This window comes from Lysobacter sp. Root76, from assembly GCF_001428685.1.
In the GTDB taxonomy this organism is placed as follows: Bacteria; Pseudomonadota; Gammaproteobacteria; order Xanthomonadales; family Xanthomonadaceae; genus Lysobacter.
The window spans coordinates 1-109,159 of the sequence record NZ_LMIK01000006.1 but is presented as its reverse complement, the minus strand read 5'-3'; the positions used below and the strand labels follow the sequence as shown (position 1 = coordinate 109,159).

Annotated in this window: 112 protein-coding genes (1 of these 112 cut by a window edge); 52 read left to right on the top strand and 60 right to left on the bottom strand. The window is 68.6% G+C overall.

From position 1 onward, the window contains the following. Positions 1 to 498: the 3' portion of a M14 family metallopeptidase gene (locus ASE10_RS12470; protein WP_056305334.1), read on the top strand. The gene continues 1,266 nt to the left of window position 1, outside the view; 498 of the gene's 1,764 nt are visible here — the last part of the coding sequence; the start codon falls outside the window, past its left edge; its stop codon occupies positions 496 to 498. Between the two features lie 161 nt (positions 499 to 659). Further along, a complete protein-coding gene (locus ASE10_RS12465; protein WP_235565858.1) occupies positions 660 to 1,415 on the top strand; it encodes an endonuclease/exonuclease/phosphatase family protein in 756 nt (251 codons plus the stop codon). Positions 1,416 to 1,630: 215 nt separating this feature from the next. Here ASE10_RS12465 and ASE10_RS12460 read toward each other — a convergent pair whose 3' ends face one another. The 8 genes from ASE10_RS12460 to ASE10_RS12425 all read right to left on the bottom strand — a co-directional run bounded on the left by ASE10_RS12460 (position 1,631) and on the right by ASE10_RS12425 (position 9,131). Then, a complete protein-coding gene (locus ASE10_RS12460; protein WP_055906158.1) occupies positions 1,631 to 2,239 on the bottom strand; it encodes a YdeI/OmpD-associated family protein in 609 nt (202 codons plus the stop codon). Positions 2,240 to 2,278: 39 nt separating this feature from the next. Then, positions 2,279 to 2,863, bottom strand: a complete 585-nt coding sequence (gene thpR, locus ASE10_RS12455) for an RNA 2',3'-cyclic phosphodiesterase (RefSeq protein ID WP_055906155.1) — start codon at positions 2,861 to 2,863, stop codon at positions 2,279 to 2,281. Positions 2,864 to 2,898: 35 nt separating this feature from the next. Then, complete coding sequence (locus ASE10_RS12450; RefSeq protein ID WP_055906152.1) at positions 2,899 to 4,011, bottom strand: hypothetical protein; 1,113 nt, start codon at positions 4,009 to 4,011, stop codon at positions 2,899 to 2,901. Positions 4,012 to 4,050: 39 nt separating this feature from the next. Continuing rightward, positions 4,051 to 4,758, bottom strand: a complete 708-nt coding sequence (locus ASE10_RS12445) for a helix-turn-helix domain-containing protein (RefSeq protein ID WP_055906149.1) — start codon at positions 4,756 to 4,758, stop codon at positions 4,051 to 4,053. Further along, entirely contained in the window at positions 4,755 to 5,396 is a 642-nt protein-coding gene (locus tag ASE10_RS12440) for an SRPBCC domain-containing protein (RefSeq protein ID WP_200945861.1), read from the bottom strand. The genes ASE10_RS12445 and ASE10_RS12440 overlap by 4 nt, the downstream gene beginning before the upstream one ends. Before the next feature lie 405 nt (positions 5,397 to 5,801). Continuing rightward, positions 5,802 to 7,709 carry an ATP-binding cassette domain-containing protein gene (locus ASE10_RS12435; RefSeq protein ID WP_055906146.1) on the bottom strand — a complete coding sequence of 636 codons (1,908 nt, stop codon included), beginning with the start codon at positions 7,707 to 7,709 and terminating at the stop codon, positions 5,802 to 5,804. A 315-nt stretch (positions 7,710 to 8,024) separates the two neighbouring features. Further along, on the bottom strand, positions 8,025 to 8,621 hold the full coding sequence (locus tag ASE10_RS12430) for a glutathione S-transferase family protein (protein WP_055906144.1): 597 nt from the start codon (positions 8,619 to 8,621) through the stop codon (positions 8,025 to 8,027). A gap of 9 nt (positions 8,622 to 8,630) precedes the next feature. Continuing rightward, positions 8,631 to 9,131: a pyridoxamine 5'-phosphate oxidase family protein gene (locus ASE10_RS12425; RefSeq protein ID WP_055906140.1), complete on the bottom strand. Its 501-nt coding sequence runs from the start codon at positions 9,129 to 9,131 to the stop codon at positions 8,631 to 8,633. Positions 9,132 to 9,260: 129 nt separating this feature from the next. On the opposite strand from ASE10_RS12425, the gene ASE10_RS12420 reads away from it, so the two are divergent. Continuing rightward, entirely contained in the window at positions 9,261 to 9,710 is a 450-nt protein-coding gene (locus ASE10_RS12420) for a helix-turn-helix transcriptional regulator (protein ID WP_055906137.1), read from the top strand. Between the two features lie 30 nt (positions 9,711 to 9,740). Further along, positions 9,741 to 10,151, top strand: coding sequence for a VOC family protein (locus ASE10_RS12415; protein WP_055906134.1), 411 nt, complete (start codon positions 9,741 to 9,743; stop codon positions 10,149 to 10,151). A 67-nt stretch (positions 10,152 to 10,218) separates the two neighbouring features. On the opposite strand, the gene ASE10_RS12410 is transcribed toward ASE10_RS12415, so the two are convergent. Further along, the gene (locus ASE10_RS12410) at positions 10,219 to 11,784 is read right to left on the bottom strand and encodes a YdiU family protein (RefSeq protein WP_055906131.1); all 1,566 of its coding nucleotides are present in this window, start codon (positions 11,782 to 11,784) and stop codon (positions 10,219 to 10,221) included. Position 11,785: 1 nt separating this feature from the next. Then, positions 11,786 to 12,463: a glutathione S-transferase gene (locus ASE10_RS12405; protein WP_055906128.1), complete on the bottom strand. Its 678-nt coding sequence runs from the start codon at positions 12,461 to 12,463 to the stop codon at positions 11,786 to 11,788. A gap of 116 nt (positions 12,464 to 12,579) precedes the next feature. On the opposite strand from ASE10_RS12405, the gene ASE10_RS20770 reads away from it, so the two are divergent. From ASE10_RS20770 to ASE10_RS12385, 5 genes are all read left to right on the top strand, one after another. Beyond that, a complete protein-coding gene (locus ASE10_RS20770; protein ID WP_200944194.1) occupies positions 12,580 to 12,741 on the top strand; it encodes a hypothetical protein in 162 nt (53 codons plus the stop codon). A gap of 123 nt (positions 12,742 to 12,864) precedes the next feature. Further along, positions 12,865 to 13,338 carry a YaiI/YqxD family protein gene (locus ASE10_RS12400; protein ID WP_055906125.1) on the top strand — a complete coding sequence of 158 codons (474 nt, stop codon included), beginning with the start codon at positions 12,865 to 12,867 and terminating at the stop codon, positions 13,336 to 13,338. Positions 13,339 to 13,506: 168 nt separating this feature from the next. Further along, positions 13,507 to 14,877, top strand: a complete 1,371-nt coding sequence (locus tag ASE10_RS12395) for an amidohydrolase family protein (RefSeq protein ID WP_200945860.1) — start codon at positions 13,507 to 13,509, stop codon at positions 14,875 to 14,877. 436 nt (positions 14,878 to 15,313) lie between these two features. Beyond that, positions 15,314 to 17,449, top strand: coding sequence for a DEAD/DEAH box helicase (locus ASE10_RS12390; protein WP_082559808.1), 2,136 nt, complete (start codon positions 15,314 to 15,316; stop codon positions 17,447 to 17,449). Between the two features lie 321 nt (positions 17,450 to 17,770). Beyond that, the gene (locus tag ASE10_RS12385) at positions 17,771 to 18,526 is read left to right on the top strand and encodes a gamma-glutamyl-gamma-aminobutyrate hydrolase family protein (RefSeq protein ID WP_055906122.1); all 756 of its coding nucleotides are present in this window, start codon (positions 17,771 to 17,773) and stop codon (positions 18,524 to 18,526) included. Positions 18,527 to 19,105: 579 nt separating this feature from the next. Here ASE10_RS12385 and ASE10_RS12380 read toward each other — a convergent pair. Beyond that, positions 19,106 to 19,996, bottom strand: a complete 891-nt coding sequence (locus ASE10_RS12380) for a pseudouridine synthase (RefSeq protein WP_055906118.1) — start codon at positions 19,994 to 19,996, stop codon at positions 19,106 to 19,108. 99 nt (positions 19,997 to 20,095) lie between these two features. Between ASE10_RS12380 and ASE10_RS12375 the strand changes: the two genes are divergently transcribed. Together ASE10_RS12375 and ASE10_RS12370 are read left to right on the top strand one after the other, a co-directional pair. After that, positions 20,096 to 20,653 (top strand): YaeQ family protein, encoded by a 558-nt coding sequence (locus ASE10_RS12375; RefSeq protein WP_055906115.1) that lies wholly within the window; start codon positions 20,096 to 20,098, stop codon positions 20,651 to 20,653. A gap of 4 nt (positions 20,654 to 20,657) precedes the next feature. Beyond that, positions 20,658 to 21,845 carry an NAD(P)/FAD-dependent oxidoreductase gene (locus ASE10_RS12370; RefSeq protein ID WP_055906112.1) on the top strand — a complete coding sequence of 396 codons (1,188 nt, stop codon included), beginning with the start codon at positions 20,658 to 20,660 and terminating at the stop codon, positions 21,843 to 21,845. Positions 21,846 to 22,200: 355 nt separating this feature from the next. On the opposite strand, the gene ASE10_RS12365 is transcribed toward ASE10_RS12370, so the two are convergent. Then, the gene (locus tag ASE10_RS12365) at positions 22,201 to 22,605 is read right to left on the bottom strand and encodes a hypothetical protein (protein WP_055906108.1); all 405 of its coding nucleotides are present in this window, start codon (positions 22,603 to 22,605) and stop codon (positions 22,201 to 22,203) included. Positions 22,606 to 22,720: 115 nt separating this feature from the next. Here ASE10_RS12365 and ASE10_RS12360 point away from each other — a divergent pair, with 115 nt between their 5' ends. Continuing rightward, the gene (locus ASE10_RS12360; protein WP_056102038.1) at positions 22,721 to 23,530 is read left to right on the top strand and encodes a helix-turn-helix transcriptional regulator; all 810 of its coding nucleotides are present in this window, start codon (positions 22,721 to 22,723) and stop codon (positions 23,528 to 23,530) included. 6 nt (positions 23,531 to 23,536) lie between these two features. On the opposite strand, the gene ASE10_RS12355 is transcribed toward ASE10_RS12360, so the two are convergent. Beyond that, positions 23,537 to 23,857: a hypothetical protein gene (locus tag ASE10_RS12355; RefSeq protein WP_056305329.1), complete on the bottom strand. Its 321-nt coding sequence runs from the start codon at positions 23,855 to 23,857 to the stop codon at positions 23,537 to 23,539. 41 nt (positions 23,858 to 23,898) lie between these two features. Then, positions 23,899 to 24,453, bottom strand: a complete 555-nt coding sequence (locus ASE10_RS12350; protein WP_056102035.1) for a phage baseplate assembly protein V — start codon at positions 24,451 to 24,453, stop codon at positions 23,899 to 23,901. 167 nt (positions 24,454 to 24,620) lie between these two features. On the opposite strand from ASE10_RS12350, the gene ASE10_RS12345 reads away from it, so the two are divergent. The 5 genes from ASE10_RS12345 (at position 24,621) to ASE10_RS12325 (ending at position 27,419) form a co-directional block, all read left to right on the top strand. Continuing rightward, positions 24,621 to 24,989, top strand: coding sequence for a metalloregulator ArsR/SmtB family transcription factor (locus ASE10_RS12345; protein ID WP_056305326.1), 369 nt, complete (start codon positions 24,621 to 24,623; stop codon positions 24,987 to 24,989). Continuing rightward, positions 24,986 to 25,426, top strand: coding sequence for an SRPBCC family protein (locus ASE10_RS12340; protein WP_056305324.1), 441 nt, complete (start codon positions 24,986 to 24,988; stop codon positions 25,424 to 25,426). The genes ASE10_RS12345 and ASE10_RS12340 overlap by 4 nt, the downstream gene beginning before the upstream one ends. 66 nt (positions 25,427 to 25,492) lie before the next feature. Further along, positions 25,493 to 26,014 carry an SRPBCC family protein gene (locus ASE10_RS12335; protein ID WP_056305322.1) on the top strand — a complete coding sequence of 174 codons (522 nt, stop codon included), beginning with the start codon at positions 25,493 to 25,495 and terminating at the stop codon, positions 26,012 to 26,014. Between the two features lie 55 nt (positions 26,015 to 26,069). Next, positions 26,070 to 26,861, top strand: coding sequence for an SDR family oxidoreductase (locus ASE10_RS12330; RefSeq protein WP_056305320.1), 792 nt, complete (start codon positions 26,070 to 26,072; stop codon positions 26,859 to 26,861). A 93-nt stretch (positions 26,862 to 26,954) separates the two neighbouring features. Continuing rightward, on the top strand, positions 26,955 to 27,419 hold the full coding sequence (locus ASE10_RS12325; RefSeq protein WP_056102019.1) for an FKBP-type peptidyl-prolyl cis-trans isomerase: 465 nt from the start codon (positions 26,955 to 26,957) through the stop codon (positions 27,417 to 27,419). A gap of 49 nt (positions 27,420 to 27,468) precedes the next feature. Here ASE10_RS12325 and ASE10_RS12320 read toward each other — a convergent pair whose 3' ends face one another. From ASE10_RS12320 to ASE10_RS12305, 5 genes are all read right to left on the bottom strand, one after another. After that, positions 27,469 to 28,461 carry an LLM class flavin-dependent oxidoreductase gene (locus ASE10_RS12320; RefSeq protein ID WP_055906083.1) on the bottom strand — a complete coding sequence of 331 codons (993 nt, stop codon included), beginning with the start codon at positions 28,459 to 28,461 and terminating at the stop codon, positions 27,469 to 27,471. 1,028 nt (positions 28,462 to 29,489) lie between these two features. Further along, positions 29,490 to 29,948, bottom strand: a complete 459-nt coding sequence (locus tag ASE10_RS12315; protein WP_055906079.1) for a hypothetical protein — start codon at positions 29,946 to 29,948, stop codon at positions 29,490 to 29,492. Positions 29,949 to 29,970: 22 nt separating this feature from the next. After that, complete coding sequence (locus ASE10_RS12310; protein ID WP_056305318.1) at positions 29,971 to 31,236, bottom strand: threonine synthase; 1,266 nt, start codon at positions 31,234 to 31,236, stop codon at positions 29,971 to 29,973. A 15-nt stretch (positions 31,237 to 31,251) separates the two neighbouring features. Next, entirely contained in the window at positions 31,252 to 31,404 is a 153-nt protein-coding gene (locus ASE10_RS20225; RefSeq protein ID WP_156087750.1) for a hypothetical protein, read from the bottom strand. A 115-nt stretch (positions 31,405 to 31,519) separates the two neighbouring features. Beyond that, a complete protein-coding gene (locus ASE10_RS12305; RefSeq protein WP_056305622.1) occupies positions 31,520 to 33,157 on the bottom strand; it encodes a serine hydrolase in 1,638 nt (545 codons plus the stop codon). A 150-nt stretch (positions 33,158 to 33,307) separates the two neighbouring features. Between ASE10_RS12305 and ASE10_RS12300 the strand changes: the two genes are divergently transcribed. Continuing rightward, positions 33,308 to 34,561: a TIGR03862 family flavoprotein gene (locus ASE10_RS12300; RefSeq protein ID WP_055906073.1), complete on the top strand. Its 1,254-nt coding sequence runs from the start codon at positions 33,308 to 33,310 to the stop codon at positions 34,559 to 34,561. A 276-nt stretch (positions 34,562 to 34,837) separates the two neighbouring features. Here the strand turns inward: ASE10_RS12300 and ASE10_RS12295 are convergent, their stop codons facing one another. From ASE10_RS12295 to ASE10_RS12285, 3 genes are all read right to left on the bottom strand, one after another. After that, positions 34,838 to 35,686, bottom strand: a complete 849-nt coding sequence (locus tag ASE10_RS12295) for a GDSL-type esterase/lipase family protein (RefSeq protein ID WP_055906070.1) — start codon at positions 35,684 to 35,686, stop codon at positions 34,838 to 34,840. Beyond that, the gene (locus ASE10_RS12290; RefSeq protein ID WP_156087749.1) at positions 35,683 to 36,312 is read right to left on the bottom strand and encodes a hypothetical protein; all 630 of its coding nucleotides are present in this window, start codon (positions 36,310 to 36,312) and stop codon (positions 35,683 to 35,685) included. Before ASE10_RS12290 ends, ASE10_RS12295 begins: the two co-directional genes overlap by 4 nt. A gap of 212 nt (positions 36,313 to 36,524) precedes the next feature. Then, positions 36,525 to 37,265, bottom strand: a complete 741-nt coding sequence (locus tag ASE10_RS12285) for a sulfurtransferase (RefSeq protein ID WP_055906064.1) — start codon at positions 37,263 to 37,265, stop codon at positions 36,525 to 36,527. 118 nt (positions 37,266 to 37,383) lie between these two features. Between ASE10_RS12285 and ASE10_RS12280 the strand changes: the two genes are divergently transcribed. Then, complete coding sequence (locus tag ASE10_RS12280) at positions 37,384 to 37,695, top strand: HPF/RaiA family ribosome-associated protein (protein ID WP_055906061.1); 312 nt, start codon at positions 37,384 to 37,386, stop codon at positions 37,693 to 37,695. A gap of 1,309 nt (positions 37,696 to 39,004) precedes the next feature. On the opposite strand, the gene ASE10_RS12270 is transcribed toward ASE10_RS12280, so the two are convergent. The 3 genes from ASE10_RS12270 to ASE10_RS12260 all read right to left on the bottom strand — a co-directional run bounded on the left by ASE10_RS12270 (position 39,005) and on the right by ASE10_RS12260 (position 47,257). After that, on the bottom strand, positions 39,005 to 39,616 hold the full coding sequence (locus ASE10_RS12270) for a hypothetical protein (protein WP_200945869.1): 612 nt from the start codon (positions 39,614 to 39,616) through the stop codon (positions 39,005 to 39,007). A 360-nt stretch (positions 39,617 to 39,976) separates the two neighbouring features. Continuing rightward, complete coding sequence (locus ASE10_RS21095; protein ID WP_056305316.1) at positions 39,977 to 40,441, bottom strand: excalibur calcium-binding domain-containing protein; 465 nt, start codon at positions 40,439 to 40,441, stop codon at positions 39,977 to 39,979. A 138-nt stretch (positions 40,442 to 40,579) separates the two neighbouring features. Continuing rightward, on the bottom strand, positions 40,580 to 47,257 hold the full coding sequence (locus tag ASE10_RS12260) for a putative Ig domain-containing protein (RefSeq protein WP_162255277.1): 6,678 nt from the start codon (positions 47,255 to 47,257) through the stop codon (positions 40,580 to 40,582). Positions 47,258 to 47,552: 295 nt separating this feature from the next. Here ASE10_RS12260 and ASE10_RS12255 point away from each other — a divergent pair, with 295 nt between their 5' ends. Genes ASE10_RS12255 through ASE10_RS12240 form a run of 4 tightly spaced genes read left to right on the top strand, consistent with a single transcriptional unit; the run spans position 47,553 to position 49,767 of the window. Further along, entirely contained in the window at positions 47,553 to 48,077 is a 525-nt protein-coding gene (locus tag ASE10_RS12255; RefSeq protein ID WP_055906047.1) for a tail fiber protein, read from the top strand. A 27-nt stretch (positions 48,078 to 48,104) separates the two neighbouring features. Continuing rightward, the gene (locus ASE10_RS12250) at positions 48,105 to 48,635 is read left to right on the top strand and encodes a tail fiber protein (RefSeq protein ID WP_055906044.1); all 531 of its coding nucleotides are present in this window, start codon (positions 48,105 to 48,107) and stop codon (positions 48,633 to 48,635) included. Between the two features lie 35 nt (positions 48,636 to 48,670). After that, complete coding sequence (locus tag ASE10_RS12245; RefSeq protein ID WP_055906041.1) at positions 48,671 to 49,204, top strand: tail fiber protein; 534 nt, start codon at positions 48,671 to 48,673, stop codon at positions 49,202 to 49,204. 5 nt (positions 49,205 to 49,209) lie between these two features. Then, on the top strand, positions 49,210 to 49,767 hold the full coding sequence (locus ASE10_RS12240) for a GNAT family N-acetyltransferase (RefSeq protein WP_055906038.1): 558 nt from the start codon (positions 49,210 to 49,212) through the stop codon (positions 49,765 to 49,767). 137 nt (positions 49,768 to 49,904) lie between these two features. Here ASE10_RS12240 and ASE10_RS12235 read toward each other — a convergent pair whose 3' ends face one another. From ASE10_RS12235 to soxR, 3 genes are all read right to left on the bottom strand, one after another. Beyond that, positions 49,905 to 50,201 (bottom strand): hypothetical protein, encoded by a 297-nt coding sequence (locus ASE10_RS12235; RefSeq protein ID WP_055906036.1) that lies wholly within the window; start codon positions 50,199 to 50,201, stop codon positions 49,905 to 49,907. A 75-nt stretch (positions 50,202 to 50,276) separates the two neighbouring features. Next, positions 50,277 to 50,786: a DUF1993 domain-containing protein gene (locus tag ASE10_RS12230; RefSeq protein ID WP_055906034.1), complete on the bottom strand. Its 510-nt coding sequence runs from the start codon at positions 50,784 to 50,786 to the stop codon at positions 50,277 to 50,279. 114 nt (positions 50,787 to 50,900) lie between these two features. Next, entirely contained in the window at positions 50,901 to 51,353 is a 453-nt protein-coding gene (gene soxR, locus ASE10_RS12225) for a redox-sensitive transcriptional activator SoxR (RefSeq protein WP_055906031.1), read from the bottom strand. A gap of 63 nt (positions 51,354 to 51,416) precedes the next feature. On the opposite strand from soxR, the gene ASE10_RS12220 reads away from it, so the two are divergent. Further along, complete coding sequence (locus tag ASE10_RS12220) at positions 51,417 to 52,457, top strand: NADP-dependent oxidoreductase (RefSeq protein WP_200949789.1); 1,041 nt, start codon at positions 51,417 to 51,419, stop codon at positions 52,455 to 52,457. 149 nt (positions 52,458 to 52,606) lie between these two features. Here ASE10_RS12220 and ASE10_RS12215 read toward each other — a convergent pair whose 3' ends face one another. Continuing rightward, positions 52,607 to 53,818, bottom strand: a complete 1,212-nt coding sequence (locus ASE10_RS12215; protein WP_055906028.1) for a glycosyltransferase — start codon at positions 53,816 to 53,818, stop codon at positions 52,607 to 52,609. A gap of 352 nt (positions 53,819 to 54,170) precedes the next feature. Between ASE10_RS12215 and ASE10_RS12210 the strand changes: the two genes are divergently transcribed. Then, positions 54,171 to 54,590, top strand: a complete 420-nt coding sequence (locus ASE10_RS12210; protein WP_055906025.1) for an H-NS histone family protein — start codon at positions 54,171 to 54,173, stop codon at positions 54,588 to 54,590. Positions 54,591 to 54,624: 34 nt separating this feature from the next. Here ASE10_RS12210 and ASE10_RS12205 read toward each other — a convergent pair whose 3' ends face one another. Beyond that, entirely contained in the window at positions 54,625 to 55,179 is a 555-nt protein-coding gene (locus ASE10_RS12205; RefSeq protein ID WP_055906022.1) for an isochorismatase family cysteine hydrolase, read from the bottom strand. A 692-nt stretch (positions 55,180 to 55,871) separates the two neighbouring features. On the opposite strand from ASE10_RS12205, the gene ASE10_RS12200 reads away from it, so the two are divergent. Then, positions 55,872 to 56,534 (top strand): DUF6766 family protein, encoded by a 663-nt coding sequence (locus tag ASE10_RS12200; protein ID WP_055906019.1) that lies wholly within the window; start codon positions 55,872 to 55,874, stop codon positions 56,532 to 56,534. Positions 56,535 to 57,311: 777 nt separating this feature from the next. Here ASE10_RS12200 and ASE10_RS12195 read toward each other — a convergent pair. Both ASE10_RS12195 and ASE10_RS12190 read right to left on the bottom strand, forming a co-directional pair. Beyond that, the gene (locus ASE10_RS12195; protein WP_055906015.1) at positions 57,312 to 57,749 is read right to left on the bottom strand and encodes a hypothetical protein; all 438 of its coding nucleotides are present in this window, start codon (positions 57,747 to 57,749) and stop codon (positions 57,312 to 57,314) included. Between the two features lie 13 nt (positions 57,750 to 57,762). After that, positions 57,763 to 58,617, bottom strand: coding sequence for a sel1 repeat family protein (locus ASE10_RS12190; protein ID WP_056305311.1), 855 nt, complete (start codon positions 58,615 to 58,617; stop codon positions 57,763 to 57,765). A 313-nt stretch (positions 58,618 to 58,930) separates the two neighbouring features. Between ASE10_RS12190 and ASE10_RS12185 the strand changes: the two genes are divergently transcribed. Continuing rightward, a complete protein-coding gene (locus ASE10_RS12185) occupies positions 58,931 to 59,446 on the top strand; it encodes a M48 family metallopeptidase (protein WP_055907081.1) in 516 nt (171 codons plus the stop codon). Positions 59,447 to 59,530: 84 nt separating this feature from the next. Here ASE10_RS12185 and ASE10_RS12180 read toward each other — a convergent pair whose 3' ends face one another. Next, on the bottom strand, positions 59,531 to 59,896 hold the full coding sequence (locus tag ASE10_RS12180; protein WP_055906009.1) for a DUF6164 family protein: 366 nt from the start codon (positions 59,894 to 59,896) through the stop codon (positions 59,531 to 59,533). Positions 59,897 to 60,035: 139 nt separating this feature from the next. On the opposite strand from ASE10_RS12180, the gene ASE10_RS12175 reads away from it, so the two are divergent. Both ASE10_RS12175 and ASE10_RS12170 read left to right on the top strand, forming a co-directional pair. Continuing rightward, positions 60,036 to 61,169, top strand: coding sequence for a carboxylate-amine ligase (locus ASE10_RS12175; protein WP_055906006.1), 1,134 nt, complete (start codon positions 60,036 to 60,038; stop codon positions 61,167 to 61,169). Between the two features lie 44 nt (positions 61,170 to 61,213). Then, positions 61,214 to 62,014, top strand: a complete 801-nt coding sequence (locus tag ASE10_RS12170; RefSeq protein ID WP_055906003.1) for a type 1 glutamine amidotransferase — start codon at positions 61,214 to 61,216, stop codon at positions 62,012 to 62,014. 23 nt (positions 62,015 to 62,037) lie between these two features. On the opposite strand, the gene ASE10_RS12165 is transcribed toward ASE10_RS12170, so the two are convergent. From ASE10_RS12165 to ASE10_RS12145, 5 genes are all read right to left on the bottom strand, one after another. Further along, a complete protein-coding gene (locus tag ASE10_RS12165; protein ID WP_055906000.1) occupies positions 62,038 to 62,382 on the bottom strand; it encodes a RidA family protein in 345 nt (114 codons plus the stop codon). Positions 62,383 to 62,492: 110 nt separating this feature from the next. Then, a complete protein-coding gene (locus ASE10_RS12160; protein ID WP_055905997.1) occupies positions 62,493 to 62,741 on the bottom strand; it encodes a hypothetical protein in 249 nt (82 codons plus the stop codon). A gap of 68 nt (positions 62,742 to 62,809) precedes the next feature. Beyond that, positions 62,810 to 64,228, bottom strand: coding sequence for a M20/M25/M40 family metallo-hydrolase (locus tag ASE10_RS12155; RefSeq protein WP_055905994.1), 1,419 nt, complete (start codon positions 64,226 to 64,228; stop codon positions 62,810 to 62,812). A gap of 97 nt (positions 64,229 to 64,325) precedes the next feature. Then, complete coding sequence (locus ASE10_RS12150) at positions 64,326 to 64,799, bottom strand: DUF1579 domain-containing protein (protein WP_055905991.1); 474 nt, start codon at positions 64,797 to 64,799, stop codon at positions 64,326 to 64,328. Between the two features lie 94 nt (positions 64,800 to 64,893). Next, complete coding sequence (locus ASE10_RS12145) at positions 64,894 to 65,472, bottom strand: YceI family protein (protein ID WP_055905988.1); 579 nt, start codon at positions 65,470 to 65,472, stop codon at positions 64,894 to 64,896. A 199-nt stretch (positions 65,473 to 65,671) separates the two neighbouring features. Between ASE10_RS12145 and ASE10_RS12140 the strand changes: the two genes are divergently transcribed. The 5 genes from ASE10_RS12140 to ASE10_RS12120 all read left to right on the top strand — a co-directional run bounded on the left by ASE10_RS12140 (position 65,672) and on the right by ASE10_RS12120 (position 69,153). After that, positions 65,672 to 66,094 (top strand): YciI family protein, encoded by a 423-nt coding sequence (locus ASE10_RS12140; RefSeq protein ID WP_055905985.1) that lies wholly within the window; start codon positions 65,672 to 65,674, stop codon positions 66,092 to 66,094. 112 nt (positions 66,095 to 66,206) lie between these two features. Then, a complete protein-coding gene (locus tag ASE10_RS12135) occupies positions 66,207 to 66,557 on the top strand; it encodes a YciI family protein (RefSeq protein WP_055905982.1) in 351 nt (116 codons plus the stop codon). A 24-nt stretch (positions 66,558 to 66,581) separates the two neighbouring features. Then, positions 66,582 to 67,001 (top strand): VOC family protein, encoded by a 420-nt coding sequence (locus ASE10_RS12130; RefSeq protein ID WP_055905980.1) that lies wholly within the window; start codon positions 66,582 to 66,584, stop codon positions 66,999 to 67,001. A gap of 152 nt (positions 67,002 to 67,153) precedes the next feature. Beyond that, positions 67,154 to 67,576 carry a YciI family protein gene (locus ASE10_RS12125; protein ID WP_055905977.1) on the top strand — a complete coding sequence of 141 codons (423 nt, stop codon included), beginning with the start codon at positions 67,154 to 67,156 and terminating at the stop codon, positions 67,574 to 67,576. Positions 67,577 to 67,869: 293 nt separating this feature from the next. Next, complete coding sequence (locus ASE10_RS12120) at positions 67,870 to 69,153, top strand: RNA polymerase sigma factor (RefSeq protein ID WP_056305309.1); 1,284 nt, start codon at positions 67,870 to 67,872, stop codon at positions 69,151 to 69,153. A gap of 546 nt (positions 69,154 to 69,699) precedes the next feature. On the opposite strand, the gene ASE10_RS12115 is transcribed toward ASE10_RS12120, so the two are convergent. Continuing rightward, positions 69,700 to 70,842, bottom strand: a complete 1,143-nt coding sequence (locus ASE10_RS12115) for an acyltransferase (protein ID WP_055905970.1) — start codon at positions 70,840 to 70,842, stop codon at positions 69,700 to 69,702. 438 nt (positions 70,843 to 71,280) lie between these two features. Between ASE10_RS12115 and ASE10_RS12110 the strand changes: the two genes are divergently transcribed. Beyond that, on the top strand, positions 71,281 to 71,580 hold the full coding sequence (locus ASE10_RS12110) for a hypothetical protein (RefSeq protein ID WP_056098366.1): 300 nt from the start codon (positions 71,281 to 71,283) through the stop codon (positions 71,578 to 71,580). Positions 71,581 to 72,478: 898 nt separating this feature from the next. On the opposite strand, the gene ASE10_RS12105 is transcribed toward ASE10_RS12110, so the two are convergent. After that, complete coding sequence (locus ASE10_RS12105) at positions 72,479 to 73,246, bottom strand: SDR family oxidoreductase (protein WP_055905964.1); 768 nt, start codon at positions 73,244 to 73,246, stop codon at positions 72,479 to 72,481. Between the two features lie 151 nt (positions 73,247 to 73,397). Between ASE10_RS12105 and ASE10_RS12100 the strand changes: the two genes are divergently transcribed. Continuing rightward, positions 73,398 to 73,598 carry a hypothetical protein gene (locus ASE10_RS12100; RefSeq protein WP_055905961.1) on the top strand — a complete coding sequence of 67 codons (201 nt, stop codon included), beginning with the start codon at positions 73,398 to 73,400 and terminating at the stop codon, positions 73,596 to 73,598. A 12-nt stretch (positions 73,599 to 73,610) separates the two neighbouring features. On the opposite strand, the gene ASE10_RS12095 is transcribed toward ASE10_RS12100, so the two are convergent. The 6 genes from ASE10_RS12095 to ASE10_RS12070 form a co-directional block, all read right to left on the bottom strand. Beyond that, complete coding sequence (locus ASE10_RS12095; protein ID WP_055905958.1) at positions 73,611 to 75,800, bottom strand: hypothetical protein; 2,190 nt, start codon at positions 75,798 to 75,800, stop codon at positions 73,611 to 73,613. Continuing rightward, positions 75,797 to 76,159 (bottom strand): hypothetical protein, encoded by a 363-nt coding sequence (locus ASE10_RS12090; RefSeq protein WP_055905955.1) that lies wholly within the window; start codon positions 76,157 to 76,159, stop codon positions 75,797 to 75,799. The genes ASE10_RS12095 and ASE10_RS12090 overlap by 4 nt, the downstream gene beginning before the upstream one ends. 120 nt (positions 76,160 to 76,279) lie before the next feature. Further along, the gene (locus tag ASE10_RS12085) at positions 76,280 to 76,945 is read right to left on the bottom strand and encodes a hypothetical protein (protein WP_055905952.1); all 666 of its coding nucleotides are present in this window, start codon (positions 76,943 to 76,945) and stop codon (positions 76,280 to 76,282) included. Between the two features lie 184 nt (positions 76,946 to 77,129). Beyond that, positions 77,130 to 77,615, bottom strand: a complete 486-nt coding sequence (locus tag ASE10_RS12080; protein WP_055905949.1) for a hypothetical protein — start codon at positions 77,613 to 77,615, stop codon at positions 77,130 to 77,132. Positions 77,616 to 77,745: 130 nt separating this feature from the next. Continuing rightward, a complete protein-coding gene (locus ASE10_RS12075) occupies positions 77,746 to 78,852 on the bottom strand; it encodes a hypothetical protein (protein WP_056305307.1) in 1,107 nt (368 codons plus the stop codon). Positions 78,853 to 79,075: 223 nt separating this feature from the next. After that, a complete protein-coding gene (locus tag ASE10_RS12070; protein WP_055905944.1) occupies positions 79,076 to 79,339 on the bottom strand; it encodes a DksA/TraR family C4-type zinc finger protein in 264 nt (87 codons plus the stop codon). A gap of 444 nt (positions 79,340 to 79,783) precedes the next feature. On the opposite strand from ASE10_RS12070, the gene ASE10_RS12065 reads away from it, so the two are divergent. The 3 genes from ASE10_RS12065 to ASE10_RS12055 are packed head-to-tail and all read left to right on the top strand — an operon-like array spanning position 79,784 to position 82,420. Continuing rightward, positions 79,784 to 80,308: a hypothetical protein gene (locus ASE10_RS12065; RefSeq protein ID WP_055905941.1), complete on the top strand. Its 525-nt coding sequence runs from the start codon at positions 79,784 to 79,786 to the stop codon at positions 80,306 to 80,308. Between the two features lie 12 nt (positions 80,309 to 80,320). After that, entirely contained in the window at positions 80,321 to 81,808 is a 1,488-nt protein-coding gene (locus ASE10_RS12060) for a DUF2235 domain-containing protein (RefSeq protein ID WP_056305305.1), read from the top strand. A 24-nt stretch (positions 81,809 to 81,832) separates the two neighbouring features. Beyond that, the gene (locus tag ASE10_RS12055) at positions 81,833 to 82,420 is read left to right on the top strand and encodes a hypothetical protein (protein ID WP_055905935.1); all 588 of its coding nucleotides are present in this window, start codon (positions 81,833 to 81,835) and stop codon (positions 82,418 to 82,420) included. Positions 82,421 to 82,469: 49 nt separating this feature from the next. Here ASE10_RS12055 and ASE10_RS12050 read toward each other — a convergent pair whose 3' ends face one another. Together ASE10_RS12050 and ASE10_RS12045 are read right to left on the bottom strand one after the other, a co-directional pair. Further along, positions 82,470 to 83,087 carry a glutathione S-transferase gene (locus ASE10_RS12050; RefSeq protein WP_056305303.1) on the bottom strand — a complete coding sequence of 206 codons (618 nt, stop codon included), beginning with the start codon at positions 83,085 to 83,087 and terminating at the stop codon, positions 82,470 to 82,472. A gap of 115 nt (positions 83,088 to 83,202) precedes the next feature. Beyond that, on the bottom strand, positions 83,203 to 84,666 hold the full coding sequence (locus ASE10_RS12045) for a M20/M25/M40 family metallo-hydrolase (RefSeq protein WP_056305301.1): 1,464 nt from the start codon (positions 84,664 to 84,666) through the stop codon (positions 83,203 to 83,205). A 115-nt stretch (positions 84,667 to 84,781) separates the two neighbouring features. Here ASE10_RS12045 and ASE10_RS12040 point away from each other — a divergent pair, with 115 nt between their 5' ends. The 3 genes from ASE10_RS12040 to ASE10_RS21090 all read left to right on the top strand — a co-directional run bounded on the left by ASE10_RS12040 (position 84,782) and on the right by ASE10_RS21090 (position 87,074). Next, positions 84,782 to 85,258, top strand: coding sequence for an Lrp/AsnC family transcriptional regulator (locus tag ASE10_RS12040; RefSeq protein ID WP_056098351.1), 477 nt, complete (start codon positions 84,782 to 84,784; stop codon positions 85,256 to 85,258). Positions 85,259 to 85,370: 112 nt separating this feature from the next. Continuing rightward, positions 85,371 to 86,417, top strand: a complete 1,047-nt coding sequence (locus ASE10_RS12035; protein ID WP_056305299.1) for a pyridoxal-phosphate dependent enzyme — start codon at positions 85,371 to 85,373, stop codon at positions 86,415 to 86,417. Between the two features lie 147 nt (positions 86,418 to 86,564). After that, entirely contained in the window at positions 86,565 to 87,074 is a 510-nt protein-coding gene (locus tag ASE10_RS21090; protein WP_162250456.1) for a hypothetical protein, read from the top strand. Positions 87,075 to 87,177: 103 nt separating this feature from the next. Here the strand turns inward: ASE10_RS21090 and ASE10_RS21085 are convergent, their stop codons facing one another. From ASE10_RS21085 to ASE10_RS12020, 3 genes are all read right to left on the bottom strand, one after another. Then, a complete protein-coding gene (locus ASE10_RS21085; RefSeq protein WP_235565856.1) occupies positions 87,178 to 88,119 on the bottom strand; it encodes a lipase family protein in 942 nt (313 codons plus the stop codon). A gap of 47 nt (positions 88,120 to 88,166) precedes the next feature. Beyond that, positions 88,167 to 88,829: a hypothetical protein gene (locus ASE10_RS12025; protein ID WP_055905920.1), complete on the bottom strand. Its 663-nt coding sequence runs from the start codon at positions 88,827 to 88,829 to the stop codon at positions 88,167 to 88,169. A gap of 190 nt (positions 88,830 to 89,019) precedes the next feature. After that, positions 89,020 to 91,569 (bottom strand): MAC/perforin domain-containing protein, encoded by a 2,550-nt coding sequence (locus ASE10_RS12020; protein WP_055905917.1) that lies wholly within the window; start codon positions 91,567 to 91,569, stop codon positions 89,020 to 89,022. A gap of 236 nt (positions 91,570 to 91,805) precedes the next feature. Between ASE10_RS12020 and ASE10_RS12015 the strand changes: the two genes are divergently transcribed. After that, positions 91,806 to 92,957 (top strand): hypothetical protein, encoded by a 1,152-nt coding sequence (locus tag ASE10_RS12015; protein ID WP_055905914.1) that lies wholly within the window; start codon positions 91,806 to 91,808, stop codon positions 92,955 to 92,957. 56 nt (positions 92,958 to 93,013) lie between these two features. Here ASE10_RS12015 and ASE10_RS12010 read toward each other — a convergent pair whose 3' ends face one another. Beyond that, the gene (locus ASE10_RS12010) at positions 93,014 to 93,436 is read right to left on the bottom strand and encodes a helix-turn-helix domain-containing protein (RefSeq protein WP_055905911.1); all 423 of its coding nucleotides are present in this window, start codon (positions 93,434 to 93,436) and stop codon (positions 93,014 to 93,016) included. 75 nt (positions 93,437 to 93,511) lie between these two features. Between ASE10_RS12010 and ASE10_RS12005 the strand changes: the two genes are divergently transcribed. Then, on the top strand, positions 93,512 to 94,366 hold the full coding sequence (locus ASE10_RS12005) for a class I SAM-dependent methyltransferase (protein WP_056305297.1): 855 nt from the start codon (positions 93,512 to 93,514) through the stop codon (positions 94,364 to 94,366). Here ASE10_RS12005 and ASE10_RS12000 read toward each other — a convergent pair. Then, complete coding sequence (locus ASE10_RS12000) at positions 94,363 to 95,283, bottom strand: M14 family metallocarboxypeptidase (RefSeq protein WP_055905905.1); 921 nt, start codon at positions 95,281 to 95,283, stop codon at positions 94,363 to 94,365. The genes ASE10_RS12005 and ASE10_RS12000 overlap by 4 nt on opposite strands. A 293-nt stretch (positions 95,284 to 95,576) precedes the next feature. On the opposite strand from ASE10_RS12000, the gene ASE10_RS11995 reads away from it, so the two are divergent. The 3 genes from ASE10_RS11995 to ASE10_RS11985 all read left to right on the top strand — a co-directional run bounded on the left by ASE10_RS11995 (position 95,577) and on the right by ASE10_RS11985 (position 97,383). Next, positions 95,577 to 95,807 (top strand): DUF4287 domain-containing protein, encoded by a 231-nt coding sequence (locus ASE10_RS11995; RefSeq protein WP_055905902.1) that lies wholly within the window; start codon positions 95,577 to 95,579, stop codon positions 95,805 to 95,807. A gap of 186 nt (positions 95,808 to 95,993) precedes the next feature. Then, positions 95,994 to 96,344: a hypothetical protein gene (locus ASE10_RS11990; RefSeq protein ID WP_056305295.1), complete on the top strand. Its 351-nt coding sequence runs from the start codon at positions 95,994 to 95,996 to the stop codon at positions 96,342 to 96,344. A 196-nt stretch (positions 96,345 to 96,540) separates the two neighbouring features. Continuing rightward, positions 96,541 to 97,383 (top strand): MnmC family methyltransferase, encoded by an 843-nt coding sequence (locus ASE10_RS11985; protein WP_055905896.1) that lies wholly within the window; start codon positions 96,541 to 96,543, stop codon positions 97,381 to 97,383. A 170-nt stretch (positions 97,384 to 97,553) separates the two neighbouring features. Here the strand turns inward: ASE10_RS11985 and ASE10_RS11980 are convergent, their stop codons facing one another. Genes ASE10_RS11980 through ASE10_RS11965 form a run of 4 tightly spaced genes read right to left on the bottom strand, consistent with a single transcriptional unit; the run spans position 97,554 to position 103,997 of the window. Next, positions 97,554 to 98,174 carry a TetR/AcrR family transcriptional regulator gene (locus ASE10_RS11980; protein WP_055905893.1) on the bottom strand — a complete coding sequence of 207 codons (621 nt, stop codon included), beginning with the start codon at positions 98,172 to 98,174 and terminating at the stop codon, positions 97,554 to 97,556. After that, complete coding sequence (locus tag ASE10_RS11975) at positions 98,171 to 99,610, bottom strand: efflux transporter outer membrane subunit (protein WP_056305293.1); 1,440 nt, start codon at positions 99,608 to 99,610, stop codon at positions 98,171 to 98,173. Before ASE10_RS11975 ends, ASE10_RS11980 begins: the two co-directional genes overlap by 4 nt. Further along, positions 99,603 to 102,797: an efflux RND transporter permease subunit gene (locus tag ASE10_RS11970; RefSeq protein WP_055905886.1), complete on the bottom strand. Its 3,195-nt coding sequence runs from the start codon at positions 102,795 to 102,797 to the stop codon at positions 99,603 to 99,605. Before ASE10_RS11970 ends, ASE10_RS11975 begins: the two co-directional genes overlap by 8 nt. A gap of 12 nt (positions 102,798 to 102,809) precedes the next feature. After that, positions 102,810 to 103,997 carry an efflux RND transporter periplasmic adaptor subunit gene (locus ASE10_RS11965; protein ID WP_055905883.1) on the bottom strand — a complete coding sequence of 396 codons (1,188 nt, stop codon included), beginning with the start codon at positions 103,995 to 103,997 and terminating at the stop codon, positions 102,810 to 102,812. Between the two features lie 395 nt (positions 103,998 to 104,392). Between ASE10_RS11965 and ASE10_RS11960 the strand changes: the two genes are divergently transcribed. The 3 genes from ASE10_RS11960 (at position 104,393) to ASE10_RS11950 (ending at position 105,600) form a co-directional block, all read left to right on the top strand. Then, positions 104,393 to 104,905, top strand: coding sequence for a DUF2975 domain-containing protein (locus ASE10_RS11960; protein WP_055905879.1), 513 nt, complete (start codon positions 104,393 to 104,395; stop codon positions 104,903 to 104,905). Between the two features lies 1 nt (position 104,906). Further along, positions 104,907 to 105,128, top strand: coding sequence for a helix-turn-helix transcriptional regulator (locus ASE10_RS11955; protein WP_055905876.1), 222 nt, complete (start codon positions 104,907 to 104,909; stop codon positions 105,126 to 105,128). Between the two features lie 157 nt (positions 105,129 to 105,285). Next, positions 105,286 to 105,600: a hypothetical protein gene (locus tag ASE10_RS11950; protein ID WP_157480919.1), complete on the top strand. Its 315-nt coding sequence runs from the start codon at positions 105,286 to 105,288 to the stop codon at positions 105,598 to 105,600. A gap of 38 nt (positions 105,601 to 105,638) precedes the next feature. Here ASE10_RS11950 and ASE10_RS20215 read toward each other — a convergent pair whose 3' ends face one another. Together ASE10_RS20215 and ASE10_RS11945 are read right to left on the bottom strand one after the other, a co-directional pair. Further along, entirely contained in the window at positions 105,639 to 105,890 is a 252-nt protein-coding gene (locus tag ASE10_RS20215) for a hypothetical protein (protein WP_055905870.1), read from the bottom strand. 131 nt (positions 105,891 to 106,021) lie between these two features. Beyond that, on the bottom strand, positions 106,022 to 106,234 hold the full coding sequence (locus ASE10_RS11945; protein WP_055905867.1) for a hypothetical protein: 213 nt from the start codon (positions 106,232 to 106,234) through the stop codon (positions 106,022 to 106,024). Positions 106,235 to 106,568: 334 nt separating this feature from the next. On the opposite strand from ASE10_RS11945, the gene ASE10_RS11940 reads away from it, so the two are divergent. Together ASE10_RS11940 and ASE10_RS11935 are read left to right on the top strand one after the other, a co-directional pair. Continuing rightward, complete coding sequence (locus tag ASE10_RS11940) at positions 106,569 to 107,456, top strand: type II CAAX endopeptidase family protein (RefSeq protein ID WP_055905864.1); 888 nt, start codon at positions 106,569 to 106,571, stop codon at positions 107,454 to 107,456. A 42-nt stretch (positions 107,457 to 107,498) separates the two neighbouring features. Continuing rightward, entirely contained in the window at positions 107,499 to 108,110 is a 612-nt protein-coding gene (locus ASE10_RS11935; RefSeq protein ID WP_055905861.1) for an FMN-binding negative transcriptional regulator, read from the top strand. 237 nt (positions 108,111 to 108,347) lie between these two features. Here the strand turns inward: ASE10_RS11935 and ASE10_RS20210 are convergent, their stop codons facing one another. Next, complete coding sequence (locus tag ASE10_RS20210) at positions 108,348 to 108,854, bottom strand: hypothetical protein (protein WP_157480918.1); 507 nt, start codon at positions 108,852 to 108,854, stop codon at positions 108,348 to 108,350. Positions 108,855 to 109,159 lie beyond the last annotated feature (305 nt).

Here is a 109,159-nt window from a genome sequence, read left to right as displayed (position 1 = left end):
GTGCACGGCATCGCCTACCGTCGCCTCGACGGCGCCTTGCCCAAGGCCCGGGTCGAAACCTTCCGCGCCGACCAGGCCGATTTCGCCGCGCAATCGGTCGAAGGCCACCAGCGCCTGACCGCCAGCGGCGAGTGGAAGCCGGAAGTCCGCAACGTCGCCGCCGGCGCCCTGTTCGTGCCGATCGCCCAGCCCAAGGCGCGCCTGGCGATGGCGCTGCTGGAACCGCAGGCGCCGGACGCGCTCGCCGCCTGGGGCGAGTTCAACAACGCCTTCGAGCGCAAGGAGTACATGGAGGACTACGTGGCCGAGGACGTCGCCCGCGAGATGCTCGCCGCCGATCCCAAGCTCAAGGCCGCGTTCGAGCAGAAGCTGAAGTCCGACCCGGCCTTCGCCAAGGACCCGCAGGCGCGGCTGGAGTTCTTCTACCGCCGCCACTCGTCCTGGGACGACAGCTACCGCCTGTACCCGGTGCTGCGCATCGGCACGGTGCCGCGTTGAGCCAGCGGGCGGCCAGCCGGCCCGCGCTGCGCCACCTCGTCGCGCGGCTGCTGACGACCGTCGCAGTGCTGGCGGCGGTCGCGGCCGCGCCGGTCCATGCCGCCGGACGCAAGGCGCATTCCTCCGGTCGCGACCCGGCAGACCGCATAGGCTCGGCAAGCATGCTCTCCGTCGTCACCCTCAACCTCTGGCACGACAAGGGCGATTGGCCGGCGCGGCAGCGCCAGATCGTCGCCGAACTGCGCCGACTGCAGCCCGACGTGATCGCGCTGCAGGAAGTGCTGCAGCACGAGAACCTGCCCAACCAGGCGCAAACCCTGGCCGACGCCCTGGGGTACCGCGCCTACTTCGTCTCGGTCGACGCCGCCGACGCGCCGCGCCGCTACGGCAACGCGATCCTGAGCCGGCGCCCGCTGCTGGCGCTGGACTGGAAGCCGCTGCAGCCCGCCGACGACTACCGCACCGTCGCCCATGCCCGCATCGCCGTGGACGGACGCACGGTCAATCTCTACGCCACCCACCTGCACTACAAACCCGAAGGCGGCGCGATCCGCAAACGCCAGATCGACGACCTGCTGGCCTACATCGACGCCAGCGCCGACGGCGCGCCCAGCCTCGTCGCCGGCGACTTCAACGCGCCCGAGCATGCGCCCGAGTTCGCCCAATTCCGCCAGCGCTTCGATAACGCCTACGGCCGCCTGCACCCGGGCATCGCCGACGACGCGCGCGAGCACAGCACCCTCAACCTCAACCAGTACGCGCCGCTGCGCATCGACCACATCTGGTACGAACCGGCGGCGTTCGCGGCCGAATCGGCGCAGATCCTGTTCAGCGCGCCCGACGCCGACGGCGTCTGGGCTTCCGACCACTACGGGGTGCATGCCCTGCTGCGGATGCTGCCGCCGCCGGGGCGCTGAGCGAGCGCTCGTAGGACGCTGACAGCCGCGGTTGCGCCGCGGGGCGATGGCCTCCTCGCTTTCTGTAGGAGCGGCGTAAGCCGCGACCGCGCCATCGCAACTACGACGAATGGCGCAGTGCAGCGAGGGATGCCGGTCGCGACTCACGTCGCTCCTACCCCGAAGCGGCAAGCGGTTTCGATGGCGTCGTCGCGCGCACGACGCCCTCCTCCCGATCAGCGCTCCATGTATTTCCAGTTGCGCTGCTTGCCTTCGGCCAGCCATTCCACCGTCTGCTCGACGCGCTTGAGCCGGGTCGCCTCGCGCTTGGCCTCGGTGATCCATTCCACGTACTCGCGGCGATGGCTGGGCGCGAACGCATCGAAGGCCTTGCGCGCCTTGGCGTTCTTCTTCAGCGCCGCGGCCAGGTCCGGCGGCACCTCCACCGGCGGCTTGGGCGTCGCGCTCTTGCTCGAAGACCGCTTCACGCCGGCGTCGATCAGGGCCATGGCCTGCTTCACATAGCCGGACAGCACACGCTTGCCCGGCAGATCCTTCACGCCGGTCAGGCGTCCGAACTGGCCCATGGCCTCGTCGCCCTTGCTGCCGTCCGGACCGACGATATGCGCGCCCTGCCAGAAACCGAAGCTGGCGTGCTGCTTGAACGCGGCCATGCCGCACAGGATCTGGCCGTGGTAGACGAAGCTGGGCATGCCCCACTTCATGGTCTCCTCGACCTCGGGGCAGGCGCTGTGGATCACGCCGCGCAGATGGGTGAGCAGCGGCCGGGCGAACTCCGCCGATCGGGCGATGTAGGCGTCGATGCGCGGATCGGGCTGGCCCATGACGGCCTCCGTGGCGAGGACGGCCTTATTCTGCCCCGCTCACTCCGCCAACGGCCACTGCCCCAGCACGGTGTAAGCGTTGCGGCTGCCGAGCTGGCTGTGGATCAGGGCGAAATCCGCGACCCGCCAGCGGATCGGCTCGACCGCGACCGGCGGATGCAGCGGGCCGGCGGCGTCGCGCACGATGGTCACGTGCGGCGTCAGGCCATGCCCGCCCTCCACCCGCACGCCGCGTTTGGCCAGGGCCACGCCGAGCCGCTCCCACAGCGCCTGCAATCCGGCCGGCGTGTGCTCGCAGCCCAGCCACCACGGAATCGAGCGATTGCGGAAACTGCCGGCGCGGTCCAGGCACAGGTCGAACGCGTTCGCGGCGACATCGGCCGCGGCCGCCTGCGCGGCTTGCGCGCGCTCCTCCTGGAAACGGTCGGCATCGCCGAGGAACTGCAAGGTCAGGTGATAGCGATGCGCGCCGATCAGACGGCCGCCGGCGTCGTGACGCTGACGCAGGGCCGAGGCGAGCTCGGCCATGCGTTCGCGCGTGGCCGCATCGGGCAACAGGGCGAAGAACAAACGGTGGATATCGGCAGACGCCGCGGGCGCTGCGCCGAACAGGTTCTGTTGCATGTCCGGCAGTTTAGCGCCCGCGGCCTGCGACCGACTCAGCTCTTCGGCGCGGCAGCGGCGATCACCGGCGTTTCCGCCTCGCGCTTGCGCGTGTCCTCGATCAGGACATCGCGCGCGGCGCGGCGCAGCGACTCGGGGTCGGACTGGCGCAGATCGCCGCTGGCCGGCAGACCGAGCTTGGCCTGCACGTCGGCGATCACGCGCTTGTTCGCGTACGGATGCGGGTGATCGGGCTCATCGTCCTGGCTGCGGTAGAAGCGGTCGATCAACTTGATCCGGGTGTTGTCGGCCTTGGCCAGCTCGACCAGCTTGGCGCGGTACTCCAGCGCCCACGCCGGCATGTCGGGCCAGCGCTTCATGTCGGCGTAGTGCTGGGATTCGTGGCCGAGAAAACTGACCTGGAAATCCTCGCCCTTCAGGTCGCCGTAGGCCGAGCGCACCGCGTACAGGCCCTCGGGCTTGGCCCAACCGGCCGCGCCGGTGGAACCGCAGGCGCTGTAGTGGGCCCAGCCGCGGCTGAGCCAGCCGTCCATCACGAACACCTTGACCGGTTGCTGTTCGCCGCCGGGCAAGGCGACGGTGTAGTCGCGCTCCTCCTGCTCGCCCCACAGGAACAGGTCGTACAGCGGCGGCGTGCGGCCCTGCAAGGGATGCAGCCCGCTGGCGCGCAACTTGACGTTGATCCGTTCGCTCAAGGCGTCGAAGGCCTCGTCGCCGTCGGCCGGCGGCGGCTCGCCGATCGCGGCGGCCAGATCGGCCTTGAGTTTGGCGTCCTCGGCGGGTCGCTGGGCCGGGTCGCGGACCGCATGCCACCAGTAGCGCTGATAGATATCGAGCACGCGCCGGGCCAGCGGATCGCTGACCTCGCCGGCCGGCGGCGGTGGCGAATTGCGCTCATGACGATCGAGCATGCAACTGCGGAACGCCGTGTCCTTGGCGTTGAACTGTTCGGCCGGCGCCGCCTTCAAGGCCGTCAACGCGGTCGGCACGTCGGCGCGCAGCGAGGCGCCGATCGCTTCGCTGACCGCCTTGGCGGCGAGCGGGCCGCTGGGCTCCGGCGTCGGCGACGGGGTCTCGGCGGAACCGCCCAGCGCCCAGGCCATCAGCAGGGGCAAAGCGGTGGCGGCGGACAACAGGGAAAGTTTCATCGCGGAGACTCCAAAGGCGCGGGGGGCGCGTTGGAGCCATTAGGCCGCGATGGCGGCGTGCCGGTCTTGTACGTACTTGATCTGCAGCCGCAGCCGCGCCGGCGTGCAGCCGGCATGGGCGACGACGATTCGGTGCAGATGGCTCTGATCGGCGAAACCCGCCGCCGCGGCGACCTCGGCCAGGGGCAGCGCGCCGCCGAGCAACTGCAGGGCGCGGCGCCAGCGCGCCTCGCGGCGCAAGGCGCGCGGCGACATGCCATAGCTGCGACTCAAAGCGCGGCTGGCGTGCTCGGCCGAGACGCCGAGCCCGCGCGCGAGCACGGCGATGTCGTGTTCGGACTCGGCCATGGTGCGCAGCAGCTCGCCCTGCCAGTCGGGCAGTTCGACGGCGGCTTGCGGCCGGGCGCAGGCCAGCAGTTCCGACAGACGCTGCGGGCAACGTTCGAACACCTCGGCCGCCTCGCGCAGGTCGTGCACCTGCCAGGCGCTCGCGGCGAATTCGAAGCTTCCTGGCGCGAGTTCGATATTGATCGCGCTCGCGCCGAGTCCGCCGAAGCGGTCGCCGTGGGCGTGATACGCCGGATGCAGGACCAAGGTGCCGGGTCGACACGGCAGCGGGCCGTCGATGCTGGATTCGGTGTAGTCGCCGTCCAGCACCAGGGCGGCGTAAGGCGCGCTATGGCGATGCGTCGCCAGGGTCGCTCCGCGCTCGTGGCGGGTGCGGTAGGCCGCGCCGGCAGGATTCACTCGCTCGGCTCCGAGGGTGTGCGTTGCGTGTTTTCGGTTTGGGAACCGCTGCGCTGCGAACCGGCGCGCTCGCCGCCGGAAGCACCGGCACCAGCACCGGCCGCGCCCGAGCGGTTACCCGGCTTGCGCAGGTAATCGGCCAGACCGAGCAGTTGCAGTCCCTGGACCTTGTCGACCACCGGCGCGAATTTGCTCAGATCGTCCGGCGTGTAGCCGCCGGCGCGATAGCTCAGGGTGATGCGGGTGCCGCCGCCGTCGGCCGGCGCCAGGCGGAATTCCATCGCGCCGCTCAGTCCCATGCCCTGCAGCGGGCCCAGCCCGCCGAGCAGGCGCAGGGTCTTGCCGGGATCGACGAAGGCCACGGTCATGTGCAGCGCCTGCCGCTGGCCGTCGAGATTGGCTTCGCAGAAGCAGCCGCCGGCACGCGGCTCGATCGAGAGCCTGGATTGCGCGCCCCACCAGGTGTGGTCCTTCGGCCACCAGCGATCGACGTCGCCGACCAGCGCCTTCCAGGCCGTCGCCTGATCGACCGGCACGACCTGCTCGTTCTCGATGCTGAAACCATTCGCGGCGACATCCTTGACCGCGGCCGAGGCCGCAGCGCTGGTCCCCAGCAGCAGCGCCGCGGCGCATGCCATTGCGATCCGATCCATAGCCGCCCACCTCTCGCCGAGCCCGCGCCGGGCCGATGCGGCGATTAGGAACCGGCGCCGTGCCGGCGCGCAAGCGACGGAAGTCGGGGGTGCCGCATCGGTGGACGTCTGTGGGAGCGGCGTAAGCCGCGATAACGCAGTCGCCCGTCGCTGTGCCCGCCCGGGAAAATAGCGATGACGGCAACGCTACGCTGCCTGCGAACGAAACCGACGCGGTGAGTCGGGATGCGCGTCGCGGCTTACGCCGCTCCTACCCCAAAGCGGTCGATCTGCTCGAAGCTTGAGCGGCCTTGGGGTAGGAGCGGCGTAAGCCGCGATCGCGCAGCCACCGATCGCGGTGCCATCCAGAGCAAACCGCGACCCAGCACCCTCACCTACCGCCGAGCCCGCTCAGCCCTCAAGCTCGCTCCAGCGGCCATAGGCACGGTCGAGTTCGGCCTGGGTCTTGGCGAGTTCGGCGTTGTGCGCCGCCATCGCCGCGGCGTCGCGCTGGTAGAACGCGGGCTCGTTCATCTGCGCAGTCAATGCGGCGACGCGCGTTTCCAGGGTTTCGATCAGCGCCGGCAGTTGCTCCAGCTCGCGCGCTTCCTTGTAGCTGAGCTTGCGCTTGGCCACCGCCGGCGCGACGGCTTCGGCCTTCACCGGCTCGGCCTTGCTCGCACCCGCAGCGGCCGCGCCCGGCTTGCCCGCGCCGACCGACGCCAGCGGACGCTGGCGCAGCCAGTCGGTATAGCCGCCGACGTATTCGCCGACCCGCCCCTCGCCTTCCATCACCAGGGTCGAGGTCACCACGTTGTCGAGGAAGTCGCGGTCGTGGCTGACCAGCAGCAAGGTGCCCGGGTAATCGCCGAGCAGCTCTTCCAGCAGCTCCAGCGTCTCCACGTCGAGGTCGTTGGTCGGTTCGTCCATCACCAGCAGGTTGGACGGCTGCGCGAACAGCTTGGCCAGCAGCAGGCGATTGCGCTCGCCGCCGGACAAACGGGTGATCGGCGCGCGCGCGCGTTCGGGCGTGAACAGGAAGTCCTGCAGGTAGCCGATCACGTGCTTGCTCTTGCCGCCGACCTCGACGAATTCGCGGCCCTCGGCGACGTTCTCGATCGCGTTCCAGTCCTCGCGCAAGGTCGCGCGGTACTGGTCGAAATAGGCGATCTGCAGCTTGCTGCCTTCGCGCACTTCGCCGGACTTGGGCTGCAGCTCGCCGAGCAGGATCTTGAGCAAGGTGGTCTTGCCGCTGCCGTTGGGTCCGATCAGGCCGATCCGGTCGCCGCGGAAGATCGTGGTCGAGACGTCGCGCAACAGCGGCTTGCCGCCGAAATCGAACGACACCGACTTGGTTTCGACGACCTTGCGGCCGGAGGCTTCGTTCTGGGCGAAATCCATGCGCACGTTGCCGACGGTGTCGCGCCGGGCCTGGCGCTCGACCCGCATCGCCTTGAGCCGGCGCACGCGGCCTTCGTCGCGGGTGCGGCGGGCCTTGATGCCCTGGCGGATCCAGACTTCTTCCTGCGCCAGCAACTTGTCGAAACGGGCGCTCTCCTGGGCCTCGGCGTTCAGGCGCTCCTCGCGGCGACGCACGTAGTTCTCCCAATCGCCGGGCCAGCTGGTGACCTGGCCGCGATCGATCTCGACGATCCGGGTCGCCAGCGCGCGCAGGAAGCGGCGGTCGTGGGTCACGAACACCAGCGCGCTCTGCCAGGACTTGAGGAACTGTTCGAGCCAGTCGATGGCTTCGATGTCGAGGTGGTTGGTCGGCTCGTCCAGCAGCAGCAGGTCCGGTGCCGACACCAGCGCGCGCGCCAGCAGCACGCGCCGCTTCATGCCGCCGGACAGGCCGGAGAATTCGACCTCGCCGTCCAGGTCGAGCCGGGTCAGGGTCTCGGTGACGCGCTGATCCAGGCCCCAGCCCTGCGCGGCCTCGATCTTGGTCTGCACGTTGGCGACCGCATCGGCGTCGTAGGTGTCGGCGTGGGTCAGGTGGTGGTATTCGGCCAGCCAGTGGCCGAGTTCGCCCAGGCCGTCGGCGACCACGTCGAAGACGGTGCCGTTGGCGCCGGGCGGGACTTCCTGTTCGAGCCGGGCGATGCGGGTATTGCCGTCGCGGCGTCCGCCGTCGACCAGGATGCGGCCGTCGTCGGGCTGGATTTCCCCGGCGAGCAATTTCATGAGCGTGGACTTGCCCGCGCCGTTGCGACCGATCAGGGCGATGCGCTCGCCCGGTTCGATGGACAGTTCGACGTTTTCGAGCAGGAGCGGGCCGCCGACGCTGTAGTCGACGTTCTGAACGGTGATCAAAGGCATCCGACCATTGTAGCCGGCGCACGCCCCTGGGCGCCGTCCGGACGCGCACCGGACGCCGGCGCGGCGCATACTGCGGCCTAGCCGCCGGCATCGGGCCGCGGCCACCGCCACCGAATCGAGGAGCCTGCCATGAGCAAGGGCTTGGACCGCAAGAAGGAAACCAAGAAGAAACCGACCAAGACGATCAAGGAAAAGCGCGCCGAAAAGAACGAAAAGAAGGCCACCAAGGGCTTCGCGCCGACCTGATCGGGTCGATCCGATCCGTCGCCACCCGCGCCCGCGCGTTCGCGCGGGCCGCGTACCGGGCCCGCCCGCCTACACCGGCACGCCGCCCACTTCCTCGAACAAGGCCACCAGTTTGGGCCGCTGCAGCAGCCGGCCGGTGTACGCCTGCAAGCTCTCCGGCAGCGCCACGCCGCTGAGCCGTCCCCAGATCAGGGTGCCGCCGATCATCACATCGGCCGCGGTGAAACGTTCGCCGAACAGGAACGGGCCGTGCCCGAGCTGGCCCTCCACGAACGCCAGCTCCTGCGCGACCGTGCCCCAGCCCACTTCGACCGGCACGGTCTTGCGCTTGAAGATCCAGTCCGAGATCGACGGATCCAGCGCCGCGCTGGCGTGCACCATCAGGGCTAGGTAACGCGGCCGTTCCGGCTCGTCGCCGGCCAGGGCGAGGCGGCCGGTCGAATAGCGGTCGCCCAGGTACAGGCAGATCGCGGCCGTCTCGTTCATGACCTGGCCGTTGATCTCCAGCGACGGAGTCTTGCCCAGCGGATTGATCTTCAGATACGCCGGCTGCTTGTGTTCGCCCTGCTCGCGGTCCAGGCGCACCAGCTCGTAGGGCTGTTCGAGTTCTTCCAGCAGCCAGCGCGGCAGCCAGGAACGTCCGGGGATGAAGTACAGGCGCAGCATCGCCGCGGTTCAGCGATGGCCCAGGTGCAGGGTTTCGTGCTCGGACAGGTCGGTCGGGTCGTTGCTGACCGCGCTGATCAGGAAATTCAGCGCATTGCCGACCAGGGTGCCCGGCCCGTCCCAGTATTCGGCGGTGTCGACCGCGACCCGGATCAGGCGCAGTTGCGGGTCGTCCTTGCCGCCGGGGAAGAACAGCTTCATCGCCGGCGACCAGATCTCGTCGATCTTGGCGCGGTCGTCGACCAGGCTGGCGGTGCCGGACACCGAGACGTAGACGTTCTTGCCGCGCGAGGCGTAGGCGACATTGACCCGCGGATCGTCGGCGATCTCGCGCGCCTTGGCGCTGTCGGCGGAGGTCGCGAACCACAGGTCGCCGTCGAACTCGACCTGCTGCGTGCCCAGCGGACGGCTCACCAGGCGGCCGTCGGCGGCGTGGGTGGTGAACATCGCGATCTCGACGTCCTCGATCAGGGCGGCGAGCTTGCGCACCGCGGCATTGCGCTCGGTCATGACGGTCTCCTGCGGCGACGCGACGCATCGCCGTGTCCGCATCAGACCGCGGCGGCGGCTAAGGCCGGGTGAAAAAACCGTAGCCGGCGTCGCTAGGCGCCTGTGGCGCGACGTGGCACGATCGCGCCGATGAACAGCCGACCCGCCGCGGAGCAGCACCTGCGCGACCTCGCACGCCTGCGCCGCGTCCGCGACCGGATCGACCGCGAGTACGCGCAGCCGCTCGATGTCGAGGCGCTGGCCCAGGGCGTGCACATGTCGGCCGGGCACCTCAGCCGCCAGTTCAAGCTGGCCTACGGCGAGTCGGTCTACGCCTATCTGATGACGCGGCGCATCGAACGGGCGATGGCGCTGCTGCGTTGCGGCGAGCTCAGCGTGACCCAGGTCTGCTTCGCCGTCGGCTGCTCGTCGCTGGGCACCTTCAGCACCCGTTTCACCGAACTGGTCGGGGTATCGCCCAGCGTCTACCGGCGCGAGCAGACGCTGGCGACGCAGGGCATGCCGGCCTGCATCGCCAAACAAGTGACGCGACCGGTCAGGAATCGAGAAGCATCGGCCCCCGAACCCGACCTAGCATGAGGTCTCACCCACCACCTCAGTGACGACACCATGGACCTGCGCATTCACGCCAGCTTTCTGCCCCACTCCGATCCGGAGGCCGCGCTGGCCTTCTACCGCGACACCCTCGGCTTCGAGGTCCGCAAGGACGTCGGCTACAAGGGCCTGCGCTGGATCACGGTCGGCCCGAGCGGCCAGCCCGGCACCTCCATCGTGCTGCACCCGCCGACCGCGACCCCCGGCATCACCGACGAGGAGCGTCGCGTGATCGCAGAGATGATGGCCAAGGGCACCTACGCCATCATCACCCTGGCCACGCCCGATCTGGACGCCACCTTCGCGCGCCTGCAGGCCGGCGGCACCGAGATCGTGCAGGAACCGACCGACCAGCCCTACGGCGTGCGCGACTGCGCCGTGCGCGACCCGTCCGGCAATCTGATCCGGATCAACCAGCTGGCCTGAGCCATTCCACCGAGCCGTACGGCGGCCGCGATCGCGGCCGCCGCAGGCGCCGCTCGCCGGCGGACGCCTACGAACTGCACGACAGCATCGAGCAACCGGCGCGGTCGCGCGCCCACTCGGGACGGCGCTGCGCATAGGCCTCGCGCCCGGGCTGGTCGTCGTAGGGCCGGCGCATCACGTCCAACAGTTCGTGCACGCCGTCCAGGTCGCCCTGCTCGGCGCGGTCGATGGCCTGCTGGGCCAGGTAGTTGCGCAGCACGTAGCGCGGGTTGGCCGCCCGCATGCGCGCGCTGCGCTCGTCCGCCGGCCATGCGTCGGCGGCGATGCGGGCGCGGTAGCGCAGCAGCCAGGCCAGCAGCGCGGGTTCGTGCTCGGCACGACGTTCGGGGCTGTAGAACGCCTGCGCGAACGGCTGCAACGAAGGCTCGGACGACGCCAGGTCGAGATCCGACAGGGCGCGGAACCACAGCGTCATGTCGATCTCGGCCGCGCGCATCAGCTCGCGCAGCGCGTCCATCAGCGCCAGATCCTCGTCGCCGCAGTCGCGCAGGCCGAGCTTGCGCGCGACGACATCGCGCTCGGCCGCGTTCCAGGCTGCGACGTAACGGCGCAGGCCGTCCTGCAGCGGCGCCACGTCGGCGAACAGCGGCGACAGCGCGCCGGCCAGGCGCGACAGGTTCCAGTACGCGACCTGCGGCTGCGCCCCGAAGCGGTAGCGGCGTCCGCCGGCGTCGGTGGTGTTCGGGGTCCAGTCCGGATCGTAGTCGTCGATCCAGCCGTAGGGGCCGTAGTCGATGGTCAGGCCGAGGATGGACAGGTTGTCGGTGTTCATCACCCCGTGCACGAAGCCGACCCGCATCCAATGCGCCATCGTGACCGCGGTGCGCTCGCAGACTTCGGCGAACCAGGCCGCGTACAGGGCTTCGCCGGCGCCGGACAGGTGCGGGAAGTCGCGGCGGATGCAGAACTCGGTCAGGCGCCGCAGCAGGTCGGTCTCGCCGCGCGAGGCCGGCAGTTCGAAATGGCCGAAGCGCAGGAACGAGGGCGCGACCCGGCACACGATCGCGCCGGGTTCGGCCTTGGGGTGGCCGTCGTAGAACATGTCGCGGACCACCTCTTCGCCGGTGCCGACCAGGCTCAGCGCGCGCGTGGTCGGCACGCCCAGGTGGTGCATGGCCTCGCTGCACAGGAACTCGCGCACCGACGAGCGCAGCACCGCGCGACCGTCGGCGGTGCGCGAGTACGGGGTCGGGCCGGCGCCTTTGAGCTGCAGCTCCCAGCGCTCGCCGGCGGCGTTGACGACCTCGCCCAGGCCGATCGCGCGGCCGTCGCCTAGCTGCCCGGCCCAATGCCCGAATTGGTGGCCGCCGTAGTTGGACGCGAACGGCTGCATGCCGGGCAGCAGCGCATTGCCGCCGAACACCCGGGCGAACTCGGGCGAGCGCACGGCGGCCTCGTCCAGGCCCAGGCGCGCCGCCATCTCGGCCGAGTACGCGAGCAGGCGCGGCGCCGCCACCGGCGTCGGCTGCACCCACGAATACAGCGCGCCGGCGACCTGGCGCACGCCCGGGCCCTGCTCGGGATCGCCGGGCAGGTCGCGCACGAAGGCGTTGTCGAAGTCGAAACCGAACATCTCAGCCGAGCACGTCGAAGGGACCGCCGCGCTCCAGTGCGCGCTGGTAGGCGGGGCGCGCGTGGATGCGCTCGAGGAAGGCGCGCATGCGCGGACGGTCGCCGCCGCCGCGCGCGACCGCGGCCTCGACCGGGAAGCTCATCTGGATGTCGGCGATGCCGAAGCGCTCGCCCGCGAACCAGGGGTGGCGGCCCAGTTCGGCCTCGATGTAGTCCAGGTGCAGTTTCAGCTGCGGGCCGACGAAGGCCGCCATCGTCTTGTCGGCGATGCCGCGCGCCACCGGCTTGGCGAAGAACGGCATCGGCGCGCGCTTGATCCGCGCGAACACCAGGCTCAGCAGCAAGGGCGGCATCGCCGAACCCTCGGCGTAGTGCAGCCAGTAGCGGCAGCGCAGCCGCTCCGGCGCGTCGGCCGGCAGCGGCGGCGGCGAGAACCGGTGTTCGCCGTCGTAGCGCTCGGCCAGGTATTCCAGGATCGCGGCCGACTCGGCCAGCACCCGGCCCTCGTCCTCCAGCACCGGCGACTTGCCCAGCGGATGCACCTGGCGCAGCTCCGGCGGCGCCAGCATGGTCTGGGCGTCGCGCTGGTAGCGCACGACTTCGTACGGCAGTTCCAGCTCCTCCAGCAGCCACAGCACGCGCTGGGAACGGGAGTTGTTCAGGTGGTGAACGCGGATCATGGGCGGCTGCGCGGTGGGGTCGGCCCCCCATGGTAACGGTGCCGGCGCGCCCGGGATTCGGCCCGAAGGCCGCGCATGGCCTAGACTGGCGGCATTCCCCATCGAGAACGCCATTCATGGCCAAGCCCAACTACTCGTTCGAAAAGCGCCAGCGCGAGATCGCCAAGAAGAAGAAGCAGGACGAAAAGGCGGCCAAGAAGGCCGCAGCCAAGGATTCGGGCACGGCGTCCGACAGCAGCGGCACCCCGCCGCGCGACGGCGAACGCGGCAACGGCTGAGCCGCGCAGCGCCCAGGCGGCCGCTGGCGCCCGACCCGGCGCCGCCGCTGCCGGCGCGCGGACCCTGCGTCCGCCCCGACACCCCGGGCCAGGCCATCGCGGCCGCGCCCTGAACTCGCCGCCATGACCGACACGCCCACCCCTGCCCCGCAGATCTGGGTCGACGCCGACGCCTGCCCCGGCGTGATCCGCGAGATCCTGTTCCGCGCCGCCGAACGCGCGCGCGTCCAGGTGACCCTGGTCGCCAATCAATGGCTGCGCACGCCCGGTTCGCGCTACGTGCGCGCGATCCAGGTCCCGTCCGGGCTGGACGTGGCCGACACCGAGATCGTGCAGCGGGTCGCGCCCGGCGACCTGGTGGTCACCCAGGACATTCCGCTGGCGGCGCTGGTGCTGGAAAAGCGCGCGGTCGCGCTGAACCCGCGCGGCGACCTCTACACCGCCGACAACATCGCCCAGCGCCTGTCGATGCGTAACTTCATGGACGAGCTGCGCGGCGCCGGGGTCCAGACCGGCGGCCCGCCGGTGTTCCACGCGCGCGACCGCCAGGCCTTCGCCAACCAGCTCGACCGCTGGATCGCGCAGCGGCCGCGCTGATCGGCCCGGCGCGCGTTGCCGCGCCGTAACGCGCGGCGGGCTCGCGGCCGCGACGCCGCCACGCCGAGCAAACACCGAGCCGCCCGACGCGCCCGCGGCGCCGGGTATGCTCGGGGCTTCGTGCCCAGCCGACCCGACCCGATGAGCCCCAGCGCGCGCCGCCGTCCCTTGTCCCGCCTCTCCTGGTGCATGCCGGCCGCGCTCGCCTGCGCCGTCCTGGCCGGCCTGCCGCTGGCCGCCGCCGCGCAAACGTCCGCGCAGGCATCCACGAAAAACGCCGACTGGACCCTGGTCCACGCCGGCCGCCTGCTCGACCGTCCCGGCCAGGCCCCGCGCGGCGCCAGCACCCTGCTGCTGCGCGCCGGCCGGATCGAAGCGGTGCGCGACGGTTACCAGGACGCCGCCGCGTTCGCCGGCGTGCCCGCGGACACGCAGGTGGTCGACCTGCGCGACCGCTACGTGCTGCCGGGCCTGATCGACTGCCATGTGCACCTGGTCTCGGACAAGGCCGGCGTCGAAGGCCAGCTCGACAGCGTCGCCGGCAGCGTCGCCGACCACGCCTACGAGGCCGCGGTGAACGCGCGCAAGACCCTGCATGCCGGCTTCACCACCGTGCGCAACCTCGGCGACGACGACGGCGTGACCCTGGCCCTGCGCGACGCGGTCGCGGCCGGCAAACTGCCCGGGCCGCGCATCCTCGACGCCGGCTCGGCGATCTCCACCACCGCCGGCCACATGGACCCGACCCTGGGTTTCCGCGAGGAACTGCACGCCGCGCTCGACGTGCACGGCAACACCTGCGACGGCGCCGACGACTGCCGGCGCGCGGTGCGGCGCCAGGTCGCGCGCGGCGTCGACGTGATCAAGATCGCCACCACCGGCGGCGTCAACAGCCGCATCGGCGCCGGCCTGGGCCAGCAGATGTTCGACGACGAGGCGCGCGCCATCGTCGAGACCGCGCACCTGTACCGCAAGAAGGTCGCGGTTCACGCGCACGGCGCCGACGGCATCGCGGTGGCGCTGCGCGCCGGCGCCGATTCGATCGAACACGGCACCCTGCTCGATCGCGAGGACATCGCCCTGTTCCGCAAAACCGGCGCCTACTACGTCCCGACCCTGTCGACGGTCAACGGCTACAAGGAACGCCTGGCCCGCAACCCCGACGCCTACACCGGCGAGGTCCGGACCAAGATCGAATGGCGCATCGGCATCACCGGCAAAGCCCTGGAAGCGGCGGTGCCGGCGGGCGTCAAGATCGCCTTCGGCACCGACGCCGGGGTCAGCCTGCACGGCCGCAACGCCGACGAGTTCGAACTGATGGTCGCCCACGGCATGACCGCGCCGCAGGCGATCCGGGCCGCGACCGTCAACGCCGCCGACCTGCTCGGCCTGTCCGACCAGGTCGGCAGCCTGGAACCGGGCAAACGCGCCGACCTGATCGCGGTCGCCGGCGACCCGCTGCAGGACGTGACCGTGCTCAAGCGGGTTGAGTTCGTGATGAAGGACGGGCGGGTCGAGAAGGACGCGCGGGTGCGCTGAAGCCGGCGGCCCCGGGGATCTTCCTTCTGCCGGAACCTGCTCCCCTGCTGGGCCTTGCTCCCTGCCGGAACCTGCTCCCCTGCCGGGCCTTGCTCCCTGCCGGAACCTGCTCCCCTGTTGGAACTGGCTCCCTGCCGGAACCTGCTCCCTGTGGGAGCGGCGTAAGCCGCGATCGGCCCGCCGGGAGGCGTACGCAGGCGCGCGGGGCCCAATCGCGGCTTACGCCGCTCCCACAGGGCTCCTACAGGAATCCCATGGGACTCCCGCAGCCCCCCAGCCCGCGGCCCCGAACTGCAGCCGCCCTTCACCCCATGCCGAACCCGCCCAATCCCGCACAATCCGCTGTATTTCCCGCGCGCTGAGCCGGTGCTCCACCCACGTCCGGTACACTAGGCGGTCTTCCGACCGGCCTCCGCCGGCGCTGCCGAGCCGCCCCATGAGCGCCGAGACGCCCAGTTCCAACGCTTCCGATCCCGCTTCCACCCCCGACGCCCCGTCGCTGAAATTCACCGACCTGGCCCTGTCCGAGCCGCTGCTGCGCGCGCTGTCCGACGTCGGCTACGAATCGCCCTCGCCGATCCAGGCCGCGACCATCCCGCCGCTGCTGGAAGGCCGCGACGTGCTCGGCCAGGCCCAGACCGGCACCGGCAAGACCGCCGCGTTCGCGCTGCCGATCCTGGCCCAGATCGATCCCAAGCAGTTCAAGCCGCAGGCCCTGGTGCTGGCGCCGACCCGCGAGCTGGCGATCCAGGTCGCCGAAGCGTTCCAGAAGTACGCCGTGCACCTGCCCGGCTTCCACGTCCTGCCGATCTACGGCGGCCAGAGCTACTACCCGCAGCTGCAGGCGCTCAAGCGCGGCGTGCACGTGGTGGTGGGCACCCCGGGCCGGGTCATCGATCACCTCGATCGCGGCACCCTGGACCTGTCCGAACTGCGTTGCCTGGTGCTGGACGAAGCCGACGAAATGCTGCGCATGGGCTTCATCGACGACGTCGAGAACGTCCTCAAGAAGACCCCGGAAACGCGCCAGGTCGCGCTGTTCTCGGCGACCATGCCGGCGCCGATCAAGCGCATCGCCCAGACCTACCTGAAGCAGCCGGTCGAGATCGCGATCAAGGCCAAGACCACCACCGCGGCCAACATCCGCCAGCGCTACTGGTCGGTCAGCGGCGTGCACAAGCTCGACGCCCTGACCCGCATCCTCGAAGCCGAAACCTTCGACGCGATGATCGTGTTCTCGCGCACCAAGCTGGGCACCGAGGAACTGGCCGAGAAGCTGTCCGCCAGGGGCATCTCCGCCGCCGCGATCAACGGCGACGTGCAGCAGGCGCAGCGCGAGAAGACCATCCAGAACCTCAAGGACGGCAAGATCGACGTCCTGGTCGCCACCGACGTGGCCGCACGCGGCCTCGACGTGGAGCGCATCAGCCACGTGCTGAACTACGACATTCCCTACGACACCGAAAGCTACGTCCACCGCATCGGCCGCACCGGCCGCGCCGGGCGCAAGGGCGAAGCGATCCTGTTCGTGACCCCGCGCGAGCGCGGCATGCTGCGCGCGATCGAACGCGCCACGCGCCAGCCGATCGAGCCGATGGAGCTGCCCAGCGTCGAGACCGTCAACGAACAGCGCGTGTCGCGCTTCCTCGGCCGCATCAGCGACGCCCTGGAAAGCAGCGACCTGAGCCTGTTCCGCGACATGGTCGAGCGCTACGAGCGCGAGAAGAACGTGCCCGCGGTCGAGATCGCCGCGGCCCTGGCCAAGCTGGTGCAGGGCGACAACCCGCTGCTGCTGACCCCGCCGCCGGCCGCGCGCTACCAGCGCGAGGAACGCGAAGGTCCGCGCGAACACCGCGGCGCGGCGACGCGCAAGTTCGTCGAGCGCGACAACGCCTCCAACGCCGGCGCCCACCGTCGCGAGCATCCGCGCGCGGACGCGCCGCGACCGCCGCGCGACAGCGGCTACGCACCGCGCGAGGACGCAGCGCCGGCACCGCGCCACGAGACCCGCCAGTTCACGCCGCCGTCGCCGTCGCGTTCGGTCAACGCCGCCGAATCGTTCTTCGACGACGAGGCGCCCGCGCCGCGCGTCGAGCGCGAGCGCGCGCCGCGTCCGCCGCAGGCCGGCGCCGAAGTCGGCATGGAGACCTTCCGCATCGAAGTCGGCCATAGCCACGGCGTGCAGCCGGGCAACATCGTCGGCGCGATCGCCAACGAGGCGGACCTGGAAAGCCGCTACATCGGCCGCATCGACATCCGCGACGAATACACCCTGGTCGACCTGCCCGAAGGCATGCCGCGCGAGCTGATGGAGCACCTGAAGAAGGTGCGCGTGGCCGGCCAGCCGCTGCGCATCCAGCGCGCCGAGCCCGGCGACAGCGAAGGCGGCCGCAGCCGCCGTCCCAGCGGCCCGGGTGGTCCTGGCGCGCATCGTGGTCCGGGTGGCCCTGGCGCGTCGCGCGGTCCGGGCGGCCCCGGCGGCCCGCGTGGTCCCGGCGGTCCGCGGCCGGCCGGCGGCAAGCCGCACGGTGCCGGCCCGCGCAAGCCGTTCAAGCCGCGCGATCCGCGTTGAGCGGGAACGTCCAGTAGTCCGCCGTCCCTTCTCCCGCTYGCGGGAGAAGGTGCCCGAAGGGCGGATGAGGGCCGGGATGAGGYGGTGCTGCGCGCTCGCGCCGCCCTCACCCCAACCCCTCTCCCGCCAGCGGGAGAGGGGCTCAACRCCASGTGRCTTTTGATCCWCCCTTCTCCCGCTCGCGGGAGAAGGTGCCCGAAGGGCGGATGAGGGCCGCTTTACCAACTCACCCCGTCAAGCAACCAATCGTCATAAGCCCGCCTCCCCCGCCGCGGCCCAGCTTTGGCATAGTCCCGAGGTAAGCCGCCGCCTCGCCGTCCCATGCCCCGCATCCTGGTCTTCCAACACGTCGCCGCCGAGCCCCTGGGCACGCTGGATCCGTTGATCCGCCGTCGCGGCCACCGCATCCGTTTCACCAACTTCGAGCGCGACCCCGAGGCCCAGCCCAACGTCGACCGCTACCGCGGCCTGATCGTGCTCGGCGGGCCGATGAACGTCGAGGATCAGGCCCAGCGCCCGCATCTGCGCACCGAGCTGTTGGCTATCGAACGCATGCTGGAACAGGGCAAACCGGTGCTGGGCATCTGCCTGGGCGCGCAATTACTGGCGCACGTGCTGGGCGCGCCGGTGCGGCGCCATCACCGGCCCGAGATCGGCTGGTACCCGCTGCACGCGACCGAGCACGGCCGCGACGATGCCGTGCTGGCGCCGCTGGCGGAAAGCGCGCCGGTGTTCCAGTGGCATCGCTACAGCTTCGAGGTCCCGCAAGGCGCGACCCATCTGGCGCGCACCGACAGCTGCGAGCAACAGGCCTTCCGTTGGGGCGACAACGCCTACGGCTTCCAGTTCCATCTGGAAATGGACGTGCCGCTGATCGAACGTTGGCTCGCCAATCCGGTATACCGGCGCGAGCTGGCCGAACTCGGTCACGACACCAGCGAAGACGCAATCCGCAGCCATACCACCGCGCACATCGCGAGCATGCAGCAGCGCGCGGACGCAGTGTTCAACAACTTTCTCGACCTGGTCGGACGGCCGCAGCGGCGCTATACCCTGCCGTCGCGCGAGTGGGTGTGAGCTGCTGCGCTCAGTCGCCCAAGCGACGCAACTGCGTTTGCTGAGCCTTGCGGACGGCGTGCTTCCTGTGGGAGCGGCGTAAGCCGCGATCGAAGCACCGCGATCCCGAATGTCGCCGCGGCCCGTGGCTACCCATCGCGGCTTACGCCGCTCCCACAGAAAGCCGCGCACACCCGGCTTTGACCTGGCTTTGGGGTAGGAGCGGCGTAAGCCGCGATCGGAGCACCGCGATGCCGAACATCGCCGCGGCCCGTGGCTACGCATCGCGGCTCACGCCGCTCCCACAGAACACAGCGCACACCCGGCTTTGACCTGGCTTTGGGGTAGGAGCGGCGTAAGCCGCGATCGAAGCACCGCGATGCCGAACATCGCCGCGGTCCGTGGCTACGCATCGCGGCTCACGCCGCTCCCACAGAAAGCCGCGCACACCCGGCTTTGACCTGGCTTTGGGGTAGGAGCGGCGTGAGCCGCGATCAGAGCACCCCGATCCCGAATATCGCCGAGGCCCGCTGCTACGGATCGCGGCTCACGCCGCTCCTACCCCAAGGCGGTACGCGGAGGCGGCGACGCGGGCCTCGCTCATAGCGCCAACCCGCTCTCGAACCGACGCTCGCGGCCATCCAGCGGATCCACGAAGGCCAGCGAACGCGCCAGCAGCTTCAACGGCCGCTCATGGTCGTCGGCCTCGCGCCGCTCGGCCAACGGGTAATAGGGATCGTTGAGGATGGGCGCGCCCAGCGCGGCCATGTGCACGCGCAGTTGATGCTTGCGCCCGCTGACCGGCGCCAACGCATAGCGCCAGACCCGCTCGCCGCGTTCGATCACGTCGATCGCGGTTTCGCTGTTGGGCTCGCCCTCGACCTCGCGCATTAGGAAGAACGGCTCGCCCGGCGCCAGCCGCGAGCGCCGCAGCAGCGGGAACGCCAGCCCGGGCAGCGGCGCGGCCAGGGCTTCGTAGCCTTTGACGATGCGACGTTCGCGAAACAGAGCCTGATACGCCGCGCGCGTGGCCGGATCGCGCGAGAACAGCACCAGTCCGGCGGTGCCGCGGTCGAGCCGGTGCAGCGGCGCCAGCGCGGGCTCGCCGTAGCGCCGCTGCAGCCGCCCCAGCAGGGTTTCGGCGACGAACCCGCCCGAGGGCGTGACCGGCAGGAAATGCGGCTTGTCGACCACCAGCAGGTGCCCGTCGCGGAACAGCACGCGCTCCGCGAACGGAATCGCCGGTTCCTGCGCGACTTCGCGGTAGTACAGGATCTCCATGCCGACCCGATACGCCGTATCGGCGCTCAACGCGCGCCGCTGCGCGTCCAGCACGCGTCCGCGCGCGAAGCGGTCTAGCCAGCGCTCGCGCGCGATCGCCGGGAAACGCGCGCACAAGCCGTCGAGCAGGGTCGTCCAGGGGCCCGGCGGCAGTTGCAGGCGGCTGGCGGCGACGCCGTCGCCGGTCGCATCGGGATCGTGCGCATTCATGCGGGCATCTTGGCCCAAACCGCGGTCCGCCGGCGCATTCGGGCGGACGCCGTGGCCGCCAGGGCCTAGAATGCGCGCTGCTTTCCACGGGGCCCGCCCATGGCGCCTAACGCCACCATCGTCAAGATCGAACTGCAAATCAGCGACATGGATCGGCATTACTACGCCGCCCACGCCCTGACCCTGGCCCAGCACCCGTCCGAAACCCAGCAGCGGCTGATGGTGCGCATGCTCGCCTTCGCCCTGTACGCGCAGGAGCGGCTCGAGTTCGGTCCCGGCCTGAGCAGCGAGGACGAGCCCGACCTGAGCCTGCGCGATTACACCGGCGACATCGAGCTGTGGATCGACGTCGGCCAGCCCGACGAATCGCGCGTGCGCAAGGCCTGCGGGCGCGCGCGCCAGGTGGTGGTGGTCAACTACGGCGGCCGCGCCGCCGATATCTGGTGGGACAAGAACGTCGCGATCCTGCGCCGTTTGAAGAACCTGACCGTGCTCGACATCGACGCCGATGCGGTCGAGGCGATGGCGGCCATGGTCGAGCGCAGCTTCCGCCTGGACTGCCAGATCCAGGACGGCGAAGTCGCGCTCAGCAACGACCGCGCCGCGCTCACCCTGACCCCGGCCGTGCGTCTGGGCGTGGGCGCGCAGGCCGCCTGAACGCATGGCGGAGCCTTACGACGTCCTGATCGTCGGCGCCGGCGCGGCCGGCCTGATGTGCGCGCTGACCGCCGGTCAGCGCGGCCTGCGCGTGCTGGTGGTCGAGCACGCCAACCGGGTCGGCAAGAAAATCCTGATGTCGGGCGGCGGACGCTGCAATTTCACCAACACCGGCACCACGCCGGCGAATTTCATTTCGGCCAATCCGCACTACTGCAAGTCGGCGCTGGCGCGCTACACGCCGGCCGACTTCGTCGAACTGGTCGAACACCACGGCATCGCCTACCACGAGAAGGAACTCGGCCAACTGTTCTGCGACGTGTCGTCCAAGCTGATCGTGAAGATGCTGCTGGACGAATGCGCCGACGCCGGGGTGCGCATCGAAACCTCGTGCAGCGTCGAGCGCGTGCTGCACGGCGACGGCGAGGCGCCGTTCCGGCTGCACACCACACGCGGCGCGTTCGCGGCGCCGAAGCTGGTCGTCGCCACCGGCGCGCTGTCGATCCCGAGCATGGGCGCGACCGGCTTCGGTTACGAACTCGCGCGCCAGTTCGGCCACAGCGTGCTGCCCACGCGCGCCGGGCTGGTGCCGCTCACGCTCAGCGGCAAGCACCAGGAACGCCTGGCCGATCTCAGCGGCGTCGCCCTGCCGGTCACCGCCACCTGCCACGGCCGCAGCTTCAGCAACCAGATGCTGATCACCCATCGCGGCGTCAGCGGCCCGGCGATTCTGCAGATTTCCTCGTACTGGCAGCCCGGCGACGACCTGCGCCTGGACCTGTTGCCCGGCCACGATGCGGCGGCCTGGCTGCGGATGCAGCAGATCGAACGCCCCGCAGCCGAACTCAAGACCGTGCTTTCGGACGCGATGCCGCGCCGCTTCGCCCAGCGCCTGTGCGAGCTGTGGCTGAGCAACAAGCCGATGAAGCAGTACACGCCGCCGGAACTGAAGCAACTCGCCGCGACGCTGCAGGACTGGGCCCTGGTCGCCAGCGGCACCGAGGGCTACCGCACCGCCGAAGTCACCCTGGGCGGCGTCGACACCGACGAACTCTCGTCCAGCACAATGGAATCCCGGCGCGTGCCGGGCCTGCATTTCGTCGGCGAAGTGGTCGACGTGACCGGCTGGCTGGGCGGCTACAACTTCCAGTGGGCCTGGGCCTCGGGGCATGCGGCCGGCATGGCGGTCTGAGGGCCGGCGCCATTGCGATGCAGAGCTTTTCTGCGCTCTGTGGAAGCGACGTGAGTCGCGATCGGAGCATCGGGATAGCGAACGTTCGTCGCGACCGGACACCACGCATCGCGACTCACGTCGCTCCCACATGAAGCTGGGGCCGCGCCTTCCGCTTCGACGCTGGAGCTGCGTTTCCGCTTCGACGCTCGGGCCGCGCTTCCGCTTCGGGGTAGGAGCGGCGTAAGCCGCGACCGCGCCACCTCGCTTGCTGAGATGACGCGGTCCGGGGAAGGATGACGGTCGCGGCTTACGCCGCTCCTACGCCAAGGCAAGAGCGGCGGCGTCTACGCGCGGCCGACGCCTTGCGCGCTGCTCAACCGCGCTGCTGCCGACGCAGGCCGAAGTACTGCAACTCGGCGAACACCGCCACCGCCAGCGCCTGCGCGACCACGAAGGCCACACCCAAGGCGTTCGGCGATACCCAGCCGCTGACCAGCAACAGCACGCTGTCGATCACCCAGCAGGCGTTGATCGCGATCATCGCCCAGGCCTGCGCGGTCGAGATGCGTTCGCGGCTCAGCAGCCAACCCAGGAATGCGACGTAGGGCACCAGCAGCAGGCCGGCGCCGAGCAGCAGGTTCTGCGGCAGATGCAGCCACTGCGACAAGGGCGCGGCGGCGGCGATCAATAGCGCCGCCACGGCCGCGGTGGCGACCGCATCGAGCTGGGTCGCGCGGCGCAACAGGTGGGAGGAAGGGGTGCGGGCTACGGCATTCATGGCGTGCTCCTGTCTGGTCGGTTTGGATTCGAATCCATCTCAACGCGCGGCCGGCCGCCGGTCGATTACCTGTGGGGTAATCCCACGCATCGCCGCGCTGGGCTATGGTTCGGCCATGAACGCGACCCGACCCGTAGGCGAACAATTGCGCGACTGGCGCCAGCGCCGGCGCCTGACCCAGCTGGATCTGGCCGGCATGGCCGAGATCTCCACCCGCCACGTCAGCTTCATCGAGACCGGACGCTCGCTGCCGAGCCGGGCGATGCTGCTGCGTCTGGCCGACCGGCTGGACGTGCCGCTGCGCGAACGCAATCAGCTGATGACCGCAGCCGGCCTGGCGCCGATGTACGCGCAGCGCTCGCTCGACGACCCCGCGCTGCACGAAGCCCACGAAGCGATCCAACTGGTGCTGCATGGGCACGAGCCCTACCCTGCGCTGGCCATCGACCGCCACTGGAACCTGCTCGCGGCCAATCGCGCGGTCGAACGCCTGCTGGTGGGCATACCCGCCGAACTGCTGCAGCCGCCGGTCAACGTGCTGCGCCTGAGCCTGCATCCGCAGGGGCTGGCGCCGCTGATCGTCAACCAGGCGCAGTGGCGCGCGCACCTGCTGCACCGTCTGCGTCACCAGGCCGACGCCACCGGCGATCCGGTGCTGAGCGAATTGCACGACGAACTCGCCGCCTACCCCTGCGCCGACGCCGGCGAAGTCGAGCTGCCGAGCACGCTCAGCGTCGCGATACCGCTGCGGCTGCGCAGCGCCGATGGCGGCGAGCACGCCTACATCAGCACCACCACCGTGTTCGGCACGCCGCTGGACGTGACCTTGGCGGAACTCGCGATCGAAGCTTTCTTTCCCGCCGATGCCGCCACCGCGCAGGCCTTGCGCGCGCTCCAGGCGGCCGAAGCCGGGGCCGCGAACTGAGCGCGGCTAGACCGCGCTGACCCGGGTCTGGCAATCCAGCACCACCAGCGGCGCGCCGTTGGGTACGCACAGCGAGAGGCTGGTATCGAGCGCGAGCGCGCGCCCGCCGGCGAAGACCCGGGTGGTGCCCGACAGCCACTGCCCGGCCACGCAGCGCAACGCAGCGGCCGCACTGGGCAGGTTGCAGTAGGCGACGGTGTAGGACCCGGCGACCGTGACTACCGCGCGCCCGGACAAGGTCACGCGGCTGTAGGGCGAGGTCGGCGTGGCCGGCCCGCCGTGCGCGCAGGTCACCGCCGCTCCCAGATGCATCAGCGCGCCGGGCATACGCGGCTCCCGTTAGCGGCGGCGGACGCGGCAGGCATCGCTCATATCACCGTCAACGCGCCTTCGTTGACCGTCACCATCGGCCCGGTCAGCACGATGCTGGCGCCACGGCCGTTGCTGATGGTGATGCCGGCGTCGTTGATCGCGATCATCGCCCCGCCCTGGGTCTTGAGCAGGATGCCGCCGTCGGGCCCGGGCAGATCGGAGATCGCGATCGCGTTCTGGCTGGGCGTCTGCAGCACCAGGCTGGGCGCGATCGCCAGGCCGGCATGCGCCAGCGGCGGCAGTTCGGAGGCGTCGACCCAGTAGCCGCCGACCCAGATCGGCAGCTCGGCGTCGCCCTGTTCGAACTCCACCCACACCGGCGCGCCGGCCTGCGGCAGCAGGAACACCCCGCTCTGGTGCCCGGCCAAGGGCACGCAGGGCATGGCCCAGCGGCTCGCGCCGGCGCCGAGCACGTCCGGGACCTGCACCTGGACCCGCCCCAGGCGCAGCGGATCGACATTGTCGAGCACCACGGCGCGGTATTTTCCGTAATGGCACGGATGCGACTTGGCGCCGCGATGCAGCTTCTCCGATCGTGTCTGGAGCGGCATACGGATGGTCCCGAATCTAGTCCCCCCGGTCCCATGGTTAGCAACGTCGGCGCGTGCATTTAGGGGCCATGCGCGCGGATTCGCGCGACCCGGCGGCGGCGGCGACACCCAGGAATCATTTCACCGAATGGTTGACAATCGCTCCGGCCCGGAAGATATTCAACCCTATGGTTGACAATAAGCCCGAACGGCTCGACGCCGTCTTCCACGCCCTCGCCGACCCGACCCGGCGCGCGATGCTGCGCAGCCTGTCGCGCCAGCCCTGCAGCGTCGGCGAACTCGCCGCCCCGTTCGAGATGTCGCTGGCCGCGGCGTCCAAGCACATCAAGGTGCTGGAGCGCGCCGGCCTGGTGCAGCGCGAGGTCCAGGGCCGCACCCACCTGTGCCGCCTCGACGCGCGGCCGATGCACGGCGGCATGGAGTGGATGCGCCACTACGAGCGGTTCTGGAACGAACGCCTCGACGCCCTCGACGCCCTGCTGCAGGCCGAAGACCGCGCCGCCGCCGCGACCCGCAAGCCCAGGAGCAAGCGATGAACTCCGACTCCCCCATCGTCGTCCGCGTGGTGCGCCGCTTCCGGGCTTCGGCCGAACGCGTCTTCGACGCCTGGCTGGACCCGCGCCTGGCCTCACGCTTCCTGTACGCGACCCAGAACGGCCGCATGAAACGCTTCGAGATCGATGCGCGCGTCGGCGGCGGCTACACCGTGATCGAAACCCGCGCGGACGGCGACGCCGCCCACTACGGCCGCTATCTGGAAATCGAACGCCCGCGCCGGCTGGTGTTCACCCTGTCGCTGGACCCGGCCGCGCCCGGCGACCGCATCACTCTGGAGATGGTGCCCGCCGGCGACGGCTGCGAGCTCACCCTCACCCACGAAATGGCGGCCGAGTACGCGCCCTACGCGCAACGCAGCGAGGCCGGGTGGCAGCACATGCTGGCGTCGCTCGCCGAGCTGCTCGCTCCCGTCTAGACCGATCCACAACCAACCTGCCTACCACTGACCTGTTCACCACCGACCCGATCCGGAGGACCCACCATGAGCGATTACGGCGTAGTCACCGCTGCCGACACCGTGCGCATCGAGCGCCTGATGCCCGGCCCGATCGAACGGCTATGGAGCTATCTCACCGAATCCGAGAAGCGCCGCAGCTGGATGGCCGCCGGCGAGATCGAGCTGCGGCCCGGCGGCCGCGTCGAGCACCTGTTCCGCAATGCCGAACTGACCAACGACGACCCGACTCCGGCCAAATACGCGGCTTATGAGGAGCACCGCAGCGAAGGCCGGGTGATCGACTGCGACCCGCCGCATCGGCTCAGCTACACCTGGGACGGCGATTCGGAAGTGGTGTTCGAACTGATCCCCAAGAACGACCGCGTGCTGCTGGTGGTCACCCACCGCCGCCTGCCCGACCGCGCCGAGATGGTCAGCGTCGCCGGCGGCTGGCACAGCCACCTCGATCTGCTGCAGGACCTGCTCGAAGGCCGCAAGCCCAGCCATTTCTGGTCCAAGCACCTGCAGATCGAGGCCGAGTACGAGCGTCGGATTCCGCAGGACTGATCGCACCGGTCCGATCCCGCAACCACCGCACCCGCCTGAGCCAGGGAGCCGAACCATGTTGCTCGAACACAAAGTCGCGCTGATCCACGGCGGCGGCGGCGCCATCGGCGGCGCGGTCGCCCGCGCCTTCGCCCGCGAGGGTGCGCAGGTGCACCTGGCCGGGCGCAGCCGCGCCAAGCTCGAACGCGTCGCCGCCGACATCGTCGCCGCCGGCGGCCGGGCCGAGATCGCGATCCTCGACGCGCTCGACCAGAACGCGGTGGATGCCCATGCCGCCGCCGTCGCCGAGACCGCCGGCGCCATCGACATCGCGCTCAACGCGGTCGGCATCGCGCACGTGCAGGGCACGCCCTTCGCCGAACTCTCGCTGCAGGACTACCTGCAGCCGATCGCCGACTACAGCCGCAGCAACTTCATCACCGCCCAGGCCGCGGCGCGGCACATGCCTCGCGGCGGCGCGATCCTGACCCTGTCCACGCCCGGCTCGCGCATGAGCGGAGTCGGCTTCCTCGGCTACGGCACGACCTGCGCGGCGATCGAAGCGTTCTCGCGCCTGCTCGCCGCCGAACTGGGCGGCGCCGGCATCCGCGTGGTCTGCCTGCGCCCGGACGCGATCCCGGAGGCGCTGCCGGTGTCGTACGCACGCGCGGTATTCGAAGGCTATGCGCGCCGCAGCGGCGCTACGGTGGACGCCATGCTGGAAGCGCGCGCGCACAGCGGCACCTTGCTCGGCCGCTTCCCGACCCTGGCCCAGGTCGCCGACTACGCGGCCTTCGTCGCCTCCGACCGCGCCGGCGCCATGACCGGGGCGATCGCCAACCTCAGCTGCGGCTCGCTGGTCGACTGAGCGCGCCCGGACGCGCCTCGTCCGGGCGCTAACCGGCGGCGGCGGCGCGCATCCGCGTTATCCTCGTCGCCTGACTCTTCAGGGACGAACCCGATGCGCCACGCCCTCGCCGTCTGCGGCCTGCTCGCCGCCTTGATGCTCTCCGCCTGCAGCCGCCACGAGGCGCCGCCGCCGAGCCATGGCCGGGTCGAGCGTTTCGAATGGACCGACGTCAAGCTCGGCGACGGCGCGGTCGCGCGCAGCGGCCAGGACGTGAGCGTGCATTACACCGGCTGGCTCTACGACCAGAACGCGCCCGACAAGCACGGGCGCAAGTTCGACAGCTCGGTCGACCGGGCCAAGCCGTTCTCGTTCCTGCTCGGCGCCGGCCGGGTGATCCGCGGCTGGGACGAAGGCGTCGCCGGCATGCGCGTGGGCGGCAAGCGCATCCTGATGGTGCCGCCGGACTACGGCTACGGCGCCGACGGTGCCGGCGGCGGGGTGATTCCGCCCAACGGCTCGATGGTGTTCGAAGTCGAACTGCTGGGCGTGCGCGAGCACGTACCCGGCTCGCGCTGACGCCAGCCCAACCTCACCAGCTCTCCGGCGCGGCTTAGCCCTGCGCGGCTCAGCCGGCCAGCTGCGCGCGCGCCTGCGCCGCCAACTCGAACGAACGCAGCCGCGCCGCGTGTTCGTAGACGTTGGCGGTCAGCATCAACTCGTCCGGACGGTGACGGTCGATGAAGGCGGCGATGCCATCGCGCACCGTGTCGGGGTCGCCGACCACCGCGCAGGCCAGCGCCCGTTCCACGCCGGCACGCTCGACCGGGGTCCAGAAACTGTCGATGTCGTCGATCGGCGGCGGAATCAAGCCGGGCTGGCCGCGACGCAGTTTGACGAAGCTCTGCTGCTGGGTGGTGAACAGGCGCCGCGCTTCGGCGTCGGTCTGCGCGGCGACCACGTTCAAGGCCAGCAGCGCATACGGCTGCGCCCAACGCGGCGACGGCCGGAACTCGCGCCGGTAGATCGCCAGCGCTTCATCCATCGCATCGGGCGCGAAGTGCGAGGCGAACGCGTACGGCAGGCCCAGCTGCGCCGCCAGACGCGCGCCGAACGTGCTCGAACCCAGCAGCCACACCGGTACCCGCAGTCCCGCGCCGGGCACGGCGCGCACCGCCTGGCCGGCTTGCACCGGTTCGAAGTAATGCAACAGTTCGGCCACGTCCTGCGGGAAGCTGTCGGCGCCGTCGAAGTAGCGGCGCAGCGCGCGTGCGGTGGCCTGATCGGTGCCCGGCGCGCGACCCAGGCCGAGGTCGATGCGATCGGGATACAGCGACGCCAGGGTGCCGAATTGCTCGGCCACCTGCAGCGGCGAATGGTTGGGCAGCATGATCCCGCCGGCGCCGACCCGGATCGTCGAAGTGCCGCCGGCGATATGCCCGATCAACACCGCGGTCGCGGCGCTGGCGATGCCCGGCATGTTGTGGTGTTCGGCCAACCAGTAGCGGCGGTAGCCCAGACGTTCGGCATGCCGCGCCAGATCCAGGCTGTGCGCGAAGGCCTGCCCGGCATCGCTGCCTTCGGTGACCGGGGCCAGGTCGAGGACGGAAAACGGAATCATGGACGCTCGCGGCGATGGCATGCCCTCAGCGGCATCCCTTCAGCCTGGGGGCGCCGGAGCGCGATTGCGAGGCCATAGGGCGCACGCAGTGTTGCGAAAGTGGCGTCTAGTTGGCTTCAGGCGTTGGGTTGCATTGGCCGTTGCCGTTGCCGTTGCCGTTGCCGTTGCCCCGGCATTGAAATCCAATGCCCCGCACTCGCCCAGCCCCACTCAGACCCGAAGGGCGGCGCGCAGGACGCGCGCCGTTTTTCGAGGAACAGGATGTTCCTTCGAAAAATCCCCGCGCCAGCTCCGAACTCGCAAGGGAGGGTTGTCAAGAAACAGCCCTTCTCTTTGGTTACTTTCTCTTGGGCTAGCAAGAGAAAGTGACCCGCACGCGCAGCGGGCGGAAGCTGTTGCTTAAGAACGAAACCAGCAAAGCAGCCGGAATTCGCGATCGCGGCTTACGCCGCTCCCACAGAAAGCAGAAAGCGAAGCCGATCCGAATCGAAGCCAGCGCGGTAGCCGGAGTTCGCGGTCGCGGCTCACGCCGCTCCTACCCCAAGGCGAGTGACAAGAGAAGTGACCCGCACGCGCAGCGGGCGGAAGCTGTTGCTTAAGAACGAAACCAGCAAAGCAGCCGGAATTCGCGATCGCGGCTTACGCCGCTCCCACAGAAGCTGTTGCTTAAGAACGAAACCAGCAAAGCAGCCGGAATTCGCGATCGCGGCTTACGCCGCTCCCACAGAAAGCAGAAAGCGAAGCCGATCCGTATCGAAGCTAGCGCGGTAGCCGATGGTCGCGGTCGCGGCTCACGCCGCTCCTACCCCAAGGCGGGTGGCAAGAGAAAGTGGCACGCATGCGCAGCGGGCGGAAGCCTTTGACTTAAGTAGCGAAACCAACGCAGCGAACGGAATTCGCGATCGCGGCTCACGCCGCTCCCACAGAAAGCAGAAAGCGAAGCCGATCAGCATCGAAACTCACGCAGCAGCCGGAGATCGTGGTCGCGGCTTACGCCGCTCCTACCCCAAGGCAAGTCGGCCCGCCCACTACCAAAGATCGAACGCCAAGCCCTCGCGCTCGTTATCCCAAACCGTACTGAACACCCACCAGCGCCCATGCTCATGGCACAACTGGATACTGTTGGCCCCGCGCTTCAGTAGCACCGGCGAGTCCGCGGCAGGGCGCGCCTCGTACAGACTCCACACGTGCGCGACCTGACCGAAACGCTCGACCCGGCGGTCGATCTCGACTTCGTAGAAATCGTTGCCGGCGAAGAAGTCCTGGACGTCGGCGATGTAGCTATCGACGTCGAACACCACCGCCCGGGTGCTGCCGTCGGCCTCGACCACGGTGCGCAGGCTGCGTGCGCGCGGATGCTGCAGATAGCGGAAGCGCGCCCAGTCGCGCGCCGCTCCGGCCGGGCCGGAGATGCAGGCATAGATCGCGCGCACGCAGCGCTGGATGTCCTGGGTGTCCTGCCACCATTCGATGTTGTCGGTGTCCATGCTCGCTCCTGCGTTGGTGGGTTCAGATCAGATGCCGCAGCTCCGGCAGGTACTTCTCCGCCGAGCCGGTGTTGACCGCGACCACGCGCTGGCCGCGCGCGATCAGGCCGCGTTCGATCAGCTGCGGCAGCGCCGCCAGGCAGGCCGCGCCCTCGGGCCCGACCCATCCGGGCGTGCCGGAGCCGATCGGCTCGCGCCACAGCCGCGCGAACTCGGCCGCGGTCGCGCTTTCCTCGACCGCGACCGCGGCGCCGCCGCTGGCGCGCAGGATCTCGAGCACGCGGAAGTGGCCGACGCCGCCGGGCACGTTGAGGCCATAGGCCAATGTCTGGCCGGCCGCGACCACAGTGCTGTCGCCGGCGCCGCTGTCGAAGGCACGCACCAGCGGCGGGGTCGCCGCGCTCTGCACGCACAGCATGCGCGGGCGGCGGCTGTCGATCAGGCCCAGCGCCTGCAACTCGTCCCAGGCCTTCCACATGCCGAGCACGCCGGTGCCGCCGCCGGTGGGATAGATCACCGCATCGGGCAGCGACCAGCGCGTCTGTCCGGGCGCGGGTTCGGCCAGTTCCAGGCCCAGCGATTTCTTGCCTTCGATGCGCCAGCCCGGTTCCTGGAAGGTCGCGACCGAGAAATAGCCTTGCGCCAGGTAACGTTCTTTCAGCAGTGCGCCGGCTTCGCGGATGGTCGGTCCGACCAGTTCCAGTTTCACCCGATCCGGATGGCGCTGCGCGGCCGCGGCGACGTTGCCCAGGATCGGCATCGGCGTGTCTTCGGGCATCGCCACGACCAGCGACAAACCACCGGCCAGGGCGTAGCGCAGCAGCGAATCGCCGGCGTTGCCCTGGGTCGGCACCGCGAGCTTGCTCAGGCCCAGCCGGCGCGCCTGCGCGGCGACCATGGCCATGCCGCGGTCCTTGAAGCTCTGGGTAGGATTGGCGCCGAAACCGGCATGGGCGCGGCCTTCGTCCTTCAACTGCAACACGATGCCGGCCGCGCGCGCGATCGGATGCGCGGCGTAGTCCAGCAGCGGCGTATGGCCTTCGCCCAGGGCGACGATGTGGCGCGCATCGGCGGGATCGGCCGCGTCCAGCGCCATCAGCGCGCCGAAGCGCCACAGGTCGCGGCGCTTCGGCTCGTACCAGGCCGCATCCGGCCGCTCAGCGGCCAGGCGCTCCAGATCCAGCACCATCTCGACCGGACGGCCATCGACCGGATCGAGGTTCATCGGGATATCGGCTGGGTACTCGACGCCCGAGCCCAGACCGCGCAGACACCTGACGTAGGACATGCGGGGCGCGCTCGCTCAGAACGGCAGCGGCCAGCCCATCGGCGGCGCCACGACCCAATACAGCGCGCCGAGCACCAGGGCCCACAGCAGCAGCTTGAACGCGAACTTGACGACCTTGAACGCGAAATAGGCGGCGACGATCATCACCACGATGGCCAACCAGCTCATGCTTCTCTCCCTTGCCTGCGCGGCGCCGTTGCGCCGCCTCTTGCGACCTCGAGCTTAGCAGCCGTGCCGGCGCGGCCCAGTGCCGTTGGTGATGCGCCCCGCCCTGTCCGCGCGCTCAACCGCCGCTCTTGGGCTTCGCCGCCGCCGGCACCGGCATCAGGCGCAGATCCTGGAAATCGAAACTGAAATCGGTATTCGGCGACACCGCTTCCATCCGCATTTCGCGCACCGCGCCGTCGGGGGTGAGGGCGAAATCGACGAAGGCGTCGGCGTTGAGCCAGCGCTGGTCCCAACGCACCAGGAAGGTGTCGTGCTGCCAGTGCTGCAGTTCGCCGACCAGGTCGCGGCTGCGCGCGAAGCGCATGCGCAGCTTGCCGCCCTGCTGTTCGACCACCACGTCGCCGTACCAGGGATCGCGGTAGGTCGCGGCGTACTTGGCCAGCGCCAGCGAGGGCTTGCTGTCGGCGGCGCGCGCGGCCTGGTGTTGCTTCCAGTCGTCGTCGGCCTTGGCCTGCGACTTGGCCAGCGCGGCGCCGTAGGCGGCGGTCCAGTCGGTGCTCGGGCCGTCGAGGTAGGCGTCGAGCGCACGCATCGTCACCGCCTGGAACGCGCCCGGCAGCTCGGCGCTGGTCAGCACGACGATGCCCAGCTTGTGCTCGGGCACCAGGGTCACGCGCGAGACCATGCCCGGCCAGCCGCCGGTGTGCCAGACCAGTTTGCGGCCGCGGTAGTCCGACAGCTGCCAGCCTTCGCCGTAGCCGAGGAAATTCGGACGCACCGGCGCCAATTCCGGCACCGTGGGCTCGCTGATCGGCATCGGCGTGACGATCGACCACATCGCCTTCTGGCGCGCGGCGCTGAACAAGCGCTGTTCCTGGCCTTGGGCGTCGGTGTAAGTGCCGCCGGCGAGTTGCGCGCGCAGCCACTGGCTCATGTCGTGCACGCTCGAGTAGATGCCGCCGGCGCCGGACACGTTGCCCCAGGCCATGCGCGGCGCCGGTTGCAGGTCCTTGAAGTCGGCCTTGGCGTAGCCGGTGGCGACGTTGTCGCCGGGCTTGAGCGCATCGCTGTTGTAGCGGGTGTCGCGCATGCCCAGGGGTTCGAAAATGCGTGCGCGCAGGAAGCGTTCGTAGCTCTGCCCGCTGGCCTGTTCGATCACCAGCTGGGCGACGCCGTAGAGGATGTTGTCGTAGGCGTACTGGCCGCGAAAGCTGCCGCTGAGCGGTACGTCGCGCAGGCGCTGGGCGACTTCCAGCGTGCTGTAGTCGCTGCCGGGCCAGTACAGCAGGTCGCCCGCGCCCAGGCCCAGGCCGCTGCGGTGCGCCAGCAGGTCGCGTACGCGCATCTCGCGGGTGACGTAGGGATCGGCCATGCGGAACCACGGCAGGTGGTCGATCACACGGTCGTCCAGGCTCAGCTTGCCTTCGTCGGCCAGGATGGACAGCGAGGCCGAGGTGAAGGCCTTGGTGTTGGAGGCGATCGCGAACAGGGTGCGCGCGTCGACTTTCTCCGGGCGGTCGAGGCGGCGCTGGCCGTAGCCGCGCTCCAGCACGATGCGGCCGTCCTTGACGATCGCCACCGCGATCCCCGGCACGTCGAAGCGCTGGCGCACGCCTTCGACGTAGGCGTCGAAGTCCTGCAACTGCTCCGGCAGCGCTACCGGCGCCTGCGACGTCGCCGCCGGCGCGTTGCCGGCCAGCAGCGCGCCCAGCAGCAGAGCGGCGCCGCGCGCGCCGAGGTGGTTGGATCGCATCGTCGGCAACTCCCGGGCAGTGATGATCGCGGCCGACGATACCCGAAGCCGGCGTCGGCGACCCGGCACGGAGGTCATGGCCGCAGCGGCGCATGCACGGCGGCGCCTTCATAATGGCGCGCCGTGCACGACGGCGCCGTCCGACCTCCGATGACCGATGCCCCTCTTCCGCTGCCCGGCCTGGCCATCGTCGGCGGCGGCCCCGCCGGCCTGATGGCGGCCGAGGTCGCGCGCGCGGCCGGGGTCGAGGTCGATCTGTACGAAGCCAAGGGCTCGGTCGGACGCAAGTTCCTGATCGCCGGCAAGGGCGGGCTCAACCTCACCCACGCCGAGCCCCGCCCGGCTTTCGACTCGCACTACCGCGAGCGCGCGCCGCAGATCGCGCGCTGGCTGGACGCGTTCGACGCCGACGCCTTACGCGCGTGGGCGCGCGGGCTGGGCGTGGACACTTATGTGGGCAGCTCCGATCGGGTGTTCCCGATCGACCGCAAGGCCGCGCCCTTGCTGCGCGGCTGGGTACGGCGGCTGCGCGAGGACGGGGTGCGCTTCCACGTCCAGCACCGTTGGCTGGGCTGGAGCGAGGACGGCGCGCTGCGCTTCGCCACGCCCGAGGGCGAGCGCCGGGTGCGCGCCCGCGCGAGCGTGCTCGCGCTGGGCGGCGGCAGTTGGCCGGAGCTGGGTTCCGACGGTGCCTGGGCGCCGTGGCTGGCCGAACGCGGCGTCGACGTCGCGCCCTTGCAGCCTTCGAACTGCGGCTTCGACATCGCCTGGAGCGAGCACTTCGTCCAGCGCAACGCCGGCGCGCCGCTGAAACCGGTGATCGCGCAGTGGCGCGACGGCGACGGCCGCGAACATGCGCTGCAGGGCGAATGCGTGGCCAGCGCACACGGCATCGAGGGCAGCCTGATCTACGCGCTGTCGGCGCAACTGCGCGAAGCGATCGCGCGCGACGGCAGCGCGATGCTGTGGCTGGATCTGGCGCCCGGGCGCGAACTCGAACGACTGCAGGCCGAACTCGCGCGTCCGCGCGCCGGCCGCAGCTTCAGCGAACACCTGCGCCGCCAGACTGGCCTGAGCGGGGTCAAGGCGGCGCTGCTGCACGAGGTGCTGGATGCGCAAGCCAAGCAGGACCCGGCGCGAATCGCGGCGACGATCAAACGTCTGCCCTTGACCCTGCTGCGCGCGCGCCCGATCGCCGAGGCGATCAGCAGCGCCGGCGGCGTGCGCCTGGAAGCGATGGACGAGAACCTGCAGCTGCGCGCATTGCCTGGCGTGTACTGCGCCGGCGAGATGCTGGACTGGGAGGCGCCGACCGGCGGCTACCTGCTGACCGCGTGCTACGCCAGCGGCCTGATCGCGGGGCGCGCGGCGGTGGCGGCTCTGAGTGCGGCAGCGAAGGGCTGATCCACGCGGTGTGCGGCCGGTGGGCCGCGATGATGCGGGCGATGCCGGCGCGGTGATGCACAGGTTCCGAGGGCGTTGGGGGGCGATGCCGGCGCGGCAATGCACAGGTTCCGAGGGCGTTGGGATAGGAGCGGCGTGAGCCGCGACCGCGCAACGGCCGCAGGGTCGAGGTCGCGGCTCACGCCGCTCCTACCCCGAAGCTGAGCCTCAAAGCGAAACGGCCGCGCAGGCGGCCGTCGCGATCACGTTTCCAGCGCGCCGCAGCGCTCACGGCCCTCAGTGCTTCGGCGCGTCGCGCTGCGCGACGCAGACCTGGTTCACGCGCTGATCGACGGTCTTGGGATCTTCCAGCCAGGCTTCCAGGCCGTTGGCGCGCATCAGCAGGCTGGCGCGCTGGGCCAGCATGGCCGCGCCGCAGGCGCTGGGCGCGGCATCGTCGTCCACCGGCAGCACGTAGCGGGTGTTGCGGTTGGCCTGGACCAGTCGGTACTCGGTGTCGTCCACGAACAGGATCTTGGCGCCTTCCGGTCCGACCTCGCGCAGCAGCGATTCGCTGGCGCGCTGCATGTCCAGCAGCGCCACCTTGCGCTGCGTGGCCACCGCACGCACCACGTCGGCGTACGGGGTGTTGCCGATCTGCAGGCCGCCGGAGCGGAAATCCGGTTGCGCGACCTGGGTCAGCAGCACCGGGGTGGCGCCGCGCATGCGCGCCTCGTCGACGAAACGTTCGAGGTTGCCGCGGAACAGTTCCGGCGCGGTGTAGCGCTCCGGCAGCTTGGACTCGTCGTCCTGGCCGAAGGCGATGAACACGGTGTCGCCGGACTTGGTCGCGGTCATCAGTTGCGACCACAGGCCTTCGCCCAGGTAAGCGCGGCTGCTGCGGCCCTCGGCGGCGCGGTTTTCATACTCGACCACGTCGTTGCGCAGCAGCATCGGCAGGGCCTCGCCCCAGCCCGTGGCGGGACGTTGCCCGCCGTGACGGGGCGCCATCGCGCTGTCGCCGGCCACGCGCAGCGTGGGCGGCTGGCGCGGCATCGGCGGCGCCGCGATCGCGCTCGCACAACACAGGATCAGGGCGCCCAGGCCCAGCAGGCGGTGCGAAAACGAACGCGGCGAGGATGTCATCGGCTGGCGACCAGGTAGCTGGTGATGGCGCATACGCTCACGCCCTTGGCGCCGGGCGCGGGCAGGTCTTCGCCTTGCAGGGCGAGCACCTTGACCACTTCGCGCTCGCCTTCGCCGACCTTGGCCAGGGCGATGTAGGCGGTGGGCGCGCCGCCGCAGAAGGCGTTGGCGGGGTGATCGGTGGGCGGGGTCTGTTCGACTACGTGACGCAGTTCGACCGGCTGGCTGGCGTCGATCTGCATGGAAGCGGCATAGGTGGCGCCGGCGCTGTACTCGTCGCCGCCGGTGACCAGGGCCACGCGTTCGGTGCCGAAGCTGGCGCCGTTGGCGCCCTGCAGCTTGGCGTCTTCGATGTTGAGCTTGCCGGTGGCGGCGCTGGCGACCGGCGTGCCGGGTTCGAACTCGCCCAGGGCGACGGGCTTGATCACCGGCGGCGCGGCGCGTTCGACCGGGGCGGCGTTCGGGTCCGAGGAAGGCATCGCCGGCGGCGGTGCGGCGGTGGTGGATTCGGGCGCGGCGGCGCTCGCCGGCGCCTGCGGTTGGCAGGCGGTCAGGGCGACGGCGGCCAGGGCCAGACTCAGGGGCCAGGCAGGACGGAGAGCGGTCAGGGGCTGGATTAGACGCATCAGGGGTCCTTCGTACGGGGGCTGGAAGAGACGACCGTCGATCATAGCGGCCGCGTCGCCTCAGGTAACCCCTTGATTTGTCTGAATGGGATCGCCCGCCCGGTTTGCGGCGCGGCCCTCATGGGCCTGGGGATCCCCTGTCCTTGCTACGGAACAATACCGTTTTCGGCACGTTCGTGGTGCCGTTGCGGGTGCCAAATCAGGCAGCCGGGTCAGGTCGCCGGGTCAACCAACGGCTGCAACTGCGGGTCCAGAGCGACGCGCTCGTCGAACACGAAGCAGCGACCCTCGTAGTGGGCGCCGCCGACCCGCTCGAAGTAGCCCAGGATCCCGCCCTCGAGCTGGAGCAGGTTATCCATGCCGTCGTCGCGCAGCCACAGCGCGGCCTTCTCGCAGCGGATCCCTCCGGTGCAGAAACTGACCACGGTGGCGTCGGCCAGCGCCTCGCGATGCGGCGCCAGCGCCTCGGGCAGATCGACGAAGTTGTCGATCGGCAGGGTCAGGGCGCCGGCGAAACTGCCGTAGCCGACTTCCTCGCGGTTGCGGGTGTCCAGCAGCACCAGCCGGCGGCCGGCGTCGTCGTGGCCCCGATCCAGCCACTGCGCGAGCCGCTCCGGGGTCACCGCCGGGGCGCGCCGCTGCAGCGGCGCGCTGTCTTCGCGACGGAAGGTGACGATTTCGCCCTTGCGCTTGACCTTGAGGCGCGCGAACGGCTGGCTGCGGCTGTAGCTGGCCTTGACCGCGAGCCCGGCGAAGCGCGGGTCGGCGCGCAACTCGGCCAGGTAGCCGTCGATCGCGGCCTCGGCCCCGGCCAGGAACAGGTTCACGCCCTCCTCCGCCACCAGCACGGTGCCGCGCAGGTCGGCGGCCTCGGCGCGCTCGCGCAGGCGCGCGGCCAGGTCGTCGGGGTCGTCGATGCGGACGAAGTGGTAGGCGGCGATATTGAGCAACATCCGCGCATTTTACCCGCGCCGGCGTGCGGCCGCCTTCGCGCCGCCTGAAGGTCGGCGCGGCTAGCGTGATCCGCAGAGCGCGCCAGGGTGCCGTCGCTCCTACCCCACGGAGTTCCTCATGAAGGTACAGCTCAACACCGACAGCCACGTCCAGCACGACCCGTCCGTGCAACGCCACGTCGAGACCGCGATCGAACACAGCCTGGGCCGCTTCCGCGACCAGATCACCCGGGTCGAGGTCCACCTCAGCGACGTCAACGCCGGCAAACCCGGCAACGACGACAAGCGCTGCCTGATCGAGACGCGCCTGGAAGGCCGGCCGCCGGTCACGGCCAGCGACGATGCGGACACGGTCAAGGCCGCGGTGGATGGCGCGGCCAGGAAGATGCAGCGGGTGTTGGATAGCGCGCTGGGCAAGCTGCAGCAGTAGGGCGCGGTTTCGGACGGGCGAAGCGATCGCGCTCGGCGACCGCGCTGCGCAGTTGCTGCATCGGGATCCATCGCAGCTAGCGCGCGGACGCGGCCGGCCCGGGTTCGCAATGGCGCTTGAGCGCTTCGGGGCCGTTGCCGTTGCTGTTGCTGTTGCCGTTGCCGTTGCTGTTGCTGTTGCTGTTGCTGTTGCTGTTGCTGTTGCTGTTGCTGTTGCCGTTGCATTGAAATCCATTGCGCCGCACTCGCCCAGCCCCACTCAGACCCGAAGGGCGGCGCGCAGGACGCGCGCCGTTTTTCGAGGAACAGGATGTTCCTTCGAAAAATCCCCGCNTGCGCCGCACTCGCCCAGCCCCACTCAGACCCGAAGGGCGGCGCGCAGGACGCGCGCCGTTTTTCGAGGAACAGGATGTTCCTTCGAAAAATCCCCGCGCCACCTCCGATCTCGCAAGGGAGGGTTGTCTAGGCAAGCCCTTCTCTTTGGTTACTTTCTCTTGGGCTAGCAAGAGAAAGTGACCCGCATGCGCAGCGGGCGGAAGCTGTTGCTTAAGAACGAAACCCCCGCAGCAAACGGAATTCGCAATCGCGGCTTACGCCGCTCCCACAGGAAGCAGACCCGGAGCGAAACCCCGCCAACAGACGGAGGTCGCGGTCGCGGCTTACGCCGCTCCTACCCCAAGGCGAGTGGCAAGAGAAAGTGACCCGCACGCGCAGCGGGCGGAAGCTGTTGCTTAAGAACGAAACCNCGCGGTCGCGGCTTACGCCGCTCCTACCCCAAGGCGAGTGGCAAGAGAAAGTGACCCGCACGCGCAGCGGGCGGAAGCTGTTGCTTAAGAACGAAACCCCCGCAGCAAACGGAATTCGCAATCGCGGCTTACGCCGCTCCCACAGAAAGCAGAAGGAAATCGGAAGCGAAACCATCGCCGGCAAGCGAAGTTCGCGGTCGCGGCTTACGCCGCTCCTACCCCAAGGCGGGTGGCCAGAGAAAGTGATCCGCTCGCGCAGCGGGCGGAAGCCTTTGATCCAAAGAAGCGAAGCCATCGCAGAACCCCGGAGTTCGCGATCGCGGCTCACGCCGCTCCCACAGAAAGCAGAAAGCGAAGCCGATCCGAATCGAAACTCGCGCAGCAGCCGAAGGTCGCGGTCGCGGCTCACGCCGCTCCTACCCCAAGGCCAGAGCGGAACAGGCGCGGCCGTCGGACTGGCGATCGCGGCTCACGCCGCCTCCACAGAAAGCCGCAGCGGAGCAAAAGCGAGTCCGCCCCGCCCCTCCATTTCATCCACCCGCTCTTCCATTTCAAAGGAGGAAGTCACCGCTTGGTCGTAATCGCCCGGCGCAAATTATTCCGCGCCGCCGCATCGTAACGCCCGTGGTAGAAGTCGCTGAGATAGATGCGCTCGCGCTTCAGCAGGCCTTTGAGGAAGCGTCGCCGATTGAGCCGGAACAGCGGCCCCGGCACGTGCCCGCGGTACTCCGACGCGATCCCGCGGTCGTAGGCGTCGAACGCTTCCGGCGCCGCGCCGAGGATGGCCATGTCCCCGTCCAGGAACAGCGCCGCCTCCGCGTCCACCTGCTCCGGCGCGAGCTGGCCGTGGCTCGCGGTGAGGTCGATCAGCTCGACCACCCGCCGCACGTCGATGCCGGCATCCGGCAGGTAACGGGCGATGTGGGCGACCGCCAGTTCGGCCGAGCGCGCCTCGTTGTCGCGCCGCCCGGCCTGGTAGATGGCGTCGTGGTACAGCACCGCCAGCGCGACCTCGACCGGCTGAGTCCAGCCCGGTCCCGCCGCGACTTCGCCGTAGTGGCGCAGCACTTCGCGGACGTGATCGAAGTTGTGGTACGCCCGCGGCGGCGTGGCGTAGGCGGCTTCCAGCGCGGTCCATTGCTCGGGCGGCAGCGAAATCGGCAGATCGACGGGCAGTTCGGGCGACATCGGTGGCTGGGCTTGAGCGAGTGCGCCCATCTTGGCACCGAACGCGTTCGTCGCGCGCGAATGCCGCCGCGCGCCGGTATCGCGTGCCGCGTCGCGGCCCCTGCCCTCACATCGCCACATGCGGACGCCGTCGCACTTGCGGCCTCGCGACACCGCAGCTCGTCTCGCTCGGCCCTGCCCTTACATCGCCGCGTGCGAACGCCGTCGCGCTCGTGTGGTCTTGCGTATCTCAGCTCATCTCCCTCGGCGCTGCCTTCGCATCGCCGTGCGTAGTGCCGCAGGCGCACGACGGACCGGCGATACAGCAGATGGGGCCGCCAGGCCCTGCCCTCGCATCCGTCGCGCGGATCAACGGCCGCGATACGGCTCGCAGCCGATACCGTCGTTGTCGCGATCCAGGTGCGGACCGTAACCGGGGTCGCCGCGGCGGACCGGTGCGGCGCCGGCGGCGCGCGCCTCGGTGCAGTTGCGATAGGCGCCGAACGACGGCATCGCCCCCGCAGGCGCGTAGCCCTCTGCAGCGGGCGCCGGGCGCGGCTTGCGTAGCCGCGGATGGTCGCGGATCGGCGAGCCCCTGGGTTCGGCTGCGGGCACGTACGGGTTCGCGTGCGGGTTCGTGTACGGCGTCGGCGCCGGTCGCCGGCGTGGCGCCGCGGCATCGCGCGGCGCGGACGCACCGCCGTGGCAGTGGTAGCCGCCGTTGCGGCGGTCGTGGTGGCAGCCGTGACGGTCCAGGCCGCCGCCGTGCGCGGACGCGGGCGGCGCGCACAGCGCCGTCAGCACGATCGCACAGCAGGCGGATCGCCAGCGCATGCGCGCCTCCCTTGCGCGCCCCCGGGCCGGCTGGGCCCGGCGGGCACCGAATAAAGTGCCGGCGCGGCGTTCACGGTGACGCCGCGCCGGCGTTCCTGAGAACAGGCGGACGCGGTGTCGCCGCGCCCGCCGGCTCGATCAGTACTTCTTTTCCAGGTTCAGCAGGATGCCATGGTCCGTATCGTCGCCGCTGCCGAACAGACCGCGGTATTCCAAGCGCAGGGTGAAATCGCGCTCGGTGTGCAGGATCGCGCCCAGTCCGAACACGAACCGGTTGCGCTCCAGCCCCTCGATCTCGGCCCGGTAGAACGGACCGGCCAGCAGGTCGGCGTAGCTCATGGTGACGGAGCTGTCGTCCTGGAAGTCGTGCTGGTACTCCAGGCGCAGCTGCGGCGAGAAGGTGCCGTAGCTGACCGGGATGCGGTAATCCATGCGCAGGCCCAGGCTGGCCGTGGTGGTGTCGACGTCCTGGTCCTGGTACCGCAGCGCGTAGATCGCGTCGCCCTGTTCGGTGTAGCCGTCCAGGGTGGCGCGGGCGATGTCGACGCGGGCGTAAGGCGAGATGTGCAGACGGTCGCGCTGGTAGTCGCCGCCGGCCGAGATCGACGCGAACCACTGCTTGCCGTCGCGTTCGCCGCGCACGCGCGCGCCGTTGGCGGTGACGTAGCGGCGCGAGTCGAACGACATCCACTGGTAGCCGACCAGACCGTCGAGGAAGAAGGTCTCGCCCGGGTGGTAGCTGCCGTAGGCCGCCAGGGTGTAGCTCTTGGCGTCGCTGCGGCTGCCGTTCTGGCCGACATCGGTGTTGTCGCGGCCGTAACCGATGCCGCCGCCGATCGCGAACGCGTCGCTGATGCGGGTGTCGACGCCGGCGCTGATGCCGGTGGTTTCGAAGTCGAAACCGGCGCTGCCCGAACGGCTGTCGCGGTCGCCGCTGTTGAGCGCGCCGCCGGTCCAGATCGTGAACGAACCGGCGTCGCTGTCGCGCGGCGCGGCCGAGGCCTCCACCGGTGCGGCGTCGTCGCGGGTCGCGGCCTGGCGGCAGTCGCTGCCCGGGGTGCGGCGCACGTCGTCGCGGCAACGGCGGTCGACGCCGAAGCTGATCCGGTTCTGGAAGCGGCCGCCCTCTCCGTTGCCGCCGTGCATGCCTTCCATACGCTGCTGGAAGTTGCCGATCTGCGAGTTGGCGAAGCGGCGCGCGGCCGAGGTCTGGGCGCCGAGCAGGCCCATGACTTCCGCGTCCTGGGTCGGATCCGGGCGCGCGGCGACGTCGATGTCGATGGTCGCCGGCGCCGAAGTCGCGAACGCGTTGGCCAGGGTGAAGGTGACCGTGGCGGTGCCCGAGAACGCGGTGTTCGGCGTGTAGGTGAGGCGGTAGCTCGCGCTCGCGCCGCTGCCGACCTGGGCGATGGTCGCGGTGCCGGAAGACGCCGGCGACAGCGACACCAGGGTGGCGGCGGTGAACGGGCCGCCGGTCGCCCCGGCGGTCAGATCGACCACGACCGGCGTGCCGGCGATGGTGCTGACCCGGCGCGAGACCGCGACCGGCACCGGATTGACGGTGATGGTCGCCGTCAACGGCGCCGACGGACCGAACGCGTTGTTGAGCGTGTAGCCGATGGTGACCGTGCCCGAAGCGCTGGCCGGCGGCGTGTAGACGATGTTGGTGCCGCCGACCACCGCCGTGCCCACGCTGGGCGCGGTGAGGATGGTGACGCCGGTGTACGGGCCGCCGCTGGCGCCGACGGTGGTGTCGATGGTGACCGGCTGACCGGCCAGGGTGGTCGCGGTCTGCGGCTGGCCGACCGGCACCGGCAACGGCGTCACCGTGATCGAGACCGTGGCCGCGGCCGAGGTGCCGCCGGGGCCGATCGCGGTGTAGGTCAGCGAATCGGGACCGAAGTACGCAGTGGCCGGGGTGTAGACGATGTTGAGGCCGCTGACCACGGCGGTGCCGTGCGCCGGCGCCGAGGCGATCGCGATGGACGTGATCACGCCGGTGTCGTTGGCGGTGACGGCGATGGTGACCGGCTGCTGCGCGAGCGTGGTCGCGGTGTCGTTCACGGCCACCGGCACGGCGTCGGCGATCACCAGGGTGTAGCTCACCGTGGCGTTGTAGCCGGCGTCGTCGGTGGAACGGACCGCCACGGTGTAGCTGCCGGCGGTGGTCGGGGTGCCGCTGAAAACGCCGGCCGAGCTGAAGGACACGCCGACCGGCAGGCTGCCCGAGACGATCGAGTAGGTGTACGGGGCGATGCCGCCGCTGCTGCTCAGGCTCTGCGAGTACGCCACGCCGACGGTACCGCCGGGCAGGCTCGCCGGCGTGATCACCACCGTCGCCGGGGCGATGGTGAAGGTGTACACGCGGCTGGCGTTCTGGCCGTTGCTGTCGGTCGAGCGCACGGTCAGGCTGAAGTTGCCGTCGGAGCGCGGGATGCCGGACAGCGCGCCGGCCGAGCTGAAGCTCATGCCGATCGGCAACGCGCCGCTGAGCAGCGAGTAGCTGTACGGCGCGACACCGCCGGTGGAGCTGAGCTGGGCGCTGTAGGCCGTGCCCGCGGTGCCGTTGGGCAGCGCCGGCGGATCGATGGTGATGGCCGGCGTGGCCACGACGATGGTGTAGCTCTGCTGCAAGGCGAACGGTGCGCCGGCGCCGGTGCTGGCGTCGGTGACCCGGATCGTCACGTTGTAGTTGCCCGGCACGGTCGGCGTGCCGCTGAGCACACCGGCCGAGCTGAAGCTCACACCGACCGGCAGCGAGCCGGCGGCCAGCGAGAAGCTGTACGGACCGGTGCCGCCGCTGGCGGCGAAGTTGATGGTCGTGGCGGCGCCGTAGTTCATCGGCAGGTTGCCGGCGGCCGGGGTCATGCTCAAGGTCGGCGCGCCCACGCTCAGGGTGAAGGCCTGGCCGACGGTGAACGGACCATTGCCGCTGCTGGAGTCGGTCGCGCTGGGCGTGATCGTGAACGAACCCGCTGCGGTCGGCGTGCCCGACACGGTGAGGCTGTTGGCGGTGGTGCCGGTGACGCTCAGGCCCGCCGGCAGACCGGTGATGCCGTAGCCGGAGAACGGCTGGGTGCCGCCGTTCCAGCTGAAGGTCTGGCTGTAGGCGACGCCGATCTGCGCGGCCAGCGGACCGCTCGCGGTCACGGTGATGGCCGGGTTGGAGACCGTGATGGTCACGGTGGCCGGCGCCGAAGTGCCGGCACCGTTGGTCGCTGTGTAGGTGAAGCTGTCCGGACCGGCGTAACCGGCGGTCGGGGTGTAGGTGATGCTGGTGCCGCTGGCGACCGCGGTGCCGTGCGCCGCTGCCGTAGCGACCGCCACCGAGGCCGGAATGCCGCCGGTGATGTTCAGTGTGATCGGATTGGCGCTGCTGCCGTAGGCGACCGTGGCCGAAACCGGATTGGCCACCGGTACGATGTCGGCGATCTGCAGGGTGTAGCTCTGCGGGGCGGACGTGTACGGGCCGCTGCCGGTGCTGCTGTCGGTCGCGACCACGCCGAAGGTGTAGCTGCCCGGCGCGGTCGGCGTACCGCTGACGAGGCCGGCGCTGCTGAGCGAGATGCCCGGAGGCAGAGCGCCGCTGCTGAGTGCATAGGTGTACGGCGCGGTGCCGCCGCTGGCGCCGTTGAGCGTGGCGCTGTAGGCGACGGTCCGGGTCGCGTTCGCCAGGCTGGTCGGCGGCAGGATCACGGTCGCGGCCGTGACCAACACCGTGTACGAGTTCGAACCGGTGTACGGGCCGCTGCCGGTGCTGCTGTCGGTCGCGGTGACGGTGAAGTTGAAGGTGCCGCCCGCGCTCGGCGTGCCGCTGAGCGTGCCGTTGCTGGCCAGGCTCAGGCCGGTCGGCAAGGCGCCGGCGGTGACCGCGAAGCTGTAGCCGGTGGTGCCGCCCGATGCGGTGATGGTCTGGCTGTAGGCCTGGGCCACGCCGCCGTTGGGCAGGGTCGCCGGTGCGACGCTGACCGTCGCCGCGCTCACGCTCAGGCTGTAGGCGCGCGAACCGTTCTGCGAGTGGTTGTCGGTGGCGGTGACGGTGAAGTTGAAGGTGCCGCCCGCGGTCGGCGTGCCGCTCAGGGTGCCGGTGGAGCTCAGCGTGAGGCCGGCCGGCAAGGTGCCGGCGGTCACCGCATAGGTGTACGGCGCAATACCGCCGCTGGCGCTCAGCGCTTCGCTGTAGGCCGTGGCGACCTGCGCGCCCGGCAAGGTGGCCGGTGCGATCGCGATCGTCGGCGCGGCCACCTGCAATACGTAGTTCTGGGTGCGCGCGAACGGTGCGCCCGCGCCGGTGGAGCTGTCGGTCGCCCGCACCGAGAAGGTGAACAGACCGGTGACGGTCGGCGTGCCCGCCAGCACGCCGGTGTTGGCGTCCAGGCTGAGGCCGGCCGGCAATGCGCCTGCCGACACCGCATAGGTGTAGGCCGGCGTGCCGCCGCTGGCGACGAAGGTCTGGCTGTAGGCCGTCCCGTAGGACGCGGACAAGGTGCCGGCGGCCGGCGTCATGCTCAGGGTCGGTGCGCTCACCGTCAGGGTGAAGGCCTGCGAGATGGTGAACGGACCGTTGCCGGTGCTGGAGTCGGTCGCGCTGGGCGTGACCGTGAACGAACCCGCCGCGGTCGGCGTGCCCGACACGGTGACGCTGTTGGCGGTGCTGCCGGTGATCAGCAGGCCCGGCGGCATGCCGGTGACGCTGTAGCCGACGAACGGCTGGGCGCCGCCGTTCCAGGTGAAGGTCTGACTGTAGGCGACGCCGATCTGCGCGGTCAGCGGACCGCCCGCGGTCACGGTGATGGTCGGGTTGCCGACCGTGATGGTCACCGTGGCCGGCGCCGACGTGCCGGCGCCGTTGGTCGCGGTGTAAGTGAAGCTGTCGGGACCGGCGTAACCGGGATTGGGCTGATAGGTGATCGTGGTGCCGCTGGCGATCGCGGTGCCGTTGGCCGGCGCGGTGCCGATCGCGACCGAGGTCGGAACGCCGCCGGTGATGTTCAGCGCGATCGGATTGGCGCCGCTGTTGTAGGCGATCGAGGCCGAGATCGGATTGGCCACCGGCGGGATGTTGATGATCTGCAGCGTATAGCCGCGCGGCGCCGAGCTGTAGGCGCCGGTGCCGGTGCTGCTGTCGGTCGCGGTCACGGCGAAGTTGAACGTGCCCGATGCGGTCGGCGTGCCCGACAGCACGCCGGTGCTGGCGGCCAGGGTGATGCCCGGCGGCAAGGCGCCGGCGGTGACCGCATAGGTGTACGGCGCGGTGCCGCCGCTGGCCGGATTGAGCGTGGCGCTGTAGGCCAGGTTCTGCGTGCCGTCGGCCAGGGTGGTGGCCGGCAGGTTGATGGTCGGCGGTGCGATCACCAGGCTGTAGGCGCGCGACCCGGTATGCGGCGCACCGGTGCCGGTGCTGCTGCCGGTCGCGGTCACGGTGAAGTTGAAGGTGCCGCCCGCGGTCGGCGTGCCGCTGACGGCGCCGGTGCTGGCGTTCAGGGTGACGCCGGCCGGCAGCGCGCCGGCGGTGATCGCGAAGGTGTACGGCGAGATACCGCCGCTGGCGCTGACGGTCTGGCTGTAGGCCGCCGCGACCGTGCCGTTGGGCAAGGTGGTCGGCGCGACCACGATCACCGGCGGCGCCACGACCAGGGTGTAGGCGCGCGTGCCGGAGAAGCTGTTGGCGTCGGTCGCACGCACCGTGAAGTTGAAGGTGCCGGCCGCGGTCGGCGTGCCGGTCAGGGCGCCGGTGGTGGTGTTGAGACTCAGCCCGGCCGGCAAGGCGCCGGCGGTGATCGCGAAGGTGTAAGGCGCGGTGCCGCCGCTGCCGGTCAAGGTCTGGCTGTAGGCGGCGCCGACGGTCGCGCCCGGAACGGTGGCCGGGTTGACCACGATGGTCGGCGCGACCACGACTGTCAGGGTGACCGTCTCGACTTCGAAATACGAGCCCACGCCGGTGCTGCTGTCGGTAACGCGGATGCCGAAGCTAAAGGTGCCCAGGGTGGTCGGCGTGCCGCTCAGGGTCGCGCCGCTCAGGCTCAGGCCGGGCGGCAGCGGACCGGAAACGACCTCATGCGCATAGGTATACGGAGCGACGCCGCCGGTGGTGCTGAAGGTCACCGAATAGGGGATGCCCTGGGCCGCGTTCGGCGGCGTGGACGGGACGATCTGCAAGCTCGGGTTGGCGACGGTGGGCGTGTAGGTCTTCACGCCGCTGGCGCTGGTGCTGTCGGTGGCGCGGATCGAGAAGCTGTGCGGGCCGCGGGCAGTCGGGGTGCCGCTGATCACGGCCCCGCTCAGAGTCAGCCCGGCCGGCAATGCACCGCTGTCGAGCGTGTAGGTGTAGGGAGCGGTGCCGCCGGTGGCGGTCAGGGTCGTGCTGAAGGGCGTGCCCGCGGTCAGGCTGACGGTCGCCGGGCCGATCACGATGCTCGAGGCCGGGCCGATGGCCACGGTGACGGTGATGTCGCCGCCGAGGTCGTCCTGGAACACGAAGGTGTCGGTGGTCGCGCTGTCGCCGTTATGCGAATAGGTCAGCGGAATGTTGCCGGGCGACTGCGCGCCGATGGTGCGCGTGCCGTGCGGCGTGGCCGCGGTCCCGGCGGTGATGCCGAAGCCGCCGTGGCAGTGGTCGACGTTGATGGTCTGCGAACCGCTGTGCGCGACCGACATGCTCAGGGTCGGGCAGAACGTGGACGGCGCCGCCGCTGCCATCTGCGGCCACAGGCTGGCCAGGCACAGCAGCGCGGTGGCGAACCAGGAGAACAAGGAAGTGAATACGTGCGAAGGCGCACGCGGCGTCTCCACGCTGTGCGCTGAAAGCTGATGCATGTTCTGCCCCTGTTGGCACCGCACGAGCTCGATCGGCCGCTGGCTGTCGAACCGTCCGGCGAGACTCGAATCCTTGTCCGCGGACATCGGGCTGACGCCCGAGCCGCACCCCTTGCGAACTGCTCTCCCTTCATTCAATCAGGAATCGATCCGCAAATAAAGTGCCACCCACTTCACAGATTTTTATGCTGCACTGCCACAAAAAATTCGCTTGTACGGCGCACGGAGTGTGAGCGAGAGTAGCGAGCGCACCGGACATGACGTCCCGTGCCACCATCCTTTTGGGGGAAAAGGTATGACCGAAGTATTCCTCGGGCAGATCATGCTCACGGGGTTCCAGTTCGCGCCCAAGGGTTTTGCCCTGTGCAACGGGCAGATCCTGTCGATCGCCCAGAACCAAGCGCTGTTTTCCTTGCTCGGCACCACCTACGGCGGCAACGGCACTACCAACTTCCAACTGCCCAACATGCAGTCGCGCACCCCGGTGGGCTTCGGCAATTCGGTCGATGGGGGCTGGAATCCGGCGCCGTATCAGCTGGGCGAGACCGGCGGCGTCGAGAACGTCACCCTGCTCGCTACGCAGATGCCGACGCATACGCACATGGTCAGCGGCAACACCACGGCGGGCGCGATCCGCAATCCGACCAACGGCCTGTACGGCACCAACAGCGCCTCGATCTTCGGCCCCTCCTCGGGCGCCCAGGTCGCGCTGCAAGGCATCGGCATGACGGGCAACAGCCAGCCGCACAGCAACATACAGCCCTACACGACGATCAATTTCGTGATCGCGCTGGTCGGCATCTACCCGTCGCGCAACTGACGCCCTAGCCATCTACAGGAGTTCCCTATGAGCACCCCTTACGTCGGAGAAATCCGTATGTTCGGCTTCGGCCGCGTGCCCAACGGCTGGTTCAGCTGCGACGGTTCGCTGCAGCCCATCAGCGAGTACGAAGTGCTGTACACCCTGATCGGCACCACCTACGGCGGCGACGGCCAGTCCACCTTCGCCCTGCCCGACCTGCGCGGCCGCGCGCCGATCCACCAGGGCACCGGCCTGGGCCTGAGCACCTACGTGCTCGGCCAGAGGGCCGGCACCGAGAGCGTGACCCTGCTGACCCAGCAGCTGCCCAGCCACAACCATGCGCTGATGGCCACCACGGCCGCCGCCAGCACCGGCGCGGTCGGTGTGACGGTGCAACCGGCCACGGTGTCGGGCGACACCATGTACGTCACCGACATCACCGGCGCCACCGGCGCCGCGCTCGCCCCGGCCGCGATCTCGAGCAGCGGCAACACCCAGCCGCACGACAACCTGATGCCCACGTTGACGGTGGGGTACTGCATCGCCTGGGCCGGCATCTTCCCGTCGCAGAGCTGAGCGGCCGCCGCGGACCATCATTCGAGGACATCACCATGACCGAACCTTTCATCGGCGAAATCCAGCTGTTCGGATTCAATTTCGCGCCGCGCGGCTGGGCGTCGTGCACCGGCGCCACCATGGCCATCCAGCAGAACACCGCGCTGTTCGCGCTGCTGGGCACCCAGTACGGCGGCAACGGCCAGACCACGTTCCAGTTGCCCAACTTCGTCAACCGTGCCGCCTGCAACCAGGGCCAGGGTCCCGGACTCACGCCGCGCAGCATGGGCGAAGTGTTCGGCTCCAACAGCGTGACCCTGACCCAGGGCGAGATGCCGGCGCACGGCCATACGCTGACCGCCTACAACCAGCCCACCGGCGCTTCGCGCACCAGCACGCCGGCCCCCAACAACTTCCTGGGCATCCCGACCTCCAGCAACCCCTTCATCGGGAATGTGGCGCCGAACGTGCAGTTCGCTCCGGTCATGTGCGGCCCGGCCGGCGGCGGCCAGCCGCACGAAAACCGCCAGCCGTACCTCGCGTCGAACTTCTGCATCGCCTTGCAGGGTATTTTCCCGAGCTTCCCTTGACGGCAATGCAGGCGACGTCGCCGCTACCGCCGTTTCCGCAAGGCCGCGACGACCGCCTGGCGACACCCGCGCTCCTGTGCGAGCGCGGGTTCGCATTGCGCCCCGCGCGCGACGACGACCTGCCCTGGCTGCGCACGCTCTACGCCAGTACCCGAGCCGAGGAACTCGCGCCCGTGCCCTGGCCCGACGAGGCCAAGCGCGCCTTTCTCGACAGCCAGTTCGCGCTCCAGCATCAGCATTACCTGCACCACTACGCCGACGCCGACTTCCTCGCCATCGAGCGCGAAGGCACGCCGGTCGGGCGCTACTACCTGCAACGGCGCGCGCCCGATCATCTGATCGTCGATATCAGCCTGCTGCCCGCCGCACGCGGCCAGGGCATCGCCAGCGCCTTGATCGAACACAGCCAGCACGACGCCGCCGCGCTCGGCCGCGGCCTGCACCTGCATGTGTCGTCCGACAATGCGCAGGCGCAGCGCCTGTACCAGCGCCTGGGTTTCGTCCTGCTCGAAGACGGCGGCGCCTACCGGCGCCTGCGCTGGCCCCCGCAGGGCGCGCTCTAGCTCTGGGGTAGGAGCGGCGTAAGCCGCGACCGCGCCCCCACGCCCACCGCGCCGATCGCGATCCGCACCGGATTAGCAGCGCCTCAGATCGGGCTTGGATCACCGAGCGAGCGCGAGCGTTCCAGCCCGCCCCGCCCTCAGTTGAAAATCGCCTGATACAAAAACCCTTCGCGCTCGCGCGCGACCGGCACCAGGAAGATCCCGACCTCGCCCACGCTTTCGTGGCGCATCAGATAGGTCTGCTGCGGGAACAGAAACGCCGAGGCATTGCGAAACAGCAACGAGAACGGCGCGCGCGCCGCGCCCGGCACGACCTGGCTGCTCTGCAAGGCCCGCGCCTCGACCAGCACGAACGGCACCTCGCCGTCGTTCAGCGCGGCCGAGAAGGTCTCGTTCACGTGGCGGGCGAAATGATCCAGCGTCAGCAGTTCCATGCGGCTTCCCCTCAAAGCTGGAACGCATGGTCGCCGCGCCGCGCGCGCGATGCAAGCGCGCGCGGCGCGCGAGGCTCAGTACTGGCCCATGTAGTCGCGCTTGCCGACCTCGACGCCGTTGTGGCGCAGGATCGCGTAGGCGGTCACGACGTGGAACTGGAACTGCGGCAGACCGTAATGCAGCAGATAGTCGTGGCCGACGAAGCGGCGCTCCTTGGGCGTGCCCGGACGCAGCACCACTTCACGCTCGTGGGCGCCGTCGAACAGCACCGGCTCCAGGCTGTCGATGAACGCGGTGGTCTTAGCGACCAGCGCCTGCAACTGTTCGAAGCTGCGCTCGGAATCGTCGTACACCGGCACTTCCGCGTCGGCCAGGCGCGCGCTCACGCCCTTGGCGAAGTCGCAGGCGATCTGGACCTGGCGCAGCAGCGGAAACATGTCCGGGTACAGGCGCGACTGCAGCAGCACGTCCGGCTCGATCTTCTTCTCGACCGCGTGGGCCTGGGCCTTGTCGAGCAGCGCGGCGAGGCTGCCGAGGAACTGCTTGAACACGGGGACGGAGGCGGCGTGCATGGAAACGGTCATGGCGGGACTCGTGGGGAAAGCGACCATGGTACGACGGCGACCGGCGCCGACCGCGCGCGCATGCGTGGATCGATGCGTCCTGCCGGTGCGCTGTGGCGATGCCCGGGTGCGGCCTCAATCCGCCGGCGCATGCTCCCAACGCTGCGCACCCTGCCCGTCCTCGGCCAGCACGTCGCCCGGATTGGCCAGGCGGCAGCGGTCGATCGACAGACAGCCGCAGCCGATGCAATCGTCCAGGGTGTCGCGCATCTGGCTGAGTTTCTGGATGCGCTCGTCCAACTCCTCGCGCCAGGCCGCCGACAGCCGCTCCCAGTCCTTGCGCGTCGGCGTGCGTCCGTCGGGCAAGGTCGAGAACGCCTGCAGGATCGTCGCCAGCGGCATGCCCACGCGCTGGGCGACGCGGATGATCGCGATCCGGCGCAGCATGTCGCGACCGTAGCGGCGCTGGTTGCCGGCGGTGCGCTGGCTGTGGATCAGGCCCTTGGTCTCGTAGAAATGCAGGGTCGACACCGCCACGCCGCTGCGCTGCGCCATCTGCCCCACGCTGAGCTCGGTATTCGCGACCATGCGCTTGACCTGAAGTTAAGTTGAGGTTCTATGCTGCGCGTCCCCACTCCCTCCGGTCAAGCTATGGACAACCGCAACGCCCGCGACGACGACCTCGACCGACCCAGCTCCCGCGACGCCGCCGACGGCATCGACGACGATGCCGGCCTGATGCAGGCCGTGCATTTCGACCGCTACGGCGCACCCGAAGTGCTCTATCCGGCCGTGCTGCCGCTGCCCGAAGCCGCGCGCGGCGAACTGCGCGTGCGAGTGCGCGCGGCCGGCGTGCAGCCGGCCGACATCGCCCGCCGCAACGGCGACTTCGCGCGCCGCGGCATCGACGCCGACGCCGCCTTCCCGCAACGCCTGGGCTACGAATTCGCCGGTGTCGTCGACCAGATCGGCGACGGCGTGCGCGGCTATTACCACGGCCAGGAAGTGCTGGGCTGGTGCGACGGCGGCGCCTACGCCGAAGTCGTGACCGTGCCGGCGCCGCAGGTCGTGGCCAAGCCGCCGATGATGTCCTGGGCAGTGGCCGGCGCCCTGTCGGCCTCGGGCCAGACCGCGCAGGTCGCATTGCGCGCCTTGAACGTGGGCCGCGGCGACACCCTGCTGGTGCACGGCGCCGCCGGCGGTGTCGGCACCATCGCCGTGCAGCTGGCGCGTCTGGCCGGCGCCCGGGTGATCGGCAGCGCCAGCCGCGAGAACCACGCCTACCTGCGCACGCTCGGAGCCGAGCCGGTGCTGTACGGCGACGGCCTGGTCGAGCGCGTGCGCGAACTCGCGCCGCAAGGCGTGAGCGTGGCGCTGGACGCGGCCGGCCGCGGCGCCATCGCCGCCTCGCTGGCGCTGGGCGTGGCGCGCGAACGCATCGGCAGCCTGGTCGATGGCGACGGCGCGCGCGAACACGGCGTACTGCGCCTGCGCGGCGAATGCGACCGCGACCGCGACCGCCTGCGCCACCTGGTCGACCTGTACGAACACGGCCGCCTGCACGTGCATGTGCGCGAGATCTATCCGCTGGCGCATGCCGCGGTCGCGCATCGCGACGTCGAGACCGGCCACGGCCGCGGCAAGGTCGTGCTGATGGTCTACCAGACCGGCGACAGCGGATTCGGGCCGTGACCGACGCCAGCCGCACCGGCATGCGCGACGGCGGCTACGGTGCCGACGCGGCCGTCGACGCCGCGCCCTTGTTCGCGGCGAAAACCGCATCGGTGCGGTCTCGATCGCTCGCGCTGTTTCGATGCGGTGCGCCTGCGGCTTGCCGCGTCTTACGGATTGGCCGTGGCCGCCAGCGTCGTGGCGACGGCGCGGGTGCGTGCGAGGCTTTCGTATAGGGACACCACCTGCTCCATCAAGCCGTCGGTGCTCCAGGCGCGCGCGTCCAGCGGCCCGGCCGCCGACAAGGCCGCGCGGGTTTCGGGCGAACGCAGCACGGCAGCGACATGCCCGGCGAACGCGGCCTCGTCTTCGGCGCTGACCACCGCGCTGCGCACATCGCGCAGCACCGTAGCCGTCCCCATGACCGCGGTCGATACGATCGGCACACCCAGCGCCATCGCCTCGATCAGCACCAGCCCCTGGGTTTCGGTCGGCGAGGCGAACACGAACACATCGCCGGCGCGGTAGGCGTCGAGCAAGGCGGTGCGGCGGTCCAGATTGCCGAAGAAGCGCACGTGCTCCTGCAATTTGAGCTCCACACTCAGGCGCTTGAGGCGCTCGGCATCCGGGCCCTCGCCCGCGATCAGGAACAGCAGCTCGGGAAATTCGTCGACCAGACGCCGCGCCACCCGCAGCAGGAAGGCGATGTTCTTCTCGACCGCGAGCCGGCTCACCGTGACCAGGGTCGGACGCTGCGGCGCGATCCCATGCTCGGCGCGGAAGCGCGCGCCGTCGCCGCGCGCGAATTCGCTCAGGTCGATGCCGGTCGGCAGCACCGTCGACGGCGTGGTGATGCCGTAGCGCTCCAGCACCTGCACCATCTGCGCGGTCGGCACGATCAGGTGATCGACGCCGTGACACAGCGAGCGCGAAGCGCGCCGCGCGAACGCACGCAGCAGCGGCGCCGGCAGCCACGGCAGGTAGTGGCCGACGTATTCCTCGAAATAGGTGTGGTAGGTCTCCACCGTCGGCCGCCCGATCCGCCGCGCCAGGCGCACGCCCAGGCTGTGGGCGCGGAACGGGGTGTGGATGTGGATCACGTCCCAGTGCCGCGCCGCCAGCCGGTCCTCCACCGCGCGCAGCGCCGAAGCCCGGATCAGCCGGTCCTCGGGATCGAAGAAGATCACCCGCGACGGCAGCCGCAGGATCTCGAACTCGCCATGGCCGTCGTGCTGCTCCTGGCCGCTGTCGGGCCCGTAATCCGGCACCACCAGGGTCACCGCATGGCCCATCCGCGCCAGCGACTGGGCGAAGGTGCGGATCGACGTCGAGACGCCGTTGACCCGCGGGAAGTACACGTCGGACAGCATCAGGATGTTCATGCCCGCCAGACTATGGCGGGGCGATGACGGATTTGTGGCGGCCGCCTGAACCGTCCTCGCCGCCGTCGTGCCGGCGCCTCCGGGCGAAGCTGCGGGGCAGCCTGCCCGCTGCGAAGCTCCCAGCGGGGCGGCGATCCTGGCGGGACGACCCAAGGGGCCGCCGACATATCCACAAGGAGCATGGCCGACAGCCAAATGGCGCCCCCATCCATCTTCTTCAATGCCAGCCGCCTTCGACGGCATCGATATATTGAGGCGCAGGACCCGACCGTGCCTCCGGCCGAGAGCGCATTCTCACAAAACATCAGGTTGTCGCTTGACAGGTCGATGGTGTGGCTGGACCCTCGCCGGCATGAAAATCGATATCGAGAAGCTCAGCCTGTCGGAACTGAACGCCCTTCTGGTCGCCGCGGAGCAGCGGCGGCAGTTGATAAGCAGCCGTCGCCCCATTGCCCTAGTGCGTCGAAAAGCGGTCGCAGTCGCTGCCCAGTACGGGTATACGATCGAGGAACTGTATGGGGATCAGCCGGTAGCTGAGAAGCCTGGCAAGAAACGGGCGCCGCGGCGAAAGGCGAGCAAGGTGGCGGCCAAGTACCGCGATCCGGAGAACAAGCGCAATACCTGGTCTGGCCGCGGGCGGATGCCGCTGTGGCTGGCCCAGAAGACGAAACATGGCCGGAGCGTCACCGACTTCCTGATCCCCGGCCTGGCGAAGCCGACCGCACGCAAGAGCAGTTCGATAGGCCGACGGACGCTCATCAAGCAGGGCTGACGCGGAACCGCGAATGCGCAGCGGCTTGAGTCGACTAAGGCCTGATCGATCGGGATGCAGCCAACGAAGAACCTATCGACTCGTGAAGCATGCCGAGCGCCCGAACCGTTCGCGCGCGAGTCGGAGCCGCGACGCAGTCCGCGGGCACATGAACCGTCAGATCCCGCATGTGCGCGTCGATCGCCGTTGCTGCGACGCAAACGTCCGTGGAAATCCCCGTTATCACCACCTTCCGGCTGCCGCAGCGCTCGAGAAGCACCGCCAGGGGCGTGGAGTGAAAAGCGGATTGCTTGGGCTTGAGGATGTAGAAGTCATCCGGCTCCGGTAGCAGCTTCCTGGCGATCGGCGCGCCCCTAGACCCCTCGCCGCTGCAGATCTTCACAATTTCCGTGAAGTCCGCATGCCATTGCCCGAAGTTGTCATTCGCATAGATGACCGGAGCGCCGGCATTCTTGAAGCGACGCTTCAAGCTGGCGATCTTCGCTGCGGCCGGCGTCGCCTGCTTGAGCAGGGCATCACCCGCATCGAAATCGAGCATGTTCAACATATCCACAATCAGCAATGCGGGTCGACCTGACTTTCGCCGCATAGACACCTCACTGTCGACGTCTTAAGGCTGCTCTCGGCCGTGCGTTTCCTCGCTGGCTACGCGGGCTAAAGTGCCGGCGATCCGAGCCCGTTGACCGTTACGCGAACCTAGCGGCGCTACCGTCATGGAGTCGTGAACCGGTGTCCGCGAGGACCGGGCTCGTCGACCTCGGCACGAACGGCGTCAGCCGGCTGTGCGCGCGAAACAAAGCTCACGACAATTCAATCTCCCACTCTCTTCGTTGCCGCGTTCGGTCCCACGCCCTAGTCAGCGATTTTCTCGCGTCCATCTTCCGCATGAACCATTAAGAAAATCGGTATCGACAGAAACATTCTTCACATTCGCTTGCGGATGCCGCGTCTACTAATGATGCGTGCCAACCGCTGCACCATGCGATGGCACGAGCGAGAAGCTATGGACAAGACTCAAGTCCACGAACCATTACTGCGGGCACTGGAGACCGAGTGCGGCGGCATCAAGATTTGCACGGCAGCGATTAGGGACGCGCAAAACGAGGACCTCCGCAAAGAGTGGGAAGGCTATCTGGCCGAGACAAGAACTCCTGATCAAGATCGACGCACGACTACGTAGGCGGTCCGAAAGTTATCCGGTAATTGTTCCCAACCTCGCTCCGTGCCGTGAGCGCTCCGACCGAGGTTGTATGCACATACGGGCGTCCGCCCAGATTCGCTATGACCAAGACAGCCAAGAACACCCCTTCCTTCTGGCAACGTAATGCGCTGGGCCTTGTGCTCTTCGCGATCTTCGCCGTGTTCCTGTGGGGCCAGATCCTCGCGGGCCACGCCTCGTGGAACGATGAGTTGCTCACGCACGGCTACTCCCCTGTCACGCTGGCCGCCTATTTGCGCAGCGGTCATTTCATCTCCGCCACCTTCGAGAACTGGGAGAGCGAGTTCCTGCAGATGGGCATGTACGTACTGCTCACTGTCTGGCTGCGGCAGCACGGCTCGGCCGAGTCAAGACCGTTCCACGAAGATGAGGAAGTGATCGAGGACGGCCCAACGCCGTGGCCAGTCCGTATGGGCGGTTGGTGGGCAAGGCTCTATGCCAGTTCCCTGACCATTGCGTTTGCCTTCCTGTTCGTCGGGTCTTTTGTTCTGCATGCGGTGGGCAGCTGGCGACACGAGCTGGACGAACGGCATCTTGCAGGTCAGCCCCCGATTGGAATACTGGAGCATCTCTCCGGCACTACCTTCTGGTTCGAGTCCCTTCAGAACTGGCAAAGCGAGTTCCTCGCGGTGCTTGCGATCGTGATGCTGTCGATTTTCCTGCGCCAGGACAAATCTCCGGAGTCAAAGCCCCTTGCCGCGCCCCATTCACAAACCGGGGCCTAGCGGCTTGATAGAGAGATCATTGCCGATTTGTCGTAGTACTTCGCGCAGCAGGTCGAATTGCAGAGGATGTAAATGTCGCCTTATTCCAGAAGATATCGCCAAACCAACGATTGAACCGAGGCTTCATTTGCTCGATGTAGGCCAACGTCGGCTTATCCGGCACGGGATGGCCGATCTGGCAGCCGTTGTCGCACACGTACGGTCCCAGTTCGGCCGCAACTAACCAGGCACCTGCGATCAGTAACGAGTCGCCAAGCCGAAGGCCAGCCATACTGTCCTATTGCTTGCAGCACGCATCGTAAATCCTTCTTCCCTGTTGAGCGGCCTCAGCCAGTTGTGCAGGGTCGAGCTGACCTGCATACGCATCGAGGCGGCGCCTGCCAATATTGGCTCGGCGCGGCCAAATCCTCGGCGTAGGCGTAGGCGCGCAGGGCATCGCGCCGGGCGAGCACGCCGTAGTGATAGGCAACGCCGCATCGGCATCGCCCGCCTCTGCACGTGGCTGCAGCGCGGCGACCACATCCACCGCACGTCCCGGTGGCGGATCGTAGCTGCGTGTGAACGTCGACACGCGTGGCACCGTGCCCGGACGCCGCGCACGTAGGAGCTCAGCCGCCGGATCGCCAGCCGCAACATGGTTAGCGGACACCTCGGCATCCACATCGGGAGCTAGCGCAGGCGCAGGCGCAAAGCCCGCGCACGGTTCCCACCCCTTGCTCCCGGCGATGCGACAGCCGCCTGGAAGCGACGCCCGCGCATGGCGGGCGCCGCTCACGATCAGTTCTGCACCACCGCCGGATCGCCGACGATCACTTTGCCGCCGGTGTAACCTCCACCGCCTCCACCGCCGCCCGCACCCGGGTTGTAGCCACCGCCGTCACCGCCGGTTTCGTTGCCGCCACCGCCGACGCCGATGCTGCTGGAACCACCTTCGCGCTCGATACGCCCTTCCTTGCCGTAGAGGCCGAAATCGTCGGTGATGTAGTACTTCGCGCAATAGCTCGCGTTGCAGATGATGTAGGTATCGCCCTTGTTCCAGAACACGTCGCCGAACCAGCGGTAGAACAGCGGTTTCATCTGCTGCACGTAATCTGCGGTGAGCGGATCCGGCATGGGATAGTCGATCTGGCAGCCGTTGTTGCATTCGAACGGACCGCGCTCCGCCGCAATCAGCCAAGCGCAAGCCAACAACAACGGCACGGCCAGGCCGGCCATCGGCGACAGTTTCTTATGGTTTGCAACACGCATCGTAGATTCCCTTTCCTTGTTGAATGGCCGTAGCCAGTTGCGCCGGTTCCAGTTGGTCGGCGTACGTGTCCAGGTATTGCCGCCCGTACGCGCTCGGCGATGCCATGTCCTTCGCGTAGTAGTAGGCATAGGCCCGGATCGGGTCGCGCGGCGCCAGCACGCCGTAGTGATAGGCGTCGCTCAGGCTCATCAAGGCCGAGAGACTGCCGCTGGCGGCCGCCTGGCGCAGGTACTGCATCGCCTTGCGGCGATAGGCGATGACCTTCTCGGGGTTCGCCAGCATCTGCGAAGAGTTGCCGACGACCGCCTCGGCGTTGCCGGCATAGGAGAGCTGGGCCATCACCACACCGGCATCCGCGGCCTGCTCCAGCCAGCGCACGTTGTTCTGGTACTGCTCCTGCGTCAGACCGTGGCATTCCGGCGGCGTGCGCGCGATCAATTGCGCCTCCAGGCTGTCGTCCGCGCTCGGCGGCGGCCGGTTGTCGTTGCCGCCACCGTGGTAGAGCTGGTAGCGGCATTCCTCGATCTTGATGAACAAATACAGGGCCGCTTCGTTGTCGCCGGCCTCGGCCCGCGGTTGCAGGGCCGCGACCACGTCGACCGCGCGGCCGCGCAGCAGGTCGAAGCTGCGCGAAGGCAGCACGCCCCGCCTCACCGCACCGGGGCGACGCGCGCGCACCAGTTCGGCAGCCGGGTCGCCGGCGCCGCCGACCTCGTCCGCGGCGACGGGTTGCGCAGTCGGAGCTGGAACGCTCATACGCGCGACGGGCACGGCATCCATCCGATGTCCGCGCCACCAAACCGCCAGTGCCGCCACCGCCAGCACCGCGGCCATCGCTCCCAACCAACCTCTGCGCCTATCTGCCCGCATTCCCTCGCTCCTCGCTCGTGTCCGGTTTGCCGGCCCGTAGGCCGGTACTGACCCGTCGTCTGTCCGCATCGGAAAATTCGCGACTTCGAGTTGCGGAGAGATAAAACACAATCCTAAATTGACATTCAAGACCAATTAAAAGTTGGCGTGCCAGGCGGCGCACCTCAGGTGCCGATGAGGCGTGCGATCCATTGAAGAAATGAGCAAAACGCCGGTCGCGCGCAGGCCCGCACGCGTCGCCGTCCGCTGCGCGCGGCGACTGTCGTATCGTTACGGCATGCAGTCCCTGACCTACCTCAACGGCTATCCGGAGCACGTGCTGGCGCGCGTACGCGAGTTGCTCGCGCAAGGACGCCTGGGCGCGGTGCTACGCGAGCGCTACCCGCAGGCGCACGAGGTTCGCAGCGACCGCGCGCTGTACGAATACACGACCGAACTCAAGGGGCGTTACCTGCGCAAGGCCGAGCCGCTGCACAAGGTGATCTACGACAACCGCCTGCAGGTGATCGGCCAGGCCCTGGGCACGCATACCGCGATTTCGCGGGTGCAGGGCGCCCGTCTCAAGGCCAGCCGCGAGATCCGCATCGCCACGGTGTTCCGCGATGCGCCGGCGGAGTTCCTGAAAATGATCGTGGTGCACGAGCTGGCGCACCTGAAGGAAAGCGACCACAACCGCGCCTTCTACCAGCTGTGCACGCACATGGAGCCGGATTACCACCAGCTCGAGTTCGACCTGCGCCTTTACCTCACTGCGCTCGATCTGGAAGGCGCCAGGCCGGCGGCGCGCGGCTGACGCGCGCACCATCGGGCCGCATCACGCTATGTCGCGGTTGATGGACTCGGCGACCGCGCCGCGGTCGCGGCGCAACGCTCCGGCTCAGTGCCGCAGCAGCCACGCCGGCAGAGCGAGCACCGCCAGCAAGGCGACGATCGCCGCGACGATCGCCAACACCCGCAGCGGCTCGCGCCGCAGCACGTCGATGAAGGTCTCGGCGCTGCCGTCGCGCAGGGCCGCGTCGTGCTCGGCGCGCGCACGCGCCTGACGCTCGCCCTGGTACTCGGCCATCAGCGCCCGCGCCGCGGCCTCGTCGCGGTCGTAGGCGATCCAGATCCCACCATAGGAAATGCCCCAGCGGCTGGGCCGGGTCTCATAGAACTCGATGCGGTGCGCGTCCAGCAGCGCGCGCACGTCGGCGGCCTCATCCTCGGGCACCTGGCGCAGATTCAGCAGCAGTTTCGACATGCGCCGATGATACCGCGCCGGCTTCTTCAACTGCCGCTTACATCGCCCGCGCTACCTTGACCGAAATCCGCGACCGCAGGAGCGCCCGCATGTATCGTCCTTCCTCCATCGCCACGCCCCGACGCCTCGGCGAGCGCGCGTGAGCGAACACCACGACTACACCTACGGCATCGAGGAGGAGTATTTTCTCGTCCGCCCTGGCGCCCACGGCCTGGCCACGCGGGTGCCGGCGGAATTGCTCAGGCAGGCCCGGCGCGAACTCGGCGACTCGGTCGCCAACGAACTGCTGCAATCGCAGATCGAAATCTCCAGCCCGATCCTGCGCGACGCCGGCGAGGCCGAGCGCAGCCTGATCGGCCTGCGCAGCGCGCTGTCGCAGGTCGCCGCGCGCTTCGATCTGGGCCTGGTCGCGGCCGGCACTCACCCCTTGGGCGTATGGCGCGAACAAGAACGCAGCCCGCGCTCGCACTACCGGCGGCTGATGGAGGATTTCCAGATCGTCGCCCGCCGCAGCCTGGTCTGCGGCCTGCACGTGCACGTGCAACTGCCGCCGGGCGTGGACCGGGTGCGGGTGATGAACCGGATGATGCGCTGGCTGCCGCTGTTCCTGGCGCTGTCGACCTCCTCGCCGTTCTGGAACCGCTCGCGCACCGGCCTGCTCAGCTACCGCCAGGCCGTCTACGACGAATGGCCGCGCACCGGCGTGCCGGATTTCTTCGCCGACGAAGCCGAGTACGACGCCCTAGCCGCCCTGCTGACCCGAGTCCACGCGATCAACGACGCGCGCTCGCTGTGGTGGGGCATCCGGCCCTCGCCGCGCTTCCCCACCCTGGAGCTGCGCATCGCCGACTGCTGCACCCGGGTCCGCGACGCCCTGGCGATCGCCGCGCTGTACCGCTGCCTGCTGCGCTACCTGGTGCGCTGCCCCGACGACGACCCGCCGCGCAGCGCCCTGACCCGGCGCGTGATCGACGAGAACCGGTGGCGCGCCAAGCGCTTCGGCATCGAAGCCAAGTTCTTCGACGAAAGCGGCGCCGACCCCGAACCGCTGCCGCAGATGCTGGCGCGGCTGCGCGAACTGTGTGCGCAGGACATCCGCGCCCTGGACAGCGCCGCCGCGCTGGCACCGCTGGACGCGATCGTCGCCCAGGGCAGCAGCGCGCATGCGCAACTGGCGCTATACCGCGAACAACGCGATCGCGGCCTGGGCCGCGTACCCTCGCTGGAGGCGGTGGTCGATTGGCTGCGCACCACCACCGCGGCGAGCGACTGAGCCGTCGGCCCGCCCCTACCGATCACGTCCCCATCGAGGCCCGTATGAACGCCACGCCGCGCAAACTGATGATCGGCCTGTCGCCGCGCCTGATGCGCAACCTGCCCGCGCAATACGGCTTCCGCAACAAGACCCTGCAGTACCTGGAACAGTCGATGGCGCATTGGGTGATGTCGGCCGGCGCGCTGGTGGCGATGATCCCCACCGTCGATCCCGACGGCGACGTCCAGCGCAGCGACCTGTCGGTGCGCGAATACGCGCAGTCCTTCGACGGCCTGATCCTGCAGGGCGGCGCCGATATCGATCCGGTCGCCTACGGCGAGCAGCCCAGCGAGCTGCTGCAGACCACCGATCCGGTCCGCGACCGCTTCGAACTGTCGCTGCTGCGCGCCTTCGCCGCCGCCGGCAAACCCGTGCTCGGCGTCTGTCGCGGCATGCAGCTGATCAACGTCGCCTATGGCGGCAGCCTGTATCAGGATCTGGTCGCCGGCGGCGCCACCCGCAACCAGCACTACCTGCCCGACCGCTACGACGAACACGCCCATCCGCTGCGCATCGAAGCCGGCGGCTGGCTGGCCGCACTGTATCCGCCGCAGGAAGGCACGCGGGTGAATTCGATCCATCATCAGGGCATCCGCCGGCTCGGCGACGGCCTCCACGTCGAGGCCTGGTCCGAGGACGGCATCCCCGAATGCATACGCGCGCCCAACGCCGCTTTCGTGGTCGGCGTGCAATGGCATCCGGAATTCCACGACGCGCGCTTTCCCGAACTGATGCCCGGGCGGCCGCTGCTGGACGCGTTCCTGGCCGCGGCCTATGCCGGCCAGCGCGGCGACGGCGGCTGAGCCGCATCGCCGCGCCGCGGGACTCAAACCGCGGCGGTCACCACGATCTCGATCTTCCAGTTCGGATTGGCCAGCGCCGCCTGCACGGTCGCGCGCGGCGGCGTGCGGCCGGCCACTACCCACTGGTCCCAGACCGCGTTCATGCCCGCGAAATCGGCGATGTCGGCCAAATAGATCTGCGCGCGCAGGATCCGCGACTTGTCGCTGCCGGCCTGCGCCAGCAAGGCGTCGATCGCGGCCAGCACCTGCCGGGTCTGCCCGCCGATATCGGCGTGTTCGTCGTCGGCGATCTGCCCGGCCAGGTAGACCGTACCGTTGTGCACGGCCATTTCCGACATGCGCGGACCGACTTCGTAGCGCTGGATCATGCTGCACCTCGCTCAGTGGGGACGGCCAGTATCGCCTATCGGGCGCCGCGGACCGGCGCCGCGGACCAGCGCCGCGAACCGACATCGCAAACCGGCGTGCGAGGGCCGCGTCAGCCGCGCGTAGCCCGCAACGCCGACAGCAAGGCGAGCAGATTGTCCGGCACGTCCGACTGGGCGATCTTCTGCATCGACCCCGGCTCGCTGCCGGCGACCACACGGAAGCTGCGCTGGTCGTAGACGATGTAGTGCACCCGCCCCAGGTGAGAGGTCTGCGCGATCGTGTCGGCGATGTCGTCCGCGGTCGCATTGTCGACGCTCACGCCGTCGCCGAGTTCGTCGGTGTGCAGCAGGATCTCCATATCGTTGCCCTCTCATGGATGTGCGGGCGTAGCGCGCCCGCATCGCAGCCGCGCACGCCGGCCGGCGCTCAATCCGCGGCGTCGGCGTAGCGGCGCACGATCTCGTACAGGAAACGCCGCCCGTCCAGCAGCGAGCGCACCCGGATACGTTCGTTGAGACCGTGCGCGCGGCTGCCCTCGGCATCGTGGAACAGGCCCGACAGGCCGTACGTGGGGATGCCGGCGGCATTGAGGAAGCGGCCGTCGGTGGCGCCGGTGGACATGGTCGGCACGATCGCGACCCCGGGCCAGATCGCGTCGGCGACCTCGCGCACCGGGCCGAGGATCTTCGGCGACAGCGGCGGCGCGGAGGTCGCCATGCCGGGCTCGCCGCGCGGCGCCACCTTGATGCGTTCGTCGGCGAGCACGCGCACCAGGGTCTGGCGCACCTCCTCGACCGGCACGCCCGGCAGGATCCGGCAATTGACGTTGGCACGCACCTGCTGCGGCAGCGCGTTGGACGCATGGCCGCCCTCGATCTGGGTCGCCACGCAGGTGGTGCGCAGCGTGCTGTTCCAGCCTGGGTTGATCGTCCACAGGCGATCGGCCGCGGCCGCGTCGGCCGGATCGGCCAGCACCGCGCGCATGTCGGCGGCGATCGCCGGCGCCGACAGCCGCGCCTGCGCTTCGAAGTAGCCGCGCGTGACCGGGTTCAGCGCGATCGGGAACTGGTAGGCGCCCAGCCGCTCCAGACCGCCGGCCAGATGGGTGATCGGATTGTCGCGGGTCGGTCGCGAACTGTGCCCGCCGACGTCGCTCGCGCTGAGTTCGAAGTCCTGATAGACCTTCTCGCCGGCCTGCACCTGCAGCGCCAGCGGCTTGCCGTCGCGCAGTTCGCCGCCGGCGCCTTCGTTGAGCACGAACGCGGCCGCCAAGGTCTCGGGCTGGGTCTCCATCAGCCACTTCACGCTGTTGAACACGTCCGGCGATTCCTCGCCGCAGGTCAGGGCCAGCTTGATGTCGCGCCGCGGCACGTAGCCGGCCTGGCGGTAGCGCACCAGATTGTCGGTGAAGATCGCCGCCATGGCCTTGTCGTCGCTGGCGCCGCGCGCATAGAACCAGCCGTCTTCCTCGACCAGGGTGAACGGGTCGCGCTGCCAGTCCTCGCGCCGTGCCTCGACCACGTCGATGTGGGCCAGCAGCAACAGCGGCTTGAGCTTGGAATCGCGGCCGCGCAGCGTTGCGATCAGGGCGCCGTCCTGCGGGCGGTCGCTGGGCGCGAGGATGCGCGAGTCCTGAGCCGGCAGGCCGGCCGCGAGCAAACGCGCCTGCATCGCCTGCGCCGCGCGCGTGCAACTGCCGACCGAGCGGGTGGTGTTGATCTCGACCAGTTCGCGGTACAGGGCGCGGAACGCGGCCTCATCCGGCGCCGGTGCGGCCGCCGCCGCGCCCGCCCACAACGCGGCCATCGCCGCGACCATGCTGACACCCGTTAGCGAACGCGACATGCCTGGTTCCTCTGCCGAAAAAAACGACAGTGCCGTCCGCCCGAGGGCGCCGCAAGTGCCGCGATCGCGACTCCAGTCGCGACCGCGGCGAGCCCGGCTATTTCTTGCGCCGGTAGCGCACCGACATCACGGGCTGCCACTGCCCGTCGTCGCCGAGCATGCGCGAGCGCAGTTCGTGATGGTCGTCGTCGATCAACTCGATGATGTCCTGGAAATCGCGGATCCGGCCGCTGTCGAAATCCGGACCGCGGGTATCGAGGGTGAGCGTGCGCCCGTCGGCGCCGACCGAACCCTCGTAGACCCACAGGCCGGACAGCATGCTGCCGGCGAAGGCGCCGACGTAGCGGCCCTTGGCCGGGTCGTAACCCAACGTGATCTGCATGATCGACGCCTCCGGCGATTCGCTGCGCGCCTCGCACCGGATCCACAGCTCGCCGATCTTGCTGACCGTCTGCTGCGATCGCCAGGTGGTCGGCGCTTCGCCGGGCGCCCCGGGTATCTCGCCCTCGCCCACCCATTCGCCTAGCAATCGTTGCAACCAGCGATGCTCGGCTTGCGGTTCGTTGTTCATGGCCCTGTCCTCAGGGAGCCCAAGCCGCGGCGACCTGGCGCTCCCTCCAGTGGATGTTGCCCGTAGTGCAATCCCTGCCGGACCTGCGACCGGCTCACTTGGCCTGCGCGACGGCCTCGACCTGGATGCGCAGCGTCACGTCCATGCTGAAACCCCAGTCCTTGCCGGCATCGATACCGAAGGCATCGCGCTGGAAGCTGGCGCTGGCGTCGGCGCCGCAAAGCTCGCGCTTGAGCATCGGATGCGGAATGCACTTGAAGGAATTGATCTTCAGTTCCAGCGGCTTGGTCACGCCGTGCAGGGTGAGTTCGCCGACGACCTTGGTCGGCGCGCCATCGACGAAACCTTCGAGCTTGCCCTTGTAGGTCGCGGTCGGGTACTTGGCGACGTCGAACAGCGTGTCGCCACGCGCATGCTCGTTCATCTTGTCGTGACCGTAGTCGATGCTGTTGGTATCGACCACTACTTCGACCGTGCCGGTGCCCTTGGCCTTGTCGAGCACGACCTTGCCGCTGGACGAGTTGAATTTGCCGCGCCAGACCGAGATGCCCATGTGCGAGGCCTCGAAGCTGGGATAGGTGTGGCTGGGGTCGATCTCGTAGGTCGTCGGCGCGGCCACGGCCGATGCGCTGGCGATAAATGCTATCGGGATCAAATACTTGAGCGACTTCATTGCGGCGTTCCTTCGATCCGGGGGGTTGGGCCCGGAACGCTAGCACCGCCTCGTCTCCCCCGGCAACCGCAATCGCCAAAAAAATATTTCGCGGGCCGTGTCGATTCCGCGCCCCTGCCTTCGTCGCCCTGAGTAAGAGCGCCGCAACGACACCGCACACCGCGACCGACGCTTCCCAACCCAACCAGGAGACAGGGCCATGCGATTCATGCTGATAGTCAAATCCGACGACGCTGCCGAAGCCGGGCAAATGCCCAGCGAAGAACTGCTGACCGCGATGGGCAAGTACAACGAGGAACTGGTCAAGGCCGGCGTGCTGCTGGCCGGCGAAGGCCTGCATCCCTCTTCCAAGGGCGCGCGCGTGCGCTTCTCCGGCCAGCGCCGCAGCGTCGTCGACGGTCCTTTCCCGGAGGCCAAGGAACTGATCGGCGGCTTCTGGCTGATCCAGGTCAAGTCCAAGGAAGAGGCGATCGAGTGGGTGAAGCGTTGCCCGAACCCCACCGGCGGCGAATCGGAAATCGAGATCCGCCAAGTATTCGAAGCCGAGGATTTCGGCGCCGAACTCACCCCGGAACTGCGCGAACAGGAACAACGCCTGCGCGCCCAAGCCGTCAAGCACTGAGCGCCGCACGGAAACGGTTCGCCCCTATGTCGATCGTGCGCGCCGCCGTTCGTCGTATCCATACAGTCCGCCGAAAGCATCCGCCCTCCCCATCGTCGTCATGGAGTCACCGATGAAATTCCTGTCCATCTACACCCCCGACACCAGCAAGCCCGCCGACTTCGGTCCCGACAAACAGCAGCGCATGGGCGAGTTGATCCAGCAGGGCCTCAGCGACGGCAGCCTGCTGCACACCGGCGGCCTGCTCGCCCGAGGCGGCGCCCGCATCGGCCTGAACGGCGGAAAGATCACCGTCACCGACGGGCCCTACGCCGAGGCCAAGGAAGTGATCGCCGGCTACGCCCTGATCGAGGTCGAGTCCTTCGAATCCGCCGTCGAGTACGCCAAGCGTTTCCTCGACATCGCCGGCGACGGCGTCAGCGAGCTGCACCGCATCGTCGACGGCGACATGAACTGCAACTAGCCCCCCCACCAAACAGAGTCACCCATGTACCTCGCCCCCTACCTCACCTACGACGGCAAGGCCGAAGCCGCGTTCCAGCGTTACGCCGAACTGCTCGGCGGCAAGATCGAAATGCTGCTGCGCTACGGCGAAGCCCCCGACGGCAGCTGCGACTCCTTGTCGGATGAACAAAAGAACAAGGTCATGCACGTCCGTCTGGCCGCCAAGGACTGGGTGCTGATGGCCTCCGACGCCGGCACCCACTACCCCTATGACGGCGTCAAGGGCATGTCGATCTCGCTCAACGTCGATTCCGCCGCCGATGCCGAGCGCATCTTCCAGGGCCTGGCCGAAGGCGGCCAAGTCACCATGCCGCTGGCGCAGACCTTCTGGGCCGAACGCTTCGGCTGCGTCACCGATGCCTACGGCGTGCCGTGGCTGATCAACTTCGAAAAGAAAGCCTGACCGCATGCGCGCGCCGCTCGCGCAGCGGCGGCGCGCACTCGGCGATCGACACCGGCCTCGCTCGCCCCCCCTCGCGCTACAAAAACCGAACTGCGGCGCGCCTTGCGGCGCCTGCCGTCGCCCCCTCTCTGCGCCACCACAGGAGACGCACTATGCGCTTCATGATGCTGATGATTCCCCAAGGCTACGAACAAGCCGCACCCGGCACCTTGCCGCCCGCCGACCGCGTCGCGACGATGATGAAGTACAACGAAGCCCTGCAGCAGGCCGGCGTACTGGTCGCGCTGGACGGCCTGCACCCGCCCTCGATGGGCGCACGCGTGTCCTTCGCCGGCGGCAAGCCGAAAGTCACCGACGGCCCCTTCAGCGAATCCAAGGAAGTGCTGGGCGGCTACTGGATGATCGACGTCGCATCGAGAAACGAGGCGATCGCCTGGGCCTCGCGCTGCCCGGCCGCGGAAAACGAAACCATCGAAATCCGCCAGGTGATGGAGTTCGAGGACTTCCCCGCCGATGTCCAGGAGGCCGGATCCGCATTCCACGACCTGCAAGGCGATAGCGGCCAACGCAACTGATCGGATCCCGCGCCCATACTCGCCGTCGTCCTGTCCCTGCTGGCCTTGCTCGTGGTCGCGGTGCTGCGCTACGCCGCGACACGTCCCGATACCTTGCGGACCGAGCGTAGCCTGGTCATCCATGGCCGCGCGACCTGATGCATGCAGGGCCCCAGCGTCTACATGACCAAACTCATGGGCGTTTTCTTCGACAGGGACCGTATGATCGGACGCGACTTCGAGACCGGCCTGGCCGCGCTCCAGATCCAGTCCGAAAAGTAGCCCGCCCCTTCCCACTCGACCGACCGCATCCGATGACCAACGACACCCATCGCGCCATCGATGCCGTCTGGCGTATCGAATCGCCGCGCCTGATCGCCGGCCTGGCGCGCATGGTGCGCGACGTCGGCCTGGCCGAGGAACTCGCCCAGGACGCCCTGGTCGCCGCGCTGGAGCGTTGGCCCGAAACCGGCGTGCCCGACAACCCGGGCGCCTGGCTGATGGCCACCGCCAAGCACCGCGCCATCGACCGCCTGCGCCGCAGCAAGCTGCAGCAGCGCAAGTACGAAGAACTGGGCTACGAACTCGAAGACTGGCAGGACGACGCCGAGGCCGCGTTCGAGGCGGCCATCGACGACGACATCGGCGACGACCTGCTGCGCCTGGTGTTCACCGCCTGCCATCCGGTGCTGTCCACCGAAGCACGCGTCGCCCTGACCCTGCGCCTGCTCGGCGGCCTGACCACCGACGAAATCGCGCGCGCCTTCCTGGTCCCCGAACCGACCGTGGCGCAACGGATCGTGCGCGCCAAACGCACGCTGGCCGAAGCGCGGGTACCGTTCGAAGTGCCGCGCGGCGACGAACTCGCCGAACGCCTGGCCTCGGTGCTGGCGGTGATCTACCTGATCTTCAACGAAGGCTACTCGGCCACCGCCGGCGACGACTGGATGCGCCCCGCCCTATGCGAGGAAGCCCTGCGCCTGGGCCGCATCGTCGCCGAACTGGTGCCGCGCGAACCCGAGGTACACGGCCTGGCCGCGCTGATGGAAATCCAGGCCTCGCGAGCCCGTGCCCGCGTCGACGCCAGCGGCGCGCCGGTGCTGCTGCTGGACCAGGACCGCGCACGCTGGGACCAGGTCCTGATCCGGCGCGGCCTGACCGCCCTGGAACGCGCCGAAAAACTCGGCGGCGCCCGCGGCCCATATGCATTGCAAGCCGCGATCGCCGCCTGCCACGCCCGCGCCCGCACCGGCGACGAAACCGATTGGGCCCGCATCGCCGCCCTCTACGACGCCCTGGCCCAACTCGCCCCGTCGCCGGTGGTCGAACTCAACCGCGCCGTCGCCCTTGCCATGGCCTTCGGCCCCGCCGCCGGCCTGGAACTGGCCGACACCCTGCTCGACGAACCGTCGATGAAGAGCTATCACTTGCTGCCGAGCGTGCGTGGAGATTTTCTCGCCAAGCTCGGCCGTTATCAGGAAGCGCATGCCGAGTTCAAACGCGCTGCGTCGCTCACGCGTAATGCGCGCGAACGCGAGCTGCTGGTCGATCGGGCGGCGGCGTGTGCGCGGAGCATTGCTACGCTTAAGCACGACTAGCCGGCTCTACGACGCGACGAGCTCAATAGGTCGGCACATCGGTGTCCAGCACGTACTCGAAGTCCATCCATCTCTCTCTGAACGAAGCTCTCAGATATGGCACTAGTCAGAGTTTGCGAGCTCAGCGGCGCCGTACCACACCATAATCCCACCAATCAGTGTGATTAGAATTCCGATGCCGGTGTCCCGACTACCGGTACCAGCGCTGTATCGCCCCAGGACCCATTCATCCAAGGCCAGTAAGCCGAATAGACCATATCCGGCCACAGCCACTCCAGCCAGTATAAAAAGTAAGAAAAACGATTGCTTCATTAGACACTCGCGGTCGTTCGTCCTACGTCCAAGCTCGCATGACATTCATTCTAATCAAATTCGCAGCGGCTCATTGAACCGCTCTGCGCTTGCTCTGCCGGCATTGGAAGCCGCGCTACATTTCACCCTTGCTCCCTTGAGCATGGACAACTGTCGCGCCCGGACCACAGCTGCCGACCGTAAGCGCAACGTTACCGCGGCCATGTCGCAAGAACTGCGACAAACCGTCAACTATCACCCCTGAGTTACGGCAGCCGCACCGGTCCGTATGGTCCCAGCCTTCCAGCGATCCCGTAGCCTCAGGAACGGCCGCTCGATCACGTAATGCAGCAGCGCCCCCGCCGCGAACGTCGCCACGGCATACACCGCGAACGCAACCACACCGCGCCCTTCCAACTGCGCCCCGAACGCCGTTTCGACCAGATGGAACACCGGCTTGTGGATCAGGTACAGGCTGTAGGAGGCCACCGCGATCCAGCCCGCGCCCGGCACGCGCCAGCGGCCGAGCCAGCTGCGAGTGCTGGCGCCGGCGGCGACCAGCAGGGCCAGGCCCAACGACAGCAGCGGGTAGCCGATCACGGTCGGCAGCAGGGCCGTGCGTTCCTGGAACAGGAAGATGGCGACGGCCACGACCGCCAGGCCGGCGATCAGCAACCCATTCGCGTGGCGCTGCAACCGCGACCACAGCTGCGGCCGGTAGACCTGGATCGTCGCCAGCACCACGCCGAACAGCAGGCCGTCCAGGCGCATCCAGGTCGGGTAATAGATGTCTTCGACGAAGCGCCGGTCGAAGCTGCGTTCGACGTCGTCCAGACCGCGCACCGGGGCCATTTCGTACACCCAGACATAGCCGCGCAAGGCCAGTCCCATGGCCACGACCGCCACGCACAGGCCGACGAACTTGGCCGCCGACGGGCGCCGCGTCATCCACCAGGCCAGCCACGGGAACACCAGGTAGAAGTGCTCCTCCACGCACAGCGACCAGGCGTGCGAGAAGGCCTTGTTGTGCTGATAGTCGATCAACAGGTTCAGGGTGAAGGTGAGGAACTGCCACAGCGGCTGGATGCCCTCGGCTTCGCGGAAGCCGGGCACGGTGAAATAGATCGCCAGCACCACCAGGAACGCCGGCAGCACGCGGAACGCGCGGCGCAGGTAGAAGTCGCCTGGCCGCAGCGGCAGGCCCTGGCTCAGCGGCTTGAGCAGCTGGCCGCCGATCAGATAGCCGCTGAGCACGAAGAACAGGTCCACGCCTATCCAGCCGTGCGTGATGCCGGCTTGCCAAAACTCGCCCATGCCGCCGACCAGATAGGAATGAAACAGCATCACCCAGACGATGGCGATGGCGCGCAGCAGGTCCAGACCGGGCAGACGACTCATGGGAACTCGAATGGCGTCGCCGCGCGCAGCGACAGGCCGCGCGCGACAGAGGAAGGGATGGGGGATTCGCGGGCGCCGTCGCGACACTCGGCTGCGTCCGCGGCCATCAGCATAGAACGCCGCATCGGTCTTGCCTATACGCCGCCGCGATGTCGCGCCGAATCGTTTCGGCATCGGTGGCGAGACCTCCCGGCGACGTGTGTGCCCGTCGCGACGCCCCCGGCAACCGCCCGCCTCCCCGCGCCCATTACCGGGTGGCGCCCAAGGCCATCTGGGGACCGGCGTAGCCGGCCTTTTCGCGGCGACGGCCACTGGGTCCCGCCCGACGCCCGGCTGCAGTCATCCCGCCGGACGGTACTGGCGCCGGCCGAAAAGCCGTAGACAATGCGCGCAATCGCGGCGCGCCACCGGCCGCTCCCGGTCGGAAGGACGGCAACGATGCATAAGCTCCTGGGAGTCGTACTGGTCGTGGTCGGCATCGTGCTGGCGGTGCAGAGCCACTGGGTGATCGGTGCCCTGCTGCTGATCGCAGGCGCCATGCTCGCCACCGCCGTCCACCGCAATCGGCTCACGACCAACACCGGCTCGGGCTACGACGGCGGCAGCAGTTGGAACGAAAACTCCGGCAGCGCCGATTGGAACGCCTCCAACGGCAACGGCGACAGCCGCGATTGCAGCCCTGGCGACAACGACGGCGGCGGAGATTGCGGTGGTGGCGATGGCGGTGGCGGCGACTGAAGCAACGCCTTCGTGTGCAGGCGCGGCCTTACCCGAGTTCGCGCTAGCTCCAGTAGAAGCTGCGTTAGCCACGACCGCGTTGCGTCGACCCGTTGCGTAATCGCGGCTCACGCCGCTCCCATGGTAAGCACGGACTTTCCCTGTGGGAGCGGCGTGAGCCGCGATGGCGATCCTTCGGGTGACTGCGCGAGTCGCGACTTGCATCTCCCCTACCGCAAGGCTCATTGGGAGGTATGTGGGCGTCAGCGTTCGGGCGTCGCAGCGTCGTGAGCCACGTTCCGAGCAGTGCGCTCGGAACGCGACTCGCGCAAGGACAAGATCGGTCACCGACGAGCGGAGCTTGGGTCGCTACGGCCGATCTGTCGGGCGACGGCACTCGGATCGCCGATCGTTTTTCCCCATCCGCAACACGTCAGGCACGGACCGCAAGCTCGCACAAGGCGACCTTGCACCACACGGCTCCGTTTCCCGCACACAACACCTTGCACGCCGCTCCCAACACCTTGCAATTGCTATGGGAAAAGCCCTGCGAGCAAGCCTCGCGAGCCGACGGCCGAGCATTTCGCTCCACGCCTGTGGCAGCAAGCCTCACATCTGCAGCGTGACGGCTTGCCGGCGCGAGCAAAATCGCGCTGCGGGCGAGCCCGCCGTGCCGAAGGCCGGGCATCTGGACGCGAGGCTTGGAGTATCCGCCACGCGCGCGAGGCCAAAAGCCTTGCGTCCGGGAATTTGGGACTGGCGTGCAGGACCGTGCCGAGTGCGTTTCCAAGTGTCGGCCGCGTCCGCGGGCTATGCCGGCCTGCCTGGCGGTAGAGAATCCAGGTACGAACAACCAGGCGGGGACGCCCCTCCTCAAGCACGACAAACCAGAGCGACCCACGCCGCTCCGGCCCGCCCCTCAAGTGCGATTGACCGACACCCCGCCCTCCACCGCCAAGGCACTGCCGGTCACGAACGACGATGCGTCGGAGGCCAGGAACAGCGCCGCCTGCGCGATCTCTTCCGGCGCGGCCACGCGCTTGAGCGCGTACAGGCTGGCGATGAAGTTCCGCGCTTCCTCGCTGTTGCCGAACTCGCGGTAAGCCGGCGTGTCGGTCGCGCCGGGCAGCAGCGCGTTGCTGCGGATGCCGCGGGCGCCGAACTCGACCGCGATCGAGCGGCTCAGGCCGAGCAGGCCGGCCTTGCTAGCCGCGTAGCCGGCCACGCCCGGGAACGCGGCGGTGTCGCCGACGAAGGAGGACGTGAAGATCAGCGAACCGCCGCCGCGCGCCAGCAGCGCCGGCAACTGATGCTTGGCGCCGAGAAAGGCGCCGGTGAGGTTGGTGTCGAGCACGTCCTGCCATTGCTGCAGCGACAACTCCGTCGTCGGCGATTGCGCGCCGAGCACGCCGGCGTTGTTGAAGGCAATGTCGAGCCCGCCGTAGCGCTGCTGGGCTAGTGCGACCAGGGCCTGCGCATAGGCTTCGTCGCGCACGTCGCCGGCCAGCGCCGTGGCCTCGCCACCGGCTGCAACGATCTCGGCAACCAGGGCATCGAGCAGGTCGCCGCGGCGCGCGGCCGCCACGACTTTCGCGCCTTCGCGTGCGAAGCACAGCGCGGTGGCGCGACCGATGCCGGAACTGGCGCCGGTGACGAGGGCGATCTTGTCTTGCAGTCTTGCGGTCATGGGTATCTTCCCGGCAGGGGCCGCATGCGCGGCGGTACGGGAAGAATGCGGCGCGGAGCCACGCAGAGATATCCGATTCCTGCGGTGCATCGTCTCAAGCTGCGAGACGGGTACGCCGCACAGTAAGAGGTCGCGAACGCGGGACGCCCCCATGCCCAGCTACTACCTCAACCGCACGCCACTGGCCAACGGTGCTTACCAAGTGCATGCGCTGGGTTGCCCGCGTCTGCCGCTGTACCGGATCCACCTGGGCGAGTTCGTGCACGCGGCCGATGCCCTGCACGTAGCCCTGCGTCATTATGCGCGGGCCGAAGCCTGCCCGCGCTGCGCCGCCGAGCAGACCCGGCGCTGAGCGCGGCGCGCCTCAATGGTGAAAGGCCTCGAACTTGATCGTGGCCGCCGCCCCGGATGCCGCGCCGACCAACACCAGGTAGTACTTGCCCGGACGGATCGGCCCCGAGTACAGATCCGAGCAGATCGCCAAGCTCTTGGACAAGGCCCGACCGCCGGCGTCGAACAGCTGATAGCCTGGCGACTTGCCGTCGTAAGGGTCGCCGATGCAACTCATCTGATGCGAGAGTACGAACAGGTCGCCGACATCCGGCTTGGTGATGTCGATCAGATAGGTCCTGCGTTGCCCAGCCTCGATCGCCGCCGTGTAGGTACTGCCGTTCTGCAGCGCTACGGCCTGGCTGATGTCGGGTGCCCACTGCGCGGCGAAGTAGGTGGTCGAGCCGGGCTTGCGCGCTACCGCGACGGGCGCTTTCGTCACCCGGCCCAGCGCTTGCGAACCCAATTGGTGCGAGCGCAGGAAACCTCGTTCGCCGGTGACCGCCAGATCGAAAGCGCAGGCGTCCAGCAAGACTGGGGCGACGCCTGCCGCAACGCAAGCTTCTCGCGACTGCGTCAGCACCGCGGTCGTTGGCGCGGCCGGCCTGCGCGGAAAATCGCGCAGGTCGTAGCTGGCCGCGTTGCGGCCCGGCGCGTAGTCGAACAGCGACTCGCTTTCCCCGACGCGCCAACTCTGCACGAAAGCGTCGACTCCGGTCGCATCGGGATTTTCGAGCACGGTGCCGGAGCGCGGCACGAAGTCGTGGCGCGGGTCATCGTCGGCACGCCCGATCAGGCCCGCATCTTGGGCCCTGTCGGCGCCGCGCATCACCCGGTAATCGACATCCAACCAGCTGCCATGATGGATCACGCGCAGCGTGCTGCCGTCGGCCCACATCACCGCGCTCACCTCGGGCTGAGTCGGCGTGCCCCACACACCCAGCGCATTCCCGTTGCCCAAGTCGTGTTGAACGAAGCCGCCGGCCCACTGCAGCGGGCGGCCGTCGATGCGGATGCCGTCCGCATACACGCCTACGCGGCGCCCAGCCGCGCGTAACGCGACCGCGCTCACCACCGCGACCGAAGCGCTGTCGTGCCAAGGCTCCTGACGAACCTGGATCTGCGCGCCGCGCGCGCTGCGCAACAACCAGAACTCGCCGGCGCGCTGGGTACTGAACACCGCGCCGCTGGGGGTGATGTAGTGCGGTTCGCCGACCACGCCGCCGCCGTTCTGGGCGCCGTGCGCGCTACTGCCCGTCGGCGCCGGCGGGGCGCCCGGAGGATCATCCTTCGGATCGGGCTTGCGGCAGCCTTCGCTGACGTTGCTGCGAGTCGGCGCAGGCACCGGACTTCCGCCGGACGTCGGCCGCAGGCAGACGCTGTCGTACAGGGCCACCCGTTCCAGCAGCGCGTCCTGCTGCCGTACCAGCGCCTCGCGCTGGGCCAGATCGCCGGTGCCGTGCGGGTCTACGCACCAAGCCAACATCGCTTGCTGCACTTGTTCCAGTTCGCGTTCGGTGGTGTCGCGGCGTTCGGCTATGCCGCGCAGGGCTTCGTCGATGTTGTCGTGGGTTTCTTCTTTGTAGTTGGCAGGGTCGGCGCGCATCCGCGACGACCAACCCGTCGCGCCCAGATGCTGGAGGAATTCGTCGATGCCCGGCGTGCCCGCCTCGGCCATGGCCTTCAGTTGGTCGGTGTAGGAAGGTCGGAACGCCAGGTATTCGTCGGCGGCGTCCTTCAGACTCGGGTACGCGGGGAAGCATACCGTCACGGCCTGCATGGACTGGCCGCTCTCCATCCAGCAGGGCGTGTCCATGGGTGCCTTCAACGCCTCGGCCTTGGACACGGCCAGGGGTTTGCCCAGGTTGCTCGCCTTGCAGTTGACGATGGTGATCTGCGCGCAGCCCAGCTTCGCGTCCTTCTGCACGTTCCATAGATTGTTGCTGGCCTTGACCGTGTGATTGCCCGCGCTATCCACTTTTCCGCCCAGGCTTTCCGCACGCGCCTGTCCGGCGATGTAGGTCCACAGCACCGGCCCCAAGCCGCCGACGTTGTTGCGGATCAGCGGCTCGGTGATGTTCTGGGTGAAGCCTTCGTTGATCTTGCGCAACTTATCGCCGGCCGCGCGTGGCGCCGGACATTGCACCTGCGCGTGGGCATCGACGCCGACCAGCGCCAATGCGACCACGAACAGCAGGCGCAAGCGCTCGCGGCCCGCGCTCACGGCGCGACCTCGACACCCGCGAGGGCCTCGCGACCGTCGCGCCCGACATAGCGCGAGGGCGCGGACGGCGGGTACCACCAGCGCTCGGTGCTGCCGTCGGGCCAACGCTGCTCCAGTACCGCATCGCCGTCGCGGTACAGCGCCTTGGTCAAGGACACGGCACCGGGATCGGGCTTGAGCGTTACCCGCAAGGCATCGCCCTGCGGCCAACCCGGCGCCAGCGGTGCGGCGGACGACGCGATCACGGGGCTCGAAGCCGGCGCCGTCGATGCGGGCTCGGTCGACCCGGACCCGCGCCACAGCCAATAGCCGGCGAACGCCAACAGCGCCGCCAACAGCAAACCCAGCGCCTTCTTCACGGCCTCACTCCCTGTGATGGCGGGCCGCAGCCCGCGTCGCGCCATTCCCCGGCGCCAACGATCACCAACGCGGCGCGCGCGCCGATCAGGCCAGGCGGGCTGCCCAACGGCGGTCGGATGCTACTTCGCGCCCAACGCCAAAGCCGAACCGGTGAACGGCACCGCCAGCTGGTAACCGGCCGGCGTGGTCGCGGGCGTACCTGCGGCGGTGCCGAACTGGGTCACGCCCGCGCCCAGCACTTGCGCCAGATCGTAGCGGCGCCCGCCGAACTCGAACGGCCGACTTTCCAGCAGCCGCGCCGAGAATACGTTGGTCGCCATCACCGGCGTCGGCGTGGTGATGCCCTGCTCGACCGTGGTCCCCACGACCATGCCGGTGCGGCGCAGCGTGGCGATGCATTCGCCCTGCGCGAACGAGCTGGGGTCGTCGAAATTCCCCATCGGCTCGCGCTGCAGGAACACCGAGAACTCGCCGATCGGATCCAGCCCCAATTGCAGGGCGCCATTGCTCGCGCTGCGAGCGGTGAAGGGGCGCGCGGCGAAAGTGAAATGCGCGGTGGTCTCGCCGCGTTCGCCGTTGAACAGGTCGTTGTCGATGCCGGACAGATGCAGGAAGTAGCCGTAGTCGGCCAGCGTGTTGTCGTTGGCCAGATAGAAGCGCCCGGTGACGTACCAGGCCAGCTCGCCGGGCATCAAGCGCAAGGCACGCGCCTCGGCGCGACGGGACGGCCGCGCGACGCGGCGACGGCCGGCGCTGCGCGCGCCGGGATGACGGGGCGGGTTCATGCGTGAGCGGCTCCACAGAGGGCACGGTCGATGGTAAGGCGCAAACTCGCTCCGGCGCCACTCAACGGCAGATCGCAGCGGCTTCGGCGCCGCCGTGCCCGACGCATCGGCGGCCCGGATGACCAGAACCCGCCCAACCTCGTCTCGAACCTGCCGCCGCGCTGCGACGAGCCGGTTCGCTGCATCAGCGGCGCAATGCGCGCCGCGCGAACACCACGCAGATCACGCCGAAGACCATGTGCGCGAGCACGCTCCAGGCGATCCAGTCCAGGTGCTTGAACGAAGGCGAGGCGTTGACCCGCGACAGCGGCAGCACCACGAAATTCATCACCAGGTACAGCACCACGCCATAGGGAACGCCGTAGCCCAGCGGCCGCGCCAGCAGGCCGGTGTAACGGCGCGCGACCAGGGTGTAGATCAGCACGAACATGGTCGCCATGAACACGTGCAGCAGCACGCCCAAGCCCGCCGCCTGCATCCCGCCGTCGAAGCTGGCCGGACCGAGCACGCCGACGGCGATGGTCTGGAACAAGCGCTCCATGCCGGCGCCGTTCCAGCCGAACCACAGGGTCGCGGCGAAGCTCATGTCGCCCAAGGCCACCAGCAGGCCGCCGAGCAGTACCTGCGCCCAAGCGGGCGAACGCGAGGCGTGATTGAGGCTGGAAGACATGCCGGAGCTCCCTCGTACTCGGATGGTGGCCGGATCATAGGGCCGCGCCGACGGCCGCGTATGTGCCGAAGGCAGGGGGTTGGCGGCGCCGCCGGTATTCCAGCGTTGGGCCCAAGGTCGAGCGAGGCGATCAGGGCCTGGCGAAGCGATCCCTCGGCGTCGCATCGCGCGCGCTGTCGCTCAAGGCATACACACACTCGAAGAAGGGCCTGACCTCGTCCCACGAGCGCCGAGCCCGGTGCGCGCGCAACAGCTGCCGCCCCAGGTCGACCACATCCGGTTCGTCCTGCAGGTGCGCGGCCAGAGCGCCCGCCGAATCGGCCTCCGCATGCAGGCTATGGTCCTGCCGGTTGTAGGCATGGAACTCGGTGATCAGCCCCGGCGCGTCGATGCGCGCATCGCCGATCGAACAGCTGCGCGATGTCACCGCACTGGCGCGATCGACATGGCCCTCGGCGAAACTGTCCTGCAGCGTATGCAGGATGCTGCCGAACGCCACCTCATCGATCTGCTGGCGCAGGCCGGGGCTGCCCAGGGTGTACAGATCCTGCACGTACCAGTCGGTGCGTCCGAAACGGCTGCTTATGATCTCGTTCGGAATGTCCTTCAGACGCGTGTCCAGACGGTATTCGCCGCGCATGATCCTCCAGTTGAACTCGGCCCAGTCCAGCATCATGCGCTGCGTCTGCGCCGGATCCACGCCGTCGGCCGAGGCCATGGCATGCAGGAACTGGAGGTCGCCGAAATGGGTGCGATAGAGCATCGCCGAGCGCGAGGCGGCATCGAAAACGGCACCGTCCGCGGCGCGGTCGTTGGCGTCGTCGAACAGTTGGTACCAGCAATAGGGCTGGGTCTGAAAACGGATGGTCTGGGTGACCTTGCAGCGGGTGCCCTTGCCTTCGCCGCTGCTGATGCGGAACGGCGGATCGTCGTTCCAGCGCAGGCCCGCCAGCACCGCTGCGGGCGCCCGGGTGCTTTCCAATCCGGAGCAGACATTGCCGTCGCAACCGTAAATGCGGTTGGTGATTTCTTCATGCACCGGCTCGCCGAAGGCTTTCAGGCCCAATCCGGCGGCATAGCGCTCCAGGCCCGAAAGCCAACTGCCGCCGACGCCGCTGAGCCTGCGCTCCTCCGCCGTTCCGGTGGGCGAGAGCTTGTGTGCATGGACGGTCGCCGCAGCGCCCGCGACCAACAGAACGATCAGGCCGCAGGCCTGTCCGAATGCATTGCGCTTCATGCGATCCCCTGTTTACGACGCCGCGTCCGTGGGTTCGGACGGTGAGCGCCACCCCTGGCGCGCACCGCCTTGCGAACCGTGTTTCGACCCGCACCGGCGCGGCGGCCGATGGAGGCGAACACCGCCGTCCCTTCCTGGATGGCGAGCATCGCGAGCATATAGCACGGCTATCGCGCCCTGCCAGTTCAGGCGCGCGAACGCCCAACGTCGACGCGTTACGGGCTCAGCGCAGCTGACTGTCCTTGCTGCCGCGGCGGTTGTAGCCGCTGGCGCCCTGCTCCTGGTCGTGCGCCTCCTGGCAGCTCACGCACAAGCGCACGCCGGGCACGGCTTTACGCCGGGCCTCGGGAATCTCGGTGTCGCATTCTTCGCAGCGCTCCAGACCGGGGCCCTGCGGCAATTGACTGCGGGCGCGCTTGATCGCGTCCTTGACGGTAGCGTCGATCTGATCCTGTACGGCGCCGTCGCCTGCCCAACCGGTAGCCATGGCTGCCTCCGGGTGTGGTGGATAGGGCCGACAGCATAACGGAGCGGACCTGAGCGCCGCGCGACCGCGGGTCGGGCGAACCTAGCCGGCGCGGGCTCTGCAACGTCGCCGCAAGCGGACCTGCGTCTCCGCTCACGATACGCCGGCGTGTGTCCGCAGCGCCGCTGCGTTACCATCGGCCGACGCTCATGCCGGCGATGGACCGCGGCGACGGTCTCCAAGGGAGGGGGAAACATGGATTCAGTACCGGGCCGGGGCGCCAGCTCCCGACCGTGCGGCGACACCGGCCCACGCAGCCGGCGTAACGGTTCCGATGCGGACCGCGCCTCGCCCTTCCCCGCCTCTCGCCGCAAGACCCGCGCTTCCGTCCTTCGTCCGCGCCTGGCCGTCCTGGCCCGGGCGTTCGCGCTTTCTGTCCTATTCGCAACAGGATGCCAACCCGCCATGTCCACCCAACCTGCCTACGTCGCGCCCAACAAGACCGACGCCAGCCGGCCGCTGACCTTCGCGCAGCACGACTTCGGCGCCGTCGCCTACGACACCTTCGGCTGCACCGTGCTCTACAACGGCGAGTACGCCCTGCGCGACAGCGACGACGCCAAGACACCGTCCTCGGCCACCCTGGGCGCCGACTACCGTAAGCACATCGCCGCGCCCTGGGCCGCGATCCGCAACTTCCCCGGCCCGGCGCAGGTGAGCTGGCGTTCCAAGGACGGCAGCGCCCACGAAGCGCAGATCGACATCCCCGACCTGTTCGAGGACCGCGTGATCCGCCACAACGTGCCCAGCGCCGAACTCGCCGACTCTGGGGTGATCGCCGAGGACCCGGAGATCCTGCTTGAGGTCAACGACCGCACCGTCAACGTCTACATGCGCGCCATGGTCCACACCCGCGAGCTGCAGATCCCTGGCAACAAGCACAGCGACTTCCGCAACGATCCGGTCCTGGTGTTCAGCCATACGTACTAAAGGAGTAGTGCGATGACGGACGACAAGAAGAAGAAAGGCCCGGACGGCGTCAGCACCTACGCCGCCGACGCCCACGACCTGGCCAGCTTCGACCAGGCCAGCGAGGCGCTGTCGCGGCTGTCCACGCCGGTGCTGGTGCACAGCTCGAACCCGCATGAACGCTTGTTCATCGCGGCCTTCGACGGCACCGGCAACAGCATGCTCAAGGACGCGCCGGTCAACCACACCAACATCGCCGATGTGGTGCGCCAGACCGCGGCGGCCAACAGCCGTGGCCTGTCCAATATCCGCGTGGACTACGTCGAAGGCCCGGGCACCCAGGACGGCGCGCTCAAGCGCGGCTGGGACGGCATGACCGGCAACTCCTACGAGGACCGGATCGAAGAGATGTATGCGCGCTTCACGGCGCAGAGCAAGAAATGGCTGGCCGAAGACCCGGACGCGCAGATCCGCGTGGTCAGCCTCGGCTTCAGCCGCGGCGCCGAGCAGGCCGCCGGTTTCACCCGTCTGGTCGACGAACGCGGCATCCAGGATCCGAAGGGACGCGTGGAAGATCGCGACCTGTTCGGCAACCTCAAGGACGTGCGCTATACCGGCGAACCGCTGGTACCCGCGCACCAGGTGGCGCAGGCCGTGGCCCTGTTCGATCCGGTCGGCACCGGCGAGCCGCGCAAGCACGACCGCCGCCAGCCGCCGTCGGTGTTGTCGGGCTTCCAGATCACCGCCGAGGACGAGCGCCGCAACCTGTTCAAGTCCACCAGCATCCTGGACCCGGGCGCCAGCGAAGACGGTCGCTTCCTCAACGTCACCGTCGGCGGCGCGCACAGCGACATCGGCGGCAGCTATGCGCTCAACGGCCTGTCGGTGCGCAGCGGCAACCTGATGGTCGATTACCTCAACTCGCTCAGCGACCAGCCGTTCCTGGACAAGCGCCCCCTGCCCTCGGCGCCGGAAATGAACGTGGTCCACCGCTCGGAAGAGCATCAGTGGTTCTACCGCACTTCCGACTTCGACAAGGACGGCCAGCGCGACCGCATGACCCAGTTGACGCCGGACAAGCGCGCACCCGATCCGCACAACAACGAGCCGCGCGACGAAGCCATGAACGCCGGCTTCCCGCATCGCCCGGTCGCGATCGGACCGGTGCCGCCGGAACGGCCGTCGCCGGAGCCGCGCCTCGACACCGACCCGGCGCCGATCGCCGCCGACACCCACGCGATGTTCCAGCGCCTGGGCCAGGCCGCGGTGAACGGCGACGTCGATAGCGCACGCGCCGTGGGCGGCAGCTTCCTCGCGTCGGAGCAGGGCCAGTCGCTGCAGCGCCGCGGCGGCGAGCAGGCGCAGAACCAGGCCCAGAGCCAGGCTCAGAACCAAGCCCAGAACCAGGCAAGTACCGCAGCGAGCGAACGCCAGCAGGAATCGCCGGCGCAACCCAACCCGCCCACGTTGCCGCCCACCGGCCACGACGGCCCCGAACGCCGCATGACGCCGCGGCTCTGACAGCAGGACGAGAGTACGCGCACGATGGAGAAACAGGATCTGGAGTTGTTCGCCGTCCAGCTGATGGGCGTCGCCAAAATGTTCGAGGTGGTCTGCGAAAAGGCCACCGACCGCTTCACCCAAAGCGCCACCGAATTACGCCAGACCGCCGAAATCTGGGAGACGAACGCGCAACTGCTGACCCGCGACCTGGTCAGCACGGTCGGCGCGCAAACCCGCGACGCGATCGAACAAGGCGTGGGCACCGCGTCGGCGCAGTACGGCCAGCAACTGCAGCAGACCGCCGCCGCGCTGCGCGAGGTCTCGCGCAATGCCGAGAAGACCTTGCAGCAAATGGACGAACAGCGCCAGGAACTCAAGCGCGAGCAGAAGTCGCTGATCTGGACCGGCCTGATCGGCCTGGGCCTGGGCGCCGTGCTCGCCGCCAGCGGCGCCGGTTACCTGATCTGGCAGAGCGGGCGCGAGGTCAAGCGCGCCGAGTTCGCCAGCGACATCCTGCGCGCGACCAAGTCCGGCGCCCTGAGCCGCTGCGGCCAGGCCCTGTGCGCGCGCGTGGACGCGAACGCCAAGCGCTACGGCCAGAAGGGCGAGTACCTGTTGCTGGAACAGTAACCCCGGCGCAGGGCGGCGCCATGCGACCGCCCTGCCCGCCCGCCGCGCTTCAGTCCTGGGTCTCGCCCGACAGCGGCGTGGCCTGCATCGACGGCCGCGTTTCGAACGCGTCCAGCCAGGCGCTCAGGCGCGGACGCTGGCCACGGAAGCTCGGCAGCCCGCGAAACTCCAGCCAGCTCAGGGTGGTCGCCAGCGCGATATGACCGACGTCGATCGGGCCTTCGATGTCGAGTTCGCTGTCCAACCAGTCGTAGCTGGCGATCAGCTTGTCGGTGTAGCCGTCGCGCAGCGCCGGATAACGCAAGGCCTCGGGGCGGCGCACGGTTTCCCAGCGCACCGCGATGCCGGCCTGCGCCAAGCCCTGCGCGACCGCCTGCACGCGCAGCGCCTGCCAGCGCGCCTCGCCCTCGGCGGGAATCAGCCGCGGGCCGTCGTGCAGCGTGTCGAGGTAGGCGCAGATCAGGTCGGAATCGAACAAGGCCGGCAGGCCCGGCCGCAGCAGCACCGGCACCTTGCCCAGCGGATTGGCGGCGAACACTTCCGGGTTGCGCAGCGTCGGGCTGGTTTCGTGGTGCACGACTTCGATGCGGTCGGCGATGCCGGCCTCGTGCGCGAACACCAGGACCTTGCGGGCATAGGGGGAATGGGTTTGGTAGAGAAGCTTCATGGGTGCCGTCTGCGAAGGTGGACTGAGAAATGGGATTCGGTTCGTCGAACGTTCGATCCAGTCTTGGCGGACGAGCATTGAAGCGGGCCGCGTACCGGATCGGACCAGGATTCGATCATGCGACGGCGGCTGCGGCGGCCAGGCTCGCACTGTCCAGAGCGACCGCGGCCGGCGCGGCCTGTGCATCGTGCAGCAGACTCGCCACCATCGCCGTGATCCGCTGCGCGGTCGGCAGGTGCAGGAACTCGTTGGGGCCGTGCGCGTTCGATTGCGGCCCGAGCACGCCGGTCACCACGAACTGCGCGTCGGGGTAACGCTGGCCGAGCATCGCCAGGAACGGTATCCCGCCACCGCCGCCGATCAACGCGCCCGACGCGCCGAAGGCCGACTGCGAGGCGCGCTCCAGACTCTCCGCCAGCCAAGGCGCCGTCGCCGGCGCGTGCCAGCCCTTGGACACCATGTCGACGCGGAATGCGACTTGGCTGCGGTACGGCGGATCGTCTTCGAGCATGGCCTTGAGCCGCACCGCCGCCGCGTCGGCATCCAGCGTCGGCGGCAGGCGCAGACTGAGTTTCAGGCGCGTCGCAGGCTGCATGACCGCGGCCGCGTCGGCCACGCCCGGCATGCCGTCCAGACCGGTGATCGCCAGCTGCGCTCGCCAGGCGCGGTTGAGCAGCAGCTCGGCGGGATCCTCATCGACCGGCCGCAGGCCCGCCGTCAGCGGCAGCTGCGCATGCAGCCCGGCACCGAGCGCGGCCGCCGCGGCTTGCGCCTGCTCACGGCGCGATTCCGGAATGGCGACCTGGAACTCGGCTGCGATCTCGCCGCTGCCCGGGTCCTCCAATCGCGACAACAGATGCCGCGCGATCCGGAACGACGAGGCCACCACGCCGGAGGCGTCGCCCGAATGCACGCCCTCCTCCAGCACGCGCACGCTCAGGGTCCCGGCGACCTGGCCACGCAGCGACGTGGTCAGCCACAGCTGCTCGTAGTTGCCGCAGCCCGCATCCAGCGCGATCACCACCGCGGGCACGCCGATGCGATCGGCCAGGTGCTCGATGTAGTGCGGCAGGTCGCCGCTGCCGGATTCCTCGCAGGCCTCGATCAGGATGCTGCAGCGCGGATGCTGCAAGCCCTGCGCGCGCAAGGCCTGCAGCGCCAGGATCGCGGCGAAGATCGCGTAGCCGTCGTCGGCGCCGCCGCGACCGTAGAGGCGCTCGCCTTCCAGCGACGGCGTCCAGGCATCGCGGCCGTGATTCCAGCCGTCCATCGGCGGTTGCTTGTCCAGGTGCCCATAAACCAGCACCGGCGCGCCGCCCTCGCCGGGAACATCGACGTAGATCACCGGCGTGCGCCCCGGCAAGGTCACCACTTCGACCTGGGCGCCGGGCACTTCGGCCAGGCGCGCACGCGCCCAGTCCGTCATCAGCGTCGCCGCGCGCTGCATGTGGCCGCGCTCGGCCCAGTCCGGCTCGAACGCCGGCGACTGGCAGGGGATGGCGATGTACTCGGTCAGCACCGGCAGCAGGTCGTCCTGCCAGCGACGGGCGATGAAATTCTGCAGTGCGGGGAAATCCATGGGCGGGGCCTGCGATTTGGAGCTAGCATCCTAGGAGCGCGTCCCCGCGGTTTGGCCGCGATGCCATGCGTTCGCGCGCTTTTTTTCCGCGTTTCAACCCCGTTCCGGAGCCCGTATGCCGCTGGACCGATTCGACCGCCAACTGCTGAACCTGGTCCAGGAAGACGCCGGCCAGACCGCCGAGCAACTGGCCGAACAGGTGTTCCTGTCACCGTCGGCGGTGCAGCGCCGGCTACGCCGCCTGCGCGAGCAGGGCGTGATCGTGCGCGATGCGGCCGTGGTCGATCCGAAGAAGGTCGGCCGCCCGACCTTCTTCGTGGTGTCCTTGCAGGTCGAACGCGAACGGCCCGAACTGCTGGCCCAACTGCGGCAATGGCTGGCCGCGCAGGAGCACGTGCAGCAGGCCTTCTACGTCACCGGCGAAGCCGACTTCGTCCTGATCATCACCGCGCCCGACACCGAAACCTACGACGCGCTGATGGCGCGCCTGGTCGGCGACAACCCCAACGTCAAGCGTTTCACCACCAATGTCGCGCTGGGCGTGGTCAAGCGCGGGCTGACGATTCCGATTCCGCTGGACGGAGACGAATGACGCAACGGCGCCGCGACGGATTTCCGCATCGGCCGGCGCCGTCGCGGTTTTTTTCCGCGTCCGCGCCGCCACAACGCGGCCGCGCCGCGCGCCGGCAGGGCAGACTGTCGGCATGAATACCGACGCCCGCACCGTGCACTGGAACATCGCCGAACTCTGGGACGACTACCGCCCCACCCCGCTGATCGCCCTGCCGGCGCTGGCACGCCGCGCCGGCGTCGCCCAGGTGCTGGTGAAGTGCGAAGGCGAGCGCCCGCTGGGCAACTTCAAGGCCTTGGGCGGCTTGTACGCCGGCCTGCGCGCGCTCGCACGCGCGATCGGCGCGGACTCGCTGCGCGAGCTCGAAGACCGCCGTCACCAGGTCCGCGCGCTCCGCCTGGTCTGCGCCAGCGACGGCAACCACGGCCTGGCCGTGGCCGCCGCGGCCGCGCGTGCCGGTGCGTCCGCGTCGGTCTACCTGCCCAGCGAAGTCGACGCCGCCCGCGCGCGCCGCATCGCCCGCCTGGGGGCCGAGGTCGTGCGCATCTACGGCACTTACGACGACGCGGTCGATGCGGCCGCCGGCGCGGCATCGCGCGGCGATGGTTTGCTGATCGCCGACACCAGCGACGAGCCCGACGATCCGGTCGTCGCCGACGTAATGGCCGGCTACGGCCTGCTGCTGCACGAACTGCACGAGCAATTGAACGAACACGGCGACGGCCGGATCAGCCATGCCTTCGTCCAGGCCGGCGTCGGAGGCCTCGCCGCAGCGGTCGCCGAAGGCCTGCACCAGCGCCTGCCCGGGCCGGGCCGCCTGCTCGTGGTCGAACCGGCGGATGCCGCCTGCGTGGCGCTGGCCTTGTCCGAAGGCCGACCGCTGCGCGTACCGGGCGAACTGCATACCTCGGCGGAGATGCTGTCGTGCGGGCTGGCCTCGGCGCCGGCCGTGGCGATCCTCAAACGCCATGGAGCCGCGTCGATCGTCGTGGACGAAGCGCAGCTGCTCGCCGCACCAGGCACGCTGCGCGACGCCGATGGCCCGCAGACCACGCCTTCCGGCGCGGCCGGCGTCGCCGGTCTGCTGCGCTGCGCCGAAGACCCCGCGCTGCGTAGCGCCCATGCGCTGACCGAGGACAGCCGCGTGCTGTTGATCGCCACCGAACGCCCACCTGCCTGATCTCCGGCGTCGCAATCGGATCGCCTAATGGCCGGCCTCCCGGCCGCCGCGACGATTGGCCCTCTCCACCGCACACGAATTGGCACTCCAAGCCGGCGCGCCGGCGGCCTAAGGTCCGCCGTGTCCAACCACATGGAGGTACCGACGATGAAGACCCGCACTTCCCATCCGATCCGCACGCTCGCCCTGAACGCCGCCGCCTTGATCGCCCTGAGCTCGACCACCGCCGCCGTCGCCGGCGATGCCCACCACGTCGGCATGGACTGGAAGGACAACTTCCTGACCCGCCTGTGCGCGCGCCAGTTCGAGATCGCCCAGCGCATGGACATGGAATCCTTCCGCGACTACGACGCCGAGACCTTCCGCGCCGTGCACGACGAACGCGCGATCACCGTGTTCGGCAGCGGCGCTACCCGCATCGGCATCGACGCGATCATGGCCACCTTCGCCAGCCACTTCGCCAATCGCGAAGCGCAGTGGAGCTGGACCGAGCGCTATCGCGTGGTCGACGGCTGCAGCTCGGCCTACATCCTCTACGAAACCGTGTACGAGATCCCGCGCATCGGCTTCCGCTCGCACGCGCTGACCGGCGTCACCTACACCTACGATCGCGGCAAGTGGCTGGCGATCTCCGATCAGGGAACGCCGCTGCCGTAATCGTCCTGTCCGCTGCCCCGCCGGACCGGAAGCAAGAAAGGCGGCCTCGGGGCCGCCTTTCTTGTTGCCGCAAGCGGCCGACGATGCCGCAGACGCTACCGCATCAGGCGACCCGCAAGCTGCGCTCGAACGCCATGTAACCGCCGATCCGATCCGCCCAGCGCACGTCGGGCCCTGACGGCGGCACCGTGCTGAGCATGGTCCATGACGGCTCGACATAATCCGGGAAGGTACCCGGCCATTGCTGCGGATTCAGCGGCAACGCGTTGCTCAACACGGTGGTCAGATTCACGATGGAATGGCGCGAGAGTTCGTGCGGGTACCACTCGTCCTGCACGTAGAACGCGGTGCGGAAGCCGCTGCCCACCGCGGTGTAGCCCAGGTCCGACGGCGGCAGCGAAGGCACGTAGTCCCAATAGTTGTAGACCCGGATGCTGGCGCCGTCGGCGATGGTGTTGGCATAAGCGACCTGCCAGCTGTCGGTACCGACCATTGGGCTGGAGAAGTTGATATTGGTCGAAGTCAGCGGCTGGCTGATCGCCAGGTCCAGCGAGAACAGCTGGCTCAGCGCCGCGCCCAGGCTATGGCCGGTGACGTAGACCTGCTGTGGCTGGTACTTGTCGATCAGCGCGAACAACTGCTCGCGCATCGACTGAGTCATGCCGTCGCCCATGCCGTTGTAGATGCCGTAGAAGCCCGAGGCCACACGCGGAACAGGCGTGATGCTGCCGCTGCTAGGGACGAAGTCGGTGGTCAGGAAATGCACGTCCTCGTACGCGTCCATGTCCGAATCGGTGCCGCGGAAGGCGAAGATGTAGGTGCCCGGGTCGGAGATCGACTGGAACACCAGGCCGTACTTCTCCTCCGAGCCGGTGAACAGGAACGCGTCCCATCCGGTCCAGGCATCGATCTGGTCGTAGCCCTGCGGCGAGGTGAAGGGCGTGCCGCTGTAGTAGTCGTAGGCGGCCTTGGAGGCCACTGCCAGGGCGATGGTCAGGCTGTCGTCGAGCATCGGCTGGGTGGCGGTGCTGGCGTTCTGGTTCACGGCATCCTTCCTTGTGATGGGTGAGTTCGTGCGAGCTGGATACGATTTCACATCTCGGGCGTGCTCGCTTCGAGAATGCGTGCGTTCGCGGCCTGTTCGGCCGGGTCGGGGGCTCGCGCGGCGCGCACCTGGTTCGCACGATGCTGCGCACGTATGCGCGGATCGACCACGTCGACCTGCCGCTTGCGTTGCAGCAAGGCCCGGTCGCCAGGCTGGAGCTGGCAGTTCCGGCTCAGTATCTCCAATTCATCGCCATTGCTGGCCGCCCCGCTTTGCAGATTGACCACGACCCCAAGGGTGTCGCCCAGGGGTTCGAGTTGGAGACAAATACTGTCGATGGTGTCGTAGCTGCGCTGCTCGTTGCGCTCGACGAGCACCAACAGGTTCTCGTGGTCGATCCATACCACCGACCTCACGCCTACCACCCTGCGCGCGGCGATGCGCGCCGACTCGCGGTCGACACTGCGTGCGGGATCGGCGAGCTTCATCGAGCGCAGGAAATCCGCGCTCAAGGCTTCGGCATCGTGTTGCGCGCCCTCTTGATCTCCGAGCATCGCATTCGCCCGCATCGACGCGATGCGCGCAGCGGTGCGCGCCGGATCGAGCGCTTGACCAGCCTGCTGCGGCTTGGCCGGTTCGGGCCGCGGCGACTCGGCGCACCCGACGAGCACCAGCAACAGCAGCCAGGCTCCCACGTCCTTGTTGCCCATTTCGTCCCCCCGACGAAAGTGCGTACGGCAAGCGTAGCAGGCAAATCGGGGGTAGCGCCCAATTTCTTGTGCATCGCGGCAAACCGAAGCCGTGCGCCGACAGGGATATGCCGACATCCATGCCGACGACCGTGCGGCTACGGACGAAAACCGCGGCTACCGGGCATCGGTCGTACCGCCTCCGGAACCCTCAGCCCGCCGCGGGCTCCTCCTCCCACACGATCTCGACGTTCGACAGCCCCAGCGTATACATGGTCATCGCGCTGGGCGCCCTGTTCTCGTGATCCTTGCTGGTCGCCAGCCAGCCATAGACCGGGGCCGCGCCCGCGCGCCAGGCATCGGACACGACCGGACGCGATCCGGTCAGGCAGTGGTGCATGTCGGCATCGGTCAGGCACGCGCCCCCGCCGATCATCACGCTGCGCCTGCTCTCGTCGCCGCCCGGATGCATGGGATGGGTCACGGTGTGATCGTGGTTGCTGGAGGCGCCGAAGCGGTGGTACTGGTACTGCGCTTCGAGCGGCGTGCCCGCACGTGCGCGGATGCCGATCGCGTAGGCTTTGACCGTATGCGGGAACGGCGTGATCAAGTCCGCGGTACGCACCACCACCTGGCACTGACGCTCGAACGCCGCCGGCGGCTTGCCGTCCAACTGGGCGAAGCCGCAGGCCTTCAGCGCTACGCCCGCGAACACGTCCACTTCGCCGCCGCAACCGGTGAGCAGGTAGTCGTCCGGCGGCTGCAGCGCGATTTCGTGCAGGCTGCGATGGCCGGTGGCCTCCTTGGCGAAGATCCGCACGTCCCAGACATCGTCGGGGTCGTGCAGCGCGACGATCGTGATGGCGTGGCAGATCGGCGAGACGAACTTGATGTCCTTCATGCGCGCGCACCAGCTCCAGCGTTCGTCGCGCCCCTTGCCGCTGACTTTCGGGTAGCTGGCGACGACGAAGTTGCCCAGCCGCTGGCTGACTCCCGACACGCCGGCGGAGAGAATCTTGTAGCCCTTCGGCAACGCGACCTCCTCACTGAAGTGCTGCTGGGGCTGATCCCAGCGGCGCTGAAACACGGTCAGTCGCATCGCCGGCGGCCGGGTCAGCGCCAGCAAGGTCTCGGTCAGGGCCGCGGCGGTCGCCGGCGCTTTCAGCCGCATCGTCTCGCGCACCTTCGCATCGGCGATGGACGGAATGAACACTTCGTTGACCCAGGCCCGCTCCAGCAATTCGGCCATGAGCTTGCGATCGAATCCCAGCGATTTCGCAGGCAGCAGGCCCACGATCTTCCATACCGGCTGTTCGTCGCTGCGGTCGATCACCTGCCAATGCGCATTGGCCTTGACGCTGGTCAGCCACAGATCGCTGGGCAGCTCCGGCAGTCCGCCGAACACGCTGGTGGCCACCGACACCTGCTGATCCTTGACCATGCACGACATCGCGGTCGAGGTCGCGCGCGCGGCGCTGACGCCGCCGGCATGCGCGGTCGACACCGAGCCGGCACCGGTCAGGCCGACGTAGGACGCCGAAGCCGATACCGCCCAGTTGGTGGCGGTGGACAAGGCTTCGTCCAGGGTCTTCATCTGCTCGACGGAGCTGCAGCTGGCCTTGGCCACGTGCTTGTACCAGCCGCCCAGCGCCGCGGTGCAGAACACATGGCTGCCGAAGCCGCGCAGGAACTCGGCCGCCGCCGCTTGCCGCTGCCCAGGCGGCTCAGCCTCGATCGCGCGCAGGGCATCCAGGGCGTCCTCGCTCAGGGCGAAACGGTTGCTGGGCAGGGTCAGCGTCGCCTGCGGCGCCCATTGGTAATGCACGCGCAGCTTGGTCGCCTTCTGCGACCGCTTCATCGCGGTTTCGTCCTTCTGGCGCTGGCCGGCATTGGCGTACTGCACCATCAGGCTGGCTGCGCCGATGCCCGAACCGAGGAACATCGCACCGCGCGCGCTGTTGGCGGTGGCGTAGGAACTGGCGGAGGTCTCGAACTGCTGCGAAGCCTCGCTATAAGCCGTCTCGCTGCTGAATTCGAAGTCCTGAGTCTGGATCGGCGCCGGCTTGCCGAGCAGCGCGGCCATGTCGAGCAGGTTGGAACCGCTGGCGCGCACCAGACCGGCGGCGGTGGCGCAGTAGCCGCGCAGCAGTTGGTTCTCCTCCAGCAGCTCGGCGGTGCTACGCGGGCGTTGATCCAGATAGCTGTTGAGACTGTCGGCGATCTTGCTCTGCAGCCCGTCCTGGATACGTTCCATCAGCGCCGTCGCACTGGCGATGGTCGCGAAGCTGGCGTCGCCTCCCTTCAGCAGGTCCTTGGCGCTGACCTTGGCCAGGATGCGGTCGAGCTGCGCCTGCGCCTGCTTGGTCGCGGCTTCGCGGTCGGCGGCGGCCGCCTCTGCGGTTTCCTTGCGCAACTTCTCGACCGCTTCGATCGCCTCGGCCAGTTGCTGTTTCTTCCTGTCGAAGCCGGCGCTGCCGGGCTCGTCGGTCTCGCTCGCCAGCTGATCGATGCGCGCCTGCACCTGCTTGGCGGTGAGCTTCTCCACGATTCCGGCGGCGATGCGCGCCGGCCCGTCCGGTGTGTCGCCGCGGATCTGCTTGGCCAACGCCTTGCGCTCGGCCGGATTGCCGCAGACCGCCTTGAGGAATTCCAGCGAACCGATACCGTAGTCCTTGATGACCTTGACCTGGTTCTTCAGGCCCAGCGACTTCAGGTAGTCCTCCAGCTGGGCTTCGTCGCTTTTCTTGGCGGGGGTGGGCATGAACGCGCTCCATTGTCACCAGGGATGGAGGGCGCGGATTCGCGCCCTTTAGCCAGGAACGCGTCCCATAGCGCGCTGTGAAGCGGAACCGCGCAAGCGCCCGAATGGCTTGTTGCGCCGCGGCAAAGACGCCTCGCACATGCCCATAGGTGCAATACCCAAGCCCATTCCGCCGGTCCACCATCGTCCGATCCGGCTTTCGTTGTGATCGAACTGACACCCTGGGGAGGGACCTCATGTTCCGCAGCACGCTGAAGTTCGTTTCTTCCGGTATCCGCGTTTCCAGCCTGGCGATGACGGTCCTGCTGCCGCTGCTGGGCGGCGCGGCCCTGCTGGCGCCCACGGCCGCGCAGGCCCTGGATTGCGGCAGCAACAACGGCTACACCTGCCAGGGCGCGGCCAGCCAGTACGCGGGCGGTTTCAGCCCCGGCGTGGGCAGCGGCGGTTTCGGCGGCGGCAGTTGCACCGCCACGCGCACGCCGGTGGTGTTCGTGTCGGGCAACGGCGACAGCGCGATCAGCTTCGACATGCCGCCCTCGCCCGTCGCCGGCTACACCACGCCGGCCAACTCGATCTACGACGAGCTCAAGGCGCGTGGCTACAACGACTGCGAGCTGTTCGGCGTGACCTACCTGGACGCCGACGAGCGCGCCACGCCGCAGTACAACTACCACGAGCCGGCCAAATACCAGATCCTCAAGACCTTCATCGACAAGGTGAAGCTCTACACCGGCCGCAGCCAGGTCGATGTGGTCGCGCACTCGCTGGGCTCGTCGATGACCCTGGCGATGCTGCGCTATTACGGCTATCAGGGCAGCGTGCGCCGCTTCGTCAACATAGCCGGCGGTCTGCGCGGTCTGCAGACCTGCCTGAGCACCGGCTATCAGTCGCCGTACGCGCCCACCTGCAACGCCGAGGCCTACGTCTTCCCGTACGACTACTACACCTTCGGCCTGTATCCGAGCAGCGGCGCGGTCTACTACGGCTACAACCGCTGGACCGGCAGCGGCAGCAACAGCCTGCGCGCGATGCCGACCCTGCTCAGTACGATCTCGTTCTACACCATCACCGCCGGTCTCTACGATCAGGTCCACTGCTTCACCACCAGCTACTCCGGCGGTTGCAGCAGCGGTGCCTTGTTCAACGCGGCCGGCAACGTCAAGGCGCAGGTGGACATCGGCGTCGGCAGCAGCGCCTACGCCTACGATTGGGACTGGAGCGACGGCAGCCCTTACAACGCGGGCGGCGGCGACACCAGCAGCGGCATCGGCCATTTCCGCTCCAAGAGCAACGCCGGCCGCATCGTCTACAACATGCTGGCGACCACCTGCACCACCGGCTGCGCGAACGGCTACGTGGGCGTGAACGGGCCGTCGGTGAATCGCTAACGCTTGCGGTTGCCGAGCCCGCGCCAACTAGCGGGCTCGGCATCGGCGGTGCGGCGCTACGATCGCGCCCCGGGTCTCGATCCGACCACGCCGGATGCGGCCGCGCGCAGAATCCGGCGGAAGCTCGGGCATTCCATATGGCTGGGCGCACGGCACGCGGCCGCATGCCGCAGGCCGTCGCGCAGACCGCTCAAGCGGCGAATGGTCCGATCGATCTCCTCGGCCCTGGCCTTGAGCTTCTGGCGGTCGATACGCGGTTGGCCGTCCGGGGCGAACATCAGCGCCATCTCGTCCAGCGAGAAGCCGGCGGCGCGTCCCAGCGCGATCAGCGCCAGCCGCTCCAGCACGCCGGAATCGAACTGACGGCGCAGGCCGCGCCTGCCGATCGAGGCGATCAGCCCCTTTTCCTCGTAGTAGCGCAGCGTCGAGGCAGGCACCCCGGACCGCTGCACGACCTGCGCGATATCCAGTTCGCTCATACTCTTGACCTCAAGTCGGCTTGAAGTTGCACGATGCGGCTTCCGCCACTTGAAGGCAATGCCGAGGCAGACCGCATGAATACGAAACCGCAGGCCGACGACGCCCAGGCCGCACTTTGGAACGGCTCCGCCGGGCGCGCCTGGGTCGACGCGCAGGCGATGCTCGACCGGCTATTCCAGCCATTCCAGGACCTGCTGCTCGAGACGATTCCATTCGCTGCCGCGCGCCAGGTGCTCGATATCGGCTGCGGCACCGGCGCCATCACGCTCGCGGTCTCGCAACGACTGGGCGAGCAAGGCGGCTGTGTCGGCGTCGACATTTCGGAGCCGATGATCGCGGCCGCCCGGGCCCGCGTCGAACGACAGCGTGCGTCGGCGCACTACGTAGTCGCCGATGCGCAAACGCATGCCTTCGCGCCGCAGAGTTTCGACCTCGTCCTTTCGCGTTTCGGCGTCATGTTCTTCAGCGACCCGGTCGCGGCCTTCGCGAACCTGCGCCGCGCCGCAAAGCCCGGAGCCGAGCTCCGATTCATCGCCTGGCGCGCCGCGGCGGAGAACCCGTTCATGACGACCGCCGAACGTGCCGCGGCGCCGCTGCTGACCGATCTGCCCATCCGACAGCCCGACGCTCCCGGACAATTCGCCTTCGCGGAGCGGCGAAAAGTGCAGGCCATCCTGCAGGACAGCGGCTGGAGCGAGATCGATATCCGACCGATCGACGTGCCCTGCTCCCTGCCCGAGCCGGACCTGATTCCCTACCTCAGCCGGCTCGGTCCGGTCGGAATGAGCCTGCAGACGGCGGACGAGGCAACCCGCGAACGGGTGATCGCTACGGTCCGCGCGGCCTTCGAGCCTTTCGTCCACGGCGCGGAAGTCCGTTTCACCGCGGCCTGCTGGATGATCGGCGCCCGATCCGGGGGCGCGTCCTAGCTGGATTGCAGCGCGAAATCGATGGCCGCGCACACCGCCGCGGCCTGCGCCGCGTTGCACTGCGCCGGCGTGGCGCGCGGGCTGTCGGGGTAGACCTCGGTGGTGGTGCGGTAGGTCGCGTCGGTGATGCCGGCGCACAGGCCCAGCGGGCGCAAGGCGTAGTTGATGACGCCCGGCGCGACCACCGGCGAGCCGATGATCTCGCCTTTGGCGTCGGCCGGCGCGATGTGGGTGACCATCGCCACCGCTGCGATCACCGCCTGCTGGAACTCGGGCTGCGGATGTTCGGCGTCGTCGACCAGATAGAAGCCGTCGGGGATTTCGCCGGGCTCGTAGGGCTTGCCGTCGCGCGCGGCCAAGGCCGGCCGGAACTCGGATTCGTCGCTGTCGGTGGTTTCGTGCAGGTCGATGTGCATCCGCACGCTGGCGCCGACCGGTGCGACCAGGCGCAACAGCGCGGCCGATTCCTGCGCCGGGCTGTTCTCCCGGAACGAGCGGTTCGGGTCGATCGCGTCCGGGTTCCAGCGATGAATGCGCTCGTAGGCCCAAGGGCTGACGCAGGGCGCGACCAGCAGATTGGCGCGGCCGGCGTAGCCCGCGGCATGGAGTTCGACGAACTGCAGCGCGCCGTGCACGCCGCTGGTTTCGTAGCCGTGCACGCCGCCGGTCACCAGCATGGTCGGCAGATCGTCGCGCCAGTCGCGGCTCTTGATCGCGAACAGCGGGTAGCTGTCCGGGGCGTAGTCCAGGCGGCCGTACTCGACCACGTCGAACCGCGCGCGCAGCGCGTCGATCTTGCCCACCACGTCGGCCTCGTAGCTGCGATGGCGGACCTGCCGCGAACGCCATTCGGCGACTTCCGCCGCGCCCCAGGGCTGTCCGGGGGTGCCGATCGGGTAGAAGGCTGGGACGGTCATCGTGGCGTTCGCGCTGGGTGAAGGAGGGGCCACACTTTAACACCGCGTTAAAACCGCTCGCCGCGCGCGCACGGACCCGGCCCGCCATCACCGGGCAGTCTGGTTCGCGGTGCCAGGATGCAGGCGACCGTTCTGTCGCCGCAGTCCGGGGCGGGCACAGACGCAGGTCAGCCGACCGCACATTTATTCGTGCCGGCGTGTCGATTTCGCCCGCCCCCGTTCGTCGTCCTGGTAAGAGCCCCGCACCGCCCCTCCGGCGCCAGGCGCTCGCCCACTCATCAGGAGCCGCCCGCATGTCGTTCCAGGCCTATCTCGACAACATCCAGACCAAGACCGGCAAGACCCCGGCCGACTTCCGCACCCTGGCCGCCAAGAAAGGCCTGGCCGGGCCCAAGGGCTTGTTGCCGGGGATCAAGGCCGGCGACGTGATCGCCTGGCTGAAGCAGGACTTCGACTTGGGCCACGGTCATTCGATGGCGATCGTGGCCTTGCTGAAGGGCATGAAGAAAGAAGGCGACAAGTAAACGCGGCGCAGGCTGGGCTCAAGCCCATCGCGACCTCCCCCGACCACCGTCGGCTCCTTCGCCGCCGACGGCCCTCCCGACATCCGCACGGTAGATCAAGTCGCCCCTGCACTACCGACGGATCCCAGTTCACGCATGGCAGCCATGGCTCGCCGCCCCCGTGATGTACCCCCACAGGAGACCACAATGAAGCATTTCCTAGCGATCTTTACCGGTTCCCCCGCAGCGATGGAGGCCTGGAAGGACCTGGACGCCGCCACGCGCGAAGCGCGCGAGAAGGCCGGCATACAGGCCTGGCAGCAATGGGCGACCACCCATGCCGCGGTCATCGTCGATCACGGCGCGCCGCTGGGCAAAACCAAGCGCATCACCAGCGACGGCATCGCCGACACCCGCAACGCCATGGCCGCCTACACCGTCGTCAAGGCGGAGTCGCACGAAGCCGCCGCGACGCTGTTCGAAAACCACCCGCACTTCGCGATCTTCCCCGGCGACGGGGTCGAGGTGATGGAGTGTTTGCCGATGCCGGAGATGTAAGCCGGTGCGGATGTAAGTGGTGCGCGGGGGCGGAGCGATCGTATCGCTCCGCCCCGGCGTGAAGGCACGCTTCGACCCGGCGTCGGCACGCCGGAGTACGATTCATATTCAGGCCGCATCCTCCCAGGCTTGCCCTGACTGCGTTCGATGCGTAGGTTGCGCCATCGCACCCGACCATCACACGAGACCGCCCGCCGTGCCGCACTACACAGGCCCCCTGCTCACCCGCCCCGTCGCCGACGCACTGCGCAGTGCACGCGAGGCCGGTGCGGACGCATGGACCGGCTCGCTGGACCTGGGGCGTTCGCACGACGAAATACGGCTGGCCACGGACACCTGGCAATGGCGTGGCCAGCGCTATCCGTATCCTTCCGCGCTCAAGGACCGCACGATCTATCACTGGGACGGCGAGGAGTTCGCGCCGGTGTCGCGTTTCTCCGGCTCGCTGATCAAGCTGGTGCCGACCGAATGGGGCGCGCCCACCTTCGAGATCGACGGCATCAAGATGCTGCCCACGGCGAAGACCTCGCCGGTCGAGGATGCGCAGCGCAAGGTCGCGCTGGTCGAACCGCGCGGCAAGATCGTGTTGGACACCTGCGGCGGTCTGGGCTACTTCGCTGCATGCTGCCTGGAGGCCGGCGCGGCCCGCATCCAGTCGTTCGAGAAAAACGAGGACGTGCTGTGGCTGCGCACGCTCAACCCCTGGTCGCCCGACCCCGATGCGCCCGGCAGCGGCGGCCGCTTGCAACTCAGCCATGCCGACGCGTCGAAAGCGATCGCGCAGATCGCCGACGCCTCGGTCAATGCCCTGCTCCACGATCCGCCGCGCTTCGGCATCGCCGGCGAACTGTATTCGCAGACCTTTTACGACCATCTGGCACGCGTGCTCAAACGCGGCGGCCGGCTGTTCCACTACACCGGCAGCCCGAACAAGCTGACCAGCGGCCGCGATGTGCCGCGCGAAGTGGCCAAGCGCCTGGAGAAGGCCGGGTTCAAGGCGCAGTTGGCGCTGGATGGGGTGTTAGCTACGCGGCGCTAAGCCAACGGGCAGGACGCGTCCTGCCCGGCATCCATTCGCACTACGCCCGATAGCGATCCTTCGCGTCGGACGGCGGCGCGTTCCAATCGCGACATCGCCGACCCAGGACAGCCGCCCAACGGCGGCTGCCTCCTGCACGCCGAATTCTCCAGCGCCGCGGCGCCCTTCGCTCAGGCCCGGGGCGACAGCAGAGCCGGCAGAATGTGCTCCAGCGCCGCCTTGACCTCAGCCACGCTCAGATCCGGTTGCGCGATCGAACGAATCGCCAGTCCTTCGATCAGGGACTGCACGATCAGCACCCGCATCTCGACCTCGGACTCGGGCACGCCCATGCCGCCCTGCTCGGAACTGCGCGCGAACCAGGCCACCAAATCGGCGCGCAGCACCTTGTCGGAGGCGTGCGTGGCCGCGGCGATCTCGGTGTCGCGTGTGGCCTCGGCGGTGAGTTCCAGGAACAGGGCCGCGTTGGTGATGCCGGGATCTTTCGCCTGCCATTGCTGAAACACCTCGGCGATGCCCTCGACCACGTCGCTGTTCGCATGCAACTTCGCGATATCGGCCCGCGCCTCCTCGAGCTGACGCTCGATGATGGCCAGGATGATGTCGTTCTTGGCCTTGAAGTAGCGGTAGATCAGGCCGGCGCTCATGCCGGCCGTCTCGGCGATGCTGGCCATGCTCGCGGCATGGAAGCCGTGCAGGACGAAGCATTTCTGCGCGGCAACCAGAATGCGCTCGCGCTGGGCCTGCGCGCGCGCCTCGGCCTTGCCGACGGGTTGGTCCTGGACGCTCATTGGCTGCGCTCGTTCCAGCCGCCTCCGAGCACTTTATAGAGCGCCACCCGGTTGATCTGTTCGCTCAGGCGCGTGGTCACCAGACCCTGCTGCGCGCCGTACAGCGTGCGCTGAGCGTCGAGCTGGTTGAGGTAGCTGTCGCGGCCGGCCTTGTAACGCGCGGTCGACAACTGGTCGGCGCGCGCGGCCGCCTCGACCAGCGCTTCCTGGGCCTGACGCTGCTCGGCCAGGGTCCGGGTCAGCGCCAGCGCATCGGCGACATCGCGGAAACCGGACTGGATCGCCTTCTCGTATTGCGCCAGGGCGATCTGCTGATCGGCGTTCGCCGACGCCAGGCCCGCGCGCAGCTTGCCGCCCTGGAAGATCGGGATGTTGATCACCGGATTGACCGACCAGGCCCGCGTGTTCGCATCGAACAGGCCCGACAGCTCGCTGCTGGCGCTGCCGAACAAGCCGGTCAGGCTGATCGACGGGAAGAACGCCGCGCGCGCGGCGCCGATGTTGGCGTTGGCCGCACGCAGCGTGTGCTCGGCCTGCAGCACGTCCGGGCGACGCAGCAGCACCTCCGACGGCAGCCCGGACGGCAAGGCCGCGATGCCGCTCACCTCATAGGTCAGGCGCTGCGGCAGCAGGGCCGGATCGACCGGCTCGCCGACCAGCAGGTTCAGGGCGTTGATGTCCTGGGCCACCTGCCCGGCATAACGCGCCGCGTCGGCGCGCGCCTGCTCCACCTGGGTACGCGCCTGGCTCACTTCCAGGCCGGACACCGCGCCCAACTCGCGCCGCTTCACGGTCAGGTCGTAGGCGGACTGCTGGTTCTTCAGCGTCGCTTCGGATACCGACAGCAGTTCGCGGTCGGCCGCCAGGGTCAGGTAGGCATTGGCGACTTCCGCGATCAGGCTCAGTTGCGCGCCGCGGCGCGCCTCTTCTTCGGCGAAGTAACGCTGCAGGGCCGACTGGCTCAGATTGCGCACGCGGCCGAACAGGTCCAGCTCGAAATTGGTGATGCCCACGCCGGCGGTGTACTGGTCGACGACCGCCTGATTGTCGCCGCCGGTGCGCTGCAGCTGCGCGCTGACGCCGACCGCCGGGACGCGATCGGCGCGCTGAATGCGGTACAGCGCGCGCGCCTTCTCGACGTTCAGCACGGCCACGCGCAGATCGCGGTTGTTGTCCAGCGCGCGGCCGATCAGCGTTTCCAGATTCTGGTCGGCGAAGAAATCGCGCCAGCCGATGTCGGCCACCGCGGCGGCCGATGCCGTCTCGGTGGCCTCGCCCGCCGGCGCGGTGCCGGCGAAGGCCTGGGTGGTCGGCGGCAACGGCCATTCGCCCGGAATCGCCGCGTCGGCGACCGGCAGCTTCGGCGCCAGACTGACGCAGCCGGCGGTCGCCAGCGAGATCGCCAGCGTCAGGGCGTGAATCGACAACTTAGTCATGGTTCTGCACTCCTGCCGAAGCCTGCGCAGCGGGCGCGCGCTTCTTCCTCACGAACAATTTCTCGACCACGACGAAGAACAGCGGGACGAAGAAGATACCCAGGAAGGTACCCACGACCATGCCGCCGAGCACGCCGGTGCCGATCGCGCGCTGCGCGCCGGAACCCGCGCCGGAGGCCAGCGCCAGCGGCAGCACGCCCAGGCCGAAGGCCAGCGAGGTCATGATGATCGGGCGCAATCGGTCGCGCACCGCGGCCAGCGTGGCCGCGATCAGGTCCATGCCGTTCTTGAGGTTCTCCTTGGCGAACTCGACGATCAGGATCGCGTTCTTGCTCGACAGGCCCACCGTGGTCAGCATCGCCACCTGGAAGTAGACATCGCGTTCCATGCCGCGCAGCCAGGTCGCCAGCACGGTGCCGAGGATGCCCATCGGCGCGATCAGCAGCACCGAGGTCGGGATCGCCCAGCTTTCGTACATCGCCGCCAGACACAGGAACACGATCAACAGCGACAGCGTGTACAGCAGCGGCGTCTGCGCACCGGCCTGGCGTTCCTGGAACGACAGTCCGGTCCATTCCAGGCCGATGCCCTGCGGCAGCTGCGCCACCAGCTTCTCCACTTCGGCCATGGCCTGGCCCGAGCTCACGCCCGGCTTGGCTTCGCCGTTGATTTCCAGCGCCGAAACGCCGTTGTAGCGCTCCAGGCGCGGCGAACCGTATTCCCAGCGCGTAGTGGCGAAGGCCGAGAACGGCACCATCTCGCCCTTGTCGTTGCGCACGTACCAGCGGTTGAAATCGCTGGGCACCATCCGGAACGGCGCGTCGGCCTGGATGTAGACGCGCTTGACCCGGCCGCGATCGACGAAATCGTCGATGTACTGACCGCCCCAGGCCGCCTGCAGGGTCGAGTTGATGTCGGCGATGCTCAGACCCAGCGCCGAGGCCTTCTGATTGTCGACATCGACCCGGAACTGCGGCGTGTCTTCCATGCCGTTGGGACGCACGTTCTGCAAGAGTTCGCTCTTGCCGGCCATGCCGAGGAACTGGTTGCGCGCGGCGACCAGGGCGTCGTGGCCCAGACCGGCGTTGTCCTTCATGTAGAACACGAAGCCGTTGGAATTGCCCAGCTCGAACACCGCCGGCGGCGCCAGCGCGAACACGAACGCGTCCTTGATCTGCATGAAGCTGCCCATGGCGCGGCCGACCACGCCGTTGACGCTGTTGTCCGGCATCGGGGTCTTGCCGAAGCTGGTCAGCCAGCGCCAGCGGTCGCCCCAGGTGGCCTCGCGCTCTTCCCACGGCTTGAGCTGCGAGAACGCCATGCCCGCGTTCTGGCCGTTGCCGGCGAAGCTGAAGCCCTGCACGGTGAACAGCGAATCCACCGCCTTGTCGGACAGGAACTGGTCCTCGACCTTCTTGAGTACCTCGCCGGTGCGCTCCTGGGTCGCGCCGACCGGCGCCTGCACGATGGTGAACAGGAAGCCCTGGTCCTCCTGCGGCAGGAACGAGGACGGCAGGCGGAAGAACAGCACGCCCATCAGCACCGCCATCGCCGCGAACACCATCATGAAACGGCCCGAGCGGGTGACGATGCCGCGCACCACGCCCTGGTACTTGTTGTTGCCGGCGTCGAACTTCTTGTTGAACCAGCCGAAGAAACCCTTGTCGGAGGCGTGGTGGCCCTTCTCGATCTGCTTGAGCATGGTCGCGCACAGCGCCGGGGTCAGCACGATCGCGACCAGCACCGAGAGCCCCATCGCCGAAACGATGGTGACCGAGAACTGACGATAGATGACGCCGGTCGCGCCGCCGAGGAACGCCATCGGCACGAACACCGCCGACAGCACCAGGCCGATGCCGACCAGCGCGCCGGTGATCTGGTCCATCGATTTGCGTGTGGCTTCGACCGGCGACAGGCCTTCCTCGCTCATCACGCGTTCGACGTTCTCGACCACGACGATGGCGTCGTCGACCAGCAGGCCGATCGCCAGCACCACCGCGAACATGGTCAGCATGTTGACCGAGTAGCCGAACAGCGCCAGCAGGCCGAACGTGCCCAGCAGCACCACCGGCACCGCGATCGTCGGGATCAGGGTGGCGCGGAAGTTCTGCAGGAACAGGTACATCACCAGGAACACCAGCACGATCGCTTCGAGCAGGGTTTTGACCACTTCCTCGATCGCCACGCGCACGAACGGCGTGGTGTCGAACGGCGTCACCGCCTTCAGGCCCTTCGGGAACGAGGGCTTGAGCAGCTCGAGCTCGGCCTGCACCGCCTGCGCGGTGGCCAGCGCGTTGGCGCCCGTCGCCAGCGAGATCGCGATACCGGTCGCCGGCTTGCCGTTGAAGCGGGCGATGGTGCTGTAGTCCTCCTGACCCAGTTCGACCCGGGCGACGTCGCGCAGTTTCAGCACCGCGCCGCTGCTGTTGGAACGCAGCACGATGTTCTGGAACTGCTCGGCGGTCTGCAGGCGGTCCTGCGCGGTGATGGTGGCGTTGAGCTGCTGGCCCTTCACCGACGGCGTGCCGCCGAGCTGGCCGACCGCGACCTGCGCGTTCTGCGCCCTCAGGCCGTTGATGACGTCGGTCGGGGTCAGCTTGTAGGTGTTGAGCTTGTCCGGATCCAGCCAGATCCGCATCGCGTACTTGGTGCCGAACAGCTGGGTGCTGCCGACGCCGTCGACGCGGGCGAGCGGATCGACCAGGTTGGCGGCTACGTAGTCGGCGATGTCGGCGCCGTTCATGCTGCCGTCCTCGGACACGAAGCCGATGACCTGCAGGAACGACGAGCTCGCCTTCGACACGCTCACACCCTGCTGCTGCACGATCTGCGGCAGCAAGGGGGTGGCCAGCTGCAGCTTGTTCTGCACCTGCACCTGGGCGATGTCCGGGTCGATGCCGCTTTCGAAGGTCAGGGTGACGCTGGACTGGCCGTCGGACGAACTGGTCGCCGACATGTACATTAGGCCGTCGATGCCCTTCATGTTCTGCTCGATGATCTGGGTCACCGAGTTTTCGACGGCCTTGGCCGAGGCGCCGGGGTAGGACGCGTTCACCGATACGGTCGGCGGCGCGATGGTCGGGTACTGCGAGATCGGCAGCTGGGTGATCGCGATGGCGCCACCGAGCATGATGATGATCGCCAGGACCCACGCGAAGATCGGGCGATCGATAAAGAACCGTGCCATGAATTTCTCCGGTTACTGCTTCGGCGCGGCGGCGGCGGCTGCGGCCGGCTTGGCCGGCGCAGCGCCCTTCTCGGTCGCATCGACCGGCATGCCCGGGCCGATCTTCTGCAGGCCCTCGACGATCACCTTGTCGCCGGCCTTCAGGCCGCTTTCGACCAGCCACTTGTCGCCGATCGCCTGACTGACCTGGACTTCGCGCGGCTCGACCTGGCCTTTGGCGTTGACGACCATCGCGGTCGCGCCGCCCTTGGGATCGCGGCTGATGCCCTGCTGCGGCACCAGCAACGCGTTCTGGCGCACGCCGGTACCGATCAGCGCACGCACGTACATGCCGGGCATCAGCAGGTTGTCGGGGTTGGGCACCACCACGCGCAGCAGGAAGCTGCCGGTGCCTTCGTCGACGGTGACCTCGGAGAACGCGAGCTTGCCTTCGAGCGGGTACTTGCTGCCGTCCTCCAGCAGGATCGTCACCGGCGTGCTGGCTTCGGTCAGGGTGCCGGCGGCGATCTGCTTGCGCAGCGCCAACAGTTCGGCGCTGGACTGGCTGATGTCGACGTGAACCGGATCGAGCTGCTGCACCACTGCCAGCGGTTCGGCCTGATTGGCCGTGACCAGCGCACCCTGGGTGACCGCCGACTTGCCGATGCGGCCGCTGATCGGCGAGGTGATGCGCGCGCGGCCCAGGATCACGCCGGCGCTGCGCACTGCGGCGCGGCCGGAAGACACATCGGCCTGGCTCTGCTTGAGCGTGGCGACCGCGGTTTCGTCGTCCTGCTTGCTGACCGCGTCGATCTTGACCAGATCGCTGGAGCGCTGCGCGTTCAAGCGCGCCGAATTCAACGCCGCCTCGCCGCGCGCCAGCGTGGCCTTGGCGGTTTCCAGATCCGCGGCGTAGGTCTTGTCGTCGAGCTGGTACAGCGGCTGCCCGGCACTGACCAGGCCGCCTTCGGTGAACAGGCGCCGCTCGACGATGCCGCTGACCTGCGGCCGGACTTCGGCGATCAGCGAGGCGCTGGTGCGTCCCGGCAGCTCGCGGGTCAGGGTGACGGTCTCGGGCTTCAGGGTCACCACGGTGACCTGGCCCTTCTGGCCGCCGGGGCCGCCTTGCGGATCGCCGCCCTTGCCGCAGGCCGCCAGGGCCAGCGCCAGCACGGCCGCGGTGAGTACGGCGGGGACGCCGGAAATAGCGTTATGGGACATAGACTTGCGCGACGGCATGGGGGAGCCTCAGGTCGTTGATTGCGGTCGGCGGACCGCGGCCACATCGTAGAATGAACGATCATTCTCTTTTCTTGGTCGGACGAGGTCAAGTGTCCTCGCCCCGGCTTCCGGCCGGTTCCGACGCATGTTGCGGGCTTTCCTTGTGTTTTTTTTGTGCAGAGAAAGCGAACAGCCTTGTTCCGCAAAGCCGAATCGCGCCGCACCGGCGAGGCCCGGCACCTGGCCTTCTGTCTCGGCGGCAGGTGCCCGCAGGCAGTCTCCCTCCCGCCTCGCACAGCCCGCCCAGGGCCTAAGGCCCCCTGTCTTCCGGCCTATTTTTATCGTTTAGCGATATGCGTATTATCGTTTTACGACAACCCAGCCGGGAATCAGCCATGAACCGCACCTCTGCCCGCGCCCTCGCCATCACCCGTCCGGTCATCCAGGGCCTGACCGTCCTCAACCTGCTCTACGCCGCGTCCCTCACCGCCCTGCTGGTCTGGAGCTTCTTCATCCAGGGCTGGCCGGAACGGCCGCTGGGCTTCGAATTGACCAAGCTGCATCCGCTGGCGCCGCAAGGGCTGCGCGCGATCGTCCTCATCGGCGTAATCGGCGCGGCGATCGTGCATACCGTGCTGCGTCGCCTGCTGGCGATCGTCGACACGGTGCGCGCCGGCGATCCCTTCCTGCTCGAAAACGCCAAGCGCCTGGACCTGATCGCGTGGAGCGTGCTGGCGCTGGAACTGCTGCGCTGCATCGTCGCGACCATCGCCGCGATCGTGTGGGAGCCGGGCAAGATCGACGGCTTCTCGTTCACGCCGTGGCTGGCGGTGCTGCTGCTGTTCGTGCTGTCCAGCGTGTTCGCCCACGGCGCCCGCATGCGCGCCGACCTCGAAGGGACGGTATGACATGGCGATCGTCGTCCGCCTCGACGAACAGCTGCACGCGCGCCGCATGACCCTGACCGAACTCGCCGCGCGCGTCGACATCACCCTGGCCAACCTGTCGATCCTCAAGACCGGCAAGGCCAAGGCGATCCGCTTCTCCACACTCGAAGCGATCTGCACCGCGCTGGAGTGCCAGCCCGGCGACCTGCTCGCCTTCGATCCCAGCCTGCCTTCCGAGGAGTGACGCCATGCTCGCCCGACCGTTCGCACCCGACCCGCGCCACGAGAACGTCCGTCCCATCCAGATCTGGGGCCTGCGCTTGTTCTTCCTGCTGATGCTGATCTTCGTCACGCCCACCGCCTAGCGCGCGCTGCTGACCCACGACGGCCCCTGGGACCCGGTGCGTGCGGTCACGTTCGCGGTGTGGGCGACCTACCCCGCGCTGGCGCTGTTCGGCTTGTTGCGCCCGCTGCGCTGGCTGCCGCTGATGCTCTTCACCATCGGCTACAAGGCGGTCTGGCTGGCGTTCGTCGCCTATCCGCTGTGGCGCGCCGATAGCTTGTGGGGCACGCCCACCGGCGAAGTCGCCAGTTCCTTCCTCGCGCTGCCGCTGCTGGTCGCGGTGGTGCCGTGGGGCTACGTGTGGAGGACGTACTTCGCCTGGCCGCGACTTGCGATAGAGACGCAGCCGACGCCGGTGGGCGAGGCCAAGTAACGCTACGCCACTCGGCCCCTGCATGGCGGATCACCGCCTCAAGGCACGTCGCAACGCCAGATCGAACTCGCCAGCCACAGGTTGGCGCGGGTGATGTGGTTGTAGACCTCTTCCAGCGGCGTTCCGCCTTGCGCCGCGCACTGGCCGATGGCGTCGGCGCGCGCGTTTTCCAATGCGATGCCCGGGTCATAACTCTGACCCTGCCCGCTCACGGTCACCACGCCGGCCGAGGCCGCGCCGGAAACAGACAACAACAGCGCCGCTGCGAAAGCGATCGAAGAGGTCCTCATTGCGCGTACTCCCGTTGCGAGTTCGCGGGCATTCGAGCACGGCGCATGCAGACCGCAGTGAAAGCCGAGTAAGCGCTTCGTAAAACTGCGAACCCGTACGCGCAAAAAAACGCATGCGCCGACCCAGCGCGTTACGCCTTCGACGGCGGATCCTCGCCCGGCAGCGTCTGGTGCCCTTCGCCCTCCGGCAGGTCCGCGTTTTGCACGTGCTTGCGACGCGCCTGTCCCTCGCCGTCCTGCGGGTTCTCGCCCGGCAGCGGTTGGTGGCCTTGCCCGCCCGGCGGACCTTCGCCTCGGTCCGGCTGGGTATCGCGATGCTTCTGACCTGCAGTGTCCTTGCCCATGTCGTTCGACCTCGTAGGACGCCGGTTCCGGTGGGCCGGCGATACCGCACGCTGCGTCCTGGGCGGTTAACGCAGGGTCTAGCCGACTCTCGCGGCTCTTCACGGGCGCCGAACGTACGGCCCCGTTTAGGCTGAACCCGTCGATTCCCGCCGTGTCCGCAAGCCGCTACGCCGAACGGCTTTGCCCGTATTCGCTGCGCCGGCGATACGACGCCGCGCGAACGGGTTTGCCTCGCCACCGTCTACGTGACGAACGGCACCGGGCCTGACGGGCTATTTACCGTTCCTGCGTCGAGCCCGGATGCTGCGGTTCAAGCACCGCAGGGGAAGGCAGATGAAGCAGATCATTCGCGACCGCCACGGATCGCTGCGCAACGGCTGGTGGATCCTCGCGTTTCTCGTGCTGTTCCTGGCCAGCCAGCCGGTTTACCGCGTGGTGTCCAAGGCGATCCAGCATCAGGGATTCGAGGGCGCATGGCTGGCGCCGCTACCGGTGCTGTTCCTGACCCTGGTGACCTACGCCTGCCTGCGACTGCGCCGCGAAGGCCTGGCCGCGGTCGGGCTGCGAGCGGACCTCACCTGGGCGCGCGAGCTGTTCTATGGCGCGGCCTTGGGCATGGTCCTGATCGGCCTGGTGACCGGCCTGATCTTCGCCGCCGGCGGCGTCCGCTTCAGCCTCGACCCGGCGCGCAGCTTGAACGCACTGGCCATGGGCACCTGGATGTTCGCCTGGGCCGTGGTGCTGGAAGAACTGCTGTTCCGCGGCTTCGTGTTCCAGCGCCTGGTGGACGGCATCGGCGCATGGCCCACGCTGCTGGGCATGGGACTGTTGTTCGCCATCGCCCATTGGGGCAACCCCGGCATGGAAGGGCCGACTCTGGCCTGGGCCACGCTCGACACCGCGCTCGGCGCCATCCTGATGGGACTGGCCTACCTGCGCACCCGCAGCCTGGCCCTGCCCATCGGCCTCCACTTCGGCTGGAACTGGGCCCAGGGCGCCCTGCTCGGCTTCGATGTCAGCGGCTTCGACCAGGCCGGCTGGCTGCTGCCGGAACTGCTTGCCAAGCCGCAGTGGCTGACCGGCGGCGCGTTCGGGCCGGAAGCGAGCATCTTCGCGGTGCTGGTGGATACGGTGGCGGTGGTGCTGATGTGGCGCTGGAAAGGCAGCGCTCAGGCCCGGCCGGCGGTGCCGGCGCCAGTCGCCGCAGTCGCGACCGACTGAGCCGGCGCCTAGAATCGCCGACTGCACCGACGCGACGAGCGCATGAACACCCACCCCATTTTCAAGCCCGACTCCCCCGCCGACATCGATCGCATGATCGCCGCGCATCCCTTCGCGCTGGTGATCAGCTCCGCCGACGGCGCGCCACTGGCCACGCCGCTGCCGCTGCTGCTGGAACGCGACGCCAACGGCGGGATGAGCTTGCTGGGCCACATGCCGCGCGCCCACCCGCACACGGACCTGCTGCGTCGGCAACCGCGCGCACTGGCGGTGTTCCAGGGCGCGCACGGCTACATCTCGCCCTCGTGGCTGACCGACCGCACCCAGGCACCGACCTGGAACTACGAAACCGTGCAGCTGGACATCGACGTCGAGTTCGACGACAGCGCCGAAGCCACCCGGACCGCACTGGTCCGGCTGGTCGACCATATGGAACGCGGCCGCCCGAACGCCTGGTCGGTCGCCGACATGGGCGCGCGCTACGACAAGCTCGCACCGGCCGTGGTCGCTTTCCGCGCCCGCGTCGTCGACGCCTACGCCAAGTTCAAACTGGGGCAGAACGAACGGCCCGACGATCGCACCGAGATCCTCGCAGGCTTGGAGGGCAGCGGGCAGCAGGCTTTGGTCGATGCGATGAGGCGCGTCGGGCTTTAGTCGGGCCTGCGCCTGCGGAACCGGATCCTTATTTTCGTGACTAGGTGGGATTAGCGAAGAGCGGGCCTGCGTCCTGGGGCCAGCATCTTTGATTCATCGAACTCATACAGCCAGAAAAGTCTGAATCGGATGTCAGGCTAGTGCGGAACTGTGGGTGTCCTCGACTTCTCTTCTCGACTTCTCTTCCTCGACTTCTCTACCTCTTGATTCTCCTTCATCCTCTCGATTGACGGAGGCCTATAACACTACGGAACACCATTGGGAATAGAAATCCGCGAGATCGAGGGACTCAGAATAAAAACTATCAGAAGAACCAGGACGGCATCGAATTCTCCCTTCAAACTCTGCGCGCCGACCAGAGTCAAAACTTGAAAATACATTAGAAATCTCAATAGCGAATCTAGACACATAACAGTCGCGCAAAGCTTCCACTGCAACTGTATACCCACTTTGCTGCTTTAGATGAAGACCATAAAGATTGTTTTTATATGCTTCAATGTGTCGCAACAACAAATCATAATCAACCACCCCCGCCCCACCATGACGACCACCTAACAACTCGCTTACGTGCGCAGAAAAAACCGCAAGCAGATCATCAAAAGCAACAATACCCGCTGAAGGAAGTTCAATAGACTTACCGGCCGTCAAACTAACGGCGCCCACGCCAAGGTGATCATGAACGCCTCCAGCATTAGCCAGAATAGCAAATCTCAACGCTGTCGAAGTATTTATCAAAATATTCATTAGAATTTCGGAGTCGGATATCTTGGGCCGACTGTAACTTCAAAGTCGGCAGCGGGATTATATTTGCATTTTCTTTGCTTCGCGGCAGCAATTAGATCAGTCAGGATCTTTCGTTGGGATGGACGAAGAATGGACGAAGAATGGGACACCCACAGATATCCCATCGAATACTAACAGCCTGAGGGATCGCGAGATTCACAAAAGGTCGACGGATGCCCAGCCCCGTCACGCCACAGGTCCATTGCCCCTGGAGGGATAATTGTCAGCCCTTACTCGCGCGCTCCCCGCCATTTTCAGGCGTCTTA

Bases quoted from the DNA above. Each gene is read 5' to 3' on its own strand.
- ASE10_RS12465 (WP_235565858.1), top strand. From the start codon at position 660: ATGCTCTCCGTCGTCACCCTCAACCTCTGGCACGACAAGGGCGATTGG.
- ASE10_RS12460 (WP_055906158.1), bottom strand. From the start codon at position 2,239: ATGGGCCAGCCCGATCCGCGCATCGACGCCTACATCGCCCGATCGGCG.
- thpR (WP_055906155.1), bottom strand. From the start codon at position 2,863: ATGCAACAGAACCTGTTCGGCGCAGCGCCCGCGGCGTCTGCCGATATC.
- ASE10_RS12450 (WP_055906152.1), bottom strand. From the start codon at position 4,011: ATGAAACTTTCCCTGTTGTCCGCCGCCACCGCTTTGCCCCTGCTGATG.
- ASE10_RS12440 (WP_200945861.1), bottom strand. From the start codon at position 5,396: ATGGCATGCGCCGCGGCGCTGCTGCTGGGGACCAGCGCTGCGGCCTCG.
- ASE10_RS12435 (WP_055906146.1), bottom strand. From the start codon at position 7,709: ATGCCTTTGATCACCGTTCAGAACGTCGACTACAGCGTCGGCGGCCCG.
- ASE10_RS12430 (WP_055906144.1), bottom strand. From the start codon at position 8,621: ATGCTGCGCCTGTACTTCATCCCCGGACGTTCCTGGCTGCCGCGCTGG.
- ASE10_RS12425 (WP_055906140.1), bottom strand. From the start codon at position 9,131: ATGACCGAGCGCAATGCCGCGGTGCGCAAGCTCGCCGCCCTGATCGAG.
- ASE10_RS12420 (WP_055906137.1), top strand. From the start codon at position 9,261: ATGAACAGCCGACCCGCCGCGGAGCAGCACCTGCGCGACCTCGCACGC.
- ASE10_RS12415 (WP_055906134.1), top strand. From the start codon at position 9,741: ATGGACCTGCGCATTCACGCCAGCTTTCTGCCCCACTCCGATCCGGAG.
- ASE10_RS12410 (WP_055906131.1), bottom strand. From the start codon at position 11,784: ATGTTCGGTTTCGACTTCGACAACGCCTTCGTGCGCGACCTGCCCGGC.
- ASE10_RS12405 (WP_055906128.1), bottom strand. From the start codon at position 12,463: ATGATCCGCGTTCACCACCTGAACAACTCCCGTTCCCAGCGCGTGCTG.
- ASE10_RS20770 (WP_200944194.1), top strand. From the start codon at position 12,580: ATGGCCAAGCCCAACTACTCGTTCGAAAAGCGCCAGCGCGAGATCGCC.
- ASE10_RS12400 (WP_055906125.1), top strand. From the start codon at position 12,865: ATGACCGACACGCCCACCCCTGCCCCGCAGATCTGGGTCGACGCCGAC.
- ASE10_RS12390 (WP_082559808.1), top strand. From the start codon at position 15,314: ATGAGCGCCGAGACGCCCAGTTCCAACGCTTCCGATCCCGCTTCCACC.
- ASE10_RS12385 (WP_055906122.1), top strand. From the start codon at position 17,771: ATGCCCCGCATCCTGGTCTTCCAACACGTCGCCGCCGAGCCCCTGGGC.
- ASE10_RS12380 (WP_055906118.1), bottom strand. From the start codon at position 19,996: ATGAATGCGCACGATCCCGATGCGACCGGCGACGGCGTCGCCGCCAGC.
- ASE10_RS12375 (WP_055906115.1), top strand. From the start codon at position 20,096: ATGGCGCCTAACGCCACCATCGTCAAGATCGAACTGCAAATCAGCGAC.
- ASE10_RS12370 (WP_055906112.1), top strand. From the start codon at position 20,658: ATGGCGGAGCCTTACGACGTCCTGATCGTCGGCGCCGGCGCGGCCGGC.
- ASE10_RS12365 (WP_055906108.1), bottom strand. From the start codon at position 22,605: ATGAATGCCGTAGCCCGCACCCCTTCCTCCCACCTGTTGCGCCGCGCG.
- ASE10_RS12360 (WP_056102038.1), top strand. From the start codon at position 22,721: ATGAACGCGACCCGACCCGTAGGCGAACAATTGCGCGACTGGCGCCAG.
- ASE10_RS12355 (WP_056305329.1), bottom strand. From the start codon at position 23,857: ATGCCCGGCGCGCTGATGCATCTGGGAGCGGCGGTGACCTGCGCGCAC.
- ASE10_RS12350 (WP_056102035.1), bottom strand. From the start codon at position 24,453: ATGCCGCTCCAGACACGATCGGAGAAGCTGCATCGCGGCGCCAAGTCG.
- ASE10_RS12345 (WP_056305326.1), top strand. From the start codon at position 24,621: ATGGTTGACAATAAGCCCGAACGGCTCGACGCCGTCTTCCACGCCCTC.
- ASE10_RS12340 (WP_056305324.1), top strand. From the start codon at position 24,986: ATGAACTCCGACTCCCCCATCGTCGTCCGCGTGGTGCGCCGCTTCCGG.
- ASE10_RS12335 (WP_056305322.1), top strand. From the start codon at position 25,493: ATGAGCGATTACGGCGTAGTCACCGCTGCCGACACCGTGCGCATCGAG.
- ASE10_RS12330 (WP_056305320.1), top strand. From the start codon at position 26,070: ATGTTGCTCGAACACAAAGTCGCGCTGATCCACGGCGGCGGCGGCGCC.
- ASE10_RS12325 (WP_056102019.1), top strand. From the start codon at position 26,955: ATGCGCCACGCCCTCGCCGTCTGCGGCCTGCTCGCCGCCTTGATGCTC.
- ASE10_RS12320 (WP_055906083.1), bottom strand. From the start codon at position 28,461: ATGATTCCGTTTTCCGTCCTCGACCTGGCCCCGGTCACCGAAGGCAGC.
- ASE10_RS12315 (WP_055906079.1), bottom strand. From the start codon at position 29,948: ATGGACACCGACAACATCGAATGGTGGCAGGACACCCAGGACATCCAG.
- ASE10_RS12310 (WP_056305318.1), bottom strand. From the start codon at position 31,236: ATGTCCTACGTCAGGTGTCTGCGCGGTCTGGGCTCGGGCGTCGAGTAC.
- ASE10_RS20225 (WP_156087750.1), bottom strand. From the start codon at position 31,404: ATGAGCTGGTTGGCCATCGTGGTGATGATCGTCGCCGCCTATTTCGCG.
- ASE10_RS12305 (WP_056305622.1), bottom strand. From the start codon at position 33,157: ATGCGATCCAACCACCTCGGCGCGCGCGGCGCCGCTCTGCTGCTGGGC.
- ASE10_RS12300 (WP_055906073.1), top strand. From the start codon at position 33,308: ATGACCGATGCCCCTCTTCCGCTGCCCGGCCTGGCCATCGTCGGCGGC.
- ASE10_RS12295 (WP_055906070.1), bottom strand. From the start codon at position 35,686: ATGACATCCTCGCCGCGTTCGTTTTCGCACCGCCTGCTGGGCCTGGGC.
- ASE10_RS12290 (WP_156087749.1), bottom strand. From the start codon at position 36,312: ATGCGTCTAATCCAGCCCCTGACCGCTCTCCGTCCTGCCTGGCCCCTG.
- ASE10_RS12285 (WP_055906064.1), bottom strand. From the start codon at position 37,265: ATGTTGCTCAATATCGCCGCCTACCACTTCGTCCGCATCGACGACCCC.
- ASE10_RS12280 (WP_055906061.1), top strand. From the start codon at position 37,384: ATGAAGGTACAGCTCAACACCGACAGCCACGTCCAGCACGACCCGTCC.
- ASE10_RS21095 (WP_056305316.1), bottom strand. From the start codon at position 40,441: ATGCGCTGGCGATCCGCCTGCTGTGCGATCGTGCTGACGGCGCTGTGC.
- ASE10_RS12260 (WP_162255277.1), bottom strand. From the start codon at position 47,257: ATGCATCAGCTTTCAGCGCACAGCGTGGAGACGCCGCGTGCGCCTTCG.
- ASE10_RS12255 (WP_055906047.1), top strand. From the start codon at position 47,553: ATGACCGAAGTATTCCTCGGGCAGATCATGCTCACGGGGTTCCAGTTC.
- ASE10_RS12250 (WP_055906044.1), top strand. From the start codon at position 48,105: ATGAGCACCCCTTACGTCGGAGAAATCCGTATGTTCGGCTTCGGCCGC.
- ASE10_RS12245 (WP_055906041.1), top strand. From the start codon at position 48,671: ATGACCGAACCTTTCATCGGCGAAATCCAGCTGTTCGGATTCAATTTC.
- ASE10_RS12240 (WP_055906038.1), top strand. From the start codon at position 49,210: ATGCAGGCGACGTCGCCGCTACCGCCGTTTCCGCAAGGCCGCGACGAC.
- ASE10_RS12235 (WP_055906036.1), bottom strand. From the start codon at position 50,201: ATGGAACTGCTGACGCTGGATCATTTCGCCCGCCACGTGAACGAGACC.
- ASE10_RS12230 (WP_055906034.1), bottom strand. From the start codon at position 50,786: ATGACCGTTTCCATGCACGCCGCCTCCGTCCCCGTGTTCAAGCAGTTC.
- soxR (WP_055906031.1), bottom strand. From the start codon at position 51,353: ATGGTCGCGAATACCGAGCTCAGCGTGGGGCAGATGGCGCAGCGCAGC.
- ASE10_RS12220 (WP_200949789.1), top strand. From the start codon at position 51,417: ATGGACAACCGCAACGCCCGCGACGACGACCTCGACCGACCCAGCTCC.
- ASE10_RS12215 (WP_055906028.1), bottom strand. From the start codon at position 53,818: ATGAACATCCTGATGCTGTCCGACGTGTACTTCCCGCGGGTCAACGGC.
- ASE10_RS12210 (WP_055906025.1), top strand. From the start codon at position 54,171: ATGAAAATCGATATCGAGAAGCTCAGCCTGTCGGAACTGAACGCCCTT.
- ASE10_RS12205 (WP_055906022.1), bottom strand. From the start codon at position 55,179: ATGCGGCGAAAGTCAGGTCGACCCGCATTGCTGATTGTGGATATGTTG.
- ASE10_RS12200 (WP_055906019.1), top strand. From the start codon at position 55,872: ATGACCAAGACAGCCAAGAACACCCCTTCCTTCTGGCAACGTAATGCG.
- ASE10_RS12195 (WP_055906015.1), bottom strand. From the start codon at position 57,749: ATGGCCGGCCTGGCCGTGCCGTTGTTGTTGGCTTGCGCTTGGCTGATT.
- ASE10_RS12190 (WP_056305311.1), bottom strand. From the start codon at position 58,617: ATGGCCGCGGTGCTGGCGGTGGCGGCACTGGCGGTTTGGTGGCGCGGA.
- ASE10_RS12185 (WP_055907081.1), top strand. From the start codon at position 58,931: ATGCAGTCCCTGACCTACCTCAACGGCTATCCGGAGCACGTGCTGGCG.
- ASE10_RS12180 (WP_055906009.1), bottom strand. From the start codon at position 59,896: ATGTCGAAACTGCTGCTGAATCTGCGCCAGGTGCCCGAGGATGAGGCC.
- ASE10_RS12170 (WP_055906003.1), top strand. From the start codon at position 61,214: ATGAACGCCACGCCGCGCAAACTGATGATCGGCCTGTCGCCGCGCCTG.
- ASE10_RS12165 (WP_055906000.1), bottom strand. From the start codon at position 62,382: ATGATCCAGCGCTACGAAGTCGGTCCGCGCATGTCGGAAATGGCCGTG.
- ASE10_RS12160 (WP_055905997.1), bottom strand. From the start codon at position 62,741: ATGGAGATCCTGCTGCACACCGACGAACTCGGCGACGGCGTGAGCGTC.
- ASE10_RS12155 (WP_055905994.1), bottom strand. From the start codon at position 64,228: ATGTCGCGTTCGCTAACGGGTGTCAGCATGGTCGCGGCGATGGCCGCG.
- ASE10_RS12150 (WP_055905991.1), bottom strand. From the start codon at position 64,799: ATGAACAACGAACCGCAAGCCGAGCATCGCTGGTTGCAACGATTGCTA.
- ASE10_RS12145 (WP_055905988.1), bottom strand. From the start codon at position 65,472: ATGAAGTCGCTCAAGTATTTGATCCCGATAGCATTTATCGCCAGCGCA.
- ASE10_RS12140 (WP_055905985.1), top strand. From the start codon at position 65,672: ATGCGATTCATGCTGATAGTCAAATCCGACGACGCTGCCGAAGCCGGG.
- ASE10_RS12135 (WP_055905982.1), top strand. From the start codon at position 66,207: ATGAAATTCCTGTCCATCTACACCCCCGACACCAGCAAGCCCGCCGAC.
- ASE10_RS12130 (WP_055905980.1), top strand. From the start codon at position 66,582: ATGTACCTCGCCCCCTACCTCACCTACGACGGCAAGGCCGAAGCCGCG.
- ASE10_RS12125 (WP_055905977.1), top strand. From the start codon at position 67,154: ATGCGCTTCATGATGCTGATGATTCCCCAAGGCTACGAACAAGCCGCA.
- ASE10_RS12120 (WP_056305309.1), top strand. From the start codon at position 67,870: ATGACCAACGACACCCATCGCGCCATCGATGCCGTCTGGCGTATCGAA.
- ASE10_RS12115 (WP_055905970.1), bottom strand. From the start codon at position 70,842: ATGAGTCGTCTGCCCGGTCTGGACCTGCTGCGCGCCATCGCCATCGTC.
- ASE10_RS12110 (WP_056098366.1), top strand. From the start codon at position 71,281: ATGCATAAGCTCCTGGGAGTCGTACTGGTCGTGGTCGGCATCGTGCTG.
- ASE10_RS12105 (WP_055905964.1), bottom strand. From the start codon at position 73,246: ATGACCGCAAGACTGCAAGACAAGATCGCCCTCGTCACCGGCGCCAGT.
- ASE10_RS12100 (WP_055905961.1), top strand. From the start codon at position 73,398: ATGCCCAGCTACTACCTCAACCGCACGCCACTGGCCAACGGTGCTTAC.
- ASE10_RS12085 (WP_055905952.1), bottom strand. From the start codon at position 76,945: ATGAACCCGCCCCGTCATCCCGGCGCGCGCAGCGCCGGCCGTCGCCGC.
- ASE10_RS12080 (WP_055905949.1), bottom strand. From the start codon at position 77,615: ATGTCTTCCAGCCTCAATCACGCCTCGCGTTCGCCCGCTTGGGCGCAG.
- ASE10_RS12075 (WP_056305307.1), bottom strand. From the start codon at position 78,852: ATGAAGCGCAATGCATTCGGACAGGCCTGCGGCCTGATCGTTCTGTTG.
- ASE10_RS12070 (WP_055905944.1), bottom strand. From the start codon at position 79,339: ATGGCTACCGGTTGGGCAGGCGACGGCGCCGTACAGGATCAGATCGAC.
- ASE10_RS12065 (WP_055905941.1), top strand. From the start codon at position 79,784: ATGTCCACCCAACCTGCCTACGTCGCGCCCAACAAGACCGACGCCAGC.
- ASE10_RS12060 (WP_056305305.1), top strand. From the start codon at position 80,321: ATGACGGACGACAAGAAGAAGAAAGGCCCGGACGGCGTCAGCACCTAC.
- ASE10_RS12055 (WP_055905935.1), top strand. From the start codon at position 81,833: ATGGAGAAACAGGATCTGGAGTTGTTCGCCGTCCAGCTGATGGGCGTC.
- ASE10_RS12050 (WP_056305303.1), bottom strand. From the start codon at position 83,087: ATGAAGCTTCTCTACCAAACCCATTCCCCCTATGCCCGCAAGGTCCTG.
- ASE10_RS12045 (WP_056305301.1), bottom strand. From the start codon at position 84,666: ATGGATTTCCCCGCACTGCAGAATTTCATCGCCCGTCGCTGGCAGGAC.
- ASE10_RS12040 (WP_056098351.1), top strand. From the start codon at position 84,782: ATGCCGCTGGACCGATTCGACCGCCAACTGCTGAACCTGGTCCAGGAA.
- ASE10_RS12035 (WP_056305299.1), top strand. From the start codon at position 85,371: ATGAATACCGACGCCCGCACCGTGCACTGGAACATCGCCGAACTCTGG.
- ASE10_RS21090 (WP_162250456.1), top strand. From the start codon at position 86,565: ATGAAGACCCGCACTTCCCATCCGATCCGCACGCTCGCCCTGAACGCC.
- ASE10_RS12025 (WP_055905920.1), bottom strand. From the start codon at position 88,829: ATGGGCAACAAGGACGTGGGAGCCTGGCTGCTGTTGCTGGTGCTCGTC.
- ASE10_RS12020 (WP_055905917.1), bottom strand. From the start codon at position 91,569: ATGCCCACCCCCGCCAAGAAAAGCGACGAAGCCCAGCTGGAGGACTAC.
- ASE10_RS12015 (WP_055905914.1), top strand. From the start codon at position 91,806: ATGTTCCGCAGCACGCTGAAGTTCGTTTCTTCCGGTATCCGCGTTTCC.
- ASE10_RS12010 (WP_055905911.1), bottom strand. From the start codon at position 93,436: ATGAGCGAACTGGATATCGCGCAGGTCGTGCAGCGGTCCGGGGTGCCT.
- ASE10_RS12005 (WP_056305297.1), top strand. From the start codon at position 93,512: ATGAATACGAAACCGCAGGCCGACGACGCCCAGGCCGCACTTTGGAAC.
- ASE10_RS12000 (WP_055905905.1), bottom strand. From the start codon at position 95,283: ATGACCGTCCCAGCCTTCTACCCGATCGGCACCCCCGGACAGCCCTGG.
- ASE10_RS11995 (WP_055905902.1), top strand. From the start codon at position 95,577: ATGTCGTTCCAGGCCTATCTCGACAACATCCAGACCAAGACCGGCAAG.
- ASE10_RS11990 (WP_056305295.1), top strand. From the start codon at position 95,994: ATGAAGCATTTCCTAGCGATCTTTACCGGTTCCCCCGCAGCGATGGAG.
- ASE10_RS11980 (WP_055905893.1), bottom strand. From the start codon at position 98,174: ATGAGCGTCCAGGACCAACCCGTCGGCAAGGCCGAGGCGCGCGCGCAG.
- ASE10_RS11975 (WP_056305293.1), bottom strand. From the start codon at position 99,610: ATGACTAAGTTGTCGATTCACGCCCTGACGCTGGCGATCTCGCTGGCG.
- ASE10_RS11970 (WP_055905886.1), bottom strand. From the start codon at position 102,797: ATGGCACGGTTCTTTATCGATCGCCCGATCTTCGCGTGGGTCCTGGCG.
- ASE10_RS11965 (WP_055905883.1), bottom strand. From the start codon at position 103,997: ATGTCCCATAACGCTATTTCCGGCGTCCCCGCCGTACTCACCGCGGCC.
- ASE10_RS11960 (WP_055905879.1), top strand. From the start codon at position 104,393: ATGAACCGCACCTCTGCCCGCGCCCTCGCCATCACCCGTCCGGTCATC.
- ASE10_RS11955 (WP_055905876.1), top strand. From the start codon at position 104,907: ATGGCGATCGTCGTCCGCCTCGACGAACAGCTGCACGCGCGCCGCATG.
- ASE10_RS20215 (WP_055905870.1), bottom strand. From the start codon at position 105,890: ATGAGGACCTCTTCGATCGCTTTCGCAGCGGCGCTGTTGTTGTCTGTT.
- ASE10_RS11945 (WP_055905867.1), bottom strand. From the start codon at position 106,234: ATGGGCAAGGACACTGCAGGTCAGAAGCATCGCGATACCCAGCCGGAC.
- ASE10_RS11940 (WP_055905864.1), top strand. From the start codon at position 106,569: ATGAAGCAGATCATTCGCGACCGCCACGGATCGCTGCGCAACGGCTGG.
- ASE10_RS11935 (WP_055905861.1), top strand. From the start codon at position 107,499: ATGAACACCCACCCCATTTTCAAGCCCGACTCCCCCGCCGACATCGAT.
- ASE10_RS20210 (WP_157480918.1), bottom strand. From the start codon at position 108,854: ATGAATATTTTGATAAATACTTCGACAGCGTTGAGATTTGCTATTCTG.